The sequence below is a fragment of the Alloalcanivorax marinus genome, assembly GCF_016906305.1.
In the GTDB taxonomy this organism is placed as follows: Bacteria; Pseudomonadota; Gammaproteobacteria; order Pseudomonadales; family Alcanivoracaceae; genus Alloalcanivorax; species Alloalcanivorax marinus.
Genome location: NZ_JADDOL010000014.1, coordinates 1 through 110,507 on the forward strand (window position 1 = coordinate 1; position 110,507 = coordinate 110,507).

The window sequence follows — 110,507 nt, forward strand, 5'->3', positions numbered from 1 at the left end:
CGTTCGAAAGGGAGCCTACAGGGACGTACTCGCGGCGTTCCCGGAAGGGCGTCGCCCAGAGCCGCGCCCCCGCTGGAGAGAACCGAGCAAAAAAAGCCCCCCGGGCGGACACCGGGATCGCCGGTGGCCACGCGGAGGGCAGCTTTGAGGTAACGGGTAATTACCGGTAGGTACGACGCAGATCGTTGCGGAGACGTACGAACCAAGGCGCCAGCAACGGCAGAAGAATCGCCGCCGCGGACATCAACAACAGCGTGAGCGCGATCGGGCTGTTGATAAAAATCTCCCAGGAACCCCGTCCCAGGATCAGGCTGCGCCGCAGGTTTTCCTCCAGCAAGGGCCCGAGGATCAACCCGAACGCCAGCGGCGCCGCCGGCAAGCGCAGCAAATTGAGCAGATAACCGATCACACCGAACGCCAGCATGATGTAGACGTCGTCCATGGTATTGCGGATGGCGAAGGAACCCACCACGCACAGCACCGCGATCACCACCATCAGGATGTGGGACGGGATGCGCGTGACCCAGGCCACCCAGCGCATCAGCAGCAGACCCACGATCAGCGTCAGGATCAGCGCCAGGAAGAACGACGAGTACACCCCGGACACGAACTCCGGGTTGTTGGCGAACAGGCCCGGGCCCGGCCGCAGGCCGTGGATCAGCAGCGAGCCCATCAGCACGGCGGTGATGGCGTCGCCGGGGATACCCAGGGTCATCATCGGAATCAGGGTGCCGCCAATGCTGGAACTGTTGGCGGATTCCGGCGCCACCACGCCTTCACTGACGCCGGTGCCGAACTTGTCCGGGCGCTTGGAGAAACGCATTTCCTGGGCATAGGCGATGGCCACGGCGATGGCGGAACCGGCGGCGGGAATGGCCCCCACGCCGGCGCCGATCAGGGAGCCGCGCAGCATGGTTTTCCAGTGCGACAGTAGCTCCTTCATCGGCGGCCAGACCTTGCCGATGGCGGGCATCACGCTTTTGCCGGAAGAGCGGCCGGCGGCGCCCACGTTCTTGAGCACCTCGGCGAAACCGAACAGGCCCACGCACAGCGGCACCAGTTCGATGCCGCCCTGCAGGGCGGTGCTGTCGAAGGTAAAGCGTGGAATGTCGGTGAGCTTGTCGAAGCCGACCATGCCGCACAGCAGGCCGAGACCGCCCACCATCATGCCGCGGATGGTGGAGCCGGGAGAGGCGTAGGCCAGCAGCACCAGACCGAACACCGCCACCGCGGTGAATTCCGGACTGCGGAATTCCATGGCGGCGGCGGCCAGCAGCGGCGCCACCAGCACCAGCGCCACCAGGCCGATCAGCCCGCCCAGGGTGGACGACACCAGGGCGTAGGTCAGCGCCTGCCCGGCGCGCCCGGAACGGGCCATGGGATAGCCGTCCAGCTGGGTGACGATGGAGCCCGGCGTGCCGGGAATATTGATCAGAATGGCGGTGACGGAACCGCCATAGACACTGGCGACGAACACGGTGAGCAGAAACAGGATCGCCAGGTGCGGGTCCATGCCGAAGCTGATGGGCAGCAGAATCGCCAGCGCCATGGTGGAGCTGACGCCGGGCATGGCGCCGAGAAGAATGCCGAGCAAGGTCCCGATGACCGCGAGCACCAGCCCCCAGGGAGAGAGCAGGGTGGTGCCGAGCGCGGCAAGAAAATCGGTCAGCATGGATTACCTCGTCAGGCCAGCGGCACTTTCAGGATGGAGACGAAAGTGACGTAGAGGAAAAGACACAGCGCCACGCCCAGAACCAGACCGACGAGGGCGGCGCGCAACGGACGACCGGTGCGGCGCCAGCTCAGCCAGGCGGTCCAGGCGGTGCTGAAGATAAAGGTGGCGGGCAGAAAGCCGATCACGGCCACGCCGCCACCGAGAAGAATCATGCTGACCAACAGAGCGACGGCGGATCCGTGGTCGCCGCGCTCGATGGAGCGCCCACCGCGCCCCTGGGTGGCCAATCGGTAGAGACCCTTGATCAGGATCAATGCCGTGCCCAGGGAAAGCAGGCCTAATACCACGACCGGCAGGAAAGCGGCGCCGGGATCCAGGCCGCTGTCGAGACTGGCCATGAGCCGCTTGCCGCTGAGCACCGAGAACCAGCCGGCGGCGCAGATGACCCCGAACAGGATCGCGACGCCGAGGTCCACGACCGGGCTCAGAGGCTGGCTTTCCTCTTGACCTTGGGTGTCGGTGGGCTGAGTCATGATTTATTTTTCGATCAGGTTGGCGTCTTCCAGGATCGCTTTTACTTCCTGGTTGCGCTGTTCAAGGTAGGCACGGGTGCCGGCGGCGTCACGGGGCATGATCACCAGGCCCAGTTCGGCGGCTTTCTTCTGGAACTTCTCGTCGCTGAGCAGCTTGTAGAAACCTTCCTCAAGCTTGGCGCGGCGGTCTTCCGGAACGCCCTTGGGCAGGTACAGCATGTAGAAGTCCTCGGCGATGAAGTCGAAGCCCTGCTCCTTGAAGGTGGGAACGTCCGGCGCGAACGGGTGACGCTTCTCGGCGGCCACGCCGATGATTTTCACTTTACCGGCCTTGTGCTGTTCGGCCAGCAGCGGAATCGGCAGGGTGGTGGACATGACCTCGCCGGACACCAGCGCGGAGGCGGTGGGCGCGTAACCCTGGTAGGGCACCTTGGACAGTTTCACGTCGAAGTGGTTTTCGAGCATGGTGGCGGCGATGTAGGAGAAACCGCCGGGGGAATCGTTGCCGTTGATGATCGAACCGGGCTGCTTCTTGAGCTGCTCGAGATACTGTTTGACGTTTTCGATGCCGGTGTCGTTGGCCACCGCCAGGGAGGCCGGCTCGGGACCGATGAACACCAGCGGCTCGATGTCCTTCAGCGGCGTGGCGTTCCGGTTCATGTAGCTCTGCGCGATGGCGTGGGTGCCCATCATGCCGATGGTGTAGCCGTCCGGATCGGATTGCGCCACGTGACGCACACCGTTGGAACCGGCGGCACCGGTCACGTTGGTGACGATCATGGAAACCGGCAGATTTTCCGGCGGGTTTTCGGCCATCAACCGGGCGGACAGATCATAGGCGCCGCCGGCGGGCCAGGGCACCACGATGGTAATGGTATCGTCGGGAAATTCGGCCAGAGCCTGGCTGGTGAGGGCTCCGCTGAGCAGGACCGCTGCGGCGGCGGTGGCCATTTTTTTAATCATTTTCATTGGTTTTCTTCCCCTTAGTCTTGGGTGACTGGTTTCAGGTGAGCGAGGGCTTCGTCGAGGGAAATGACGTCGCCGTACTTGCTGTCGATATCGAACAGATTGGCTTCGTGGGGCGCGGGATGCCGATCGCCCACGGCTTCGCGCACGACCATCACGCGAAAACCGTGCTGCAGACCGTCCACCGCCGTGGCGCGAATGCAACCACTGGTGGAACAGCCCATCACGATCAGGGTATCCACGCCCAACGCCACCAGGGTGGAGGCAAGAGACGTGCCGAAAAACGCGCTGGCGTATTGTTTGGTAATCACCAGCTCGCCGGCCGCCGGCTCCACCGGTCGACAGAATTCCGCATCGGGGTTGCCGTCCACCATGGCGCTCATCACGGGGGCTTTTTTCACCCAGACGCCGCCGTCCAGCTGGCCTTCGCCATGGTAACGGATGTTGGTATGTATGATCGGAATACCGCTGTCCCGCGCCGCTTGCAGCAGACGCGGGGCATGGTCCATGGCCTCCACCACGCCGGGGGCATAGAGCGGCGCGCCGGGACGGGTATAGGCCTGCAGAAAATCCACCGCCAGCAACGCCGGACGCTGGCCGAAGCCAATGCGTGTGCCCCAGACACCCTGGTAATTGTTCGCCAGGTCGTCCTTCGAATCGTGGTGGTTATCGGCCATGGTGCGGTCTCCTTTAGAACGAACTTCAGTAAGCGCCGGACAGCAGGGCGCCGGCGCCGGGGACGACGGGTTCCAGGTCCAGGGCCTTGAGCATCTGGTAGGTGGTGGCGATGGCGGCGGTGACCACCGGCTTGCCGGTGAGCGCCTCGACTTTCGGCACCGCCGCCAGGGACGGCATCTGCACGCAGGCGGACAGTACGATGGCGTCGGCGTCGGAGAAGTCCATGCTGGCGACGATGTCGGGCAGCTTGGCGGTATCGTGACGGGCCACGTCCAGGTTGTTGGGGATTTCCAGGGCGCGGTATTCCAGCACCTCGGTGCCTTCGCGCTGGATGTAATCCACCACCATCTCGGTGAGCGGCTTCATGTACGGCGCCACCACCACGACCTTCTTGGCCCCCAGCACCTTGAGCGCGTCCACCAGGGCGCCGGCGCTGGTCACCACTTCGGTTTCCTGGCCGTTTTCCTTGGTGCGCTCGCGCAGGCGCTTCTGGGATTCCCGGTGGTAGCCGGGGCCCATGGACATGATCGCCACCAGACAGGCATAGCCCATCACGTCCACGGCGGCGTCACTGAGTTCCAGGGCGCAGCGGTCGGACTCGCCGTCCATGGCCGCCAGCTCTTCCTTGCTGACGGTCTTCATGCGCATGCGGCTGGAGTGGAAGGTAAAGCGCTCCGGGCGGATCAGTTGCCGGGCGGTGAGCATGGCCGGGATCTCGGTCTCCATGGTGATGTTGGAGCTCGGTACGATCTGGCCGATTCGATAGGGTCGCGTCATGCTTCTCTCCTTGAGGAGGCGGCTCAGGGCCGCGCTCCCAGAAAGTCACCAAAGCCCTGGAAGAAGCCTTCGAGGTCATCCCAGGGAATCATATGGCCGGCGTCCGGCACCGTTTCGATGCGGATCGACGGCAGCAGCTGCTTGATTTCGTCCTTGTCCTCGTCCTGGATCACGCCGCCTTTGCCGGCGCACATCAACAGGGTCGGGATCTGAACCTTCGGAAAGTCCTGATGAATGTCCACTTCGTGGAATTCCTCGAAACTTTTCACGATCGCCGGCAGGTAGCAGGTGTGCAGCCACTCGGCGCGCAGCAGCAGTTGCTCCTCGGTCCAGGTGGGGCAGTACTTGCGCATGGTTTCCAGACCGGCACCGTGGGTGCAGTCGTTGATGGAATCCACGTACCAGGGCAGCTTGCTCGGGTACTCGCGGCGGCCCGGGCCGGACACCGGCGGATCGATCAGCGCAAGTTTGGCGACGCCCTTGGCGCCCCGGGTCACGGCCCGCAGCGCGAACCGCGCGCCCATGGAATGGCCGGCCAGAATGTAGTCGTCCAGACCCAGGGCCTCGACGAAGCCGACCACGTCATCGGCGCAGGTATCGGTGCCGTAATCCAGATCCGGACCGGTGGACGACAGGCCACGGCCGCGCACGTCCAGCACATAGGTATCGAAATTCCGGCCCAGGCGCTCGGCCACGAATTCCCAGGTGATCGCCGGGCTGGTGATGCCCGGGATCAGAACCAGGGGCTGGCCTTTGCCACCGTAGCGCAGATAGTGCTGGCGAATGCCGTTGGCGTGGACGTTGGCGCCATAGAGTCGGGTGCTGCTCATGCTTTCTCCTCGACCTCCGTCTTGGGGTCCTTCAGCGGGACTTCGTACACGTCATGGGCGAATACCCAGGCCGGGTCTTCGTCATAACGCAGCCAGGTGTTGTCGTGGGATACCTTCTGGACGCGGGACGCGCGCTCGAAGCGGTTGGCGCGGTACAGCTCGAAGGCATCGGCGTAGTTCTCGGCGCCCACGGTGTCCAGGCAGCGCACCAGCATGGCGGCGTCCTCGATGGCCATGGCGGCGCCCTGGGCCATGTGCGGCTTCATCGGGTGCGCGGCGTCGCCGAGCAGCACCAGACGGTTGTCGTGCCACAGGGGCAGGGGATTACGTTCCAGCAGCGGCCACTTGGTGACGTTGTCGGTGCAATCGATCAGCGCCTGAACGGTCTCGCCGTAGCCTTCGAAGGCCTTGCGCATTTCCTCGCGGGAGCTGTCCACGAAGGAGGTGCCGTGGTTCCAGTCCGGCTCCGGAACACCGGTGACGTAGTAGTACTCTTTTTCGTCGCCGGTCACGAAGTAGACCATCATGTGACGGTCTTCGGACCACCACTTCACGCAGGCTTCGAAATCCAGGTCGTAGGCCTTCAGTTTCTCGGCGGAAATGATCGCGCGGTGGGCCACCCAGCCGCTGTAGATCGGCTGTTCCTCGCCGAGCAGGTGCTCACGGATCACGGAGTTGACGCCGTCTGCGCCGATCACGATGTCGGCGGTGTCCTGGGTGCCGTCGGTGAAGGTCATCACCACCTTGTCGCCCTGGTCGTCGACTTTCTCGAGACGCTTGCCGAAGTGTAGCCGGTCCTGGTCGAGCTGATCGACCATCAGCGCGTGCAGATCGCCGCGGTGAACCGTGATGTAGGACGCGCCGTATTCTTTCTTGGCGAAATCGCCCAGCGGAATGCGCGACAGGTATTCACCGGTGGCGCCGTCACGGCTGAACCAGTGGTCCGGATGCGAGCCCATGCGATCCAGCGCGTCCTCGATGCCGATACGATGCATGACCTTCATCACGTTGGGGCCCAGGTGGATACCGGCGCCCAGACGGGAAAACTCCGGTGCTTGTTCGTAAACCTGGGTCGGGTAACCCGCTTTCTGCAGCAGGGCGCCAGCGGCGGCGCCGCCCAGGCCGGCGCCGATGACCGCGATGGTCGGCTTGGTGGTACTCACAATCAGGTCCTCCTGATGATTCGTGGAAAAATTGACTAGAAACAACGTATACACCATTTATTGGCCGGTCAAGCCTCTTTTTACGATTGCCGCCGTGACCCAGGTCATGTCCGGCGTGGCGGGAGGGTGTAAGGGGATAAGCGACGTTTTTTCGCGCTAAAAAGTAAATTCGTGGGTGTTTTTCGCGCTTTGCCCGGCCATGGTGCAGACCGGGCCAGCACCGCGCAAAAGCGGTGCATGCACCATATTCAGAGAAAAAACAGGGAAGAGGTATTCAGCGTTGCCGGCGCCCTTCGGTGAGGGTCAGCACGGTGGCGGTGAGCGCCGGCAGGAAAGTGACGGTGACGATGGCGGTGCCCAGCAGGCCGAACAGCACGATGGCGCCCACGCCCCGATACAGTTCGGTGCCTTCGCCGGGCAGCAACACCAGCGGCGCCAGCCCGCACACCGTGGTGATGGTGGTCATGGCGATGGGCCGCAGGCGCGAGCGCACCGCCTCGCTGACCGACTCCGCCACCGGCCGCCCCTGGCGACGGTTGGTCAGCGCTTCATGGACGATCAGGATCGGGTTGTTGACCACCGTGCCCATCAGAATCAGAAAGCCCAGCATGGAGATCATGTCGAACGGCTGGCTGAAGCCGGGCAGACCCAGCCACGGCAGCAGCGCGCCCAGACCATTGAGCAGCGCCAGGCCAAGAATGCCGCTGGCGATGCCCACCGGAATGGTGGTCATGATCAGCAGCGGGTAGCCCCAATGGGTGAAGATCGCCACCAGCAGCAGATAGATCAGCAGCAGCGCCACCACGTAATTGCCGGTGAGGGCGTCGCGGGTGGCGTCCAGCTGGTCGCTGGCGCCGGAAATGTCCACGCTGACCCCGGCCGGGATCGCGCCTTCCTCGCGGAGCGCGCCGATCACCTGTTCGCGCACCGTGCGCACCCCGGTCTCCAGGGCCACCGAGCGCGGCGGGATAATGTTCAGGGTCACGGTGCGGCGGCCGTTGACCCGGCGCACGGTGCTGGTGTCCACGGTTTCCACCAGGCTCGCCACGGACGACAGCGGCACCGTGGCGCCTAGCGGCGTGTGCACCGGCAGCGCCGGCAGTTCCGACAGCGCCGGGTCCACGCCCCGGTGGCTGTAGGCGTAGATGTCCACCTTGTCGTCGCCAAGAAAGAACTCGTCCAGATAGGCGCCGTCGGTGAGCGCCGCCACGGTGAACCCCAGCTGCTCGGCGCTCAGCCCCAGTTCCTCGGCGCGCTCCCAGTCCGGGCGCACCTCCAGCAACGGCTGGGCCAGGGACAGGCTGGCCGGCTGGCTCTGGATGCGGGGGCCGTCGAACACCTGGTCGGCGCGCCGGTAGGCGGCCTGGGCCACCTGGAACAGGGTGGCCAGATCGTTGCCGGAGATGTCCAGATTGACGCTGCGGGTGCCGCCGTCGTTGCTGGAAATGATCGAGCCCCGGGCGGCGAAGGCGCGCATGCCCGGGTAGCGCTCGTAGAAGGCGGTGAGGGCGTCCATCAGCGCGTCCATGTGCGCCGGGTCCACCGGTTCGGCGATCACCCGCAGGCCCTGGGTGTCCACGTACAGGTTCAGGTAGCGCAGCGGCGGCGCCGGCAGCTCGCCGGCCTCCCAGGCCGCCGGGTCGGCGTCCACCAGGGGCAGAAAGTGCGCCTGCACCTGCTCGCCGATCTCCGCCATGGCCGCCAGGTTGTAGCCCGGGGGCGCGTTCATGGAAGCGAAGGTCTTGGCTTCCTCGCCCTCCGGCAGATACTCCGCCGGCGGCGTCAGCAGCACGATCACCAGGGTGCCGCCCAGCAGGGTGGCGCCGATCACCGTGGCCCGCCGGGCGGCGGAGGCGGACAACCAGGCGGACAGGCGGTGCACCCGGGCCAGCCAGCGGCTGTCCTGGCCCTGATGGTCGAACACGGCGTCGAAATCCAGGCGCGCCGCCAGGGTCGGAATCACCGTCATCGCCACCAGCATGGACACCAGAATCGAGGCGGACACGGCGATGGCGATGTCGGAATAAAGCTGCCCGGCCTCCTGCTGAATGAACACCACCGGCAGGAACACCAGCACCGTGGTCAGGGTGGAGGCGAACACCGCCGGCCACACCTTGCGGATGCCCTCCACGGAGGCGCGCAGACGATCCAGGCCCCGGCGCCGTTCGATCTCGATGCTCTCCAGCACCACGATGGAGTTGTCCAGGGTCATGCCGATGGCGAAGGCCACCCCGGCCAGGGAAATCACATTGATGGTGCGGCCGGCCAGCAACAGTCCGAGAAAGGCGGCGATGGTGCAGATCGGGATGCCCACCACCCCCAGGGCGGTGACCCGCACCGAGCGCAGGAACAGAAACATCACCAGGGTGGCGAACAGGGCGCCGATGGCCAGATTGGTCCAGACGTTGGCCACCGAGGCTTCCACATAGCGCACGTCGTCGGAGATCAGCGCCATGCGCAGTCCGGCGGGCTCCAGCACCTCCCGGTTGATCAGCGCCACCTGATCGAGCATGGCGTACTTGATGTCGATGACGTTGGAGCCGGTTTCCCGGCGCACCGCCAGGGTGATCACCGGCTCGCCGTCCACCCGCGACAGGCCGCGCACCGGAAAATGGTCCAGGGCCACCGTGGCCACGTCGCGCAGGCGAATCACGCCGTCACCGCGCCGTGCCAGCACCAGTTCCTCCAGCTCCGGCACCTGCTCGAAGCGGCCCACGGTGCGCAGCAGGTAGCGGCGCTTGCCGCTGTCCAGCTCGCCGCCGGACACGTCCCGGTTACGCTGGCGCAGGGCGTCGCGCACCGTCATCACGGTGAGGCCGCGCTCGGCCAGCCGTTGCGGGTCCAGCAGCACCCGCACCTGGCGTTCGGCGCCGCCGCGCAACTCCACCTGGGACACCCCGGCCACGCTCTCCATGCGGGTGCGCACCTGGTCGTCGACGAAGTCGCGCATCATGTCCAGGTCCAGATCCTTGGGATTGCCCGGTTGCGGCGAAACCCGGAAGTACATGAAGGCGTTGGCGGAAAAGGAGGTGGAAAGAATGCGCGGCTGATCCACGTTGTCCGGGTAGTCCGGCACCTGGCTGAGGGCGTTGTTGACGCGGATCAGGGTCTCGGTGATGTCCACGCCGAACGGGAACTCCAGCTCGATCTCCGCCTCGCCGCTGTAGGCGGTGGCGGTGAGCCGGCGCAGGTTGGGCACGTTGCGCAGGTACTCTTCCTGCTCGATCAGGATTTCCTTTTCCACGTCCTGGGGCGTGGCGCCGGGCCAGGTTGTTTGCACCGTGATGGTGCGCACTTCCAGGTCGGGAATCATCTGCACGGGAATGCGCAGGGCGGCGAGGATGCCGAGCAGGGTGATGATCAGCACCACCACCGTCATCAAGGTGCCATTGCGGACGATCTTCTCGAACACCGGCGCTTACTCTTGGTCGTCCACGGGGGCCAGCTCGCGGCCGTCGCGCAGGCTTTCATTGCCGCGCACCACCACCCGGTCCCCGGCGTTCAGGCCTTCCAGCACGGTGACCAGATCGTCCAGGCCGCCGCCCACCCGCACCCGCTGCTCGCGGGCCAGCAGGGCGCCGTCGCGGGGTTCCGCCAGCCACACCGTGACGCGGCCGTCCGGGTAGCGCACCAGCGCGTCCCGGGGCACCGCCAGGCTGGCCCGCTCGCCGGGCAGCGTCAGGGTGGCGCGGGCGGACATGCCCGGCGTCATCGGCGGCGGGTCCGGCAGGCGGGCGCGCAGCACGAAGGTGCGGGCGCCCGGGTCGCTCACCGGCACCACAGCGGTGATTTCCGCCGCCCGGGCGGGCCCGGCGTCGCCGCCCAGGCTGACCCGCAGGCCGGCGTCCTCGCCGAGGCGGGGGAAGTATTCCTGGGGCACCGCGAAATCCAGCCGCAGGCGGTCCAGGTTGACCAGCTCCAGCACCGCTCTGCCCGGCGTCACCCATTCGCCCACCTCGGTGAGCTTCTGGCTGATCACGCCGTCGAAGGGGGCGTTCAGGGTGTGGCGGCGGAGCAGGGCGGCCTGTCGTTGCTGCTCGGCGCGGGCGGCGGCCAGGGCGGCCTCGGCCATGCTCACCTCGGACTCCAGGCCGCGCACCTCGCTGGCGGCGATACTGCGGCGTGCCACCAGGGTGCTGGCTTCCTGCAGCCGCCGGCGGGCATCGTCGCGGCCGGCGCGGGCCTCCTCGGCGGCGGCCCGGGCGCTGTCCAGGGCCAGCCGGTTCAGTTCCGGGTCCAGTTCCAGCAGCAGATCGCCGGCGCTGACCCGGTCGCCCAGGTCCACGGTCAGGCGGGTGACCTGGCCGGCCACGGCGGTGGAGAGCAGGGCGGTCCGGTCGGCGGTGACGGTGCCGGTGAGCGGCAGCCGCTCTTCCAGGTGACGGGCCTCCACGGTGGCCAGCCGCACCGGCTCCGCCGCCCCGGCCGGCGACCCGGCGAGCAGCGCCAACAGCAGCACTGGCAGCAGGGCCCGGCGGCCCGCCGGCGTTGATTGCAATGGCATCCAGATCCCCTGACCCCTCCGATGGCGGTCCCGAGGCCGGCCGGTGGAGCGGCAAACAGCAATGATTGCGTTTATCGATGGCCGTCGGATTAGGCCAAGCGGGGGCGGTCGAATCCAGCAAGCCGGTTGCCGGGAACCGGCAGCCGGAACGAGAAATCAGATTAAAAAGGAGAGTTAAACGGTTGTTTTGTCGGGATTAAGATCGTCGGGTCTGTCCACGTCGCGGAGCACACCGGGGTCGGTGACCGGGATTTCCACCAGGGCCCGGCGGTGCCGGGCCACCAGGGCGCGGGCGCCGTCCGGCTGCTCGTTGGCCGCCAGTGCCGGCCACAGGTGGCGGCCGAACAGCACCGGAAAGCCGGGGCGGTGGTCCAGGGTCGGCCGCACGATCCGGTCCCCGGCGGCCTCGGCCAGCAACCGGTCCACGGTCTCGGTGGCCACCCAGGGCATGTCGCCGAGCCACACCGCCACCACCTCCGCCGGTTCGTCGTGGGCCAGCAGGGCGGCGAAGGCGTCCGCCAGGCTCAGGCCCAGCCCCTGGTCCGCCCGCGGGCTGACGATCACCGCCGTCTCCGGCACCGCCAGGTCCGCCGGCCGGTCATCGGCGCGCAGAATCACCCGCACATCGGCGAAGCGCTCGCCGGCCCGGGCCCGGGTGGCGGTCAGCAGGGCGCGGCCGTCCGCCAGGGGGGCGCGGCGCTTATCGCTGCCGAACCGGCGGGCCCGGCCGGCGGCGGCGATCAGTGCCAGGGTTTTCACCGGCGGGCTCCGCCGGCGGCTTCCAGGGTGGCGCGCACCCGTTCCGGGGTGAAGGGCGGGCGCCGGAAACGCACGCCGGTGGCGTCGAACAGGGCGTTGGCGATGGCCGGCGCCGCCGGCAGGGAGGTGGATTCGCCCACGCCCAGGGGCGGCTGGTCCGCCGCGTCCATCAGCACCAGATCGATCTCCGGCAATTCCGAAAAGCGCAGCAGCGGATAGCCGCCCCATTCCCGCGCCGCCGGGCGTCCGTCCTCGAACGGCACGCTTTCCTTCAGGGTACGGCCCAGCATCTGCACGATGTTACCGTGCACCTGATGGCGCACCCCGGCCGGATTGACCATCAGGCCGGCGTCCTGGGACACCACCAGCCGCTGCACGCGGATGCGGCCGCTGTCCGGATGCACCTGCAGAAACACCACCCAGGCGGCCAGGGAGGCGCCGAAACCGGGGAACTTGCTGTGCACATAACGGGCATAGGCCAGGCCCCGGCCGTTGCGCCAGCCGTCGGCCTGCTCCGCCCGGCTCAGCATCGGCCAGGGGCGCGGCACCCAGCCGGCCCGTTCGGCGGCGGCGCGCAGCACGGCGCGGGCCCGGTCGTCGTCCAGGTGGCGCAGGCGGTAGGCCAGCGGGTCCTCGCCGGCCCGCTCCGCCAGCTCGTCGATAAAGCTGTCGTGGGCGAAGGTGTTGGGCAGCGCGGATACGCCGCGCAGCCAGGCGGCGCGGATCAGGGTGGGCACGTCGTCGCAGGCGATGCGCCGGCGCGGATAGGCATAGGGCGGCACCGCGGTGCGGTCGCCCATTTGGAACGGGTGCTCGCCTTCGGCCACCTTGCCGGTCAATCGCAGGGCCAGGGTGGGGGCGTTGTCCGAGGGGTAGCGGGTGACGAAGCGGTAGCTGGCCGGGGCGCCGTCGGCGTCCTGCTCGCCTTCCACGTCCATGATCTGGGCCGCCCCCTTGGGCTCCCACAGATGTTCCTGCTCCCGGGACAGCTGCACCCGCACCGGCCGGCCCACGGCGCGGGCCAGCAGGGCGGCGTCGGCGCCCACGTCGTCGGCGCAGTTGCGGCCATAGCAGCCGGACGCCTCGTAGCGGCGAATGTCGATGTCGCCCTCGTCCAGGTCCATCAGGCGCGCCAGGTCGGCGCGCAGGCTGTGCGGGTTCTGGGTGCCGGACCAGAGCGTCAGCTGGCCGTCCTCCAGCGCCGCCACCGAGCAGGACGGGCCGATGGAGCCGTGCAATTGATAGGGCCAGACATAGGTGCGGCGCAGGGTGTCCGCGTCCGCCGGCGGCTCGGAATCCTCGTCGGTGACCAACTCGCGGCGCTGGGCGGGCAGGGCGCGCAGGGCCGCTTCCAGGTCCTCGTCCCGGTTCAGGGCGGGCAGGTTGTCCGGCGCCCGCCAGCGCACCTTGAGGCGGCGGGCCGCCTGCATGGCCTGCTCCTCGCGCTCCGCCACCACGCCGACGAAATCGCCGATCACCACCACGTCCACCAGGCCGGGCAGGTCCGCCACCGAATCCCGGTCCACCTCCAGCAGGCTGCGGCCCACGAAGTCGCCGCGATCCAGGCCGTGATAGGGCGGCCGCACCACGCGGCCATGCAGCATCCCCGGCACGCGGATGTCGTGGACGAAGGTCAGTTCGCCCCGGGCCTTATCGGGAATGTCCACCCGGGGCGTGCCCTGGCCGACGATTCGGTAGTCGGTCCGTGGCTTGAGCGGCACCTGGTCGGCCTCGGCCAGTTTCAGGTCCTCCCGGCGCCCCCGCAGCAGCTCGCCGTAGCCGACCCGCCGCTCAGGTTCGGCGCGGTGGTGCACCGCGCCGTCGGCGGCCACCAGTTGCTCCCGTGGCGCGGCGAGGCGCTCCGCCGCCAGGTCCAGCAGCCGCTCGCGGGCCTGGGCGGCGGCCCGGCGCAGCGGTTCGGCGGTGATCTGAATGCTGGCGCTGGCGATGGTGGGGCCCTGGTTGGGCACGTCGCGGGGGTGGCCGAGCACCATCCGCACGGTGTCGAAACTCACGTTCAGTTCCTCGGCCACGATCTGGCCCAGGGCGGTGCGGATGCCGGTGCCCAGGTCCACGTGGCCGTTGAAGCCCAGCACCCGGCCGTCGCCGAGCACCGCCACGAACAGTTCCGGTTCGGTGGACAGGAAGTCCGAGTCGGTGCCGGGCTGACCCGGTGCCGGCTTGGGCGTGGGAACGGGGTCCCGGTACACCACCAGGGTGTCCGGATCGTGCAGCAGGGCCTGACGGCCGGGCAGGGTTTCGGTTCGCATCATGGTCCGATCATCACGCCGCGCGGTGGGCGCGGCAAGCAGCGGCGCCGGGAGCACCCCGGCAGGAATGTCCGAAAAAACGTATACACCATTTATTGGCGGGTCAAGGAAAGGATGACCCGGAAAATCACGGATTAGGTAAAGGGCCTTGTTGACAGCCATGGGTGTTCTATTTAAAGCTATTTTCCTGGCTTCGAGCGGCGAAGTCCGGAATCCGGACGAATTTGGCACGCTCGCCCAATTAGGGTGCACACCTTCCATCTTGGTACTGAAAAAGAATGTGTGCCCCATAAAAGTGATAATTACTCCGCTACGCACCCGAACGGTGCGATAACAGAGAGCATACGCATGTCCGTCCGTCGAATTGTCCTGAATCCGTCATTCTGGTCGTTGTCCGTTCACGTCCGCTGAGCCCACGACCATGAGTGACGCGCTTCATCTCACCGTCAACGGTGAGCGGCTTGCCGTTTCCGCCGCCCCGTCCACGCCGCTGCTCTATGTGCTGCGCAACGATCTGTGCCTGAACGGCCCCAAATTCGGCTGTGGTCTGGGCGAATGCGGCGCCTGCATGGTGCTGGTGGACGGCCGCGCCGCCCGCTCCTGCGTGTTGCCGGTGGGCACCCTGACGGAGCATGAGATCACCACCCTGGAAGGCCTGGGTGACGGCGACCGGCTGGACCCGGTACAGGACGCCTTTATCGAAGAGCAGGGCGCCCAGTGCGGCTACTGCCTGAACGGCATGATCATGACGGTGCGCGGCCTGCTCAATGCCGACCCGGCGCCGACCCGGGAGGCGGTGATCGCCGCCCTGGACCACACCCTCTGCCGCTGCGGCACCCACCAGGAAATCCTCGCCGCCGCCTGCCGGGCGGCGGGGCTGGCGCCGTCAGCGAGCCAAGGAGAGAAGGAATGAACCCGATCTCCGACGCCCAGGCCCCGGACACCGACAACGACGCCCTGCGCTACGGCGTGGTGATCCGCCCGCCGGTGTATCGCCTCGACGCCCGCGCCTTCGTCTGCTCCCAGCTCCTGCACGTGGACCGCGAGGCCCTGGCCGGCGAGGGCGTCACCGTGGTCACCGACGGCAACTTCGTGGGCGTGGTGGCGGCCAGCCACGAGGCCGCGCGCCGCGCCGCCGCCCGTCTGCCCCTGCGCTGGTCCACCCCGGACCGGGACCACAAGGGCGCCCGGCCGGCGGTCACCGACGCCCGCCTGCGCCGGGACTATCAGTGGCCCGGCCGCCTGGCCTGGGGCGCCGAGCCGGACTGGGTGATCGCCGACTTTATCGACGGCGGCCTGCGCCTGGCCGGCCCGGTGGCCAACACCGAGCGCCTGCGTGGCGAGCTGGCCTGCCTGTTGGAAAGCGACCCCCAGCGCATTCATATCGACGGCGACGCGGAGGCCGGCCTGGGCCGCCAGGGCAGTGACGACGCCGCCGCCGACGCCGCCCTGCTGGCCCGGGCCCTGGGCCGGCCGGTGGCGGTGCGCCTGGACCCGGATCCCTATGCCCGCGACGCCGAGGCCCTGGCCCGGGCCCGCCGGCTGCGGGTCAGCGGCACCGCCGACGGCGACGACTTCCGGGTCGACGACGACCTGGGCTATGTGTCGGTGCCGCCGCTGGCCCTGTGGCTCACCGGCCGCCTCACCGACAACCTGCTGCGCGACCCGGACGCCGCCGCCCTGCAGTTCACCTTCGTGCAGGAATCGTTCCTCGACGAGGTGGCCGCCGCCCTGGGCGAGGACCCGGTGGCGCTGCGGCTGCGGCATATCAAGGACCCGCGCGGTCGCCAGCTGCTGAAATCGGTGGCCGACCAGGCCGCCTGGGACACCCCCGCCGAGGACGATGGCCGCGCCGATCTGGTCCGTGGCCGCGGCGTGGCCTACAGTCACCGTCCTTCGGAATCCGGTGACGCCGGTTCCGGCACCCGCAGCGCCTGGATCGCCGATGTGGAGGTGAACACCGTCACCGGCGGGGTGCGCCTGTCCCGGCTGGTGGCCGGCCAGGACGCCGGCGCCGACGGCCCGCTGCGCCCGCTGCTGGACGCCAGCCCGCTGCGCGACACCCTGGAACGCAAACTGCTCGGCCTGCCGTCCACGCCGCCGCCGGCGGACCAGTGGGCGGCGCCGGCGGACCGCAAGCTGCCCGCCTGGCGGCCGTCCACGCCGCCGGCGCACCGGGACGCCCCGGGCACCCCGGCGCTCAGCGAGGGCGTGGACCTGAGCCCGGCGGTGGCGGTGGTGGCCAACGCCCTGTACGACGCCACCGGCGTGCGCTTCCGCTCGCCGCCGTTTTCCCCGGCCCGGGTGCGCGCCGCCCTGGAGGAACGGGCGCGCCCGGGCAAGCGTCGCTGGTGGTGGGCCGGCGCCCTGGCGGTGACCGGGCTGCTCGCCACCCTGTGGCCGTTCCGGCCGTCCATCGCGCCGGTGGCGCGGCCGGCGGCCAACCTCTATTCCGCGGAAACCATCGAGCGGGGCCGTCTGGTGGCGGAAGCCGGCGACTGCGCCGTCTGCCATACCGCCGAAGGCGGCACCGTGAACCTGGGCGGCCGTCCGTTCGAGACGCCGTTCGGCACTCTTTACAGCACCAATCTGACCCCGGATCCGGACACCGGCATCGGCAACTGGTCCTTTGCCGCCTTCGAGCGCGCCATGCGCGAGGGCATCGGCCGGGACGGCCGCCATCTTTACCCGGCCTTCCCCTATACCGATTTCGCCAAGATCAGCGACGCCGACATGCAGGCCCTCTACGCCTACCTGATGGCCCAGCCGGCGGTGGCCGCGCCGGCGCCGCAAAACGATCTGCGTTTTCCGTTCAATATCCGCTCGATGATGGCCGGCTGGAATTTGCTGTTCCACGACCCGTCGCCGTTCAAGCCGGACCCCACCCGTTCGGCGCAATGGAATCGTGGCGCCTATCTGTTTGAAGGGGCGGGGCACTGCGGTGCCTGCCACACGCCGCGCAATCTGTTCGGCGCCGAGAAGGGCGGCGATGCCCGTCTGAGCGGCGCCCTGGTGGACGGCTGGGAAGCGCCGGCGCTGACCGCCGCCTCCCGCTCGCCGGCGGGCTGGACCGAGCAGTCCCTGTTCGAGTATCTGCGCACCGGCCGCTCCGAGGCCCATGGCGTGGCCGGCGGCCCGATGGCGCCGGTGGTGGCGGGGCTCGCCGAGCTGCCGGAAGACGATGTGCGCGCCATCGCCCATTACGTGGCCACGCAGATGGATGCCCCGCTCAGCGACCCGGCCCAGAGCGAGCGCGCCGCCGCCGTGGTGGCCGCCAGCCGCGCCGAGCCGGTGGGCCAGGAAGCGGGCCAGCGGGTGTTTGAAGGGGCCTGTGCCGCCTGCCACGAAAACGGCACCGCCACCTTCACCTCCGCCAAACAGGCGCTGGCGCTGAACACCAATCTGCACAGCCAGCGCCCGGACAATGTCATTCAATCGATCCTCGGTGGTGTTCATGCCGAGGGCGTGGCGGGGGCGGGCGAAATGCCGGCCTTCGCACACAGTCTCAGCGACCGCCAGATCGTCGATCTGGTGCAGTACTTGCGGGCGCGTTTCGCACCGGGAGAGACGCCCTGGAAGGAAGTCGGGAAGACCGTCGCCGACCTGCGCAGGGAGCACGACCAACAATGAGAAAAGGCGTATATCGCTAATCAACCAATGCCTACGAGGTGGGATATGCAACGAAGCAAGTGGATCTGGCTGGTGTGGGCCGTGGTGGTGCTTTGCTACCTGGTTCCCTACACCGTTCTGAGTGACGTGCACGCCTGGTACGGGAGCTTCCTGTTCTGGACCCTGGCCGGTGTCGCCGTGATCGCCATCAATCTCTACATCACCAAAGATTTCGAGGGGCGCTGAACATGACCGAATCGATGATCTGGTGGTCGGTGGCGATCTATCTGGTGATCGCCGTCGCCATCGCGATACTGGCCCGGCAGGGCAAAATGGCCAACATGTCCGGGTACTTCCTGGGCGACCGCAAGATGGGCGGCTTCGTGTCCGCCATGAGCTACAGCGCCACGACCTACAGTGCCTTCATGATGGTCGGCCTGGCCGGCCTGACCTACAAGGGCGGCGTCGGCGCCCTGGGTTTTGAAATCGTCTACTTCGCCGGGGTCTCCCTGGTGGCCATCTTCGGCCCGAAATTCTGGGCGGTGGGCAAGAAGTTCGGTTTCGTGACTCCCAGTGAAATGCTTGGCCACCGTTACGGCGACAAGAAAGTGTCCATGGCCGTGGCCATCTCCAGCTGTATTTTCCTGATCCCCTACGCCGCGGTGCAGCTGGCCGGCGTGGGCTACCTGCTGCAGGGCGCCACCGAAGGCGCCATTCCGTTCACCACCGGCGTGGTCCTGGCCACCGTGGTGGCGATCTTCTTCTCCTACATCGCCGGCATCCGCTCGGTGATGTGGACCGACTCCCTGCAGGCAATCATGATGATCATCGCCTCCACCCTGGTGGCCTGGCTGGTGATCGAGGGCCTGGGCGGCTTCGGCGCCCTGTTCGGCACCCTGGCGGAAACCAAACCGCAATCCCTGGTGGTGCCCGGTCCCGGTCTGTTCAGCTTCGTCACCTTCCTGGGGCTGACCATTCCCTGGTTCTTCTTCGCGTTGTCCAACCCGCAGGTCAGCCAGCGGCTGTTCATGCCGTCCTCGCTGAGCGCCATGCGCCGCATGCTGATGGGCTTCCTGGTGTTCGGCCTGATCTACACCCTGGTGTCCGTGCTGTGGGGCTTCTCCGCGCTGGCCGCCTACCCGGATCTGGCCAAGGCCGACCTGGCCACCGCCACGCTGCTGGGTTCCGAACACGTACCGCCGGTACTGGGCGCCATCGTGCTGATCGGCATCATGGCCGCGGCCATCTCCACCATCGATTCCATCATGCTGACCCTGTCCTCCATGCTGGCCCGGGACGTGTACGCCAACATGAAAGACGGTCGTGACGATGGCAAACAGCTGCTGCTGGGCAAGATCGTGATTCCGATCATCGCCATCCTGGCGTTCGGCTTCGCCGAACTGCAGCTGGACCTGATCGCGGTGTTGTCCGTGGCGGCGTCCTCCGGCCTGGTGGCCGTGGTGCCGGCCACCATCGGCGCCTTCTACTGGAAGCGCGGTACCGCCGCCGGCGCCCTCACCAGCGTGGTGGGCACCACCCTGGTGGTGTTGCTGATGTACGCCACCGGCAACAAGTTCCTGGGCCTGCCCGCCGGCATCTGGGGCATCATCGTCGCCACCGTGCTGTACGTGGGCGTGAGCCTGGCGACCCGCCCGCAGACCGAGCGCGCCGAGGCATTCCTGGACGCCAGCACCAAGTACTGATCACCCCCCGAGCAACCCCCTTATGGCGCGCCGTCTGGCGCGCCTTTTTTTTTGCCTGTCGGGAAGTCGCTCCAGCCGGGGCGGGACTCAGGGCGCGACGCCCATTAAGGGTGTCTACATTGAAAGCACCACACCAAAAGCCCTATAAAAAAAGCACTTATGGCACCGCTCTTGCTTATAAAAACAGCGTACACAAACCAACTATAAGGAGTGCGCAGCATGAACCAAAACGGAGCGATATCTGCTCTCGCGGTCGCCGGCATGCTACTGGCCGGCTGCGGGGGCAGCTCATCGTCGGATTCCACCGCCGATGCCGCCAGCCCCTTCGTGAAGCAATGTGAGGCGCTGGCCGGGCTGCCGGTGGATGGCGGCAGCGTCACCACCGCCACTTACACCGCTGCCAGCGACGGCGACCCGTCCAGCGCTTTGTGGCCTGACCACTGCCTGGTCCGCGGGGCGATGAATGAGCGGACCGGCATCGACGGCAAACCTTACGCCTTGCGATTCGAGGTGCGGCTGCCTGCGGAGTGGAACGACCGCCTGTATTACCAGGGCGGCAGTGGGGTGGACGGCACCCTGTTCACGGCGGTGGGGCGGTACGCCGGCGGTGGCAACACCCGCAACGCCCTGATCGACGGCTTCGCCGTGGTCACCACGGATTCCGGCCACCAGACCGAAGCCGGCGTAGCCAACGGCGCTTTCCTGTTCGGAGCCGACCCCCAGGCCCGTGATGAATACGGCGATATGCAGATTCCCCAGGTCACGGCCGCCGCGCGCACCGTGATCGAGCGCCTGTACGGCAGCCCGGACCAGTATGCCTACTTCGTCGGCTGCTCCAATGGAGGGCGCCAGGCTATGATCGCCGCCCAGCGGTACCCGGATCTGTTCAACGGCATCATTGCCTCGGCACCGGGGTTCCGGCTGGCCCAGGCGTCCATCCAGGCCCTCTACCAGGCCCAGCTCACCGCGGAAGTGGCGCCCATGGGGCAGGGCGGGGCGCCGGATTTGTCCCAAGGTCTCACCGACCAGGAAAAAACCGTGGTCCGGGACCGCATTCTGGACAGCTGCGACGCGATGGACGGTCTTGAGGACGGCATGGTCAATATGGTGTCCGCCTGCCAGCTGGATCCGACGGAATGGGCATGCGGCCAGGGCGAGAGTGACAACTGTCTATCCCCGCAAAAAGCCGACTACGTGGCCGCCATGTTCGCCGGCGCTTACACCTCCGATGACCAACTCATCTACGCTCCCTGGCCGTTCGATCCTGGTATGGTGGCCCAGTTCGGCAACCCCTTCCTGGGCATCTTCGCCGGCGAGGCTTCGCACATTTACACCACGCCGCCCACCATCACCGAGGACCTGACCGGTTACGCCCTGAACGCGGACATCGACCAGGAATACCAGAAACTGCGCGCCACCAACGGCACTTTTCAGCGATCCGGTATCGACTTTACCAACGGTGAATCGCCGAACCTGGACGCCTTCCGCGCCAACGGCGGCAAGCTGATCATGCTCAACGGCAGCGCTGACCTGGCGTTCTCACCGCTGGACATGGCCGCCTACTACGACGAGGTGGAGGACCGTTACGGCCCGGCCACCGAGGACTTCCTGCGCGCCTACGTGATACCCGGCATGGGCCACTGTTCCGGCGGCCAGGCCACCGACCAATTTGATTCCTTCCAGGCACTGCGGCAATGGGCGGAGCAGGGCAACCGGCCGGAGGCGATCACCGCCACCGCCGGTGACGGCACCCCCTGGCCCGGCCGCACCCGACCGCTTTGCCCCTATCCCAGCGCGGCCATCTACGACGGCGTGGGCAATCCGGAATCAGCGCAGAGCTTCCGCTGCGAAGACCCCCTCTAAAAACCAACCCACCCGGGCGCACCTCCCGGTGCGCCTTTCTGTGTCGCGCCGCTGGCGGCGTCACTCGCACAACGCCCGTCCGATCACCTCATGAACCAGAATTTTTATGCGTAATTTACGGGCCGCCGGCATTCCCGAATAGAGAATTTACGCCTACCTCCCCGATGCTTGGCCGATCCAATCATCGCATCCAAGAGGGGAAAACGGGTATGTCACCCAAGACGACTGGATCTCGCACTACCGGGTACATGGCCGGCGGAATACTGGTGCTGTGCGTATCGTCGGCGTCCGCCGCCGGGCCAGGCGGGACGGCCACGCTGACGTCCGATTATGTATGGCGGGGCTCATCACAAAGTCAGGAAGAGCCGGCCATGCAGGCCGGCTTCCATTACCAGCATACCTCCGGCGTTTATACCTCGGTGTGGGGTTCCACTGTGGATTTCGGAGCCGGCAGCGAGGCAACCAGTGAGTTTGATGTGGCCGCGGGCTGGGCGGGACCGATGGGCGATCGGTGGGCCATGGACGTGGCGGTTGTGCGGTATCTGTATCCGGGTACCGGAGAAGAGCTGAATTGGAATGAACTCAATCTGGGTTTGACCTTGAACGATCAGTACAGCCTGCTGATCGGCTATTCCGATGATGCTCTGGCCAGTGATGCGGATGGTATCTATACCGAGTTATCGGCCACCTTGCCAATCAGCGAGACCGTTTATATGGCCGGACAAGCCGGCTACTACCGGCTCGACGGCGATTATGCGGACAGCTACAAACACGGCGTGGTCACTCTGGGATGGGGGTTCAGCGATCCTTTCGAGGTTGCCGTGAAACTGCACGGTACCGATTCCGCCGCCAAGCGTCTGTTTCCCGGGATGGCCGGCACGCGGGGTGAAATCGCGTTGACGGCTTCGTTCTGAACGTGACGGCGAAGTCTGGAGGGTACGGATCATGATGGAATTTATTCTGGTGTTTACGCTGGCCATCCTGCTCGGGTGGCCGTTGAGCAAGTATCTCGCCGCGGTGATGCGTGGCGCGCCGATGGGTGGTGATCGATTGTTCGCCTGGATCGAAAACCCGATCTATCGACTGCTGGGCACCGATCCGGGCCGTGGCATGAGCTGGCGTGGTTACGCCGCCGCGTTCTTGGTCAGCAACCTGGTGCTGGGTGCCATCGTGTGGCTGATCCTGATGACCCAGGCCTGGCTCCCGTTGAACCCCAACGATGCGCCCAACATGAGCTGGGATCTGGCGCTGCACACGGCGGTATCGTTTCTCACCAATACCAACCAGCAGCATTATTCGGGGCAGGCGCAGCTTTCCTATCTGGCGCATCTGACCGGCATCGTGACGCTGCAGGTGATCACGCCGATGATGGGGCTGGCGCTTGTGGTGGCCACCCTGAGAGGGCTGTTCGGCGGTCGTGCCCCGCGCACCGCGGGGGCCGGCGACGACCGCGCCGTGGACGTGGGCAACTTCTGGGCCGATGTGATCCGCCCGACGTTGCGCTTTTTTCTGCCCCTGGCGCTGATCTGGACGGTACTGCTGACCAGCCAGGGGGTACCGGCCACCCTGGCCGGCGGGCCGGTGGTGCGCCCGCTGGATACCCTCGTGTCCATGCAGGAACAGAAAATCCCCCTGGGTCCGGTGGCGCCGATGGTGGCGGTGAAGCAGCTGGGCACCAATGGGGGAGGGTGGTTCGGCCCCAATTCCGCCGCGCCGCTGGAGAACCCCACTCCGTTTTCCAATCTGCTGGAAACGCTGGCGCTGCTGCTGATCCCGGTGACCCTGGTATTGATGGTCGGCCGCTTCACCGGACGGCGCCGCTTCGGCGCCCTGGTGTTCGGCTGCATGCTGGTGATGTCGCTGATGTCCTCGGGAGCGGCGGTGTGGTCGGAAGGCTTTTCCGCGACGTCCTCGGACATCGCCCTGATGGAAGGCAAGGAAGTGCGCTTCGGCGCCGGGCCATCGGCACTGTGGGCCTCGCTCACCACGCAGACCTCCAACGGCTCGGTGAACGCCATGCACGACTCGCTGGCCCCGTTGACCGGCCTGGTCACGATCAGCGACATGCTCATCAATGCCATCTGGGGCGGGATCGGGTCCGGCCTGCAGCAGTTCCTGGTGTATCTGATGTTGGCGGTGTTTCTCGCCGGTTTGATGACGGGGCGTACCCCGGAACTGTTTGGTCGCAAGATCGAAGCGCGGGAAGTGAAACTGCTGGCCGTGCTGGTTCTGCTGCAACCGCTGGCGCTGCTGGTGATGAGCGCCATCACCCTGGCGGTGCCGGCGCTCACCGGCAATTCCAATCCCGGCTTCCATGGCATCAGCCAGGTGTTCTACGAGTACACCTCGGCCTTCGCCAACAACGGCTCCGGGTTCGAAGGTCTGGGCGACAACACGCTGTGGTGGAACCTGACCTGCGTACTGCTGTTGATCCTGGGCCGCTATCCCTATCTGGTGCTGCCGCTGATGATCGCCGCTTCCCTGGCCGCCAAGCGACGCACGCCGGACAGCGCCGGCAGCCTGCAGGTGGAAACGCCCACCTTCGGCCTGACCCTGATCGCGGTGATCGCGATCCTGACTCTTCTTCAATTCATGCCCGTTCTGGTGCTCGGCCCGGTGGCCGATCACCTGGCATTGATCGCGCCTTGAGGAGCTGATCATGAATCGTTCGAACCCAAATGGCGCCGCCCGACGGGATGCCGTCCCGGCGGAGCACGAATATCGGGCCGCGCTGGTCAGTGCTCTGATCAAGCTCGCGCCCCATCGGATCATTCGCAACCCGGTGATGGCGGTGGTGTGGCTGGGCACGGTGCTGACCGCTCTGTTGGCGCTGGCCGGCCAGGCCTCCGCCGGTTTTGGCTGGAGCGTCACCCTGATTCTGTTGGTGACGGTGCTGTTCAGCAATTTCGCCGAAGCGGTGGCCGAGTCCCGGGGACGGGGCCAGGCCGCGTCGCTGCGCCGCGCACGCCGGGATCTGATCGCGCACCGGTTATCGGACGACGGCGCGCTCCTTGAAGTGTCCGCCTCGGAACTGCGCGCCGGGGACCGGGTGGCGGTGGAAGCGGGTCAGCTGATTCCCGCCGACGGCGAGATCGAGGAGGGCCTGGCGTCGGTGAACGAAGCGGCGGTGACCGGCGAATCCGCGCCTGTGCTGCGCGAGGCGGGCACCGATCGCTCCGGGGTGATCGGCGGCACCAAGGTGCTGTCCGACCGCATCGTGGTGCGCGTCACGGCGGAGCCGGGCAACAGTTTCCTGGATCGCATGATCGCGCTGGTGGAAGGCTCCAACCGCCAGAAAACCCCCAACGAAGTGGCGCTGGGCATTCTGCTCACGGTAATGACGCTGACCTTCGCCATCGTGGTGTTCACCTTGCCCTTTATCGCCGGTTTCGTGGGCGTGCAAATCAACCTGATTCTGCTGATCGCGCTGCTGGTCTGTTTGATCCCCACCACCATCGGCGGTCTGCTGCCGGCCATCGGCATCGCCGGCATGAACCGCGCCTTGAGGGCAAATGTGCTGGCCAAGTCGGGCAAAGCGGTGGAAGTGGCCGGCGACGTGGATGTGCTGCTTCTCGACAAGACCGGCACCATCACCCACGGCGACCGCCAGGCCACGGGTTTCCACGCGCTTGAAGGATGTGACAAGGAGCGGCTGGTGGAAGCGGCGCTGCTGGCGTCCCTGGCCGACCCGACGCCGGAGGGCAAGTCGATTGTGGTGCTGGCCAGACGCGAAGGCGGCGACATGGAGCAACCGGCAGGCGCGGAGTTCTTGCCGTTTTCCGCGCAAAGCCGCATGTCCGGTGTGAATCTCTCCGAGGGCCGGATGATCCGCAAAGGCGCCATGGACGCCATCGTGGAGCATGTGCGCGGCCTGGGCGGCCGGCAGCCGGACGGGCTGGACGCGCTGGTTTCCGAGGTGGCGCGCAAAGGCGCCACGCCGCTGGTGGTGAGCGAAGGCGCCAGCGTGCTCGGCGTGGTGGAGCTGTCCGATGTGATCAAGCATGGCATCAAGGAGCGTTTCGCCAGGCTGCGCGAGATGGGCGTCAGAACCGTCATGATCACCGGCGATAACACGCTCACCGCCGCCAGCATCGCCGCCCAGGCCGGGGTCGACGACTATCTCGCCGAGGCGCGCCCGGAGGACAAGCTGGCACGCATTCGTGAAGAGCAGGCCAAGGGCCATCTGGTGGCGATGGTGGGCGACGGCACCAATGATGCGCCGGCGCTGGCGCAGGCCGATATTGGCCTGGCCATGAACTCGGGCACCCAGGCCGCCAAGGAAGCCGGCAATATGGTCGACCTGGATTCCGACCCCACCAAGCTGCTGGCCGTGGTGGAAATCGGCAAGCAGCAGTTGATCACGCGCGGCGCGTTGACCACCTTTTCGCTGGCCAATGACGTGTCCAAGTACTTCGCCATCCTGCCCGCCCTGTTCGCCGCCGCCATTCCGCAAATGGCGGTATTGAATGTGATGGCCCTGGGCAGTCCCACCAGCGCGGTGCTCTCGGCGCTGATTTTCAACGCCGTCATCATCCCGCTGCTCATCCCTCTGGCCTTGCGCGGCGTGCGCTTCAAACCCGCCAGCGCCACCGAGCTGCTGCGTAACAACATGCTGATCTACGGCGTCGGCGGTGTGCTGCTGCCGTTCGTGGCGATCAAACTCATCGACGTCGCGCTGGGCGCGATCTTCTTCTGAGCGAGGACATCACCATGGTGAACGTTATTTCTTCTCCTTCCACCCCCGACACCGGACCGGTGTCGGACCAGGATGTGCTCCGGGCATCGCTGGGCCTGGCGGTGGTGGCGGTGGTGCTGTTCGGCCTGGTTTACCCGCTGATTGGCGTGGGGGTAGGGCAGGTGCTGTTCAACGACCAGGCCAACGGCAGTCTGATCGGCGACGGGGAGCGGATACTGGGCTCGACACTGGTGGCGCAGCCGTTCGCCGGCGAGGGCTACTTCCGGCCCCGTCCGTCCGCCGTGGACCACCAGCCCATGGCCGCCGGTGGCAGCAACGCGGCACGTACCAATCCGGCGTTGCGCGAGCGTATCGAAAGCGCCCGTCAGGCAGTGGCCGACCGGGAGGGCGTTCCCCTGGACCAGGTACCCGGTGATCTGGTGACGCAATCCGGTGGCGGCTTCGATCCGCACATCAGCCCGGACAGCGCGGCCATCCAGGTGGCGCGGGTGGCCCGTGGCCGGGGCCTGACGCCCGCTGTGGTGAGCGAGCTGGTACGGGCGCATACTCAGGGCCGGCAGTTCGGATGGCTCGGCGCGCCCGGCGTCAATGTACTGACCCTGAACCTGGCGCTGGACGCCCTGGCGCCGCCGCGAACGCCAGAATAAGGCTGCCGCCACCGGTACGAGGACAACACGATGACGGCGGAACACACCCGACAGGCGGACGCCTTGCTCGGCGAAATCCAGCGGCGGGCCGCCGGCCGGCTGACGGTCTTTCTCGGCGCCGCCCCCGGCGTCGGCAAGACCTACGCCATGCTGGCGCGGGCCCGGGAACTGCGCGCCCAGGGCGTGGACGTGGTGATCGGGCTGGTCGAAACCCACGGTCGCCCGGAAACCCGGGCGCTGATGGACGGCCTGCCGTCGGTGCCGCGCCGGAGCGTCGACTACCAGGGCCACCGGCTTGAGGAACTGGATCTGGACGCGCTGCTGGCCCGCAAGCCGGCGGTGGCGCTGGTGGACGAACTGGCCCACCGCAACGTGCCCGGCAGCCGCCACGAACGCCGCTGGCAGGACGTGGAAGAGCTGCTGGACGCCGGCATCGACGTTTACACCACCCTCAATATCCAGCACCTGGAAAGCCTCAACGATGTGGTGCATCAGATCACCGGCGTGCGGGTCACGGAAACGGTGCCGGACTCCCTGTTCGAACGCCTGCGCGATATCCGCCTGGTGGACCTGCCGGCCCGGGAACTGATCGAACGGCTCAACCAGGGCAAGGTGTATCTGCCGGAGCAGGCCGCGCAGGCGCTGCAGTCGTTTTTCTCGCCGGCCAACCTCACCGCCCTGCGGGAGCTGGCCATGCAGACCGTGTCCGAGCACGTGGACATGGATCTGCGCGAAGCCCGGGCGGCCCGGGGGCTGGCCGGCACGCCGGTGGCGCGCCATATACTGATCGCCATCGACGGTCAGGGCCAATCGGAATATCTGGTGCGCGCCGGCGCCCGCATCGCCGAACGGCGCGGCGCGCCCTGGTCGGTGGTCACCGTCGACACCGGCCGTTCCGCCCGCGCCGCCGACCCGCAGGCGGCGGAGCAGGGCGCCGGGACCCGCCGACTCACCCGGGCGGGTGCCGAGCAGCGGCGGCAGATCGAGCTGGACCGGGCGTTCGCGCTGGCGCGCACCCTGGGCGGCGCCACCGCCGTTCTGCACGACACCGACGTGGCGCGGGCCCTGCTGGACGCGGCGGCGGCACGGGGCGCCCGCGCCATCGTGGTGGGGCGCACCCGGGAACGGCCCATCGCCCGCGTCTTCAACCGCACCATCAGCCAGCGACTGCTGCGGCGGGGCGCCCGCTACGAGCTGACCATCGTCAATACGCCGCCGGCGCGGCGTCGGGAGCGGGCAGGGGGCCTGGCCAGCGGACCCCTGGGCGGCGGCGACGCGCTGCTGGCGCTGGCCGCCTCCGCCGGCGCCGTGGGCGCGGCGATGGTGGCGGAGCGCATCGTCGGCCTGCAGGACGTGTCCATGGTGTTTCTGGTGGCGGTGCTGATGACCGCTGCCCGCTCCCGCATGACCACGGCGGTGGCCACCGCCGTGCTGTGCTTTCTGGCCTATAATTTCTTCTTTATCCAGCCGCTCTATACCTTCTATATCAGCGCCTACCGGGGCGTGGCCACGGTGCTGCTGTTCCTGGTGGCGGCGCTGATCGCCGGACGGCTGGCGTCCACGCTGCGTCAGCAGGTGGTCGCCCTGCGCACCGCCAATGCCCACGCCACCGCCATGCAGAAGCTGGGCCGGCGGCTGGCCGCCGCCGCCGACCTGGGCCAGGTGATCGAGGCCGGCGCCTCGGTGCTCAAGGACACCCTGGGCGCCGACGCCTGGGTCCGTATCGACACCGGCGAGGGCCCCGCCGGGGCCGAGCTTAACGAAAAGGACCGGGCGGCGGCGGATTGGACCCGGCAGCACGGTCAGCCCAGCGGCCGCTACACCGACACCCTGAGCCAGTCCGATTGGTGGTTCCTGCCGATCCGCTCCGACCAGGACACCCTGGGCGTGCAGGGGCTGCGGTTCGCCCCGTCGATCCAGCGCCTGTCCTTCGAGCAGCGCCGGCTGGCGGAGCGCATGGCCGACGACATCGGCCAGGCGGTGCTGCGGGTGCGGCTGGTCTCCGAGCTGGAGCAGGCCAAGGTGGCGGGGGAGACCGAGCGCCTGCGCTCGGCGCTGCTGTCGTCGGTCTCCCATGACCTGCGCTCGCCGCTGTCGTCCATGATCGGCGCCGCCGACAGCCTGGACCGCTACGGCGACCGCATGGACGAGGACGATCGCCGCAGCCTGCTGCAGACCATCCGCCTGGAGGGCGAACGGCTGGATCGCTATATTCAGAACCTGCTGGACATGACCCGCCTGGGCCAGCAGGGCCTGTCCCTGACCCGGGACTGGATCGGCGTGGACGAACTGGTCGGCTCCGCCGCCCGCCGGCTGCAGCGCTACCAGCCCCGGGTACGCATCGAGACCCGGGTGAGCGCCGACCTGCCGCCGCTGTACGTGCATCCGGCGCTGATCGAGCAGGCGATCTTCAACGTGATGGAAAACGCCGCCAAATTCTCGCCGGCGGACCAGCCCATCCGGGTCAGCGCGCGGCGCCTCCATGGCCAGCTGCGCCTGGACGTCACCGACCGGGGCCCGGGCATCCCCGAGGACCAGCGCCGCCGCATCTTCGACATGTTCTACAGCGTGGAACGCGGCGACCGGGGCCAGCAGGGCACCGGCCTGGGGCTGACCATCGTGCAGGGCATCGTCGGCGCCCACATGGGCAAGGTGGAAGCGCTGCCCGGCCCCGACGGCCACGGCACCACCGTGCGCATCACCTTACCCTGGGACCAACCCGACGAAGAGGAGCAGGGCAGTGACCCCGAACACTGAACCGCGGCGCGCCGAACCGGCACCCCCCGAGTCCGGCCCGGCCCCCCGGGTGCTGGTGATCGACGATGAACCGCAAATTCGCAAGTTCGTCGACATCAGCCTGCGCGCCCAGGGCTACCGCACCGAGCTGGCGGACACCGGCGGCCAGGGGCTGGCCGTGCTGGCCAGCAAGGGCGCCGATCTGGTGATCCTGGATCTGGGCCTGCCGGACATGGACGGCCGCGAGGTGCTGATCGAGCTGCGCCAATGGTCGCCGGTGCCGGTGATCGTGCTCACGGTGCGCGCCGACGAGGCGGAAAAAGTGGCGCTGCTGGACGCCGGCGCCAACGATTACGTGACCAAGCCGTTCGGCATCGAGGAACTGATGGCGCGCATCCGGGCGTTTCTGCGCAACGCCCATCGCGGCCAGGATGCGGGCCCGGCGTACGACGATGGCGAACTGCGCATCGATCTGGCGCGCCGGGACGTGCGGCTGCACGGTGAACCGGTGACGCTGACGCGCAAGGAGTTCGCCTTGCTGGCCACGCTGTCCCGGCAACCGGGCCGGCTGATCACCCAGTCGCAGCTACTGCGCGAGATCTGGGGGCCGACCCATGTGCAGGACGCTCATTATCTGCGGATCCTGGTGGCGAAGCTGCGCCAGAAGCTCAAGGACGACGCCACCGCGCCGCGATACATCATTACCGACCCGGGCGTGGGCCTGCGATTCCTGGAGCGGACCCCGCCCGGGGATCCTCGTTGAGTACGTGTAATTCCTGCTTATGTTTATAGGGCCGGTGATCGGTATAATTTTTGGCCGGTCGCCGGCCCGGCATCCTGCGTCGGGATAATCTCTTTCCCGGCGCAGGATTGAACATAGGCAACATTATGCGGGCTTGACTGTAGTCAAGCCGGATAGCTATCTGGAGCTATTCATAGAGACGCTGTTAGTTGATGATTTCTAATCATCGGCTGACAGTGTCCAGCAAGGGGAGGGGGAATGGGGATGGATGCGCGCAGCGCGCGCACCACCCCCATCCCCCTTCCCCGCGCTAGCCACGTTCGGCTGCTTGGCTGTAATACTGTTCCTCTTCTTCCTCATGGATCATTAGGGCGATTTCTTGCTGGTCTTGTTCTTCTGTCCCCAGTCCATAGCTAATTCCAAGAGCCACTTCCTCGGGGATCCCACCTGTAGATCTCACCGTCTCTGTGATTGAAGTAGCTAAGTAGTACTTCTCGATCAGGTTAAGCAGTGCAGCTTTGTCCGCCGCGGGGAGCGTTTCAGCAAGTCTGAGGCTTCGCTCAAGCATCCTGGATAACCCCCCTTGTGTTGGCATTTCCAGCAAGTCGTTGGCCGAACAGTCCAGCGCCGCTATGAGCTTATAGATGGTGGATACCTTCGCATCCGCCTCGTTCCTTTCCAGCTTTGAGATGTGGCCGAGCTTAAGGCCCGCCAGGTCAGCAAGCTGGCCCTGGGTTAGCCCTGCGAGCTTCCTCAGGCGCTTTAAGTTATCCCCGAGAGGCATTTTCATGAGTTGGATTCCTCCTTTGGAGGTAAATATACCCCTCCTTTTCGTGCTTTAGGATTGACTTGGTTCTACAGGGGCAATTAAATTCCCTCTGTAGAGTGATTGACAGGGGTCAGGGGCATGACGATTGGGGAAGGCGGAAAGTCCAGTAATACCCGCCTTTTGTCTCATTTTGAGACTCGCGGGGGACGCTGGTGATCGATTGGGTGACCTGCGAGCTTCCCTTTGTGCATCAGCCTTTGGAGTCCGGATTGGTCTGCAAGCTGGCAGCAGATGGGGAAGTCGAGTGGGCCACCCGCTGCCGAGTGCAAGTCCAGGGGTCGCATGAGTCCAGCATTCAGGTGCGAAGCGTCGATGGTGATGGGGCAGGGCACGCCACCGGGCTTCTCTTCAGCGGCAACCCGTCCAAGTTTCTTCAGGGTCATAACGTCTTCGGCAGTGATGACCTGGTCACCCTGATGTACGACACCTTCCTTGTGCTTTGTCGGGCTCTCGGCCTGTCTCCGAGTCTCCAGGAGGTGAGGGCGGTCAAGCGCGGCGACTATCCACTATCCATGGTGGATATCAACCAGTCCTACGAGTTGCCGACCCGTCAGGACGTTCTCGCCTGGATTCGCGCTGCCGAGTTCAAGTCCCGCACTCGCCACGGCCGGCCGCAGATGAAGGGGGGAACGCTTTACTGGGGTAAGACCTCTCAGCGCTGGGCGCTCAAGGTCTACAGCAAAGGGGAGGAGATCGAGGCATCCAAGCATCAGCTCCCCGACGATCTTCTATCCACGCCGATACCCGCTTGGGCAGATAATAAGTTGCGACTCGAGCTTAGGATTAAGAAAAAACAGCTTACAAAACACGACATTACGATAGCCAGAGACATGACTGCAGACAGAGCCAGAGAGCTATTTTCCGAATATGTGAGGAAGCTGGAGATGAATGAACAGGTCGCTTTATCATCAGAGGAACAGTTGGCGCTTCCCCAGAAGCTGCGCTCCACCTATATCTTGTGGCGTTCCGGAGAAGACCTCCGCCACACATTGCCGAAGGCCACGTATTACCGGCATCGCAATGAGTTGCTTCCCTACGGCATCGACATCGCGATTTCCCGTGACGTCGTCGATCGCTCTAACGTGGTGCCGCTGATCCGAGTCCTTGAAGCCACTCCCGCCGGCATCCCTGAGTGGGCTTTCCAGCAGCGTTTAGTCCATCGGTCGGCTGCCCCTATAGCCTGATGGATATCCAGCCTTGGCAGGTTCTGATCACTAGTCTGATCCTGCTTTATCTATACGGGAACTGACATGCTTACGCTTACTGGAGAAGTTCGGAAGGTACTTTCCAGCGGCTATACCAGTCGCAAGACAGGTGAACAGGTTAACCAGGCCATCTTGGTTCTTGAGCCTGATAATCGACGTTACAACTACGAGATACACCTAAGTGCCAATCAGCTCAAGAAAGGTGCCCTAAGCACTTGGGAGGCGCTTAAAGGGCAGACGGCCACTATCGAGGCCACGCTCTACGTGAACCATCAATACGGCTTTCACAAGTTCGTTGCCGCCGGCGACGCTCAGCCCATTAAGGAGAAGCGCAATGGATAACCCTCTGGATCGTTTGCACATGGTCGCTGATGCTTTCGAGGAGTTCGCTCATATCTACCAGGAAGCTCAGCACAGCGGTGTCGATTCTAATCATCTTGAAGTTCCCAACCTGCTTTTTTTCTTCCAGCAGCATCTGATCGATCTTCCTGATGACATGGAGTCCTTTTTGAGTCAGAAAATGGAGGAAGCTCGTTCTGGTCAGCCTAAACAGATTAGCTTGGCTGATGCCGGAATTACCGGTAAGCCAGTCTCTAGCTGGGAGGAGTTGGAGGCTTCTTCTACTTCTGAAACTTCCAGATAATTACGCATAATGTATATTATGTTAAATAGGATAGACGGGGCCCGGATCTGCCCGGGCCGAGGATCACCACCCCGACTTCAGCGACCCTGTCTTCAGGGACTCCCTGGCGGACAGTGCTTTTCCAGAAAGCGGATCTGGTCCGCCACCACCTGTTCGAACGGCTTGCCCAGATAAATCTCGAAATGCCCCGCCTGGTAACGCCGGATTTCGTGCCGGGGCGTCCGGCTGGCATGACGCAGGGTTTGCCGGGCCGGTGCCACGGTGTCGTTGTCGCACACGCAGTACAGCACCGGCGCCTGGATGGCGGCGGCCTTGCGGCCCGGGTAATAGCGGATGATGTCCAGGGCGAAGCGTGCCGGGACCTCGTTACGGACCTGGGCGCCGGCCGGCGCCAGATTCAGGTAGCCGTCCCAGGCGTCCGGGGCGGTCATCAGGGCGGTTTCGCCGGGCCGCCCCGCCACCGCCACCATCACCGGCTCGGCGCCGATCAAAGCGCCGAGGCGGTCACGCAGGGCCCGGGCCGTGAGCTTAGCCGACACCAGGGGTTCGGTGGCCAGGGTCGAGGCCAGGCCGTCGGTGAACGGGCATTGAGCGATCACCGCCGCCAGCCCCGGGTCGGCGGCGGCGTTGGCCAGTACGTGGCCGCCGGAGAACGACGTGCCCCACAGGATCACCCGCTCCGGGTCGGCCTGCTCCAGGGTTCGGGCGTGGGCCACCGCCGCTTTCCAGTCCTGCAGCTGCTTTTTAATGTCCAGCAGTTGGCGGGGCTCGCCGTCGCTGTCGCCAAAATGGCGATAGTCGAACAGCAGGCAGGCGTAGCCCTCGGCCTGGAAGCGCTCGGCGAACGCGGGCAGCCGCATGTCGCGGGTACCGCCCAGGCCGTGGGCCATGACCAGGATCGGTACGGGGCCGGTGGCGTCCGGCAGGTAGAGATCGCCCCTGCAGAACACCCCCGCGGATTGAAATTGGATCGGTGTCACGGACGCCATCGCGCTGCTCCCGGGAAAGTGTCAACGGCGGCAGCTTGCATCGAATGCCGTGGCCGGCGATAGGCCAGCGCGCCCGGGGTGCCGGCGGCAGGTTCAATCCCGGGTCTGGATGCCCGCGGAGATGTAGGAAATAAAGCCTTTGGCGAAGGTGTCGAAGTCCAGCCGAAAGCGGCTTTCGTTTCCCTCCAGGTCCGGCAGGCGCCAGAGAAGATCCTGATCGACCATGCCGTTGAGGGTGCTGTTGATGGCCAGAAACAGGTGCATCCGCACCATCGCCGGTGCCTTGTCCGGCAACAGGGCTCTGATCTCCTTTTCCAGCTCCCAGATAAAAAAGCCGAAGTAGCGGATCAGCAGGTCCTGACCCAGATCGCCCTCTTCCCGGATCATTCTCGCCATCAGCCAGACGCTGCCCCGGTCCTGCAGCAGGAACAGGTACAGGGACTTCACCAGCACCGTGGCCACGTCATCCACGGTCACTGGTCGCTGAGCCTTGTGCTGGTGGTATTGCCCCCAGACGTCGCCGGTCACGGTCTCGAAGCGCTCGGCGATATCGCGTACGCAGGCTTCCAGAAAGGCATCGCGTTTGCCGAAGTAATAGCGGATGGCCGCCTCGTTCAGGACACCGGCCTTGCGCTGGACCTCACGCAAAGAGGTGCCGGTGCCCTTTTTGCCGAACAGGGCGATGCCGGTTTTGACCAGTTTGGCGGCGACTTCGTCACCGCCCTTTTTGGACGTTGAGGGGGCCATGGCGTGATCCGGGCTCGGGGCAAAGTCGGCCAGTATAGAGCAAGGCCCCGGGCCTCGACAGATCGCCGCCCTGCCCGGCCCGCTCATTGCAGCCGCTGGCAGGCGTCGCTCAAGCGGGCGTGGGCACCCCGGTAGTCCGCCGCGCGCAGGCGCTCATCGGCGTCGGCCACGGCGAACATCAGCGCCGAGTAGTCCTCGCTGGTCAGGGCCCCTTCCGCCAGGGCCCGGCCCAGCATCGCCCGGCCCTGGCCGGACAACGCCGCGTAGGCGGTGGATTCCGGCGCCTGGGACCAGGCATAGTCCACCTTGTCCCGGTTGACCTCCCAGGCCAGCACCTTGCGGGCGGCGTAGCAGACCGCGTCCCGGGCGGCCAGATCGTGGTGGCCCGCTGGGGCGTACTTGGACACGCCGCCGGTGAGCGGCGGAATCAGGCCGGCCAGCGCCTTGCCGAGCAGGCCATCGCCAAGGACCTCCGTGGCGCCCACCAGGCCGGCACGTCGCAGCGGCGAGTTGCCGATGGTGACGGCGCCGTCGTCGTCCACGCCGATCACGGCGATGGATTCTTCCCGGGCCGGCGTGGAATGGAGAATCTCTCCGTTCAGGCGGTCCACGGCGGTGAGCGACATCACCAGCGGCGCGAACACCTCGCTGCGCTCCGGGTCCATCTGCACGCCCAGGCCGGCCATCAGCACCAGCGCGTTTTCGGAGATCGCGGCGATTTCGATGTTGGAGGCCTGCAATTGCGCGGGCACCGACAGCCCCAGGCTGTTCAGCGCCCCGGTCACGGTCTCCAGCACCGGCAGCAGCAGCGGCCCGCCCTGAAAGATGTCGTCCAGCCGGGCGGACCAGCCCAGTTCCCCGGTGGTGCCTCGGTCGATGATCTGGAACACCCCGGAACCGGTGGCCGCGTACACCTGATGGTCGTAGGGGGACACCGCCAGGGAGCCGAGAATCTGGTCACCCACGTCCACCGACCAGATCAGCTCACAGCGTTGGTTGAAGGCCAGCGCATGACCTTCGTTGTCGGAGGTGTAGATGCGCTCCCCTCCGGGCAACAGGGCCGGGGTGGAGGCGGAGCCGCCTTCGAACGGAATCGAGCAGTCGTTGGCGAAGCGGTAATCGTCGCCGGCGCCGGTGAGCGTCAGGGCATGGAGGGCGCCGAACCGGGCCACGCCATCCTCTTCGCCATCGGCCCGGTCGGGCAGCGTGGCGGCGATCCAGATGCGGTCGGAGTCCGGGTCGGTGGCGTAATAGTTGCTGACCACCATGTCGCCGCCCAGGGCCACCGAGATGATGGTGTCGAAGACGCGCGCGTCCTCGGGCAGTTGCGCGCCCTCCGGAATGAACTGCTTGCGCATCGCTGTCTCCGCGCCGGCCAGGATCGGCTCGGGCAGGTTGAGGCCACTGTTGTCCACCGAGGGATCGCCATCGATACGGGTGCGGGCCCGGAGCGCGCCGGTCTCCCGGGCGAACGCCAGCACCGTGCCGTCGCCGTAAACGGCGATCACGCTGTCGGTGGGCCGGTGATAGTTGATGCCCCACAGCCTTTTCTTGATGTGCGTGTCGAAGTCCGAGGTCGCTTCCGTGTTGATGCCCAGTCCGGTGTTGGTGCACCAGGCCACCTGGCCGTCCTCGCCCAGCGCGAACACCGCGCGCAGCCCGCCGGAGAACACCTGCTTGCCGCCGGTGGCCGGGTCGTTGAGCACCAGCGGCGTGCCGCCCTGCCCGATCTGTCCGGGCCGGACCACCCAGCGCCGCGCGCCGGAGGTCTTATCCAGGGCGATCATCGAGAAATCGATATCGGTGCCGGTGACCGGAAACACGTGGGTCCCGTAATACCCCACGTCACCGGCGGTGACCCCTTCCGGTTGATAGAGGTTGGGTTCCACGGTCCATTGCAGCGCCAGGTGGCCGGGGATGGTCAGATCAACCTGGTCGCTGTTGATCAGATTGCCATGGATGGTGGTGAAGCCCTGGCCCCGGGGGATCACCGGGCTGCTCTGAATGCCCGGCGAGCGGGCCGCCAGGCCCACCTGGCTGAACAGGGAAAGTCTGGAGTCGCCGTCCTTGACCAGGAACTTGAGGCTGCCGGGCAGGTCGGTGGCGCGGGCGGACGGGGCGCCGGCGAAATCCACCGTCACGTCGGCGCAGAAGCCGGTGGCCGTGGGCTTACCGCTCCCTCCTCCGGCATCGTCCGCCGGCACGTTGGGGGTGGCGGGCCCGGCGGTCGGCGAGCCGGCACCGCCGGAGCCACCGCCACACCCGGACAAGGCCATAGATCCGGCCACCATCCCGGCCAGCGCCGTGGTCGCCATCCATCGATGCATCGTTTGCATAGCTGACACCCTTGTTATTGTCTTTTTTTCCCGGACTCGGGCCCTGGGTGAGAAAACCATAAAAGCTTTAACCCAAATGAGTCAACTCAACTGGGTTGAATCTTGTCGGAGTATGTAACCCTGATGTATCGGCAGGCTTAAAGTCCCAAATAACGGGACAAAAAGGAGAAACCTCTCGTTACCGGAAGCGCCCACCTCAAGGGGCGCCCGCGGCGGTCGAAAAACAATCACACCTTGCCCGTTTTTGGAGTTCCCATGTTGAACCGGTTCAGGATCGGCGCCCGCCTGGGTGGCGCTTTCGCGGTTGTCCTTCTGTTGCTCGCCGCCGTGGCCGCGACCGGCATGTTCGGCGTATTCACGGTGTCCGAGACCACCCATACGGCGCTGCGAACCGACGGCGCGCTGGCCACCAATGCCGGCCGTGTACGGCTGCTGGCGCTGGAGGGTCGGCGTTACGAAAAGGATGTGCTGATCAATATGGATCAGCCGGAACGCTCCGGTGAGTATTTCCAGAAATGGGCCTCGTCCATGGATGCCTTGGATACCACGCTGCGGGACGGTCTGTTGCTGGCCCGGGCCCCGGAGATGAAGCGCCTGTACCAGGATGCCCTGACCGGGCTGACCGCCTACCGGGAGGATTTCAGCGGCATTCATGCGCGTCTGGTGGCCGGTGAGTTCGACACCACCGGGGCCGCCAACCGGGCGTTCTCGGAATCCAAGCAGGGCATTTACCAACTGGAGGAATCCGCCGAGGCCATCGCCACCCGGGCCATGGCCGAGCTGGATAAGCTGGGCGACACCCTCACCTCGGTGGTGACCAGCACGGTCACCGGCGTGCTGCTGTTCACGGCGGTGGCGTTGATCATCGCCGTGATTCTGGCGGTGGTGATCACCCGGGGCATCACCCGCCCCCTGGGCCGCGCCCTGAGCGTGGCGCGCCGGGTCGCCGAGGGGGATCTGCGCCAGGCCATCGTCGCCGAGGGCCGTGACGAGCCGGCCCAGTTGCTGCGGGCCATGGCCGATATGCAGGACGCGCTCACCGGTCTGGTGTCGTCACTGCGTGGCGCCAGCGAGAATGTTTATATCGGCGCCAATGAGATCGCCGCCGGCGCCGAGGATCTGTCCTCGCGCACCGAGCAGCAGGCGACGGCACTCCAGGAAACCGCCGCCAGCATGGAGGAAATCACCGCCACGGCCAGCAACAACGAGCAGTCCACCCGGCGGGCGGACGAACTGGCCAGCGGCGCCTCCCGGAGCGCCCGGGCCAGTGGCGAGGAGGTGCGCGAGAGCATCCGCTTGATGCAGGAGATCGCCAGCCGTTCGGCGCGAATGAACAGCATCATCGAGACCATTGACGGCATATCCTTTCAGACCAACATCCTGGCGCTGAATGCCTCGGTGGAGGCCGCCCGGGCCGGCGAGAAAGGTCGGGGTTTCGCGGTGGTGGCCAGCGAGGTGCGCAACCTGGCGGCGCGGGCGGCGTCATCGTCCGGAGAAATCCGCGCCCTGCTGGAGGACACCCGGACCCAGATCGAGTCCTGCGCCGCCCAGGCCACCCGCAGCGGCGTCACCCTGGAAAGCGCGGTCAAGGGCATCGAGGAACTGGCCGGCCTGATGAAGGAGGTGGCCTCGGCCACCGGCGAGCAGATCGGCGGCATCCAGCAGATCAGCGTGGCGGTGACGGAGATCGACACCACCACCCAGCAGAACGCCGCCCTGGTGCAGGAATCCAGCAGCGCCGCCGCCTCCCTGGAGGATCAGGCGGCGCGGCTGAAGAGCCTGGTGGCCTCGTTCCGGATCGCCGAGGAGGCCTGAGAGGCCGGCCGCCGGCGCCCTGTCGGCGGCAAAGAACACACTCCAGGCACCCTTTTACGGAGATTTACCTTTGCCGTTTGCCGCTGTAGCCCCCTGCCCCGCCCGCTTTCGGGGCCGGCCGCCCTGCTCGCCGGGGTTTCGCGGAACGGGTCGGTTTTCCGGCGTGAAGAAACTGTGAGATAGTCCACGCACTTTTTCCGGCCCTGGATGGCCTATGGAACACCCCCTCCAACCCCCGCTGGATTATCAGGATCTGTTTGATAATGCGCCGTTGGGTTACCTGCTTCTCGATGCGTCGGGGAGCATTGAACGCATCAATCAAACCGGCGCCGCGCTCTTTGCGCAGGATGCCGAAGGCATGACCGGCCGGCCATTCGCCGATTGGGTGGTCGACGCCGACCAGCAGTATTTCGATCGCTACCTTCGACGGTTGCGCGAGAGCGACCGGATGGAAAAGCTGTACGTGCGCGTGCACAGCCGACACGGCGAGGACCTGACCGTATGGCTCAGGGGGGTCGCCAGTGGCGACCACCCTGCCCGGCTCAGCCTGATCGACGTTTCCGAGGAACACAGTTCCGCCCGTCAGCAGCGTTACCTGCAGTCTCAGCTCACCCACTTGGCGCGCCGCAACATGGCCGGTGAATTCGCCGCCAGCCTGGCCCACGAACTGAACCAGCCGCTGGGCACGGTGGTGCTGAGCTGCGACGCAGCGTTGCGCTTTCTCAGCGAAGGCCGTGCCGACCGGGATGAATGTTCCGAAGCCCTGTCCCAGGCCCGGGAAGCGGCGTTGTACGCCAGCGGCGTGATCGGGCAGCTGCGTGAGTTCCTCAAGGACGGCGAGCGGGACGCCCAGGCGGCCCGTCGCACCGTGCCGCTGGAGCAAGTGGTGGACACGGTACTGGCCCTGATCGACGCCAACGCCCGGGACAACGACGTGGCGCTGACCCTGGACATCGCCGACACGCTGCCGCCGGTACACGTGAACGTGATTCAGATCGGCCAGGTGCTGGTCAATCTGACCCACAACAGCATCGAGGCCATGGCCGGCCTGGACGAGGCGCGTCTGAGCATCCGGGCTCGCACCGATCGGCAAGGCCACATCCTGGTCAGTGTGGAAGATACCGGTCCGGGCGTCAGCACGGACATTCTTGATCGTCTGTTCAACCCGTTCCAGACCAATAAAGCCGGTGGCATGGGCATGGGCCTGGCGATCAGTCAAAACATCATCGAGGCCCACGGTGGTGAGCTGTGGGCAGAGCGACCGCCGTCCGGCGCGCGTTTCTGTTTCACACTCCCCGCCTCGGCGCGGGGGGACCATGAACACTGAAGCGGAACAGATCATACATGTGGTGGACGATGATCCGCCGTTTCTGGCCGCCATCGGCCGCGCCCTGGAAGTGCTGGGGTTGCCGGTGCGGCAGTACCCCCGCGCGCGGCAGTGCATGGAGGCGCTGGACCCGGACCAGGGCGGCTGCCTGATCACCGATCTGCGCATGCCGGACCTGGACGGGCTGGGCTTTCAGCAATGGCTCAACGAACGGCACTGCTCCTTGCCGGTAATTTTCATCACCGGCCACGGCGACACCGACACGGCGGTGAAGGCCCTGAAGCGCGGGGCGCTGGATTTCCTGCGCAAGCCGTTCCGGGAAGAGGATTTACTGGCCTGCGTGCGCAAGGCCCTGCGCCTGGAGCGGGAAAACCGCCAGCGTGCCCGGGACGAACGGGAGGCCCGGCGCCGCTTCGCCGAACTGACGCCGCGCGAACAGGAAGTGCTGCAGCTGGTGGTGGCCGGTTGCGCCAACAAGGTGATCGCCCGTCACCTGATGATCAGCCCGCGCACCGTGGAGCATCACCGCAAACACGTGATGCTGAAGATGCAGGCCCGGTCCACCAGCGACCTGCTCACCCTGGCGGTGCTTTGCGGCGTTTACCGCCTGTCCCTGGACGACGATAGGGGAGAATACCTAGGAGACTGACCGGCTGGTGCCGCCGGAGCCGCTTCCTTACGCTTGAACGTTCTCGCCGCGACGACAAGAACGGACTCAGCGCGAAAAAAAGGAGGCACGACCCATGTCGCACCCACAGCACTCCGACGCTTCAGAAACGTTCTTCCTTGACGATGCCCGGGCGGCGGTCTCCTCCGCCGCCCCCGATCAGAGCGCGGTCTGCCTCGCCCGCATCGGCTGCGCCCTGCCCGGCTATAGGCTGCCGGTGACCCGGCCCCTGTCCCTGGATCCGGACCTCAGCCACTGTTGCGATCTGTGCGGCAGTGAACTGGACGCCGCGCACGGACATCTGCTGGAGCGCCGCAGCCAGCGGCTTCTGTGCAGTTGCCAGGTGTGCGCGGCGCTGCTGGAACAGGGGGCCGGGCGCCGCTATCTGCGGGTACCCCGGCGGGTCGTCGCCCTGCCCGCCCTGCGCGCCGGGGCGCTGGACGACGACCACCGCGTGGAACCGGGGCCCAACTGGCCGGTGTCCTTTCTCTCCCCCCGCACGGGGGCGTCCTGTCTCTCGGTGTCCCGGGCCGGCCCGCGGGGCGTGCGGCAAGATACGCTGCCGCTCAATCCCTGGTACCGGCTCCGCGACGCCAACCCGGCCCTGCGCCCTCTGCGCCCGGACGTGGAAACCTTGCTGATCCGGCGGACCGAACGGGGCCTGGCCGGCTGGCGGGTGCCGGTGGATCGCCGTTGCCGGCTGCTCGGCCTGCTGCGGCTGCACGGCGACAGCCGTGAGCACGTGGAGGCGTTGCTGGACGATTTCGTCACGCGCCTGGACCTGGAAGCCCGGGCGCAGGCGCCGGATCCGGCGGACTGATATCCCCTTCTCTTTCGCCGCTCAGCCGGTGGCCACCGCCGCCATGGCGTCCACCAGCCGGCTGAGCTGCTCCGGCTCGATGCCGTAGGGCGGCATGATATAGACCAGCTTGCCGAAGGGGCGGATCCAGACGCCCCGCTCCACCAGCATTTTCTGGGTGGCGGCCACGTCGCGGGGCTGTTCCAGTTCCAGCACGCCGATGGCGCCCAGGGCGCGCACGTCGGCGACGCCGGGCAGGCAGCGGCAGGGTTCCAGTTCGCGGCGCAGTTGCGATTGGATGCCGGCCACCCGGCCGCGCCAGTCGCTCTCCAGCAGCAGATCAATGCTGGCGTTGGCCACCGCGCAGGCCAGCGGGTTGCCCATGAAGGTGGGCCCGTGCATCAGCACGCCGGCTTCGCCGTCGCAGATGCCGGCGGCCACCCGGTCGCTGCACAGGGTGGCCGCCAGGGTCATATAGCCGCCGGTGAGGGCCTTGCCCAGGCAAAGAATGTCCGGGCAGATGCCGGCGTGCTCCAGGGCGAACAGCTCGCCGGAGCGGCCGAAGCCGGTGGCGATTTCGTCGAAGATCAGCAGCACGCCGTGCTCGTCGCACAGGCGCCGGGCGCCGCGCAGGTACTCCGGGTGGTAAAGCCGCATGCCGCCGGCGCCCTGAACGATGGGCTCCAGGATCACCGCCGCCACCTCGTGGGCGTGCCCTTCCAGCAGGGTGCGCAGGGAATCGAGATCGCGCTCGTCCCATTCATCGTGGTAGCCCACGGTCGGCGCGTCGGCGAACAGGTGGTGGGGCAGCACCTTGCTGAACAGGTGGTGCATGCCGTTGACCGGGTCGCAGGTGGCCATGGCCCCGAAGGTGTCGCCGTGATAGCCGTTGCGCAGGGCGATCAGCCGGTGCTTCTCGCCTTGGCCCTGGCTCAGCCAGTACTGCAGCGCCATCTTGATCGCCACCTCCACGGACACCGAGCCGCTGTCCGCCAGGAACACCTTGTTCAACGGGTCCGGGGTCAGCGCCACCAGCTTCTTGCCCAGTTCCACCGCTGGTTCGTGCGTCAAGCCACCGAACATGACGTGGGCCATGCGGTCGATCTGGTCCTTGGCGGCCTGGTTCAGACGCGGATGATTGTAGCCGTGGATCGCCGCCCACCAGGAAGACATGCCGTCGATCAGCCGGCGGCCGTCTTCCAGTTCCAGATAGACCCCCTCGGCCCGGGCCACCGGGTACACCGGCAGCGGCTGGGAGGTGGAGGTATAGGGGTGCCAGAGATGGTCGCGGTCGAAGTCCAGATCAATGGCGTGATGTCGGGAGCTGGCCATGGCGGGGTCCGTGCGGGCAAGTGGGGCATGAACCATGCCTTTTCGGGGGCGCCGACTCAAGTCCCGGCGCCTGGATCAGAGCTGGGTGACCAGCAGCCGCGCCAGCACGCCGTAGGTATCGTCGGGATTGCGAATGCCGGAGATGTCGAAGTTCAGATGCTCGAACAGGGAGAAACCCAGCCCCACGGTGGCCGAGGTGTCCAGGTGATCGATCAGATCATGGCGGTAGCCGACCCGCAGGGAGGCCGGCCCGAAGGTGTCGAACGACAGGTTGGCGCCGGCGAAGCGGGCGTCGTCGTCCTCGTTGAAGGCGTCCCGGGCATCGATGTTGATGTTGAGGCGGGCGCCGGGCCACCACCAGGCCGGGTCCAGATAGGTGGCCAGGGTGGCCAGGGCCGAGGTGCGATAGGGGCTGGAGACCAGCCGGCCGTCGTCCCGGTGCGGGAACAGGCGCTCCACCCGCATGGCCATGTCCAGGTCCCCGAACGTCTTCTTCAGGCCGGCGTTGATGTTGAAGCCCTCGCTCTCGGTGAGCGTGCCCGGTGCCTCGAAAAAGGGATTGAACGCCGCTTCGGCGGGCTGGGTGTACTGGTAGAGCATTTCCCGGCGGGCCTTGAACACGGCGTCGAAGCGATAGTCACGCCGGGGCCCGAACAACCGGTCCAGGGTCAGCCCGGCCTCGGTGAGTGAACTGCCCTGCCCGCGCATCATGCGGTCCCGCTGTGCCACTGTATCGGCGGGAAACAGGGCCGACAGCCGGGTCTGGCTGCGGGCCATCAGCCGTGGGGAGAAATAGCGCACCGGCAACTGGAACTCGGTGCCGGCGTCGGCGTTGACGCTGAGCCGGTCCCGGTTCATCTCCTCGATCAGGCCACGGTTACCGCCCACCACCGGCTCGCCGATCACATCGAAGTCGCCGAAGAAACGCTCGCCGTGGGCGGCGCCGATCAGACAAACACTCAGCAATAAGGCAAACAGACGCATGGCCGTCCGCTCCGGGAAAAGGCGAAAATCGGGCTGACGAGGGGCCGCCCGGGCAATGGTCGATACTATGCAATACCGCGGCCAATTGTTAAAAGGCGCCGAGGTGAATTTTACGTTTGTCCTTTTCAGTCATGATTTTTATCGTTTTTCTATTTCCCCATTCCCGCCAGGAATCCAGGGCAGTCCCGCTTTTCATTGGATTTCCCCGCCCCACAGGCGGACCATGGGCCGCTTCGTCCTGACCTTTCTCTCTTGCGAGCCTTCCGATGACGCAGCGTGCCTTCTGGCAGTCGGGCCTGATGCTGGTGGCCCTGGCCACCTTCGCCATGGCCTTCAAGGGCATTTTTGCCCGTTTGGTATACCAATACGGCGTGTCCGTGGACGTGCTGCTGATCTGGCGCTTCGTGCTGGCGGTGCCACTGTTCTGGCTGGGCGCCCTGTGGCTTAACCGGCACCGGCCCAAGGCCCGGCTCAGCGGCCGGCAGTGGCTGTGGTGCGGGGTCAGCGGCCTGCTGTTCTTCTTCAGTACCTGGTGCGATTTCAACGCCATCCACGAACTCGGCGCCAGCCTGTCACGGATGCTGCTGTACCTGTTCCCGGCGCTGGTGATGCTGCTGGACGCGGCCCGGGCCCGGCGCCTGCCATCGCCCCTGCATGCCCTGGTGTTCGCCGGCGCCTGGACCGGCATCGCCCTGCTGTTGCTGCCCGGCTGGCAGGCCGGCCGGGTGACGGCCCACGGCGTGCTCTACGGGCTCGGCGCGGCGGCCTGCTACGCCAGCTTCCTGACCCTCGGTCAGGGGCTGATGAAACCGCTGGGCTCGGTGCGCTTCAATCAGGTGTCGAACAGCTTCACCCTGGTGTTCATGGCGGTGGGGCTGCTGCCGGGCATTCCCGCCGCCGACCTGGTGCTGAGCGCGCCGGCGCTGGGCTGGATGGTGGTGCTGGTGGTGCTGTCCACGGTGCTGCCCTTCTTCCTGCTGTTCGAGGGCTTTCACCGGGCCAATGCCTCCGAGGCGGCGGTGGTGGCCATGTTCGGCCCGGTGGTCACGGTCACCGCCGCGCTGGCGCTGTTCCCGGACGAACACCTGGGGCCGGTTCAGTGGCTGGGCATGGCGGTGGTGCTGCTGAGCATTGGCGCCCTCAAGCTGGTGAAAGCGCCGGCGGCGCCCGCTCAGAACTCCGCTTCCAGGGACCAGCGATAGACCACGTCGTCGGCGCCGTCGGAAAGACCGAAGATGGCGCCGGCTTCCCATTCCAGCTCATGGCCGCCCAGCTCGAACTCGCCGAGCAGCACCGGCCCGGCGCCGTGGTTGCCGCTTTCGCCGTAATATTCCAGGGCCGGCGCCAGCTCGTCGTCGGCCAGCCAGGCCAGCTGGGCGGCGCCGGAGTATTCGATCTCGTCTTCCTCGGCGTCGGCGCCGTCCTGCTTCTCGGCGAAGGCGTTCAGCCGCAGCCGCCAGTCCGCCGGCAGTCGCTGCTCGTAAAGCGGGCCGATCTTGTATTCCCAGACATCGTCCTCGCGCTCCTTTTCCACCTCGCCGAGCAGGGCCAGCGCGTGGTCCCGGTTCTGGAACAGGTTGAAGCGCCCTTCCAGTTCATAGGCTTCCAGTTCGAAGTCCTCGCCGGGCAGCTTCTCGGTGTTCAGATAGGCTTCCAGGGCGAAGCGGTCGCTGAAGGCGTAGCCCAGGGAGAATTTCTGCAGCCAGCGGCCGTCCTCCGGCTGGTCGTCGTCCAGGTAGGTGCCGCGGGTCTCCAGTTCCAGGTCGCCGGCCTGGATACGGGGCGAATAGACCTTGTCCACGTCGGCAAGGGTGAGCGCGGGCAGGCCGGCGCAGAGGGCGAGCGCCAGCAGGCGCGGCAGGCGTTGGTTCATTCCGGGTCCTTGTTCGAGTCCGAGAAACGGACAGATTAGCGCAGAGACCCGGCCAGTGGCTTAAGGAAAGCTTAAGGGGTTCGCGGCTGACGAGCGTACCGCTTCAGCCGCGATAGCCGCGATTCATTTGCTCAGGTACCGCATGGCCCGCTCGATGCCCTCCAGGGTGAGCGGAAACATGCGCTGGTCGGCGAGCTGCTTGATCCACTGGGTGGAGGTGGTCATCTGCCAGGCCCGTTCCGGTTCCGGGTTCAGCCAGATCACCTTTTCGTAGGTGTCCATGATGCGCTGGAACCAGACCGCGCCGGGCTCGTCGTTCCAGTGCTCCACGGAGCCGCCCACCGAGTTCACCTCGTAGGGGCTCATGGCGGCGTCGCCGATGAAGATCACCTTGTAGTCGCTGCCGTACTTGTGCAGCACGTCCCAGGTGGAGACCTTCTCGTCCCAGCGGCGGCGGTTGTCCTTCCACACGTATTCGTAGATGAAGTTGTGGAAGTAGAAATACTCCATGTGCTTGAACTCCAGCCGGGCGGCGGAGAACAGCTCCTCGCACATCTTGATGTAGGGGTCCATGGAGCCGCCGATGTCGAAGAACAGCAGCACCTTGACCCGATTTTCCTTCTCCGGGCGCATCTTGATGTCGAGCAGGCCGGCGTTGCGGGCGGTGGAGCGGATGGTGTCGTCCATGTCCAGCTCGTCGTCGCGGCCGGTGCGGGCGAACTTGCGCAGCCGGCGCAGGGCCAGCTTGATGTTGCGGATGCCCAGCTCCACGGAGTCGTCCAGGTTGCGGAACTCCCGCTTTTCCCAGACCTTCACCGCGCTCTTGTTGCGCGACGGGCCGACCATGCGGATGCCTTCCGGGTTTTCCCCGTAACCACCGAACGGGCTGGTGCCGCCGGTGCCGACCCACTTGTTGCCGCCCTGGTGGCGCTTTTCCTGCTCTTCCAGGCGCTTGCGCAGTTCGTCGAGGATCTTCTCCAGGCTGCCCAGACCCTGCAGTTTCTCCCGCTCCTCGGCGGACAGGGTCTTCTCCAGCTGGGCGCGCAGCCATTCCTCGGGGATGGTGCGGCTCAGCCAGTCCGGCTCGATGCTTTCCAGGCCCTCGAAGTAATGGGCGAAGGCGCGGTCGAAGCGGTCATAGTACTTCTCGTCCTTGACCATCACCGCCCGGGACAGCATGTAGAAGTCCTCGATGGAGCCGAACGCCACGTGGTGCTTGAGCGCGTCGAACAGGTCCAGCAGTTCGCGCAGGCTCACCGGCACGCGGTGGGCGCGCAGGTCCTCGAAAAAACCGATCAGCATAAACGCTTCTCCGGGATCAGCGTTCGCGGCGGCTCATGAAGGCCAGCCGTTCCAGCAGCTGCACGTCGGCCTCGTTCTTCACCAGGGCGCCGTACAGCGGCGGTACCGCGCTCTTGGTGTCGCGGTTGCGCAGGATGTCCTGGGGAATGTCGTCGGCCATCAGCAGCTTGAGCCAGTCGATCAGCTCACTGGTGGAGGGCTTCTTCTTCATGCCCGGCACCTTGCGCAGATCGAAGAAGATCTCCAGTGCTTCGCTGACCAGTTCCTTCTTGATCTCCGGGAAGTGCACATCGACGATCGCCTGCATGGTTTTGGCGTCGGGGAAATTGATGTAGTGGAAGAAGCAGCGGCGCAGGAAGGCGTCGGGCAGCTCCTTCTCGTTGTTGGAGGTGATGATCACGATCGGGCGTTTCTCGGCGCGCACGGTTTCCCCGGTCTCGTAGACGAAGAACTCCATGCGATCCAGTTCCTGCAGCAGATCGTTGGGGAACTCGATGTCGGCCTTGTCGATCTCGTCGATCAGCAGCACCACCTGGTCGTCGGCGGCGAACGCCTCCCACAGCTTGCCCTTCTTGATGTAGTTGGCCACGTCCTCGACGCCCTCGGCGCCGAGCTGGGAGTCGCGCAGGCGGGACACCGCGTCGTACTCATACAGGCCCTGCTGGGCCTTGGTGGTGGACTTGATGTGCCAGGACAGCAGCGGCATGCCGAGGGACTCGGCCACCTGCTCGGCGAGCAGGGTTTTGCCGGTGCCCGGCTCGCCCTTGATCAGCAGCGGGCGCTGCAGAGCGATGGCGGCGTTGACGGCCATCTTCAGATCTTCGGTGGCGACGTACTGGTCGGTGCCCTGAAACTGCATGCGTGTCTCTCCACGTCATCGAGAATAACGAGGCGCACTCTAGCAACCCCCGGCGCCGGCGCAAAGGGCCGGAATCGCCACGTTGCGGGAGGATTGCGTCAGTCCCTGTGCCATAATCCCGCCCCATGAATCTGCTGCTGCTGCACCCCGATCAACGGCTGGACGACCATCTCTGGCGCCTGGACCCGCGCCAGGCCGGCCACGTACGCACCGTGCTGGGGCTGACCGAAGGCGCGCCCTGCCGCGCCGGCCTGTTGAACGGCCCCTTGGGGGAAGGCCGGATAGAATCCATTAAAAACAATGAGATAGTAATTTCTTTTAAAGCTGTTTCTCAGCCTCCGGCGCCGCTGGGACTGAACCTGCTGCTGGCCCTGCCGAGGCCGAAAATGCTGAAACGGCTGCTGATCGACGCCGCCAGCCTGGGCATCAAACGCCTGGTGCTGGTGAACGCCTGGAAGGTGGACAAAAGCTACTGGCGGACGCCTAACCTGAAGGCCGACCTGCTCCGGGAAAAACTGCTGCTGGGCCTGGAACAGGCCGGTGACACGGTGCTGCCGGAACTGGTGCTGGCGCCCCGCTTCCGGCCGTTCGTGGAGGACGATCTGGACGCCTGGGCCGGCGCCGGCCCGCGCCTGCTGGCCCACCCCGGGGACCACCCCGCCCTGCCCCACGAGCTGGACGGGCCGGCCACCCTGGCGATCGGGCCGGAGGGCGGCTGGACGCCGTTCGAGGTGGAACTGCTCCAGGCCCACGGCTTCCTGCCGCGCCGTTTCGGGACCCGCATTCTGCGGGTGGAAACGGCGCTACCGGCGTTGGTGGGGGCGTTGATGCGGTTGCCTTAGAAAAATCGCGACTGAAGTCGCTCCTACGGGGAGCCCCCGATGCAGGAGCGACTTCGGTCGCGATCCGGTCAACGCCGGTAGGGATTGCGGCGGGGTTTGCGCGGCGGCTTGTCGCCACGCTGGTGACGCAGGCGCGCGCGGCCGTACAGGCCGGTGTACTTCTTGCCTTTCAGATCCACCCGGTCGGTGAGCGGCTTGATCTCGTCGGCGGTGAGTTCCTTCCAGCGGCCCATGCGCAGATCCGACGGCAACGTCAGATCGCCGAAACGGATGCGGATCAGCCGCGCCACTTCCAGGTCCTGGGACTGGAACAGGCGCCGCACTTCCCGGTACTTGCCGCCGGTCAGGCTGACCTTGTGCCAGTGGTTGGCGGCCTCTTCGCCGCCACCGGCGTCCTCGATGCTGTCGAAGCGGGATACCCCGTCCTCCAGCAGCACGCCGTCGAGCATCGCCCGCCGTTTCTCGTCGGTGAGCTCGCCGCGCACGCGCACGGCGTACTCGCGCACGAAACCGTTGGACGGGTGCATCAGGCGGTGCGCCAGTTCGCCGTCGGTGGTGAACAGCATCAGGCCGGTGGTGTTGATGTCCAGCCGGCCCACCTGCACCCAGCGCAGGCCCTGCAACCGGGGCAGATTGTCGAACACCGTGGGGCGCCCCTGCGGGTCGTTCCGCGAGCACACCTCACCGGCGGGCTTGTGATAAACGATCACGCGCCGAATTACGTCTTCTTCCGCCTTCACTGGAATGATCCTGCCGTCCACTCTGATCGTGTCTTCCGGCTCCACCCGGTCGCCCAGGGTCGCCACCTTGCCGTTCACGGAGATGCGCCCGTTGGCGATCCAGGTCTCCAGTTCACGGCGTGATCCCAGCCCGGTGCGGGCCAGGACTTTCTGCAACTTTTCACTCATGACGCGATGTTTCGTCCTCGTTGGCGGCCTCGCCGCCGTCGTCGTCGTTCCCTTGCCGGCCTTCCGCGTCTTCCGTCACCGGCGTTTCCGCGGCCTCCGGCTGTTCGGCGGCCGCCGGTACTTCCGTGGCAACAGGTTTCGTCGGCGCGGCATCGTTTTCCGCCTCCGGCGAGGCCTTGCGGCGGAATTCGGTCTCGAAGCCGGCGTTCACCGCGTCCACCTTGTCCATGCTCATCAGGGTGGAATCGTCGATTTCCGGCTCCTCGTCGTAGCCGCCGAACAGCCGCTCGGCGGGCTCGCCACCGGCGGTGCCGGTGCCCGCTTCCCGGTCGTCGTCCTCGTCCGGCGCATCGCTCAGCGCCAGTTCCTCGTTGAGCTTGTCCAGATCCTTGATCTCGGACAGCGGCGGCAGGTCCTCCAGGCTCTTCAGGTCGAAGTAGTCCAGGAACTGCCGGGTGGTGGCGAACATGGCCGGGCGCCCGGGCACGTCCCTGTGCCCCACCACTCTGACCCAATTGCGTTCCAGCAGGCTCTTGATGATGTGCGAGCTCACGGACACGCCACGGATCTCCTCGATTTCGCCCCGGGTGATCGGTTGCCGGTAGGCCACCAGGGCCAGCGTTTCCAGAATCGCCCGGCTGTAGCGCGGCGGTTTCTCCTGCCACAGGCGGCTGACCCAGGGGCCCAGGTCCTTGCGCACCTGAAAACGGAACCCGGACGCCACTTCGCGCAGCTCAACGCCGCGCCCGGCGTAGTCCTCGGCCACTTCCTCCAGCAGCTTCGACAGGGTCGCCTTGTCCGGCCGCTCGCCCTCGTCGAACAGCATCAGCAGCGCGTCCCGGTCCAGCGGGCCGTCGGCGGCGAAGATCGCCGCTTCCAGAATGTTCTTGATGTGCTGCGGCTCCACGTCAATCGTCCTCGGGCGTGTCGTCGGCGGATTCGTCGTCATCGATTTCCAGCGCCGCCAGGGCCTCGGACTCTTCCAGCACCAGCGTGCGGGCCTTCACGTGGATGGGGCTGAACGGCTCGGTCTGAATCAGCTCGATCAGCGACCCCTTGACCAGTTCCAGCACCGCCAGAAAACTCACCACCACGCCGAGCCGGCCTTCCTCGGCCTCGAACAGCTCCACGAAGGGCACGAACTCGCGGCCCTTGAGCCGGTCCAGCACGTTGGCCATGCGCTCGCGGGTGGACAGTTTCTCCCGCGACACCTGATGGCTCTCGAACATGTCGGCGCGGTGCAGCACCTCCTTGAAGGCCAGCAGCAGCTCGCGCAGGTCCACGTCCGGCTGCGCCCGCTCGCGCACGAAGTCCGGGCGGCGCGCGGCGGCCAGCTGGAAATCCCGTTCCTGGCGCGGCAGACCGTCGATGTCCTCGGCGGCCTGTTTGAAGCGCTCGTATTCCTGCAGGCGGCGGATCAGCTCCGCGCGCGGGTCCTCCGCGTCCTCGTCCTCATCGTGGCTGGGCCGGGGCAGCAGGCTGCGCGACTTGATCTCGCCCAGCATGGCGGCCATCACCAGATACTCGGCGGCCAACTCCAGGTTGAGCGCCTTCATCAGTTCCACGTATTCCATGTACTGACTGGTGATCTGCGCCACCGGGATGTCCAGAATGTCCAGATTCTGGCGCTTGATCAGATACAGCAGCAGGTCCAGCGGCCCCTCGAACGCCTCCAGGAACACTTCCAGGGCGTCCGGCGGGATGTACAGATCGTCCGGCAGCTTGGTGATCGCCTGCCCGTACATCAGACCAAACGGCATTTCCGCCTGTTGCGGACCGGCCGGCGCCAGGGGATTGCGGGCGCCGGGCGCGGCCGGCTGGTCGATGACGTCGTTCATACTTGCCGCTCCCACTGGCCACTCACCGCCCGCTTGCTGCTCACCGGTAGTGCAGCCCCATGGCGGCGCGCACTTCCTCGAGGGTGGCGCGGGCCGCCTCGCGGGCCTCCTCGCAGCCTTCCGCCACGATGGTGCGCACCAGATCCGGATTACGCAAATGCTCCTCGGCGCGCTTGCGAATCGGCGCCAGCTCTTCCTGCACCGCCTCGATCACCGGCTTCTTGCATTCCAGGCAGCCGATGCCGGCGGAGGTGCAGCCCTCGCGCACCCAGGCGCGGGTGGCGTCGTCGGTGTACACCTGGTGGAATTCCCACACCGGGCACTTGTCCGGGTTGCCCGGGTCGCTGCGCCGCACCCGCGCCGGGTCGGTGGGCATGCGCCGGATCTTGGCGTCCACCTGGTCCGGCTCCTCGCGCAGACTGATGAAGTTGCCGTAGGACTTGGACATTTTCTGACCGTCCAGCCCGGGCATCTTGGACGCCGGCGTCAGCAGGGCCTGGGGCTCCGGCAGAATCACCTTGCCGCCGCCTTCCAGGTCGCCGCTCAGGCGTTCCTTGTCGCCCAGGGTGATGTTCTGCTGGCCCTGCACCAGGGCCCGAGCGGTCTCCAGGGCCGACTCGTCGCCCTGCTCCTGATACTTGCGGCGGTTCTCGGTGTAGATGCGCGACTGCTTCTTGCCCATCTTCTTGATGGCCGCCGCCACCGCTTCCTCGAAGCCCGGCTCGCGGCCGTACAGATGGTTGAACCGGCGCGCCACCTCCCGGGTCAGCTCCACATGGGCCACCTGGTCGGCGCCCACTGGCACCTGGCCGGCCCGGTAGATCAGGATGTCGGCGGCCTGCAGCAGCGGGTAGCCCAGGAAGCCGTAGGTGCTCAGGTCCTTCTCGCGCAGTTTTTCCTGCTGGTCCTTGTAGGTCGGCACCCGTTCCAGCCAGGACAGCGGCGTCATCATCGACAGCAGCAGATGCAGTTCCGCGTGCTCCGGCACCTGGCTCTGGATGAACAGGGTGGCGGAGCCGGGATTGACACCGGCGGCCAGCCAATCGATGACCAGATCCCAGACATGGTCCTGAATGGCGTGCGGGTTCTCATACTCGGTGGTGAGCCCGTGCCAGTCAGCGACAAAAAAGAAACACTCGTACTCGTGCTGCAAACGTGCCCAATTCTTGAGCACGCCATGGTAATGCCCCAGATGCAGGCGCCCGGTGGCGCGCATACCCGATACCACTCTTTGGGAGGGAACCACGGAACTCAAAAGCCGACTCCTGTCGCAACGGCAAGAAAGCGGCGATTATAAAGGGAACCGCCGGGGTAAAGACAGGGCTGGCACGCCGCCAGCCCGGGGAACATCCGGATTAATGCCTTGCAGGGACGGTGCCAGTCCGTCCCGGGGCTTACGGGTGTTCAGAAAATGGCGTCGAGGGGCCCGGCGCCCTCGCGCACCACCTCCGGCCCGGTGCCGTCCGCCAGGGAGATCACCGTGGTCTCGGTGACGCCGCAAAAGCCGCCGTCGATGACCAGATCCACCTGCCCCTGGAGGAAATCCCGCACGTCCTGGGGATCGGTGAGCGGAAATTCGTCGTCCGGCAGATGGGCGGTGGAGGTCATGATCGGCCCGCCTTGCTCCGCCAGCAGCGCCTGGCAGATCGGGTGATCCGGCACGCGGATGCCGATGGTGCGCTTTTTCGGATGCATCAGCCGCCGGGGCACCTCGTGGGTGGCCTTGAGAATAAAGGTGTAGGGGCCCGGGGTGTGCGCCTTGAGCAGGCGATAGTCCGGGTTGTCCACCTTGGCGAACACCGCCAGCACCGACAGGTCCGGGCACAGCAGCGTGAACTGGTGCTTGTCGTCCAGCCGGCGCAGGCGGATCAGCCGTTCCAGGGCGTCTTTTTCCCCGATGCCGCAGCCCAGGGCGTAGGTGGTGTCGGTGGGATAGGCGATCAGCCCGCCCTGGCGGATCACGTCCACGGCCTGCCGGATCAGGCGCGGCTGGGGCGTTTCCGGGTGAATATGGAGTACTTCGGTCATGATACGGACACCTCCAGATCAGGGTCGGCCGAACCGGCGTCGGCGGTGGCGTAACCGGCCTCGGGCAACTGCCACACGGCGCGGCCGTCCGGCGGAAACGGCGGCAGGCCGCCCAGGGACAGCCACTTCTGCTGCGGCGAGTGGAAATCGCTGCCGCCGGACACCGCCAGGCCGAAATGCCGCCAGCACTCCTCCAGCAGGCCGGCCTGCTGGGAGCTGAGCCCGGGCATCACCGCCTCCATGCCCAGACCGCCGGCGTTGCGGAAATCCCGCACCAGCTCGCGCAGGCGTTTGCGGGTCAGACTGTAGGCCTGGGGATGGGCCAGCACCGGCACGCCGCCGGCGGCCAGCAGATCCCGGACACCCTGCTCCAGGGTCACCCAGGGGGTGGACACGAACGCCGACTGGCCTTTCTTGAGAAAGCGGTTGAAAGCATGACGCTGGTCGCGCACCACGCCCTCCTCCACCAGTACCCGGGCGAACCAGGGCCGGCCGGGGGTATCCGAGGCGGCCTTCTCGCAGGCCTTGGCGTAGCTGTCCTCGATGCGGGCGGCCTTGTCCAGGCGGGCGCCGATGCGCCGGGCCCGTTCCCGCCGGGCGTCCAGTTGGGCGGTCACCCGGGCGCCCAGCACCGGGCACGCCGGGTCCACCCACAGGCCCAGCACGTGGATCTCACGGCTCCCCCACAGCACCGACAGTTCGATGCCGTCGATCAGGGTAATACCGTGCTCCGCCGCCGCGGCGCGCGCCTCCGGCAGACCGGCCAGGGTGTCGTGGTCGGTGAGCGCCAGGGCGTCGACGCCGTACTCGGCGGCGCGGGCGACCAGCTCCGCCGGCGCCAGAACGCCGTCGGAGGCGAGGCTGTGGCAGTGCAGGTCGGGGCGTTGGAACGGGGCGATGTGGGTCATGGCGCGCACGTTACCACACTCGCGCCCCCGGCCTATACAGGCGGGGCGCCGGGCGGGATGATTTAGGCGGCGGTTCCCGCTACCATCGGCGGTCCGACCGAGGAAACGACTTCATGAAGCAATTGTTCGACTACCTCCCGGTGGTGGTGTTTTTCGGCCTGTACTTCCTCAGCGGCCGCGACATCATGCTGGCCACCTGGGGCATCATCGCCGCCACCTCCTTCCAGGTGATCGCCGGACGGCTGATCTGGAAGCGCTGGCATCGCCTGCATCTGATGGTGCTGGCCGTCACCCTGGTGTTCGGCGGTCTGACCCTGCTGCTGCGCGACGATGTCTTTATCAAATGGCGCCCCTCGATCATCAGCTTCGTGCTGGCGGCGGTGCTGCTGGCGGGCCACTTCCTGCGCCAGCGCAACCTGCTGCAGCGTCTGTGCGAGAAGTTGATGGTCAGCGGCTTCGGCTATGTGGTGGCCCTGCCCCGCCGTGACTGGAGCCGCCTCAACCTGGCCTTTATTCTCTATTTCGTCGGCCTGGGCGCGCTCAACCTGTACATCGCCTACAACTTCAGCACCGATTTCTGGGTCAACTTCAAGCTGTTCGGGTTCACCGCCCTGCAGATGGTGTTCTATGTGGGGGCGTTCCTTTATTTCTATAAGCGCATGCCGGACGCCGACCGCCAACGTCTTTTTCACCAGGACAAGCAGCCGCCGGAAGCCCCGGCCAAGAAAGACGAGGACGACGATGCTGTACGCGATCATCAGTGAAGACGTGGCCGACTCCCTGGACAAGCGCGCCGGCGCCCGGGGCGACCACCTGGCCCGCCTGGAGCGGCTCCGCGACGAAGGCCGGCTGACCCTGGCCGGCCCGCACCCGGCGGTGGACAGCCCGGACCCGGGCCAGGCCGGTTTCACCGGCTCCCTGGTGGTGGCCGAGTTCGATTCCCTGGAAGCGGCCCGGGCCTGGGCCGACGCCGACCCCTACATCGCCGCCGGCGTCTACGCCCGGGTCACGGTGAAGCCGTTCAAGGCGGTACTTCCCTGAGTTTCTTCCCTGAAATGTGACTATTTCGGCGCCCTCGGCGGCGCCGGTTCCCTAAACTTCGCGCCTTCACCGTCAAGGAGTACCCATCGATGCTGGTCCGCTGGTTGTGTTTGTTGTTGCTCGCCGTGCTGTCGGTGCCCGCCACCGCCGCCACCGCCTGGGTGGACGATGAGATTTACGTGCCGGTGCGCTCCGGCGCCGGTTCCGGTTACCGCATCGTGCACCGGGGCCTGAAGAGCGGCACCCAGGTGGAACTGCTCGGCGAGGAAGGCGACTGGGCGCACATCCGCTATGGCGACGTGGACGGCTACATCGGCAAGCAGTACATCAGCCGCAGCCCGGTGGCGGCGATCCGCCTGCGCGACGCCACCCAGAAAGCCGAGAAGCTGGAACAGCAGGTGGCCGCCCTCCAGGAGCAGCTCAACCAGGCGCAAAGCGAGCGCGACCGTCTCAGCGGCGAGAACCAGGAACTGCAGGGCTCCCTGACCAGCCGGGGCCAGGAACTGGACAAGCTGCGCGACGTGGCCGCCGATCCGCTGCGGCTGGATCAGGCCAACCGTCGCCTCAACGAGGAATTGAGCATGCTGCGCTCCGATCTGGACCAGTTGAAGGCCGAGAACACCATGCTGCGCAACGACAATACCTCGCGGAAATGGATCACCGGCGTGGGCATTCTGATTCTCGGCGCCGTGGCCGGCCTGCTGCTGAAATCCAAATCCGGCCGCCGCCGGGGCGGCTGGGCCAACTGAGGCCGGCGCTTATACGTCCACCTTGCCGAACAGGGTTTCCAGGCGCAGCACCACCCCGTGCACGCCCTGGTAATCCTGTTCCCGGGGCCACAGCACGAACGGCTCCATCTCCACGAACAACCAGGGCCGCCACAGATTACGGCGATAGCGGGCGTACAGCCGGTAGTTGTCCACCACCCCCGGCTTGCTGCGCCCGCCCACGCCCAGCCCCAGATTGAGCGCCGACTGGTGCCCCAGCTGCTTGAACAGGTTGACGCCCTGGAACAGGCCCAGGCCGGTGCCTTCCTGATTGAATTCCTCGGTATAGCGGACTTCGGTGGAGAAGCGCAGGATGGTGTCCGGCGCCAGGGGCCGGTCCAGCTCCACCAGTGAGCGGCTGCCCCAGCCGTCCGGATCTTCCCAGTAAAGGCGCTGGGTGTAGCGCAGCCAGGCGCTTTGATTGGCGAGCGGATAGAGACGCCGGTAGCGGGCGCGTACGAAGGTGGTCAGGTCGGACCGGGCGCCCACGTCCACGTCCAGGTCCATGGCGTCGGTGCGGTCCACCACCCAGCGCAGGGCGCCGCGAAAGCCCCCTTCGTCCTCGGTGCCGGGCAGATCCCGGGCCACGGGCTGATCGTCCCGGTCCTCATCGCGGCTGCGGAACAGCAGGGACAGGCGCCGCTCGGCGCTGGGCAGCCACACCCGGGCGTCCACGTCCACGTCGTTGGCGTCCTCGTTGTCGTCCCGCCAGACCTGTTCGCCGGTCACCCGCACCAGGCTGGCGGCGGGCTCGTTGTTCTCGCGCAGGGGGTCCTGGAAAAAGCCGTCCACCCAGCGGCTCGGCCAGCACAGGGAGCGCGACAACCAGCCGTGGGTGCGGTCCACCAGGGTGTCCGCGCCCTGCCAGAGGCAATCGTCCGGGGCCGCTCTCAGCAGCCCGCTCCACAACAACAATCCCACCAGTAACGTTCGCCTCATGGCGCCAGCATAGCGTCCGCCGGCGGCGCCGGGAATCGCGATCGTCAGGCATCGCCTCCCAGGGCGCCGGCATCGCGCAGGCGCTGGATGGCGTCGTCGTCCAGGCCCCGTTCGCGCAGCACCTCCCGATTGTGCTGGCCGATGCGCGCGCCGCTGAACCGATAGCCCACCGGCGTGGCGGAAAATTTGAACGGCGACGCCACCTGCCGTTGGTGGCCGCCGTCGTGGCGGGGCACGTCCACCACCATGTTGCGGGCCCGCAGCTGCGGGTGGGCGGCGGCCTCGCTGAAGCTCAGCACCGGCTCCACGCAGCAGTCCAGGTCGGCGAACAGGGCGCACCAGTGATCGTAGTCCTGGCCGGCCAGGGCCTCGGCGATGCCCGCCTTGACCTCGGCCACCGTTTCCGCGTCCCGGCTCAGGCCCTTGGTGGTCAGGTCCGGACGGCCGATGGCCTGGCAGAACTGGCTGAAGAACTGCGGCTCCAGGCCGGCCACGGACAGATAGCGGCCGTCCCGGGTGCGGTAGCAATCGTAGAAGCCGCCGCCGTTGAGGGTGGTGCCCTCCAGCGCCGGGTCCTCACCCGCCACCAGCGCCGGCGGCGCGGCCAGCCCGTGCAGGGCGAAGGCGGCGTCGGTCATGGCGATGTCCAGATGCTGGCCCTCGCCGGTTTGCTGGCGATGCACCACCGCCGCCAGAATCCCCATCACCGCGTGGCAGGAACCGCCGGCGATGTCGGCCACCTGAAAGGCCATCGGCGCCGGGCCGCTGTCGCGCCGGCCGTTGTAGCTGGTCATGCCGGCCAGGGCCAGATAATTGAGGTCGTGGCCGGCCCGGTCCCGGTACGGGCCGTCCTGACCGTAGCCGGTGATCGAGCAGTAAATCAGCCCCGGGTTGATCGCCTTCAGGGTTTCGTAGCCCACCCCCAGCTTGTCCATCACGCCGGGCCGGAACTGCTCCACCACGATGTCGTAGTCCTTGACCAGCTCATGGACCACCTGACGGGCTTCCGCCTTCTTCAGGTCCAGGGCCAGGCAGCGCTTGGAGCGGTTCAGGTAACCGTGCACCGCCGACACACCGTCCTCGGAGGGCGGCAGCAGCCGCACCATGTCCGGCCGCGTGGGCGACTCCACCCGCAGCACCTCGGCGCCCATGTCCGCCAGCATCAGGGTGGCGAAGGGGCCGGGCAGCAAGGTGGAAAAATCGAGGACTTTCAGGGAGGCCAGGGGACCGCTCATGGACTTCACTCCTTACCCGGGGACATCAGCCAAAGAACGTCGACCCTACCCGCTGACGGGAACGCCGCCAATGGCCGGGTGCGTCACGGACTGACCGAATCGGACATGGGGCGGCGCCGCCAAACACGGTAGCATGCGCCGCTGTTTCGAGGACTTTACCGGTAGATCATGACTCCGATAATAAAACTGCGCGGCATCCTGGCCCTGGTGGGCATTACCCTCAACACCCTGCTGATGATCGGGCCCTTGTATCTGTTCGCCCTGTTGCGGCTGGTCCTGCCCTTCCACCCGGTACAGGTGGCCCTGGCCCGGGTTCTGGTGGTGATCGCGGAAAGCTGGATGGCGGTGAACAACGCCATCATCGGCCTCACCAGCGGCGTGCGCTGGCGGGTGGAGGGCATGGAAGGCCTGGCCCGCCGGGAATGGTACCTGGTCACTTCCAACCATCAGTCCTGGGCGGACATCCTGGTGCTGCAGAAGGTCACCAACCGGCGGGTGCCGTCGCTCAAGTTCTTTCTCAAGCAGGAGCTGATCTGGGTGCCGCTGCTGGGGCTGGCCTGGTGGGCGCTGGATTTCCCGTTCATGAAGCGCTACACCCGGGCCCAGCTGGAGAAGCACCCGGAACTCAAGGGCAAGGACATGGAGACCACCCGCCGCGCCTGCGCCAAGTACGCGCACTTCCCGGTGTCGGTGATGAACTTCTTCGAGGGCACCCGTTTCACCCGCGCCAAGCACGACGAGCAGGGCTCGCCCTATCTGCACCTGCTCAAGCCCAAGGCCGGCGGCGCCGCCTTTACCCTCAAGGCCATGGGCGGCCAGCTGCACAAACTGCTGGATTTCACCATCGTCTACCCGCCGAACACCACCCGCTCCCTGCTCGGCTTCCTGGGCGGCGCCATGGACGAGGTCCAGGTGATCGTGCATCAGCGCCCGATCCCGGACTGGGCCGCCGAGGGCGACTACGAGAACGACCCGGAATTCCGCGCCCGCATCCAGGCCTGGATCAGCGAAATCTGGGTGGAAAAGGACGCCCTGATCCAGTCACGCCTTTCCGCCTGAGGGCGAAATTGCCTATAGTAGGAGCGGTCGTCCGACCGCGAATCTTTTCGTCCTTCGACGCGAATAACGCGGGATCGCGGTCGAGCGAACGTTCCTACGCAAAGCGCATCACGACGAGACCCATCAAAAAGCCATAACAGGGGTGACATGGCACTACGCAACCTTTTCAAGCCGCGGTGGCGCCACCGCGACGCCGCCGTGCGCGCGGACGCCGCCGCCGCTCTCGATCCGAGCCGTGACGGCGACACCCTGACCGCCCTGGCCGAGCACGATGAAAGCCCCCGGGTGCGGACGGTGGCCGCCGGCGCGCTGCTCGACCTGACGGTGCTTGACCGGCTGATCCGCGACGACGGCGACGCCGAGGTGCGCGAAGCCGCCTCGCTGAGGATCATGGCGCTGCTCGCCGGCCAGGTGGACGGAGGCCCGGACGCGGCCACCCGTGAGCGCCTGATCGCCCACACCGACAACCCCCGGGTGCTCCAGCACGTGGCGCGCCACAGTCCGGACCCGGACAGCCGCCGGGCGGCCCTGGCCGCAATCCGTGATGCCCAAAGCCTTTATGAGCTGGCCGTGCACGGCCAGGACGCGGCCCTGCGGCTGGCCGCCGCCGAACGCCTGGACGACGACGCCCTGCTGCGTCAGCTGGGCCGCGACGGCCGCGACAAGAAGGTGGTGCGGCTGGCCCGCGAGCGTCTCAAGGACCATCAGAAAGCCGCCGCCGACCGCGAGCAGCGCGAGCAGGAGCGGGACCAGGCATTGAGCGCCCTGGAACAACTGGCCGGACGCAGCGCGGACCCGCTGTTCGATGCCCGTCTGGGGCAGCTGGAACAGCGCTGGCGGGCCCTGGCCGACGAGGCCTCCGCCGACCAGCGGGGCCGCGCCGAACGGGCCCTGGCCCAATGTCACGAGCGCATCGAGGCACGCCACCGGGAAGAGCGGGCGGCGGCACTCCACGAGGCCGCCGTGGCCGAGCGCCAGGCCGCCCTGGACACCCTGCGCACGTTGCTGCGCGACCTGACCGGCGACACCTGGGACCATCAGCTCGGCGAGCTGCGCTCCGCGGTGGCCACCCAGGAGCGCCGCTGGCAGGCGGCGGCGGAAGAGGCCCCCGGCGACGACGACCAGGAGCTGGCGTTCCGCTCCCAACTGGACGAATGGCGCCGCCTGATCGCCCTGGCCGAGGCGGCCCGCGAGCAGGAAGCGCCGGAAACCCGCCGGGAACTGGCCGACCAGTGGCCGGCACGGGTGCCGCCGCCCTCCTCCCTGGTCGGCCTGGCCGCCGGGGACAAGGCCGAGCCGGCCGCCCCGCAACCGGCGCCGCGTCGCGCGGAAAAAAACCCCACCAGCCGCCACCGGGGGCTGGTGGTGGCGCTGCGCCGGGAACTGGAGCGCGGCAATCTGAAACACGCCAACCGCCTGTGGCTGAAAGCCGAGGCGGTGCTCGCCGACGAAGACGACCCCTGGCTGGCCCGCCAGCTGGAGCGGCACACCGAACGGCGCGAGGAACTGCGCGACTGGCACGCCTTCGCCGCCCAGCCCAAGAAGGAAAGCCTTTGCCAGCGCATGGAAGCGCTGGTGGACGTGGACATGGATGCGGAGGAACGGGCCAGCGCGATCCAGGCGCTGCACGACGAATGGCGCGCACTGATGAGCTCCGACCAGGGCCAGGACCAGGCGCTCTGGGACCGCTTCAAGGCGGCCTCGGACCGGGCCTATGAACCCTGCCGTGCCCACTTCCGGGAGCTCGACGCCCAGCGCGCCGAAAACCTGGAGAAGCGCCGTGCCCTGTGCGCCCAGCTGGCGGACTTCGTGGCCGGTGAGAACTGGGACAAGGCGGACTGGCAGGCGGTCTGGGAGATCCGCCGGCGCGCGCCCCGGGAATGGAAAAGCCTGGCCCCGGTGCGCTTCACCGACGCCCGCGATGTGCAGAAGCGTTTTTCCGCCCTGCTCGCCGAGATCGACGAACGGCTGGATCAGGCCTGGCAGCACGCCGAGCAGCAACGCCAGGGCATGATCGATGAAGCCCGCGCGCTCACCGAGCAGGACGACGTGCACGGCGCCGCCCGCCAGGCCCGGGATCTGCAGACCCGCTGGCGCGCCGCCGCCTGGCTGCCGCCGGCCCGGCATCGCCATTTTCAGAAGACCTTCCGTGGCCTGATGGACGCCCTGTTCGGCGCCCGCCAGGCCGCCAGCCAGGCCCGCGACGAGGAACGCCGCGCCGAGCAGGAACGGGCCAGCGCGATACTGGCCGAGTGCGAGCAACGGCTGGAACGGCCGCTGGCGGAACAGGACGACGGCGACCTGGCGGAACGCGCCGGCGCCCTGGAGACCCTGGTGCCGGCCGCGCTGGAGCGCGGCCAGCAGCGCCGCCATCAACAGTTGCGCGACCGGCTGCGGCAATTGCGTGCCGATCTGCCCCGCTGGCAGCGCTGGCGGGACGCCCGCCGGCGCCTGGTGGACGCCCCGCAGGCGGACGCCGCCGAGGACGCCGGTGAAGACAGTGGCCGGGCGGTGGCCCTGGAAGCGCTGGCCGGGGTGGAGACACCGGAACACGCCCGCCAGGAACGGCTGGCCTGGCAGCTCGAGCAGCTGCCCCGGGCGATGAAATCCGCCGGCTACGCGCCCCTGGAGGAAGCCCTCAAGCTGGTGGAGGAACGGCCCGCCGAGGCGCCGCTGGAAGCGGCCCTGCGCCAGCGCCTGCTGGCCGCCCTGGATGCGCTGGAGCCGGGCGAAGGGCGCGCCTGACGGATCGCCGCTGGAGCGGAGCGCCGACTATTGTCCGTAGCGCTTCGCGGTTTCCAGAAACGCCCGTTCCTCGGCGGTGCTTTCCCGCCCCAGGGCCTGATTGCGGTGGGGGAAGCGGCCGAAGCGCCGGATCACGTCCCGGTGCTCCTCGGCGAAACGCACATTCTCCTCGATGCGCGGGCGCAGCGCCGCCGGCACCCGCTGGCTCAGGTCCTGATAGCAGCGCACCGCCCGGTTCTGCAGGTCCTCGTCCTCGGCGTGCATCAGCGGCATGCAGAAGAACACCTGGCCGGGCCAGTCCAGGCGCCGGTCCTGGCCGGTGGACAGCCCTTCAAGACACAGGGTGGCGGCGCGATGGTCGCCGGCGAAGGCGCGCGCCTCGCCGCGAAAGATGTTGCGGGTGAACTGATCGAGCAGCAGGATCAGGGCCAGCCGGGGACCCGCCTCCCGCTCCCAGTCCACCAGTTCCCGGGCCAGCGCCGCCTCCACCCGGTCGCCGAAGCGTGCCTCCATGTCGGCGTCCCGGGCCGGGCTGCTCTTGAACCAGCCCCGGGTAATGCCCGCCGGCGGCCAGCCGTGCTCGTCCCTCTCCTCACCGAACCAGAACGTCAGAATGTCCTCATGGGGCGCGTGCAGGTCGATCATGGTGAGTCTCCGTGGGGTCAGTGGCAGCGCGCCGGCAGCGCCGATTCGATCACCGGCCAGGCATTGTCGAGCAGGGTCGGCTGGGCGGCCGCCGTGGGATGGATGCCGTCGTTCTGCAACTGGCCGGCTTCCACCACGCCGTCCAGCAAAAACGGCAACAGCGGCACGTCGCCCCGGTCGGCGGCGTCGCGGAACGCCTGCTCGAAGCGCTCGGTGTAGGCGCGGCCGTAATTGGGCGGAATGCGCATGCCCAGCAACACCGGATCGGCGCCGGCTTCACGGCTGAGCCGTATCATGGTGCCGAGGTTGTCCGCCAGCCGCTGCGGCGGCAGACCGCGCAGGCCGTCGTTGCCGCCCAGCTCGATCACCACGGTGTCCGGTTGGTGGCGCTCCAGCAGCGCGGGCAGCCGCACCCGGCCGCCGTCGCTGGTGTCGCCGCTCACCGAGGCGTTGACCACCGGCAGGCCGGAACATTGCGTCTCCAGCCGCTGTCGGAGAAGCTGTACCCACCCCTCCGACTCGTCGATGCCATAGGCCGCGCTGATGCTGTCACCCAGCACCAGCACGCCCTCGGCGCGCACGGCGGCGGGCACCATCAAACAGATCACGATCAACAGGCGTCCCCACATATGGCTTCCACTCCGGTTCTCGACGCGCGTCAACTTAGCAAAACGGTTCCCGCCCCGGAAGGGACGCTGACCCTCCTCGATGATATCCACCTGACGCTGAACCCCGGTGACAGTTTGGCCATCACCGGGCCGTCCGGTTCCGGAAAATCCACATTATTGGGTCTGCTCGCCGGCCTGGACGTACCCAGCGCCGGCGAGGTGCGCCTGCGCGGCGAACCGTTCAGCGCCCTGGACGAGGATGGCCGCGCCGCCCTGCGCGGGCGCTACTGCAGCTTCGTGTTCCAGGCGTTCCATCTGGTTGCCGACCTGAACGCCCTGGAAAACGTGCAGCTGCCGCTGGAGATCGCCGGCGCCGCGCGCGCCCGGGAGCGGGCCCGCCACTGGCTGGAGCGGGTCGGCCTGGGCCACCGGGAACGGCACTTCCCGGCGCAGCTGTCCGGCGGCGAACAGCAACGGGTGGCCCTGGCCCGGGCCTTCGCGGTGGAGCCGGACCTGCTGTTCGCCGATGAGCCCACCGGCAGCCTGGACCGGGCCAACGGCGACCAGGTGGCCCAACTGCTGTTCGACCTCAACCGGGACCACGGCACCGCCCTGGTGCTGGTGACGCACGACCCGGCCCTGGCCGCCCACTGCGCCCATCACCACGAGCTGGTGGAGGGCCGCCTGAATGCCTGATCCCCGCCTTCTGCTGCGACCCTGGCGCTCCGGCGCCTTCCGCATTCAGGCCCTGGCGCTGCTGGTGGCGTCCCTGGCCATCGCCGCGGTGGTGCTGCTGCGCGGCGAGCTGGAGCACCGCTTCGCCAACCGTACCGCCGAAGCCATCGGCGGCGACCTGATCCTGGAGGGCAGCCAGCCCGCCAGCGAGCCGCAGATCGCGCTGCTCGGCGACCGGCCCCGTTCGGCGATCAGCCGCTTCACCACGGTGCTGGTTCGCGACGACACCTTCGTGCTGGTCAGCGTCAAGGCGGTGGACGACGGCTACCCCCTGTTCGGCCAGTTGCGGGTCAGCGAGCGGCGTTTCGGCGACCCGGTGGCGGTGGACCGGGGCCCGCCCGCCGGTGAAGTGTGGCTGGCCGGCACCGCCCTGGACCGGCTGGACCAGAACCTGGGCGAATTCATCACGGTGGGCGACCGGGCCCTGCTGGTGAGCAAGGTGCTGGTGCGCGAGCCGGACCAGGGCGCCGGCTTCTACAGCATGAACCCGCGCCTGATGATGAACCTGGCCGATGTGCCCTCCACCGGCATTCTCGGCCCCGGCACCCGGGTGCGCCATGAGCTGCGCATCGCCGCCCCCGGCGACCAGCTCACCGAGGTGGCGGAGGCGCTGCGCCCGACCCTGGCGGTGAATCAGGAAATCGACACCCGCGAGGACGCCGGGCTGAGGTCCATGGGGCCACTGCGACAGCTTACGCTGTGGGGCCAGCTGGCGGTGATGATGGTGGTGCTGCTTTGCGGCGGCGCGGTCTATCTGGCCGCCGGCGTACGCGGCGCCGAACAGGCCGGCCGCTGCGCGGTGATGAAAACCTTCGGCGCCAGCCGCCGCCGTATTCTCGGCCAGGTGCTGGGCCGTGAGCTGCTGGCCCTGCTGCCGTCGCTGCTGCTGGGCCTGGGCCTGGCGGCGCTGGCGTTCACCCTGCTGCGCCGGTGGCTCGGCGAGGCGCTGGCCTGGCAACCGCCCTGGCACACCTGGCTGTTGCTGGGGCTGGCGCCGGTGGTGATCTGGGCGGGCTTCGCCCTGCCCCGCCTGTGGCGGCTGGCCCACCTGCCGGCCCGGGACATTCTCGGCGACCGGCCCCAGGCGCCCTCCGCCCGGGCCGGCCTTAATCTGATCGGTGCTCTGGCGGCGCCGGTGCTGGTGGCGATGATGCTGTCCGGCTCGCTCAGCGATCTGGGCCAGCTGCTGGCGCTGATGGTGGCGGTGGCCGTGGGCCTGCCGCTACTGCTGTGGGGACCGCTGCGGCTGGCCGACCGGGCCGGCCAGCGCTGGCCCCTGCCGGCCCGGCTGGCACTGCGACGGCTGTCGCGGCGTCCGCTGACCACCCTGCCGATGCTGGCCGCGATGGTGCTGGCACTGTCGATCATGTCCCTAGCCACACAGGTGGGCCAGCAACTGCTGGCCGACTGGCGCGACCGGTTGCCGGAGAACGCCCCCAATTACTTCGTGCTTAATCTGTTCGACCAGGATCTGGACGCTTTCCGAGACTGGCTGGACCGGCACGACGCCCGGGTGCCCGGCTACTACCCGGTGGTGCGCGGCCGGCTCACGCGGATCAACGACGAGCCGGTGCGCGAGGCGGTCACCAAGGAAGAAGACGACGACGATCAGGGGCAGCGGGCCCTGAACCGGGACCTGTCGCTCACCGAGGCGGACACGCTGCCGGACAGCAACCGCACCCTGGAGGGTCGCTGGGTGGGCGACGCCGCCGGTGAAGTGTCGGTGGAATCGGAGTTGGCGGAATCCCTGGGCCTGACGGTGGGCGACTCCCTCACCTTCACCGGTCAGGCCGGTGACCTGCAGGCCACCGTGGTGGGATTGCGCGAGGTGGACTGGGAGAGCTTCGAGCCCAATTTCTACTTTATGTTCAGCCCCGGCACCCTGGACGGGCAAAGCCGCTATTGGCTGACCAGCTTCTACTTGCCCGAAAACCGCACCGGGGAGCTGCCCGATCTGATCCGGCAGTTCCCGCAAATCACCCTGCTGGACGTCAACGCCCTGCTCGACCAGGCCCAGGGGTTGATCGATCAGGCCAGCCGCGCGGCCCTGGCGCTGGCGGTGTTGCTACTCGCCGCCAGTGTCCTGGTGATGGCCGCCGCCTGGCTGGCCGGCGGCCAGCAACGGCGGCGGGACGAGGCGCTGCTGCGGGTGCTGGGGGCGCGTAACCGCCTGCTGCGCCGGGTGGCGGTGCTGGAGCAATTGCTGCTGCTGGGCGGCGCCGCCCTGTTCGCCCACCTGCTGCATCTGGCGGCGCTGGTGCCGCTGGGCGTCAAGCTGTTCGACGGCGACCTGCCGCTGTCGGCGTGGATTCTGCTGCCCTGGGTGGTGGTGCTGCCGCTGCTGGCGCTGGAGGCCCTGCGACCCCGGAGCCAGGACCGGCCGTTGGCGCGGCTGGCCCACTGATCCGATCACAACCGGTTGCCGATGCGCTCGCCGGCGATCAGGCGGAACGACAGCAGCGCCGCCAGGGCGCTGGCCGCCATCAGGGCGGTCATCGGCAGCGGCGTGCCGTCGTGGATCATGCCCAGACCGGTGCCGATCAGGCCGGCGAGCAGAAACTGCAGGCAGCCGTTGAGGCCGGTGGCGGCACCGCTGTCGCGGTCGAAATAGGCGAGAAAACTGGCCAGAGCGTTGGGAATCGCCAGGGCCGCCATGCCGGCCACCAGCATGATCAGCGGCACCGTATTCCACAGCGCCAGCTTGCCGGCCAGCGTCAGCGTCAGCAGCGCCGCCGCGGACAGGCACTGGATCAGCACCGCCACGCCCAGAATGGTGACGCTTTCGAAGCGGCGCAGCAGCAGCACGTTGACCCGGTTAAGAGTCAGCATCAGCACCACATTGGCGCCGAAATAGAGCGGAAAGGCGCTCTCCCCCACGTCGAAATACTCGATATAGAGAAAGGCGGCGTCGGTGATAAAGGTGAACATGGCCGAGAACACCAGGCCGTTGGCGAGGATGAAGCCCATCGCCTTGCGCTGGCGCAGCACCCGTCCGTAGGCGGCGAACATGCGATGACGCAGGGGCTCCTCCGCCACCTGGGGTGCCACCGAGGGCAGCCCGAAGCGCAGAATCAGCCCCACCACCACCGCGTAGGCGGCCAGCATCACGAAGATGCTCGGCCAGCCGGCCAGCTTCAGCAGCGCCGCGCCGATGGCCGGCGCCAGCAGCGGCGCGATCAGCAGCACCAGCCCCACCGAGGTCAGCACCCGGGCCGCCTCGCGGCCGTTGAAATGGTCCCGCACCGAGGCCGCCGCGATCACCACCGTGGCGCCGCCGCCCAGGGCCTGCACCACCCGCAGCAGATAAAGCTGGCCGACGCTGGTGCACACGCTGATCGCCAGACTGGCGAGCAGAAACACCGCCAGCCCCACATAGGCCACCGGCTTGCGGCCGAAATGGTCGGACAGGGGCCCGCCCAGCCACTGGCCGGCGGCCACCCCGATCACATAGAAGCTCACCGACAGCTCCACCCGGTGCACGGCCACGCCGAAATCCTCGGCCATGGTCGGCAATGCCGGCAAATAGGTGTCGATGGCCAGCGGCCCCAGGGCCACCAGCCCGCCCAGCAGAATCGCCAGGCGCAGCGGAGAAATCGTGGGCATGAAAAGGATTCCGGGAAACACGAACGGGAAGCGCGCAAGGGTAACATTTGGCGGCGCGCGGCGCGCTATAAGAATGGCGGGACGACCGGCGTATAATCCTTGCGGCCTATCGGATTCGCTGGGACCATAGCCGCACCCTCGAGACAAGGAAGCCCATGGAACTTTCCGTCCCTTTTCAGCTTGCCGTGATCACCGTGGTGGCCTTTCTTTGCCAGTGGGCCTCATGGCGGATCAAGCTGCCGGCGATTCTGCCGCTGTTGATTTCCGGTCTGCTGCTCGGCTCGGTGACCGGCCTGATCCAACCCCGCGACCTGTTCGGGGACCTTTTGCTGCCGGGCGTGTCCCTGGCGGTGTCGATCATTCTGTTCGAGGGCGCGCTGACCCTGCGCTTCGATGAAATCCGCGGTCTGGAAAAGACCGTGCGCCGTCTGGTCACCTGGGGTGCCCTGGTCACCTGGGGCGTGGTGACCCTGTCCGCCTGGGGGCTGCTGGATCTGCCGCTGGGCCTGGCGCTGCTGTTCGGTGCCCTGGTGGTGGTCACCGGCCCCACCGTGATCGTGCCCCTGTTGCGCAGCGTGCGCCCCAAGGCCAGCGTGGCCCGGCTGCTGCGCTGGGAAGGGATCGTCATCGACCCGCTGGGCGCGATCCTGGCGGTACTGGCCTATGAGCTGGTGGTCGCCACCGGCCAGCAGGGTGCCCTGCTGCACGGCCTGTGGCTGTTCTTCCAGGCGATCGCCGTGGGCACCGTGATCGGTGTGGTGGTGGCCTTTATTCTCAGCTTCCTGCTGGCCCGGCAGCTGGTGCCGGAATACCTGCGCAGCTTCCTGGTGCTGTCCATGGTGATCGGCTCCTTCGTGCTCGCCAACGGGCTCAGCGAGGAGTCCGGCCTGGTGGCGGTGACGGTGGCCGGCATCGTGCTGGCCAACCGCAAGGGCGTGCGCACCGACGACATCCTGCATTTCAAGGAAAACCTGTCGGTGATGCTGATCTCGGTGCTGTTCATCGTGCTGGCCGCGCGCCTGGAGATGGACCAGCTGCTGAGCCTGGGCGCCACCGCCCTGCTGGTGCTGGCCATTATCCAGCTGGTGGCGCGGCCCCTGTCGGTGTGGGTGTCGACCCTGGGCAGCAGCCTCAACTGGCGGGAAAAAGCGCTGCTGGCCTGGATCGCGCCGCGCGGCATCGTGGCGGCGGCGGTGTCCGCCCTGTTCGCCCAGCGCCTGCAGGAGAACGGCGTGGAAGGCGCCGAGCTGCTGGTACCACTGACCTTCATGGTGATCATCGGCACGGTGGCCCTGCAGAGCGTCACCGCCCGGCCCCTGGCGCGGCTGCTCAAGGTGGCGGAGCCCGGCCCGCGCGGTTTCCTGATCATCGGCGCCAACCCGGTGGCACGGGCGGTGGGCGAAGCCCTGCACGAGAACAATTTCCCGGTGATCCTGATCGACTCCAGCTGGGAGAGCATCCGCGCCGCGCGCATGAAAGGCCTGGGCACCTTCTACGGTAACCCGGTGTCCAGCCACGCGGACCAGCACCTGGATCTGGTCGGCTACGGCAAACTGCTGGGCCTGAGCCCGCGCCGCGAGCTGAACACCATGGCCACCATGCGCTACCGGCTGGAATTCGGCGAAGCCAACGTCTACAGCCTGCCGTGGGTGAGCGAGAAGGAAGACAAGCACGAGGTGGCCGCCCAGCACCGGGGCGCCACCCTGTTCAGCAGCGAGGCCAGCTACGCGCGGCTGGCCAGCCTGATCAGCCAGGGCGCCGAGATCCGCCGCACGCGGATCACCGACGAATTCAGCTTCGACGCCTATCTGAAGGTGGAGGACCGGCAGGTGATGCCGTTGTTCGCCATCGATCCCCGCGACCGGGCCCACGTGTTCACCGCCGAGTCCCAGCCGGAGCCCAAGCCCGGCTGGGCGGTGATCGGTCTGATCAAGGAAGAGCAGACGGAGAAAGCGGAGAAATAAGACGCGGCGGGGCCGGCTTCAGCCGCGATCGGCGTTGAACGAGTCGATCAGGCCGCACACCCGGCCGTCTTCCAGGCGGCAGTCCGGGGCGTTTTCCCAGGCGGCCACGGCGGCGTGCATGCGGTCGCTGAGGCCGCGCAGTTCCTGGATGCGCGCCTCCACTTCCTGAAGGCGCGTTTCGATCAGCGCCCGTACCTTCGGACACGGCGTGGCGCCGCTTTCCGATTCCTCGATCAGCGCCCGCACATCCCCCAGGGTGAAACCCAGCCCCCGCGCCTTGAGCGCGAAGCGCAGCCGGCGCAGGTCGTCGCCGCCGTAGCGGCGATAGCCGTTGGCCGGATCCCGGTCCGGGCGCAGCAGCCCCAGCTCGGTGTAATGACGGACGGTTTCGGCGGTGGTGTCGGCCCGCCGGGCCAGATCGGTGACGCGCATGGCGGCCTCCCGGTAATCGCGAAGGCCCAGTGTACCACCGTGCGACACCGGTGCGGCCCGCTCAGGCGCGACCTGGTCAGCCGCGGCCGGCTCAGGCGCGACCCGGGTAGCCGGTGATCTGGCGGATCGCGCGGTACAACGGCGCCAGCCGCGGATAGAGACGCCGGTACACCCTGCGGTACAGACGATCATAAAGCGCCGCCGGTGCCGGGCGCGGCTGGAAGGCGGTCCCCGGTCGGGTCATGGCCGCCACCGCCGCGCCGTGATCCGGGTACAGGCCGGCGCCCACGGCGGCGTTGATGGCCGCGCCCAGGCCGGAGGTCTCGAAGGTGTGCGGGCGCACCGCCGGCACGCCGAACAGATCGGCGGTGATCTGCATCACCGCGTCGCTCTGGGAGCCGCCGCCGGACACCAGCAGCCGCCGGATCGGCGTGCGGTTGCGCTTCTCCAGCCGTTCCCGGCCCTCGCGCAGGGCGTAGGCGATACCCTCGATAATGGCCCGGTAGAGATGGGCCCGGGTGTGCACGTCGCCGAAGCCGATAATCGCCCCTTTCGCTTCCGGCCCCGGGATGCGGACCCCCGGATTCCAGAACGGCTGCAGGGTCAGCCCCAGGGCCCCGGGCGGCGACGCCTCCAGCAGTTTCTCGAACAGCTGCTCCGCCGGCACGCCCAGCCGCTCCGCTTCGCGCACTTCCTCGGCGGCGAACTCGCGCTTAAACCAGTTCACCATCCAGTAGCCCCGCTGCACGATGATCTCGGAGTTATAGCGGCCCGGCGCGGCGGCGCCGTAGGCGGGCACGAACGGAATCGGTTCCACGTACCGGGCGTTGCAGGTGTTGAAGGTGGCGGTGGTGCCGTAGCTGATATGGCCGGTGTCCGGCGCGAAGGCGCCGGCGCCCAATACCTCGCAGGCCTTGTCGGCGCCGCAGGCGATCAGGGGCAGGCCGGCGGGAATGCCGGTGGCGGTCGCTGCCGCCTCGGTGATGTGGCCCAGCGGTTGCCCCGGCGGCATCAGTTCCGGCAGTTGCTCGCGGCGCACCCGCAGGGCCAGCCATTTCATGTCCCCCGGGGCGGCCCAGGCCTGCTTTTTGTAGTCGAACGGCAGATAGCCCACCTGGCTGGCGGTGCAGTCCCGGCGCTCCCCGCAAAGGCGCCAGGTCAGATAGCCGGACAGCAGCAGGAACCAGCGGGTGCGGGCCCACCGATCCGGCTCTTCCACCGCCAGCCAGTTGCATTCCGCCTTGGACTGGAACTGGCGCAGGGTCTCACCCTGCCCCAGCGCCGCCACCGGCCAGCGCCAGTACACCGGCAGCCTCGGGTAGTCGGCGGTGCGGCGCTGGTCCAACCAGATCACCGCCGGCCGCAGGGGGCGCATGTTTTCATCCAGGCACACCACCGAGGCCCGCTGGGTGGTCAGCGCCACCGCCGCCACCCGTTCGCGCAGGGCGCCGTGGTCGCGCCACAGGCCCTGGCAGGCCTGGGCCAGCTGTTCCCAGAAATAGTCCGCGTCCTGTTCCGCGTGGCCGGGGCCGCCGTCGCGGTAGGGCTGGATCGGCTGTTGAAAGCGGGCCACCAGCTCGCCGCGGGTGTCGAAGAGCATGGCCCGGGCGCTCTGCGTGCCCTGGTCCAGGGCCAGCAGCAGCGGGCCGGCCGGCGCGGCGGCGCTCATGCCGCCGCCCGCTCCGCCGGGGGCACGCCGTAGAAGCGCTCACGGAGGGCCTGGTAGCGCCGCCATTCCTGATCCCAGCGGGCCTCGTCCCAGCCCAGGATCTCGCCGGTGAGCGCGCGCAGGCGCGGCGCCAGGGCGGCGCCGCCATCGCGGCGCAGCAGGCCCAGGCGAGTGCGGCGCAGCAACAGGTCGTCCAGGTGCACCACCGCCTCGTTCTCCAGCACCCAGCGGATCAGGGCGTCGTCGTCCTGCACACCGTGCAGGAACTGGTCCACCTGCGGCGGCGCCTCCGGCAACGGCCGGAACAGGGGCGCGTTGCTGCGCCGGGCGCGGCGGGCGGCGCGGGCGTCCAGCAGGCCGGCGGCGGCCAGGGCGTCCAGGGCGATCAGCCGGAAGGTGGTGAGCTTGCCGCCACTCACGGTGACCAGGCCGTCGGCCTGCCAGACGGCGTGGTCGCGGCGCTCCTTGGAGGGCGCCTTGCCGGCGGCGGCGGGTTTGCCGGAGGCGATCACCGGGCGCACCCCGGCCATGGTGGAGAGCACATCGTCGCGGCTCAGGCCGGCGGCCGGGAACTGGCTGTTGATCAATTCCAGCAGGTAGTCCACCTCGGCGGCGCTGGCGCTGGCCTCCAGGTCCAGATCGTCGCCGTGGTCCAGATCGGTGGTGCCCACGCAGGTGACGCCCTCCCAGGGGAACACGAACACCGGGCGGCCATCCCGGGGGTGCATCACCGTCAGACAGTCGTCCACCGGCAGCCGGGCCGGGTCCACGAACAGGTGGCTGCCGCGCAGCGGCCGGATGCGCGGCGCCGCGTCCGGGCCGGCGCCGCCCAGGCGATCCGCCCAGGCGCCGGTAGCGTTGATCACCACCGGGGCGCTCAGTTCCGCCTGCTCGCCGCTGACCCGGTCCTCCACGGTGAGCCGGGTGCGGTCGCCGTCCCGGCGGCTGCCGGTGGCGCGGGCATAGTTGAGGCTCTCGCCACCCAGCCGGGCGGCCTCCAGCAGGCAGCGGATCACCAGCCGGCAGTCGTCGGTGAGCGCGTCGGTGTAGCTCATGGCGCCGCTCAGGCCGGTGGCGTCCAGGCCCGGCACCCGGGCCAGCAACTCCCGACGGGACACGAAGCGGTGATCGCGGATGCCGGCCAGGAAATCGTACAGGGACAGCACCGCGGTCATCGGCCAGCGGCCCGGGAATTTGCCCTTGCGCAGCGGGAACAGATAGGTGGCGCGCTCCACCAAACCGGGCAGGTCGCGCAGCAGGCGCTCGCGCTCGCGCAGGGCGTCGCGGGTCAGGCGCACGTCGCCCTGGGCGATGTAGCGCAGGCCGCCGTGGACCATCTTGGAGGAGCGGCTGGAGGTGCCCCAGGCGAAGTCCTGCTGCTCCAGCAGCAATACCTTGTGACCCTGCCGGGCCGCCTCCAGCAGCACGCCGGCGCCGGTGATGCCGCCGCCCACCACGATCAGATCCCATTCCCGTTCGGCCAGCGAGGCCAGTGTCGGGCGCTGTCCCAGCATGTGTCAGTCCTCCAGCAGGCAACCCGGATTGAGCCGCCCTTGCGGGTCGAAATGTGTGAACAGGCCGCGCAACGCCGCCAGGCCCTGCGCGCCTTTCTCGTGCTCCAGCCAGGGGGCATGGTCGCGCCCCACCCCGTGCTGGTGGCTGATGGTGCCGCCGTGTTCCACGATGGCGTCGCTGGCCGCGCTTTTCATGGCCCACCAGCGCTGCCGGGTGGTTTCGTAATCGTCCGAGCAGCGGAACACGTACGTGGTATAGATACTGGAACCCTGCGCATACAAATGCGACAGATGCGTGAAAACGTGGGCCCGCTCACCCTCTCCGGCCTGGTCGCGCAGGGCCTGTTCGATGGCGGCCACGGTTTGCGGTACCCGCGCCCAGTCCACGCAGGTCTCCAGGGTGTCCACCGCGTAGCCCTGCTCCCACAGGCCGTGCCGCAGGTAGGGTGAGCGGAAGCGCGCCTCCTGCCATTTGCGGCCCAGGGCGCGCCCGGTGGTGACGCCGCCGGCGGCGCGCAGATAGCGGCGCGCCTCGGTGAGGGCGTGGCGACAATGGCGCCGGTCGCCGGTGACCCCGAAGGTGACCATGCATTTGCCGTCCAGGGGCTGGCCGCGCCAGGCCAGGTAGCGGTGCAGCGCCGCCACCAGCCGCTCGTGGCCGGCCAGGGTCAGCTGGGTGCGGGTTTCCTCCGGGTTGGAGACACGCACCATGGACAGCGGCACGCGCTCCTGCACCAGCCGCCGGGCCAGCGCCACGGCGCTGGGCCAGTCCGGCATGAAGGCCACATGGAACTGTTCGTCCCGGGGCGCGGCGCTGACCCGCACCTTGACCTCGGTGATCACTCCCAGGCGCCCCTCCGAGCCCATCACCAGCTCGCGCAGGTCCGGCCCGGCGGACGACGCCGGAATGGTGGGCAGCTCCAGGGTGCCCCGGGGCGTTTCCACCCGGCCACCGGCGAACAACTGCTCGATGCGGCCGTAGGCCAGGGATTGCTGGCCGCTGGACCGGCTCGCCACCCAGCCGCCCAGGGTGGAGAGCTCCCAGGACTGCGGATAGTGGCCGAGCCGGTAGCCGCGCTCCGCCAGCTGACGCTCCACCTCCGGGCCCGGCGTGCCGGCGCCGAAGGTGGCCAGCCGGCTGTCCTCGTCCAGGGCCATCAGGCGGTTCATTTTCGCCAGGCTCAGGGTCAGCACCGGCTGCTCGCCGGCGGGCGGGTTGATGTGCCCGGCCACCGAGGTGCCGCCGCCGTAGGGGATCAACCGCACCCCCTCGGCCTGGCACCAGTCCAGCAGCACGCGCACCTGCTCACTGTTCTCCGGAAACGCCACCCCGTCCGGGAACACCCGGAAATCCCCGGAGCGCATCGCCAGCCAGTCGCCCAGGCTCTGACCACGGGCGTGGCGCAGGCGGGTCTCCGCGTCGGTGTCGATCAGTGGATGGGGCGCCAGGCGGCTGGCCGGCACCCGCGCCAGCACCGACTCCAGACTGGCGTCCGGCAGCGGCCGCCCCGGCCCCAGGGCCTGCTGCAAAAAGGCCACCCCGGCCGGTTTCAGCGGATAATCGTTGGCGCTGTCTCCCCAGCCGTTCCAGCGTCGCATGGTCCGTTCTCCCCGTGAGGGTTAATACATGAATCAGAGCATGGTAGCCGGCGGCGCCTTCCCTTTCACTGGCCCTGACGGACAGGAGTGGACCATTTCGGACAATCCGCGGCCCGGGCGCGCCGTCACGACATCGTGACGGCGGTCGCTATTCACTGGTACGCGACTTTACCGATTTTTACCGGCTGACTATGGTTTCCCCCGTTCGCTGGGCTAAGGTGAGGCGAACGCATCCGAATGGATATAAGGAGCAACAATGAAACGTCTTGCGGGAAGTCTGATGCTGGCGGGGGCAGTGACACTGGCCGGCTGCAGCACCATCAATCCGTACACCGGTGAGAAGCAGACCTCGAAGGCCGGCACCGGCGCCGCCATCGGCGCGGTCAGCGGTGCGTTGATCGGCATCGCCACCTCCGACAGCGCCAAGGAGCGCAAGGAACGGGCCCTGGCCGGGGCCGGTATCGGCGCCATCGCCGGCGGTGGCGTGGGCTATTACATGGACGTGCAGGAAGCCAAGCTGCGCCAGAAGCTGGAAGGCACCGGCGTGTCCGTGACCCGGAACGGCGACCGCATCATCCTGAACATGCCCGGCAACATCACCTTCGCCACCGACTCCACCGAGGTGCAGGGCAACTTCCGCCCGGTGCTGGATTCCGTGTCCGAGGTGCTGAAAGAGTACAAGTCCACCATGATCCAGGTGGCCGGCCACACCGACAGCACCGGTGGCGACCGCTACAACCTGCTGCTCTCCCAGCAGCGTGCCCAGGCCGTGGCCCAGGTACTGCAGGGGTATGGCGTGCAGCCCGTGCGCATCGACACGGTGGGCTTCGGCGAGACCCAGCCGATCGCCGACAACGGCACCGCCAACGGCCGCCAGCAGAACCGTCGCGTGGAACTGACGCTGATTCCGTACGAGGGTTAAACGGCGCGGGAGCCGCCCCACCCCGGGGCGGTTCCGATCATCCCTCCACCTCCCTCTTCTTCCCCCGCAACCGCCAAACCAACATCGCCAGCGGAATCATCAACGCCACCACCAGCATGTAAGGAAACCGGTGGTCCACGGCGTACAGACTGGTCCCCACCAGCGGCCCCAGCACGAACCCCAGAGACGGACAGGCACTGGCCAGGCCGGCCACCCGCCCCTGCTCCTCGCTGGAGACCCGCAGGCTGGCCAGGGCCATGATCGCCGGCATGCCGAAGCCGATGCCCAGACCCACCAGCATCACCGCCGCGGTCATGCCGATGCGATTATCGAACACCCACAGCAGGCCGGCGCCCACGCCGATGGCGGGCACCGCCACCGCCAGCAGCACCAGGGCCGGCGCCCGCAGCCACTGTACCACCAGCAATTGCCCCAGCAGCGAGGTCACCGCCGCCGCCATCATGGTGGTGCCCAGGGCGCCGGCGGCTTCCGCCGGGCTCATGTGCAGGGCGTCCTGGAACAGAAAGCCCAGGGTCTGCTGGATCAGCGCCAGGCACATGAACAGCACCACGCCGGTGACCAGCAGATCGCGGAAGCGGCGGTCGCCGTAGGCGCGCAGGCCGGTGGCCAGCACCGCCCTCACCCGCTGGTCCGCGGGCTGGCCCCGGTACGGCGAGGGCGGCAGAAACAGCAGCACGGTGATCGCCATCAGCCCCACCAGAGCCGCCACCAGATAGAGCGGCAGCACCAGGGACACGGCGGCCAGCATGCCGCCCACGCCCGGGCCCAGCACCGTGCCCAGGTTGTTGGCGGCGCCGATGCGGGCCATGCCCCGGGTGCGCGCCTCCGGGGTGGTGATGTCGGCGGTGTAGGCGGCCGCCGACGGCGGCGTGGCGGCCATGATCAGGGCCTGCGCCATGCGCGCCACCACCAGCAGGGTCAGCAGGCCGCCGCCCAGCAGGATCTGATTCAGGCCCAGATGGAAAATGATGCCGAACACCAGGGTGCCCAAGGCATAGCCGCTGAGACCGATGATCAGCACCGGGCGACGGCCGCGCAGCTCGCTCAGGTAGCCCCAGATCGGGCTGGCCAGGGCGAAGGCCAGGGACGAGCAACTGATGATCAGCCCCACCTGCACCTCCGCCAGCCCGGCGGCGCGGCCCAGGGAGGGCAGCAGAATAAACACCAGGGTCTGGCCGAGGGCGGTAACGCCCACCGCGCCCAGCAGCAGGGCCTGGGTGAGGCCCGGGGCGAGCGTGGGGACGATGGGCAGACGGGGCACGGGGAACTCCTGGTGTGGCTGGGTACGATTCAGGATACAGGATGCAGGATACAGAGAGCGGGCAAGGCGCCTTGCCTTCACCCTGTATCCTGCATCCTGGATCGCGGCCGCCAGGCCGCTGGTCAGTTGTTCTCTTCGGAGAGCAGAAAGTGGGCCCGGGCGATGGTGATGGGCTCTTCCCGGCGCTTCTGCCAGGCACTGATGTGCACGTTGGCGATGCGCCGGCCCAGGCGGGTAATGCGGCATTCGGCGAAGGTGTCCCGGAACAGGCCGGCGCGCAGGTAGTCGATGGTGAAATCGATGGTCTTGGGCACCTTGGGCTCGCCCATCTCCAGCAGGATGAAGATGATCGCCGCCTGTTCCATGAAGCCGGCCACGGCGCCGCCGTGCAGGGCCGGCAGCGTCGGGTTGCCGATGTTTTCCGGGTTCTTGGGCAGGACAAAAGTGAGCTCTTCCCCCTGCACCCGCAGCTCGATGCCCAGGAAGCGGGCATAGGGCACCCGGTCCATCAGGTCCTGGTAGTCCGCCTTGCCCTGGCGGCAGGCTTCGATCAGCGCTTTCAGGCTTTCCGTCATCAGGACACCACCCGGCCGTTCTTGTCGATTTTCATGCGTGTGTAGGTGGCCAGGGCGGTGGCCACCGGCTCACCCTCTTCCTTGCCCTCTTCCCAGGTCGTGAGCCGCACGAAGGTGACGTGCTCGGTGAGCCGGTAGCAGGTGGCGTGGCACACCACCGCCTTGCCCGGGGTGGGCGCGTGCAGATGGTCCACGCGGAAGTCGATGGTCGGCGTGATCTCGAAATTGGGGTACAGGCGGCAGCTGTTGGCCATGCCGCCGGCCTGGTCCATCATCGCGAAGATGGCGCCGCCGTGCAGCACCCCGGTGTCCGGGTTGCCGACCAGGTCCTCGCGCCAGGGCAGGCGCACGCGCACGCCCTCTTCCTCGGCACTGAGCACTTCCATGCCCAGGTTGCGGGAATGCTTTACCGTCTCCAGGGAGCGGTTGCAAACGTCCATTCGGGTGTAGGGGATCTTGGAATCCGTCACGGCGGCCAATGCTCCGTTATTGCGGGCACGGCAAGATTACCGCCTTGTCTGTACACCTTCAATTCCGTACCCGTTCAATTGGCGAGGATGCATGGCTTCACGCCCGTCCCTGAGACCGTCCCTGAGACAATCCGCCCGCGCGCTCGGCCACATGGTGGAGCGGCGCCGGCACCCGCAGCGTTTTATCCAGACCGACAAGACGCCCTGGGAAGAAATCCACCGCGACGGCATCATGGCCGTGCGTCACTACAGCCTGCCGCCCATGGCCAGCATCCCGGTGGGCGAGGAACAGGTGCCGGTGCGCCGCGACAAGCATCGGGTGCCGCTGATCCTGGTGCCGGCCCTGGGCATCCGCTGCTGGACCTTCGACCTGATGCCGAACCGCTCCATGGTCCGTTACCTGATGGCGCGCGGCCACGATGTCTATTTGATCGACTGGGGCCAGCCGTCCCAGGCCAACCGGGAGCTGAACCTGGACACCTACGTGAACCGCTGGCTGCCCGACGCGGTGGACGCGGTGCGCCGGGCCAGCGGCAGCGAGCGGGTCAACCTGCTCGGCTACTGCATGGGCGGTCTGCTCTGCCTGCTGTATCTGGGCGGCCATCCCCAGGCACCGGTGAACAGCCTGGCGACCATCGCCAGCCCGGTGAATTTCCACAAGAGCGGGCCGTTCGGCAAGGTGTTCAGCCTGGCGGCGATCCCCGCCATGAAAATTCACGACTGGTTCCAGTTCCGCCTGGAACCGCTGGACAGCAAGCTGTTCCACATTCCCGCCGACCTGCTGTCCTGGGGCTTCAAGCTCACCAATCCGCCGGGGCTGGTGCAGTCCTACATGGACCTGGTGCGCAACATCGGCGACCGGGACTATGTCACCGAATACATGACCATGGGACAGTGGTTCAACGACATGGTGGACTACCCCGGCGCGGTGGTGCGCGAGGTGATCGAGAAGATGATCCTGGGCAACAGCCTGGCCAGCGGTCGCGTCACCATCGGCGAGCGGCGGGTGGACTTCGGCCATGTGACCCAGGACCTGCTGGCGTTCGGTGGCGCCAGCGACCGTATCGTCAGCGTGCGCGCCGCCCGCGAGATCCTGAAGGTGGTGGGCAGCCGGGAGAAGCGCTTCGAAGTGGCGCCGGGCGGCCATGCCGGGGTGTTCGCCGGCAGCAAGGCGCCGGCGCAATGCTGGCGGGTGATCGCCGACTGGCTGGCGGACCGCTCTGATTAGTTGGTCGAGGCGATCGTCTCTTCCAGCTCGGCGCCGATCCGGTTGCTGTAGCGGTAGACCAGGAACGGCACCGCGTCGGCGCCAAACTTGACCAGCGAGCCGCGCACGAACTGCCACTTCACCCGGGTTTCCTTGAGCGCCGTGGCAAGGGCCGCCTCGCCTTTGTGGCGTGCCTGCACCTGATCGAGCCGCTGGTCGAAGGCGGCCAGCTCGGCGCGGAAGGCGTCCTCGGACTCCGCCTCGCCGGGCAGCCCGGCGTTGACCGCCACGATGGCGGTGTAGGCGGCGGTGACCGCCTGCAGCTGGGCCAGCAGCGCGTGCACGTCGTCGAAGTCGCTTTCCGTGGCGTCGTCCACCTCCGCCAGCCGCTCGGCCATGGCGATGGGCACCCGGTCGAAGCGCGCCGGCTCACGCTCCGGATCGGCATCAAAACCTTCCCACAGGCCGCGCAGGTCGGCCAGCCAGGGTGGTGCCTCGCCCTCCCCGTCGCTCTCCCCGTCCCAGGCGGCCAGGATGTCGTTCACCGCCGCCACCTTGTCGTCCAGAGCGGCCCGATAGGCCCGGTCGCCGTCCATCAGGCCGTACATGTGGAAGTTGGTGCGGATTTGCCAGAGCTCGCGCTCCAGGTCCCTCAGGCCGGCCCGTTCCACGGCCTGGCCGAGCAGGGGCAGCAACAACACGGCGAGCGCCGCGCTCCGTAGCAGTGTTCGCATAGGGTCCCTCTTGGCCACTCCGGCCCACATGAAAAAGCCCGCGCAAGATAGTACAAGCGGCGGGCTTTTACCAATCCGGCGAGCGCCTTCAGCGGGCGGCCAGTTCCCGGTACAGAGCCAGGTATTCCTCGGTGAGCTTGTGGCGCGGATTCCAGTTCACCAGCGGCGTGGCCTGCTCGTGGGACTCGCGCATGGCGACGCTGGCGGAGAGCCGGCTGGAGAGCATCGGCAACCCTTCTTCTTCCAGCGAGGCCACCAGCTCCTGGGGCAGCCGCGCCCGGGGCTGGAACTGGTTGACCACGATGCCTTCCAGTGTCAGATCCTCGTTGTGGTCCTCGCGCACTTCCTGGATGTTTTCCAGCAGGGTGTACAGAGCCTTGCGCGAGAAGGCGTCGCAGTCGAACGGGATCAGCACCCGGTCGGCGGCGATCAGCGCCGACAGGGTATAGAAGTTGAACGCCGGCGGCGTGTCCACGTAGATGGCGTCGAACTCCCGGCCCAGGCTCTTGAGCAGGCCACGCAGCTTGTAGATCTTGTGCTTGGATTCCAGCAGATGCTCCATTTCGCCCAGGCCGGCGTCGGAGGGCAGCAAATAGAGGTTCTCGAAACGGGTGGTGTGCACGTAGTCCCGGGGCGCCTTCTCCTTGAGCTTGAAGGACAGGGTCTGGGAGAAGAAAGTGCCGATGTTCGGGGTCGGGGCGCTGTCGTGGCCGTAGGCCTGCATGCCGAGCAGGTACTGGCTGGCGTTGCACTGCGGGTCCAGGTCCACCACCAGGGTCTTGCGACCGCCGGCGGCGCTGATCGCCGCCAGGTTCACGGTGATGCTGGATTTGCCCACGCCACCCTTACGATTGAACACCACTCTGCGCATGCACTCTCCTCCGTGTCTCAAGTTGGCCCGCGCGGATCGGACCGGCCGTCTGCGCAAAATCATACACACCGCCCCGCGCCGCTCCCAGGCCGGGGCGCCGCCGATCACGGCGATGGCGCAAGGCACCCGGTCCAGGGTTAGTCCACAGAAACTGTGGATAAGTGCGTGAACAATACGTTGAAGATCGTCTCCTCGCGGCGCGCCACGGGCCCTCGGCGCGGATTGTTCGTTCCGTGGCCACCGCGCGGTGCCTGGCCGTGAAATCGCCGGGTAAATGCACAATCGAAAGTCATCTACCCCCTCTTGCCGCCTCCAGCGACCCGGTTCACCATGCCGCTATACACGATGTTTACCTTTTTCAAGGAGCGACCCCATGAGCGCCGTCCCCCTCGCCCGGGTGCCTTCGGGCAGCCCGCTGAAACCGGTCCCCGGCGATCCCGGCTGGCCGCTGATCGGCAATACACTGAGCAGCATGCGCGACCCCATCGGTATGATGCGTGGACGCTACGATCGCTACGGGCCGGTGTCCTGGACCTCCCTGTTCGGGCTGCGCATGGTGCAGATGCTGGGACCGGACGCCAACCAGTTCGTGCTGCTCAACCGCGACAATCTGTTCTCCAACCACGGCGGCTGGGACTTCTTTATCGGCCCCTTCTTCCATCGCGGCATCATGCTGCTGGATTTCGAGGAGCACCGCTGGCACCGGCGCATCATGCAGCAGGCGTTCACCAAGCCGGCCCTGCAAGGCTATCTGGAGCGCATGGGGCCACGCATCGAGGACGGCCTGGCCACCTGGCCGGACGGGCCGGTCAGGGTCCTGCCCCGGGTCAAGCAACTGACCCTGGATCTGGCCACGGACGTGTTCATGGGCAGCGAGCTGGGGCCCCGCGCCGAGCGCATCAACCGGGCCTTCGTGGACACCGTGCGCGCCGGCACCGCCCTGCTGCGTTTCCCGGTGCCCGGCCTGCGCTGGTCGCGCGGGCTGCGCGGCCGGCGCGTGCTGGAGACCCTGTTCCGGGAGGCGATCCCGGCCAGGCGGGCCCGCCCGGGCAATGATCTGTTCAGCGCACTCTGCCTGGCCACCACCGAGGACGGCGAGCGTTTCTCCGACGAGGACGTGGTCAACCACATGATCTTCCTGATGATGGCCGCCCACGACACCACCACCATCACCCTCTCCAACCTGTTCTATCAGCTGGCGCGCCACCCGGAGTGGCAGGAGCGTTTGCGAGAGGAGAGCCGGGCTCTGGATAAGGAACGGCTGGATTTCGAGGATCTGGAAGCGCTGGGCGGCATCACCCTGGCGATGAAGGAAGCGCTGCGCCTGTGCGCGCCGGTGCCCTCGCTGCCCCGCCGCACGGTGCGCGACGTGGAGTACCAGGGCTACTACATTCCCAGCGGCACCTTCCTTACCGTGGTGCCCTACTTCACCCATTCCATGGAAGAGTACTGGCCGGACCCGGAGCGTTTCGACCCGGAGCGCTTCAGCGACCAGCGCCGGGAAGACAAGGTGCACCCGTTCGCCTGGGTGCCGTTCGGAGGCGGCGCGCACAAGTGCATCGGCCTGCATTTCGCGGACATGCAGGTGAAGGCGATCCTGCATCAAATTCTGCGGCGCTGGCGCTGGTCGGTGCCCGCCGGCTACGAAATGCCGGTGGACACCACCAGTCTGCCGGTGCCGAAGGATGGCCTGCCGGTAACGTTGACGCCGCTGTAGCCGTTATTCGCCGGACTGGGTGTCCGCCGGCACGATTTCCGCCTGGCGCAGGGTCACCACCTCCTCGGCGGAGGTGGGGTGGATGCCGATGGTGGCGTCGAAGTCCGCCTTGGTGGCGCCCATGCGGATCGCCACCGCGAACCCCTGGGTGATCTCCGCCGCTTCCTCGCCGGCCAGGTGCAGGCCCACCACCCGGTCGCTGGCATCGTCGACGATCAGCTTGATCAGCGTTCTCTCCTGGATGTCACCCAGGGAGTAGCGCATGGGCCGGAAGCTGGATCGGTAAACGCGCAGGGTGCCGAAGCGCTCCAGCGCCTCCTCCTCGGTGAGCCCCACGGTGCCGATATTGGGCGTGCCAAACACGGCGGTGGGAATATTCCGGTAGTCCAGCGGGCCCGCCGGTTTCTGCTCGGCGAACAGGTGCGCCGCCAGCCACATGCCCTCGGCCAGGGCCACCGGGGTCAACGGCACCCGGTCGATCACGTCGCCCAACGCGTGGACGCTTTTCATGGTCGTCTGGAAGTAGTCATCCACCCGCAACGCCCCGTTGTCGTTCAGCGCCGGGGTCTGGCCGTCGGCGAACAGGCCTTCCAGGTTGGCGTCGCGGCCGGTGGCGTAGAAGACCTCGTCGACGATCAGCTCGCCACCGCCCTTCAGGCTCAGGCTGCGTGAGCCGTCCGGGCGCGCCTCCACGGCGTCCACGTCGGTGTTGAAGTGCAGGTGCACGCCCTTGGCCGCCATGTGCTCGGCGACGAAGGCGCGAATGTCATGGTCAAAGCCGCGCAGGAACAGCTCGCGGCGATAAAGCTGGTGCACGGTGACGCCGAAACCATTGAGGATGGAGGCGAACTCGCTGGCGATGTAGCCGCCGCCCACCACCGCCACGGTCTTCGGCAGCGCCTCCAGATAGAACAGATCGTCGGAAATGCGCACATGCTCCTTGCCGGGAATGTCCGGCACGAAGGGCTTGCCGCCGGTGGCGATCAGGATGTGCTCGGCGGTCAGCGTCCGTTCGCCGTCCACGCTGACCCGGCCCGGCCCTTCCACGCGGCCGTGGCCCTCGAAGATGGTGACGCCGGCCTGATCCAGAATGCGGCGGTAGATGCCGTTGAGCCGTTCGATCTCGCGGCTCTTGTTGTCGCGCAGGGTGGCCCAGTCAAAGCGCCAATCGCCCAGCCGATAGCCGTAGTCCGCGGCCAGTTCCAGGTCTCCGGCGAAGCCGGCGCCGTAGGCGAACAGCTTCTTCGGCACGCAGCCCACATTGACGCAGGTGCCGCCGAAAAAGCGCTCTTCGATGATCGCCACCCGGGCGCCGTGGCCGGCGGCGGTGCGCGCCGCCCGCACACCGCCGGAACCGGCACCGATTACCACCAGATCGAACTGTTCCTCGGACACGGCTTGTCTTCTCCTTTATTTCGGTCGGGTTCAGGGGTCGCGGGCCGGGGTGATCGGGTCGCTGGCCGGGAAGGTTTCCTCCACCGCCTCGTCGACCCGGTTGCCGGCGCCGTCCACGTCGTTGGCGGCGGTGGCGCCGGCCCTCGCCTGCAAGTCCCCGGCGGACACGATGCCCACCAGGTGCCGTTGGTGGTCGAGCACCGGCATGCGCAGCACGCCCAGGCGGGCCATGCTGCGGGCCACATGGCCGCATTCCTCATCGTCAAAGCAATACCGCACCGTACGGGTCATGGCGTCCCGCACCCGCACGTCCGCCGCGGAATGGCCGGGCACCAGCACCCGCAACACGATATCGCGGTCGGTGAGCATGCCCATCAGACGGTCGTCACCGCTGAGCACCGGCAAGGCACCCACGTCACGGGACGCCATGCGGGTGGCCGCTTCGCTGACCGTGCAGCCGCCTTGAACGGTTTCGACCACGGGGGTCATCACTTCCTTTACTTGCATCATGTCTCTCCTGCTCCATGGAAAAGGTCGGCCCCTTCCTGGGGCCGGTGTCGCCAGGATACGTTTCCATCCCGGCCCGCGACAACGGCCGCGTCGATCAGGCGCCCACCCGGAAACGGGCCAGCGGCGCGTGCAGGCTGGGCCGGCCCTGGCGCAGGTACAGCCCCGGCTCAATGGGCGGCCACAGCTCTTCCAGCGGCAGGGAATCGCCGTTGGCGTTGACCATGCGGGCATGATGGCGGCGCAACTGGCGCGGCTCCCCCACCCCGCAGGCGTGGGCGATGGTTTCCACTTCCTTGACCAGGTTGGCGTGAAAATGCGCCACCCGCCGGCCCTTTTCGGCGGGCACCAGCCCGCGCTGCAGACGCGGGTTGTGGGTGGTGACGCCGGTGGGACAGGTGTTGCGGTTGCACTGCATGGCCTGGATGCAGCCCAGCGCGAACATGTAGCCCCGGGCGGACACGCAGAAATCGGCGCCCATGGCGATGGCCCAGGCCACCATGGACGGGGTGATCAGCTTGCCGGAGGCGATCACCCGGATGCGTTCCTGCAGGCCGAAGCCGTCGCGCAGGTCCACCACCAGCGGCAGCGACTCGGCCAGATTCAGGCCCACGTCGTCCATCAGCGACATGGGCGCGGCGCCGGTGCCGCCTTCGCCGCTGTCCACGGTGATAAAGTCCGGCGCGCTGTCCAGGCCGCGCTCGTGGATCGCCACGAACAGGTCCTCCAGCCACTGCCAGGAACCGATCACGGTCTTGATGCCGGTGGGCTTGCCGGTGACCTCGCGAACCCGGGCAATCAGGTCCAGCAGGTCGTCGGCGCCGCGCACGCCGGGCTGGCCGTTGGGGCTCACCGACGGCTGGCCCACCGGAATGCCGCGAATGCGGGCGATCTCCGGCGTCACCTTCTCGGCGGGCAGAATGCCGCCCTTGCCGGGCTTGGCGCCCTGGCTGAGCTTGATCTCGAACATCTTCACCTGGGGCAAGGCCGCCAGTTCCGCCAGCCGGTCGTCGCTGAGGTTGCCGTCGGCGTCGCGCACGCCGTAATAGGCGGTGCCGATCTGGAACACCACGTCGCCGCCGCCCTCCAGATGCATTTCGGTGAGACCGCCTTCGCCGGTGTTCAGCCAGCAGCCGGCGTGGCCGGCGCCCCGGGACAGAGCGCGCACCGCCGGCCGCGACAGCGCGCCGAAGCTCATCCCGGAAATATTGTGGAAGCTGCGCGCCACGTAGGGTTGCCGGGCGTGGGGCCCGATCATCAGCGGCAGGGTCTGGGCGGCGTCCTTTTCCAGGGTCGGATACGGCGTATTGAGAAAGATCACCCGGCCCGGCGCGTTCTGCTTGGTGGTACCGAACGCCACCGTATTGCTCAGGTCCTTGGCGGCGCGGTACACCCAGCTGCGCTGGGCCCGGTTGAACGGCAGCTCTTCCCGATCCATGGCGAAAAAGTACTGGCGGAAGAACTCGCCCAGGTGCTCGAAGAAGTAGCGGAACCGGCCGATCAGGGGGTAGTTGCGGCGGATGGCGTGGGACTTCTGCAGATAGCGGTCCTGGATCCACAGCACCACGGCGGTCACCGTCAGCGCGAACAACATCAACAGCAACCCGAACGCCAACCAGGTAGACAGATTCACCACCCAGGCGTGCAACCGATCCGACAGCATGCGTCCTCCTTAATCCTGCGGGCATGCTACCACTTTAACGGCGTCCCGGCGGCAGCGGAGGGTGAAGGGCGGCGGCCCGGGACGTAAAACCTGCTCACCCGAAACACTGAGACCCGGTCGCGATAACTGATACGAGACACCTAGCCCCACCCCGGTGACTGTGGTATCAAGACGGTTCGGAATCGGGCTGGACAATGATAATGACGATCACGGGGGTGATCGGCCCGGCGCGGGGACTGCTGCTGGCCGGGCTGGCACTGGGGCTGTCCGCGCACGTGGGGGCCGACAATATCTACAAATACCGGGGGGCGAACGGGGAAATCCTGTACACCGACCAGCCCCAGGACCGGGTTTCGGCCGGTTACACCCTGCTGTCGGTGCGCAAGGGCTGGAGCTATCGGCCCCAGCCGCTGTCCGAATTCCAGCGCAACCGCTACGACACCCTGATCCTGGCCAACGCCGGCCAGTTCGAGGTGGAACCGGCCCTGGTCAAGGCGGTGATTCACGCCGAGTCCCTGTTCGACCGTTACGCCGTGTCCCGGGTGGGTGCCCAGGGTCTGATGCAGCTGATGCCGGGCACCGCCGATTACCTGGACGTGACCAATCCCTTCGACGCCGCCGACAACATCCGGGGCGGCACCCGCTTCCTGGCCTATCTGCAGGACCGTTTCCCCTCCCTGGAGCAGGTGCTGGCCGCCTACAACGCCGGCGAGGGCAACGTGCGACGTTACGGCGGCATTCCGCCGTTCCCGGAGACCCGGGCCTATGTTCAGAAGGTCAAGGAACTGCGCTTGCGCTACCAGTTGGAGATGGCCGCGCCGGAGGCGGTGGCCAGCCGCTGACCCGGGCCCGCCCGGTGGCGGTCAGTGGCCGCCGGCGGGATCCAGCGACACGCCCAGCCAGGGGCCGTCGAATTCCAGGGGATAATGCCGCAGGCAGAACGCCGGGTTGTCCGGACAGCGGCCGTTGCGCAGCGAGAATGTCAGGCCGTGGCCGGGGCAGCGCAGCACCCCGTCGTGAAGCGTGCCGCGCTCCAGGGGGAAGTCCCCGTGGGGGCAGCGTCGCTGTACCAGCCAGGTTTCCCCTTCCTCATGGACGAGCAGCAGTTCGTGGCGGCCAATGGTGACCGGCAGGCGCAGGCCGTCGTAGAGGTCGAGGGTGCGGATCAGACGATGGAACATGGCGCTGACAAAAAAGCCCGGCGAACGCCGGGCTTTTTTTCCTCAGTGACCGTGCTTCTCGGCCAGATAGAACCAGGTGCCGAGCACCGAATCCGGGTTCAGGGACACGGAGTCGATGCCCTGCTCCATCAGCCACTTGGCCAGATCCGGATGGTCGGACGGCCCCTGGCCGCAGATGCCCACGTACTTCTTGCGGGCGTTGCAGGCGTCGATGGCCATCTTCAGCAGCGCCTTCACCGCCGGGTCCCGCTCATCGAACAGGTGGCTGATGATGCCGGAGTCCCGGTCCAGGCCCAGGGTCAGCTGGGTCAGGTCGTTGGAGCCGATGGAGAAGCCGTCGAAGTGCTTGAGGAACTCGTCGGCCAGCAGCGCGTTGGTGGGCAGCTCGCACATCATGATCACGCGCAGGCCGTTTTCGCCACGCTTCAGGCCGTTCTTGGCCAGCAGATCGATGACCTGCTCCGCTTCACCGGTGGTGCGCACGAAGGGCACCATGATTTCCACGTTGGTGAAGGCCATTTCATCGCGTACTTTCTTGAGCGCCCGGCATTCCAGCTCGAAGCAGTCGCGGAAGTTTTCGCTGATGTAACGGCTGGCGCCACGGAAGCCCAGCATCGGGTTTTCTTCGTCCGGCTCGTAGAGGCTGCCGCCGATCAGGTTGGCGTACTCGTTGGACTTGAAGTCGGACAGCCGCACGATCACTTTCTCCGGGAAGAAGGCGGCGGCCAGGGTGGAAATCCCCTCCACCAGTTTCTCCACGTAGAAGTCCACCGGATCGTCGTAGCCGGCGATGCGCTTGTCCGCCGCCTGCTGCACGTCGCGGGGCAGCTTGTCGTAGTTGAGCAGCGCCTTGGGGTGCACGCCGATCATGCGGTTGATGATGAACTCCAGGCGCGCCAGGCCCACGCCCTGGTTGGGCAGGGTGGCGAAATCGAAGGCCCGGTCCGGGTTGCCCACGTTCATCATGATCTTGAACGGCAGCTTGGGCATGGACTCGATGGAGTTGCGCTGGATGTCGAATTCCAGCTTGCCCTCGTAGATGTTGCCGGTGTCGCCCTCGGCGCAGGACACGGTCACTTCCTGGCCGTCGCTGAGCAGCTCGGTGGCGTCGCCACAGCCGACGATGGCCGGCACGCCCAGTTCACGGGCGATGATCGCCGCGTGGCAGGTGCGGCCGCCGCGGTTGGTGACGATGGCGGAGGCGCGCTTCATCACCGGTTCCCAGTCCGGGTCGGTCATGTCGGTGACCAGCACGTCGCCGGGCTGCACCCGGTCCATTTCCTTGATGCTGGAAACGATGCGCACCGGGCCGGCGCCGATGCGCTGACCGATGGCGCGGCCTTCCACCAGCACCTTGCCGGTCTGCTTGAGCAGGTAGCGCTCCATCACGGAGGCGTCGGAGCGGCTCTTCACCGTCTCCGGGCGGGCCTGCACGATGAACAGCTTGTTGGAGTCGCCGTCCAGCGCCCACTCGATGTCCATCGGCATGCCGTAGTGTTTTTCGATCTCGATGGCCTGGCGGGACAGGCTCTCCACCTGCTCGTCGGTGAGACAGAAACGCAGGCGGTCGGCCTGGGCCACGTCCACGGTCTGCACCGACTTACCGGCGCTGGCTTCGCTGCCGTAGACCATTTTCTGCAGCTTGCTGCCCAGGTTGCGGCGCAGAATGGAGGGCTTCTTGTTGAGCAGGGTCTTCTTGTGAACGTAGAACTCGTCCGGGTTCACGGCGCCCTGCACCACCATTTCACCGAGGCCGTAGGAGGCGGTGATGAACACCACGTCGCGGAAGCCGGATTCGGTGTCCAGGGTGAACATCACGCCGGCGGCGCCGGTCTCGGAGCGCACCATCTGCTGCACGCCGGCGGACAGTGCCACCAGCTTGTGGTCGAAGCCCTGGTGCACGCGGTAGCTGATGGCGCGGTCGTTGAACAGGGAGGCGAACACTTCCTTCACGGCCACCATCACATGGTCCAGGCCGCGAATGTTGAGGAAGGTTTCCTGCTGGCCGGCGAAGGACGCGTCCGGCAGGTCCTCGGCGGTGGCGGAGGAACGCACCGCCACCGGCAGTTCCGCGTTGCCCTCGCCCATCTGCTCGTAGGCGTCACGAATGGCGGCTTCCAGTTCCGGCTGGAACGGCGCGTCCACCACCCATTTGCGAATTTTCTCGCCGGTTTCCGCCAGGGCCACCACGTCTTCCACATCCAGCGCGCTCAGGGCGTCGTTGATCCGGGTGGTCAGATCGTTGTGCTCGAGGAAATCGCGGAACGCCTGCGCGGTGGTCGCGAACCCGCCCGGCACCGACACGCCGGCCGCCGCCAGGTTGCTGATCATCTCGCCAAGGGAGGCATTTTTGCCGCCGACGCGTTCCACGTCGTCCTTGCCCAGATCCTGAAACCAGACTACGTACTCCGCCAAGGGTCGTCTCCTTAAGTGTTGCTGGCCGTGGAACCCGGGAACGGTGTTGTGCACCGTGTTTCGGCGGTTCCCGGCTTTACCGGAATGAATCGAGGCGCCATTCTACCCAAAACCACGGCGCTTTGCCCGCCCGTATTGGCGAAACTGTAACGACGTTTGTTGAACCGCGGCGCGGCCTCGCCCTCGTGCCGCCGAGGAGCCTCAAGTCCATGAAAAGAACCGCTTTTTTCGTTTCCGACGGGACCGGTATTACCGCCGAGACGATCGGCCACAGTCTGCTCAGTCAATTCGGCAGTATAGAATTTGACCAGGTCACGATTCCCTATGTGCAGTCCGACGCGCTGGCCCACGAGGCGGTCAATCGCATCAACCGCGCCGCCGAGGACGACGGCGCCAAGCCGGTGGTGTTCTCCACCCTGGTGGACGGCCCGCAGCGTCAGATCCTGCATACCTGCAACGGCAAGGTGCTGGATCTGTTCACCGCCTTCCAGAAACCCCTGGAGGACGAGCTGGGCGTGTCCGCCAACCACAAGATCGGCCAGACCCACGCGATCCGCGACCAGCAGGCCTACCGGATCCGCATCAACGCGGTGCACTTCGCCCTCGACAACGACGACGGCGCCCGCACCCGGGCCTACGATCAGGCGGACCTGATCCTGGTGGGGGTTTCCCGCTCGGGCAAGACGCCCACCTGCCTCTATCTGGCGCTGCAGTTCGGCCTGTTCACCGCCAACTACCCGCTCACCGAGGACGACTTCGACGACCTGCGCCTGCCCGACGCCCTGGCGCCGCACCGTCACAAGCTGTTCGGTCTGACCATCAACGCGGACCGGCTCAGCGCCATCCGCAGCGAGCGCAAGGCCGGCAGCCGTTACGCCTCGCCGCGCCAGTGCGACATGGAAGTGCGCGCCCTGCAGGCGCTGTACAACAAGTTCAACATTCCCCACCTGGACGCCACCGAACTGTCCATCGAGGAAATCAGCACCCGCATTCTCGCCATGACCGGTCTGCAGCGGCGGCTGCAGTAGGCGGGGCTTAAATCACGAATCCTTCCATGAACTCGTTGACCGGCGTGGTCTCCAGCCGGTCCGCGTCGGCGCACAGCTCGAACAACGCCCGGGCCCGGCCCGCCGGGAAGCGGGTGGCCAGGTTGCGGCGGAATTTTTCCTCCAGCAGCGGAACGCCCTCCTCCCGCCGGCGCCGGTGGCCGATGGGGTATTCCACCGCCACCTTGTCGGTGTGCCCGCCGTCGCGGAAAAACACCTGCACGGCGTTGGCGATGGAGCGCTTGTCCGGGTCGTGGTAATCCCGGGAATAGTCCGGATCCTCCACCACCTCCATCTTTCCGCGCAGCTGGTCGATCAGCGGGTGCGCTTCGTGGAAGGCGTCCTCGTAATGCTCCGCGGTCAGGTCCCCGTACAGCAACGGCACCGCCGTCATGTACTGCAGGCAGTGGTCGCGGTCCGCCGGGTTCGACAGCGGGCCTTCCTTGGAGATGATGCGGATGGCGGAATCGTGGGTGGTGAGCACGATCCGGTCGATCTCCTCAATGCGATCACGGACCTGGGGATGCAGCCGCACCGCCGCCTCGCAGGCGGTCTGGGCGTGGAATTCCGCCGGGAAGCTGATCTTGAACAGAATGTTTTCCATCACGTAGCTGCCGAATTCCCGTTGAAAACGGAAGCGGCGCTCGCTCTCCGGCTTGAGCTTCTGGTCCTTGTTGGTCTTGGCGAACAGCACATCGTAGAAGCCCCACTGCGGCGCGCTGAGCGCCCCGGGGATGCCCATCTCGCCGCGCAGAGCAATGTCCGCCAGGCGCACCGCCCGGCTGGTGGCATCGCCGGCGGCCCAGGATTTGCGTGAGCCCGCGTTGGGCGCGTGCCGGTAGGTGCGCAGCGCCTGACCGTCCACCCAGGCATGGGAGACGGCGGACAGCAGCTGCTCCCGGTCGGCGCCCATCATTCTGGCCGCCACGGCGGTGGACGCCACCTTGACCAGCAGCACATGGTCGAGCCCCACCCGGTTGAAGGAATTCTCCAGGGCCAGCACGCCCTGGATTTCGTGGGCCATGACCATGGCCTCGAGCACGTCCTTCATTACCAGCGGCGCGCGGCCGTTGGCGAGCTGTTTCTGGGACAGATGGTCGGCCACCGCCAGGATCGCGCCGAGGTTGTCCGACGGGTGGCCCCACTCCGCCGCCAGCCAGGTGTCGTTGTAATCCAGCCAGCGCACGATGCAGCCGATGTCCCAGGCCGCCTTCACCGGGTCCAGCCGGTGTGGCGTGCCCGGTACCCGGGCGCCGTGGGGCACCACCGTGCCCTCCACCAGTGGCCCCAGGTGCTTGGTGCACTCGGGGAACCGCAACGCCAGCAGCCCGCAGCCCAGGGTATCCATCAGACAATGGCGGGCGGTGCGCCAGGCCTCCGGGGACGTCACCCGATAGTCGAGCACGTAGTCGACGATGGCCTGGATTTCCGGATCGTAATCCGGGCGTTGGTTCTGCTCCACGTTGCCGGTCATGGTGCCTCCTTGACGATGTGTTCGGTTGGCGGCGGAGCTATCGCGGCTAAAGTCGCTCCTACGTGAATTGCAGGCGCGACTTCAGTCGCGATCCGGCGGTGCTTACGACAGCACGTCGCCGGGCACGCGCACCCAGCCTTCCATCAACACCCGGGCACTGCGGCTCATGGTCGCCTTGGTCACCACCCAGCCGTCACCTTCCCGGCGGGCCTCGCCGCCCACCTTGAGGGTGCCGGAGGGGTGGCCGAAGCGCACCGCGTTGCGTTCACCGCCGCCGGCCGCCTCGCTCACCAGGGTGCCCGGAATCGCGGCGGCGGTGCCGATGGCCACCGCCGCCGTGCCCATCATGGCATGGTGCAGCTTGCCCATCGACAGGGCCCGCACCAGCAGATCGATGTCCCCGGCGGCCACGGTTTTGCCGCTGGACGCGGTGTAGGCCGCCGGCGGCGCCACGAACGCCACCTTCGGGGTGTGCTGGCGCTGTTCCGCTTCCTCCAGGGACTGAATCAGGCCCATGCGCAGGGCGCCGTGGGCGCGGATCGTTTCAAAGCGGGCCAGGGCCCGGGCGTCCTCGTTGATGTCGCCCTGCAGCTCGGTGCCGGTGTAGCCGATGTCCGCCGCGTTGACGAACACGGTGGGGATGCCGGCATTGATCATGGTCGCCTTGAGGGTGCCGATGCCCGGTACCTCCAGGTCGTCCACCGGATTGCCGGTGGGGAACAGAGCGCCCTCCCCGTCCGCCGGATCCAGGAACTCGATCCGGACCTCGGCGGCGGGAAAGGTGACGCCGTCCAGCTCGAAGTCGCCGGTTTCCTGGACCTGACCGTCGGTGATCGGGATGCGGGCGATGATGGTCTTCTCGATATTGGCCTGCCAGATGCGGATTTCCGCCTCGCCGTTATCCGGCACCCGGGCCGGGTCCACCAGCCCGTTGCTGATGGCGAAAGCCCCCACCGCGGCGGTCAGGTTGCCGCAGTTGCCGCTCCAGTCGATGAACGGCTTGTCGATGGACACCTGGCCGAACAGATAATCCACGTCGTGGCCTTCGCGGGCGCTGGCGGACAGAATCACCGTCTTGCTGGTGCTGGAGGTGGCGCCGCCCATGCCGTCGGTGTGCTTGCCGTAGGGGTCCGGGCTGCCGATCACCCGCAGCAACAGCCGGTCCCGGGCGGCGCCGGGCACCCGGGCGGCTTCCGGCAGATCGTCGAGCCGGAAGAACACGCCCTTGCTGGTGCCGCCACGCATATAGGTGGCGGGGATGCGGATTTGTGGTGCGTGGCTCATGGTTGTCTCGCTCGCTTCAGGCCGCGGAATCCGCCATGAATTCCTTGGCGAATTTCTGCAGGATGCCGCCGGCGGAATACACCGACACTTCCTCGGCGGTGTCCAGGCGGCAGATCACCGGCACCCGTTCCACCTCGCCGTTGGCGCGATGCACCACCAGGGTCAGGGTGGCGCGCGGGGCCGGCTCGCCTTCCACGTCGTAGACCTCGGTGCCGTCCAGGCCCAGGGTCTTGCGGGTGGTGCCGTCCTGGAACTGCAGGGGCATCACGCCCATGCCGATCAGGTTGGTGCGGTGGATGCGCTCGAAGCCTTCGGCGACGATCGCTTCCACCCCGGCCAGCGCCACGCCCTTGGCCGCCCAGTCCCGGGACGAGCCCTGGCCGTAGTCGGCGCCGGCGATGATGATCAGCGGCTGCTTGCGCTGCATGTAGGTTTCGATGGCTTCCCACATGCGCATCACCTCGCCGTCCGGTTCCACCCGCGCCAGGGAGCCCTGGATCACCTCGCCGTTCTCGTCCCGCACCATTTCGTTGAACAGCTTGGGATTGGCCAGGGTGGCCCGCTGGGCGGTCAGGTGGTCGCCGCGATGGGTGGCGTAGGAGTTAAAGTCCTCCTCCGGCAGCCCCATCTTGTGCAGGTAGGCGCCGGCGGCGCTGTCCAGCAGGATGGCGTTGGACGGCGACAGGTGGTCGGTGGTGATGTTGTCCGGCAGCACCGCCAGGGGCCGCATGCCCTTGAGCGCGCGCGCCTCGGCCATGGTGCCTTCCCAGTACGGCGGACGGCGGATGTAGGTGCTTTGCGGGCGCCAGTCATAGAGCGGACTGGCGGCGCGCTCGTCGCCGCCTTTCTTTTCGAACATGGGAATGTAGGTGGCGCGGAACTGATCCGGCTTGACGCTGGCCTTGACGATGGCATCGATCTCGCCGTCGTCGGGCCAGATGTCCTTGAGGTAAACCGGCCGGCCGTCCGGGTCGTGGCCGAGCGCGTCCTTCTCGATGTCGAAGCGGATGGTCCCGGCGATGGCATAGGCCACCACCAGCGGCGGCGAGGCCAGGAACGCCTGCTTGGCGTAGGGATGAATGCGGCCGTCGAAGTTACGGTTACCGGACAGCACCGCGGTGGCATACAGATCGCGGTCGATCACTTCCTGCTGGATCTTCGGATCCAGGGCACCGCTCATGCCGTTGCAGGTGGTGCAGGCGAACGCCACCACGTCGAAGCCCAGGGTTTGCAGCTCGGGCAGCAAATTGGCCGCTTCCAGATACATCTTCACGGTCTTGGAGCCCGGCGCCAGGGAAGACTTCACCCAGGGCTTGCGGAACAGACCGAGCCGGTTGGCGTTCCGCGCGATCAGACCGGCGGCGATCATATTGCGCGGGTTGCTGGTGTTGGTGCAGGAGGTGATGGCGGCGATGATCACCGCCCCGTCGGGCATTTCGCCTTCTTTCTCCTGCCATTCGCCGGCCACGCCCCGGTTGCGCAGCTCCGACACCGGCAGCAGCGCATGGGGGTTGGACGGGCCGGCCAGGTTGCGGCCGACGCTGGACAGGTCGAAGGTCAGCACCCGCTCGTACTCGGCGTCCTTCAGGTCGTCCGCCCACAGGCCGGTTTCCCGGGCGAACGCTTCCACCAGCGCCACCTGCTCGTCGTCACGGCCGGTGAGTTTCAGGTAATCGATGGTCTGGCCGTCGATAAAAAACATGCCGGCGGTGGCGCCGTATTCCGGCGTCATGTTGGCGATGGTGGCGCGGTCGCCCACGGACAGGCTGTCGGCGCCCTCGCCGTAGAATTCCAGGTAGGCACCCACCACCCGCTCGCGGCGCAGGAACTCGGTGATCGCCAGCACCATGTCGGTGCCGGTGATGCCCGGTTGCAGCTTGCCGGTGAGTTCCACGCCGACGATGTCGGGCAGACGCATCATGGACGGGTTGCCGAGCATCACGTTCTCGGCTTCCAGGCCGCCCACGCCCACGGAAATCACGCCCAGGGCGTCGACCATGGGGGTGTGGCTGTCGGTGCCCACGCAGGTGTCCGGAAACGCGACGCCGTCCTTGACCTGCACCACCGGCGACATCTTCTCCAGGTTGATCTGGTGCATGATGCCGTTGCCCGGCGGAATCACGTCCACGTTGTCGAAGGCGGTCTTGGTCCAGTTGATGAAGTGGAAGCGGTCCTCGTTGCGCCGCTCCTCCACCGCCCGGTTCTTCTCGAAGGCGCCCTCCTCGAAGCCCGGGTGTTCCACTGCCAGCGAGTGGTCGACGATCAGCTGGGTGGGCACCACCGGGTTGACCTGGGACGGGTCCCCGCCCTTCTCGGCGATGGCATCGCGCAGACCGGCCAGGTCCACCAGGGCGGTCTGGCCGAGGATGTCGTGGCACACCACCCGCGCCGGGTACCAGGGAAAGTCCAGGTCGCGCTTGCGCTCGATCAGCTGCTTGAGCGAATCGGTGAGCGCCGCCGGCTCGCAGCGGCGCACCAGTTGCTCGGCGAGAATGCGCGAGGTGTACGGCAGCTTGGCGTAGGCACCGGGCTGGATCGCCTCCACCGCCGCGCGGGTGTCGAAGTAATCCAGATCGGTGCCGGGAAGGCGTTTGCGGTATTCGCTGTTCATCTCAACCCCGCTCGGCAATCGGCGTCACCTTGCGCAGCTCCGGCCCGGTGTACTCGGCGCTGGGACGGATAATGCGGTTGTCCGAGCGCTGTTCGAATACATGGGCGGCCCAGCCGGTCAGGCGGCTCATCACGAAGATCGGCGTGAACAGCTTGGTGGGAATGTCCATGAAGTGGTAGGCGGAGGCGTGGAAGAAATCCGCGTTGCAGAACAGCTTCTTCTCGCGCCACATCACTTCCTCGCAGCGCACGGAAATGTTGTACAGGTTCTCGCCGTTCACGTCCCGGGACAGCTTCTCGGACCAGTGCTTGATGATGGCGTTGCGCGGGTCGGACTCGCGGTAGATCGCGTGGCCGAAGCCCATGATCTTTTCCTTGCGCTCGAGCATGCCGAGCATGCCTTTTTCCGCGTCGTCCGGATCCTTGAAGTTCTCGATCATTTCCATGGCCGCCTCGTTGGCTCCGCCGTGCAGCGGGCCGCGCAGGGTGCCGATGGCGCCGGTGATGCAGCTGTGCAGATCGCTGAGCGTGGACGCGCACACCCGGGCGGTGAAGGTGGAGGCGTTGAACTCGTGCTCCGCGTACAGGATCAGCGACACGTGCATGACGTTTTCGTGCAGCGCGTTGGGCTTCTCACCGCGCAGCAGGTGCAGGAAGTGGCCGCCGATGGAGTCGTCATCGGTTTCGGTTTCCACGCGCACGCCGTCATGGCTGTAGCGGTACCAGTAGCAGATGATGCTCGGGAACGCCGCCAGCAGACGGTCGGTGGCGTCTTCCTGCTGGTCGAAACTTTCCTCGGTTTCCAGGTTGCCGAGCATGGAGCAGCCGGTGCGCATCACGTCCATGGGATGGGCGTCCTTGGGGATCCGCTCCAGCACTTCCTTGAGCGGCTGGGGCAGACCGCGCAGACCCTTGAGCTTTTTCTTGTAGGCGTCCAGCTGAGCCTGGTCGGGCAGTTCGCCCTTCAGGATCAGATGGGCCACTTCCTCGAACTGGCAGTTCTCCGCCAGATCCTTGACGTCATAGCCACGGTAGGTCAGCCCGGAACCGCTTTTGCCCACGGTGGAAAGGGCCGTTTTGCCCGCTACCTGGCCGCGCAGGCCGGCGCCGCTGAGTTGCTTCTCTGCCATTGTCATCGTCCTCGTATTGCCGGTTCCGTTATTCTCCGCGCTGTTTGGCGAAGAGCTCGTCGAGTTTCTGTTCGTAGTCGTGGTAACCCAGGAAATCGTACAGGTCCATGCGCGTCTGCATCAGATCGACCACGTTTTTCTGGGTGCCTTCCTCGCGGATGGTCTGGTAGACCCGCAGCGCCGCCTGGTTCATGGCGCGGAACGCGGACAGCGGGTACAGGATCATGCCGGCGCCGGCGTCGCGCAGTTCCTCGCGGGTGAACAGCGGCGTGGCCCCGAATTCGGTGATGTTGGCCAGCAGCGGCGCGCCGCCCAGGCCCTCGGAAAACGCCCGGTAATCCTCCAGGGTGTGCACCGCCTCGGCGAAGATGCCGTCGGCGCCGGCTTCCAGGCAGGCGCGGGCCCGGTCCACCGCCGCGTCCAGCCCCTCCTTCTGGAACGCATCGGTGCGCGCGATGATGAAGAAGTCGTCGTCGGTGCGGGCGTCGGCGGCGGCCTTGATGCGGTCCACCATTTCTTCCTTGGAGACGATTTCCTTATTGGGCCGGTGGCCGCAGCGCTTCTGGGCCACCTGGTCCTCCAGGTGCACGGCGCCGGCGCCAGCGCGGATCATTTCCTTGATGCTGCGGCCGATGTTGAAGGCGCCGCCCCAGCCGGTGTCGATGTCCACCAGCAGCGGCACCTCCGAGGCGGCGCTGATGCGGCGCACGTCCTCAAGCACATCGTTCATGGTGGTCATGCCCAGGTCCGGCAAGCCGTAGGAGGCGTTGGCCACGCCGCCGCCGGACAGATAGATGGCGCGGTAGCCGACCTTCTCGGCCATGATCGCGGTGTAGGCATTGATGGTGCCCATGATCTGAAGCGGTTGTTCCTCCGCCAGGGCTTGCCGGAAACGGGCACCGGCGCTGGGGGTGCGGCTCATTGCGGATTCCTCTGTTGGGCCTGCTGTTCGATGTTTTCCCGTGCCCGGCCGATGTGCCGGCGCATCAGGAGTTCAGCCATTTCCGCGTCGCGGGACTCGATGGCCTCGACGATGCGGCGATGTTCGTGCAGGGCTTTCTGCGGCCGGTTGGCCGTGGTGCTGAACTGATAGCGGTACATCCGCACCAGGTGATACAGCTCGCCGATCAGCATGCGGATCAGCGTCTGATTGTGACTGCCCTGGATGATGCGATAGTGAAAGTCCAGGTCGAACTCGCGCTGAAAGTAGGCGGTGTCCTCGCGCAGGTCCTGTTGCTGCTCGTGCTGGGCCAGCAGTTGATAGAGGCCGGCCACCTCCTGATCGCCCATGCGCTCGGCGGCGAGCCGGGCGGCCTGCCCTTCCAGGGCCTCGCGCACGTAGTAGATTTCGATCAGATCGGTGAAGCTCAGGGACGCCACGCGGGTGCCCACGTGCACTTCCCGCTCCACCAGCTTGCGCGACTCCAGGCGGCGGATGGCCTCCCGCAGGGGGCCGCGGCTGACGCCGTAACGGCCGGCCAGGTCGGTCTCGCTGACCTTGCTGCCGGGGGCGATCACGCCGCGCACGATGTCGTCCTGAAGCCGGGCGAAGACCCGGTCGGCCAGGGTGCGTGCGCTGTCGTCGGCCAGCTGTTGCGTGGACTGTTGCATGGACCGCTGCATGGACCGTTCCGCCCGTCATTGTCGACAATGGAAAAGAATGCTCGGCACTTTACCTTCGAAAGCGGAATCTTTCAATGCGGATTGTCGACAATGGCGGAAGCGCCTCCGATGGCTTTGCCGCCCCCCGGAGCCGACGCTACACTACGCCCTCCCCGGCGCGCCGCGCCGGTGTCCACGCTCAGCGGAACCCGATGACCGACACGCAGCCCCTCGACGACGACCTTGACGGCCGCCGCCCCCATGCGGTGTTCATGGTGGACGGCCGGCCCATGGCCCTGGGCACGCCGGCCCGCACCCTGCGCGCCGGTGACCCGGACGCCCTGCGCGCCCTGCCCGGCCGGATCCAGCGGGCCCTGCAAGAAGACTGTGTGTTCGCCTGCGGGCTGCTGCCCTACGACGCCGGGCCGGCCCTGCACGGTCTGCCCGGCGGCGGCGCCGACACCGTGGTGCATCTGTTCCGCGCCCCGCCGCGCCCGTTCCGGCCCGCCGTCGCCGACGAGTTCCAGCTTACCGCGCCGTTCCGCGCCGAGCAGGACGCCGCCGACTATCACCGGGCGCTGACCCGCATCCGCGACTATCTAAAAGCCGGCGATTGCTATCAGGTGAACTACGCCCAGCGCTTCCAGGCCCGCTGGCGGGGCGACCCGCTGGCCGCCTTCGCGCGCCTGCTGGCCGCCCACCCGGCGCCCCACGCCAGTTTCTTCCGAGACGGCGACGAGGCGGTGTTCGGGGTGTCGCCGGAGCGGTTTCTGAGCATCGATGGCGGGCGGGTGCGCACGGAACCGATCAAGGGCTCCCGCCCCCGGGGCCGGGACGAGGCCGAGGACCGGGCCCTCGGCGAGGCGCTGCGCCGCCACCCCAAGGACCGGGCCGAGAATCTGATGATCGTGGATCTGCTGCGCAATGATCTGGGCGCCTTCTGCACCGCCGGCTCGATCCGCGTGGACCCGCTGTTCGAGCTGCGCCGCTTCAGCAATGTGCAGCATCTGGTGTCCACGGTGACCGGCACCCTGCGTCCGGACGTGACGCCGCTGGGCGCCCTGCTCAGCGCTTTCCCCGGTGGCAGCATCACCGGCGCGCCCAAGAAGCGGGCCATGGAAATCATCGCCGAGCTGGAGCCGCACCCGCGCGGTGCCTACTGCGGCAGCCTGTTCTGGCAGGACCGGGACGGCCGCTTCGACAGCACCATTCTGATCCGCACCTTGCAGACCGACGGCGACCGCCTCTATTGCCATGGCGGTGGCGGCATCGTCTACGACTCCGATCCGGAAGAGGAATACGAGGAGAGCTGGTTCAAAGTGCGCAAGCTGATGGAGGCGCTGTCCTTATCACCACCGTAGGAGCGGCTTCGGCCGCTCCTACGAATAACAGAGGGGTTACAGAGGCAGGTCGCGCTGGCTGGCCTTGACGATCTCTTTCTTCAGGTCGTCATAGCTGTGCACCGCCGGGAACTGGGGGAATTCCGCGATCACATTGTCCGGGGCGTGGAACAGGATGCCCTGGTCCGCTTCGCTGAGCATGGTGGTGTCGTTGTAGGAGTCACCGGCGGCGATAATGCGGTAGTTCAGGGTGTGCAGGGCTTTCACGGAGGCCCGTTTGGGGTCCTTCTGGCGCAGCAGATAGTCGGTGATGCGGCCGTTGTCGTCCACCGCCAGCTTGTGGCAGAACAGGGTCGGCGAGCCCAGCTTGCGCATCAGCGGGCGGGCGAACTCGTAGAAGGTGTCCGACAGAATGATCAGCTGGAAATGCTCGCGGGCCCACTCCACGAAGTCCACCGCGCCGTCCAGGGGTTCCAGGGTGTCGATCACCTTCTGGATGTCCGGCAGGCCGTAGCCGTGCTGGTCGAGGATGCCGAGCCGCATTTTCATCAGCTCGTCGTAGTCCGGGATGTCCCGGGTGGTGGCGCGCAGTTCGTCGATGCCGGTGCGCTCGGCGAAGTTGATCCAGATTTCCGGAATCAGCACCCCTTCCAGGTCCAGACAAAGCAATTCCACGGTGATCCCCTTAAACGGTCAATGCTCGGTAATCGGTAAGTGCCCGGTAAAGGCGCGCACAATGTAGCCGCGCCCCGGTGGCTTTGCAACGGCGCCCGGCGCGGCCGTCAGCGGCTGGGCAGCTCCAGGTCCGCGAACAGCGCCTCGCGCTCCTCGCGGCTGCCGGCCTGCACGGCGGCGTCGATGCGCTCGCGGGTCAGATGCGGCGCGAAGGTCTGCAGGAATTCGTACATGAAGCCACGCAGGAAGGTGCCCTTGCGGAAGCCGATGCGGGTGGTGCTGGGCTCGAACAGATGGCCGGCGTCCAGGTTCACCAGCCCTTTGTCCTGCACCGGGTCCACCGCCATATGGGCGACGATACCCACGCCCATGCCCAGCTTCACATAGGTCTTGATCACGTCGGCGTCGGCGGCGGTGAACACCACCCGGGGCTCGAGCCCCTCCTTGGCGAAGGCGTCGTCCAGTTTGCTGCGGCCGGTGAAGCCGAACACATAGGTGACCAGCGGGTATTCCGCCAGGGCCGCCAGGGTCAGCGGTTTCACCTCCGTCAGGGGGTGCCCTTCCGGCACCACCACGGTACGGTTCCAGCGGTAGCAGGGCATCATGATCAGGTCGGTGAAATGCTCCAGCGCCTCGGTGGCGATGGCGAAGTCGACGCTGCCGTCGGCGGCCATTTCCGCGATCTGCATGGGCGTGCCCTGGTTCATGTGCAGGGACACGTCCGGAAAACGGCGGGTGAACTGCTGGATCACCGGCGGCAGCGCGTAACGGGCCTGGGTGTGGGTGGTGGCGATGCTCAGATCGCCCTTGGTCTCGTCACGGAATTCCTGGGCCACCCGCTTGATCGATTCGGTCTGCTGCAGGATCTCGCCGGCAATCCGCAGAATGGCCTCGCCGGCCGGGGTGATGTGGGTCAGGTGCTTGCCGCTGCGGGCGAAGATTTCCACGCCCAGCTCGTCCTCGAGCATGCGGATCTGCTTGCTGATGCCGGGCTGGGAGGTATACAGGGCCTGAGCCGTGGCCGAGACATTGAGGTCGTGGCGCGCCACTTCCCAAATATAGCGGAGTTGCTGCAGCTTCATTAACGCTCCTTGCCGGAGACGCCCCACCCGCGGGGTCGCCAAGGGTTCCGGACCCGGGCTCGGTTATAAAAATGCGGGCGATTATGCGTTCCAAGCATAGTAGCACGTGAAGAGGCTGGCAATGCCGGGCCCCGGCGACCGCGCGGTTATTGGCCGGATTCGCGACGCGGGTTGGAAATGCCGTGGGGCACATGGCCGGCGGCCACATGACGGCTGGCGGATTCGCAGTGGCCCTGCTGGTCATCGAAGAACACGTCGGCGCCGAAGGCGCGCAGGAACTCACCCTTGGGCAGCCCGCCCAGAAACAGGCTTTCGTCGATGCGGATGCCCCAGCTGCGCAGGGTGCGCACCACCCGCTCGTGGGCCGGCGCCGAGCGGGCGGTGACCAGGGCGGTGCGGATCGGGCAGCGATCCGGGGTGAACTCCCGCTGAATCTGATGCAGCGCTTCCAGAAACCCCCGGAACGGGCCGTCGCTGAGCGGCTGGCGGGCGGCGCTCTTCTCGTTGGCGGCGAACGCCTCCAGGCCGTCGCTTTGAAAGACCTGCTCGGACTCGTCGGAGAACAGCACGGCGTCGCCGTCGAAGGCGATGCGCAACACCGAGTCGGTGGGGTCCAGGCTGCCGCGGGACAGAATGGTGGCGGCGGCGAAACCGGCGTCCAGGGCCCGCCGCACATCCTCCGCGTGGGTGGACAGAAACACATGGGCGCCGAACGCCGGCACGTAGCGGTGCGGGCTCTCGCCGCCGGCGAAGGCGGCGCGGGTGATGGGCAGGCCGTAGTGCTCGATGGAATTGAACACGCGCAGGCCGGTGTCGGAGCTGTTGCGCGACAGCAGGATCACTTCCACCCGGCCGCGCCCCTCCTCCATCTCATTGATGGCCAGCAGCTTCTTGACCAGGGCGAAGGCGTCGCCGGGGGCCAGCACGTCGTCCTCGTGGGCGACCTGGTAATCCTGAAAGGCATCCAGCCCTTGCTGCTCGAACACCTGGTGGCTGTCGCTGAGATCAAACAGCGCCCGGGAGCTGATCGCCACCACCAATTTGCCATCGAAGGAAACCGGCATAATCGATCCGTCCGTTGCTAAGGCGCCCAGTATCCCCGTTCACCGGGCAAACCACAATTCACCGGCACCGCCGTGACCCGCCGTGGCGCGGTTACACGATTGCATCATAAAGCCGCCATTCCCGGGCGCGGCGGCGGTTGTCCAGGGCAAAAATGTGACATACAGTTTCAAGCGGATCGGTAGTCCGGCGATCCGCACCGCCAATCACTCAAGGGGAAAGGGAGTCATCCATGGCCGCTAATAAGGTAAGAGACCGCCTCGACGAATTGCAGGGTCAGATCCGCAAGCTCGCCGAGCGCTTCGATCAGGAACGGGACAAGCAGATCGCGCAGATGGAAACCCAGCTGGAAAAGGCCCGCAAACGGGTCAATGAAGAAATGCAGCGCCGCCGCGAACGCCTCAACCGGCTGGAAAAACTGCAGGCGGAGTACCGGGAGAAAGCCACCTCCTCGGTACAGCGGCAGGTGGACCGGGCCCGCAAGGCGGTGGACGACGCCCGCCAGCGCGTGGATGACTCCGAGGCCCGCAAGCGTTTTCTGGAAACCGAGGTGCGGGTGCTCAAGGCCACCGCCAAGCAGGCCAACAGCCTGGCCAAGGTGATCAACCAGTATCAGAAGGATCTGGAAAAACGCGCCCGCGATATCGAGAAGAAGGTGACCCCGAAGAAAGCCACGGCGAAGAAAGCGGCCGCCAAGAAGAGCACGGCGAAGAAGAGCGCGGCCAAAAAAGCCACCGCCAAAAAGACGGCCGCCAAGAAGTCCGCCGCTGGCAAAAGCCCCGCCAAGAAGGCCACCGCCAAAAAAGCCGCCAGCAAAAAAGCCACCGCTCGCAAGGCGGCGCCCAAGAAAGCGGCAAGCTCCGGCGCTTCCTCCACGGCCAGCGGCACGCCCTCCCCGTCCTCGGACACCGGTACGAACTGAGCCGGGCTTCGCGGAACGCCCCAACGAAAACGGGCCGCCCAGGGGCGGCCCGTTTTTTCATGGGCGACGGCGGCGGAGTTCAGGTCGCCGGCCGCAGATCCAGCAGCAGCGATTCGAAATAGGCCACCACCGGCTGGCGGTGTTCCCGGTCCATGGCCGGAATGCCTTTTTCCACGGACGACGCGGACGCTTTCTTGATGGTCGCGCGGGCGCCGGCCACCAGGCCCCGGTTGATGCGGCCCAGCTCCAGATTGCCCACGGTCTTGTCCAGATAGTTCTCGATGGCGCCGGCGCTGATGCCGTCCATCACTTCCACCAGATGCTTCATTTCGCCCTGGCCGTCGGCGAACTCCTGGAATACCAGGCTGGCGCGCTCCGCCAGGGCCGGGGTCAGCGGGTAACCGATGAACACCTGACCGTCCTTCTCCAGACGCAAGGCCGAGAAGTGCGCGGCCAGGGCCTGCTGCTCCTCGACACTGGTCTTGCGCATCAGCCGCCCGGCCAGGCCGTGGGCCGCCTTGCTGATGACCTTCATGGCGCCGAGGATCACATTGACCGCCGGGCCCTTGGCGTTCACCGCGTCGATGGGGCCGGTGAAATAGGTGTGCAGGACCTCGTCGAGAAATGGATCCATGATCGCGTCGAGGCTGTCCACGTGATTGCGACCGGGTTCCCGGGCGGTGGCGTCGATAAAGGCGTCGATGCGGTCACGCAGGGTATCGGAGGCCGGAAAGGCCACGTACAGGGAGGTTTGGCTCATAATTCTGAGTCGGCTTCACTGCGAAAACGGAGGCGCGATGATACTGCATGGTCGCTCGCGCCTCGCCGCTTTCGAGACTGGCGGGCGCGTCTGTAGAGCCAGTGCTCGCCAGCACCGCCAGGTCGCCGCTGCAGCCGCTTCCGCGGGAGCGCGTCGGGGCGGCTTGCGCCGCGATCAGGCCGACAACCGGGTGCGCCACTGGCCGATCACGCCCTGCAGCCGGCCGGCGGCGGCCAGCACCGCCGGGTTCTGATCGTCCTCCAATTGCAGCCGCGCCAGATCCTGGCGGTTGCGCTCCGCCGGCGTCAGCCGGCGCCGTTCCTCGCCACGGTCAAAGCCGCCGCAGTCCTCCGCCAACTGATGAATGGCGGCCAGATCCACCTTCGGCGCCACGTCCGGCGGCAGGCAATCGAGCAGCACCGCCATACGGATGCTGGCCTCGCTGCTGTCCACCTGCCCCTGCAACAGGGCACGGCTCAGCACGTCCAGGCTGTCCACCAGCTCACGGTAACGGGCCGTCTGGCGGGCCCGTTCCTGGCGGCGCGCCATCCAGCGCCACGCCAGACCGCCCAGGGCGGCGCCGATGGCCAGCCCGACCAGTACCGCGAGAATCAGTTTCCAAACCATGGGGTCTCTCCTGCCGCAGAGCGATTGAATTGCCGGTTCAGTGCCGCCATTGTACGCCACAGGGCGGCGGCGACCCATCAAGGCGACCACCGACACGGTAGCAGCGACCACAAAACGCGGCCTTGGTCGCGATCTGGAGACGACGTTTGAATTTCCAATGGCCCGCCGGGCTGGCGCCGCTGATCGGCGCCGTGGAACCCTGGCTGCCGGCACTCACCGTGATCGGCGTGATCATGGCGCTGGCGTCGATGCTGGCGATCCCCTGGCTGGTGGTGCGCATGCCGGTGGACTATTTCCACCAGCCGTCGCGACCGGTGCGCTATCGCGGGCCACTGGCCTGGGGACTGTGGGTGATCCGCAACGCCCTGGCGTTGGTGCTGCTGGCCGCCGGGGTCCTGATGCTGGTGCTGCCCGGCCAGGGCATTCTGACCATTCTGATCGCGCTGATGGTCAGCACCTTCCCGGGGAAATACCGGTTGGAACGCGCTATCATGCGCCGCCCCGGCGTACTGCGCTCGGTGAACTGGATCCGGCGCCGCTACCGTCGCCCGCCCCTCAATCCGCCGAGTGATGCCCCGCCGGGCGATCACCAAGTAAGGGACCCTGATGCCGATTGAAAGCCCCGCCATTCACTGGCTCGACGATCATCTGCTGCTGCTCGACCAGCGCCGCCTGCCCGCCCACACCGAGTGGCTGGACGTGCGTGACGCCGCCGGCGCCGCCGACGCCATTCGCCAGATGGCGGTGCGCGGCGCGCCGGCCATCGGCATCACCGCCGCCTATGGCCTGGCCCTGGAAGCGTTGCGACTGGGCCCCGGCGCCAGCGCCGCGCGGCTGGCGCCGGCGTTGGAAGTCCTGGCCGCCAGCCGGCCCACGGCGGTGAACCTGTTCTGGGCCCTGGACCGGCTGCGCGCCCGCTTCGACGGCGAGCCCGGCGCCGCCCTGGGCAAACGGCTGGTGCGCGAGGCGGAACGCATCCACCAGGACGACCAGGCCGCCAACCAGCGCCTCGGCGAACTGGGCGCCGCCCTGCTGCCGCCCAACGCCTCCCTTTATACCCACTGCAACACCGGCGCCCTGGCCACCGGTGGCCACGGCACCGCCCTGGGCATCGTGCGCTCCGCCTGGCGCAACGGCCACCTGAAGGCGGTGTTCGCCGGCGAAACCCGGCCCTGGCTGCAGGGCGCCCGCCTGACCGCCTGGGAACTGATGCAGGAAAACATTCCGGTGACCCTGGTGGCGGACAGCGCCGCCGGCCTGCTGATGGCCCGCGGCCAGGTGGACGCGGTGGTGGTGGGTGCCGACCGCATCGCCGCCAACGGCGACACCGCCAACAAGATCGGCACCTACAATCTCGCGGTGCTGGCCCGGCATCATCGCCTGCCGTTCATCGTGGCGGCGCCGGATTCCACCCTGGACCCGGCCATGGAAAACGGCGCCGGCATCGTGATCGAGGAACGGGACCCGGACGAGGTGCGCCGCTTTGGCGGCACCGCCATGGCGCCGGACGGCTGCCCGGTCTACAACCCGGCCTTCGACGTGACCCCGGCGGAACTGATCACCGCCATCGTCACCGAGAGCGGCGTGATCCGGTCCCCGGACCGGCAGGCCCTGGCCGACCATTTCGCGCGGAGACCGTCATGACCGAACGCCCCTACTCCACCAGCGCCTACCGGGAGGCGGCCCGCACCCTGGCCGCCACCGGCCGCCGGCTCTATCAGCACGGCTGGTCGCCGGCCACCAGCAGCAATTACTCCCTGCGCCTGAACGCCGGCCACGCGGCGATCACCCGCTCCGGCCGCGACAAGGGCCTGCTGCAGGAAACCGACATCATGGTGGTGGACCTGGACGGCCGCCCGGTGGGCGACGGCAAGCCGTCGGCGGAGACCCTGCTGCACACCGGCCTGTACCGCCGCGACCCGGCCATCGGCGCGGTGCTGCACACCCACAGCCACGCCGCCACCGTGCTGACCATGCACTGGCCCGCCGACCACCTGACCCTGGAAGGCTATGAGCTGCTCAAGGCCCTGGACGGTGTGCAAACCCACGACACCCGGCTTACCATTCCGGTGTTCGACAACAGCCAGGACATCGCCGCCCTGGCCGCGGACGTGGACCGCCAGCTGGACGCCGGGCACATCACCCACGCCTATCTGATCCGTGGCCACGGCCTTTACACCTGGGCGGCGGACATGACCGCCTGTTACCGGCAGCTGGAAGCCCTGGAAACCCTGCTGGCGGTGGAGCTGGACCGCCGCCGGCTGGGCTGACCCGGACCGCGACCTGAACGAGGACCGCTATGAGCAACCTGAAGATCTACCGCGACGGCCACCCGGAAAGCCCGGAGATGATCGTCAACGACAAGCTGGCCATGGCCGAGGAACTGAACAAGGTCGGCGTGCGCTACGAGCAATGGGACGCCAACGCCGAACTGGCCGACCAGCCCACCCAGGAACAGGTGATCGAAGCCTACAAGGACGACATCGAGCGGCTGATGCGCGAGGAAGGCTACCAGACCGTGGACGTGGTCAGCATGACCCCGGACCACCCCCAGAAGGACGCGGCGCGGGTCAAGTTCCTGGACGAGCACCGCCACGGCGAGGACGAGGTACGCTTCTTCGTGGACGGCCAGGGCCTGTTCACCCTGCACATCGGCGAGCGCGTCTACGAGGTGCTGTGCAGCAAGGGCGACCTGATCTCGGTGCCGGCCAATACCCCGCACTGGTTCGACATGGGGCCCAACCCGCGCTTCACCGCCATCCGTCTGTTCAACAACCCGGACGGCTGGGTCGCCCACTTCACCGGCGATGACATCGCCCTGCGCTTCAACCGCCTGGAAAACTGAACCGGCCGATGACCATCAACGCGATTCTCACCGACATTGAAGGCACCACCAGCAGCATCGCCTTCGTCAAGGACGTGCTGTTCCCCTACGCCGACCGGCAGATGGAAGCGTTTCTGGAACGCCACTGGGACGACCCGACGGTGGCCGCCGCCGTGGGCGAGGCCGCCGACCAGGCCGGCGAAGCGCTGGACACGCCGGCGCGGGCCGCCCGGGTGCTGCGCCGCTGGATCGCCGAGGACCGCAAGATCACGCCGCTGAAAACGCTGCAGGGGCTGATCTGGCGGGCCGGCTACGAGCAGGGCGATTACCGTGCCCACCTGTACCCGGACAGCGCCCCCCGGCTGCGCCAATGGCACCACGCCGGGCTGCCGCTGTACGTCTATTCCTCCGGCTCCATCGCCGCCCAGAAGCTGTTCTTCGGCTACTCCGAGGCGGGGGACCTGACGCCGCTGTTCAGTGGTTTCTTCGACACCACCAGCGGCGGCAAGAAAGAAGCGGACAGCTACCGCGTGATCCAGAAGGCCATCGGCCAGCCGGCGGAAACCATTCTGTTTTTGTCGGACGTGGAAGCGGAGCTGGACGCGGCCCGCGCCGCCGGCCTGCGCACGGTGCTGCTGGACCGGGACGGGGTCATCGACGCCAGCGCCCACCCGAAAGTCTCGTCGTTCGATCAGATCGACCCCACCGCCCTTTAGCTCAGCCGCCGGCCACGCAACGGTAAATCACGAACTTCTCGTTCCGGGCCAGGATGTCGGCCCGGCCGAACAGTTTCGCCAGCGGTCGCCGGTACGGCAGATGCCGGTTGGCCACCACCCGCAGCTCGCCGCCGGGCGCCAGATGGCGGTGGGCATGGCGAAACAGGGTGCGCGCCACCCGGTCGTCCACCGCATGGCCCCGGTGGAACGGCGGATTGAGCAGAATCCGGTCGAACGCCTCCTCCACCCCGTCCAGCCCGTGCCCGAGATGGAAACGGTGCCCGTGCTCCGCGCCGAACAGTGCCTCGGCGTTGTGCCGGGCGCTGTCCACCGCCAACGACGACACATCGCAGAAGGTGACCCGCGCGTCCGGATTGTCCGCCGCCAGGCTCAGTCCCAGCACGCCGTTGCCACAGCCCAGGTCCGCCGCCGGGCCGGTCACGTCCCGGGGCAGATGCTGCAGCAGAAAGCGCGCGCCGATGTCCAGATGGCGGCGCCCGAACACGCCGGGCCCGGCGCTCAGCGTCCAGCCCCGCGCCGGCAGCGACACCGTGGCCGGCTCCGGCATCGGCGCCAGCGCCTCGCCCGGGGCGCCGGCCCGGAATACCCGCGCTTTTTTCCAGCCCAGGCCGGCCTTGGTCTCGCCCAGGTAGCGTTCCATCAGCGGCACCAGCTGCGGCGGCAGGTGCTTGTCCATGCCCGCCGCCAGGATCGGCGTGCCGGCGGGCAGCCAGCCGGCCAGCCAGGCCAGTTGCCCTTCCAATAAGGACAGGCTTTTGGGCAGACGCAGCAGCACCTGGTGCGGCGCTTCCGGCGGCGTTTGCCAGGGCCACAGCCAATGCGCCGGATCCAGCGGTCGCCGGTTGTCCTCGCCGTTGGCCAGCGCCGCCCGCCGCGCCACCCAATCGTCGCCGGCGCTCCAGGTCGGGCCCCGTTCGCCGGCGCCCAGCCACAGCGCACCGCACTGGTCGTTGATCACCAAAGTGCGCGCGCCCGCCGCTTCCTCATCGAGCAGCCGCAGCAAATAGCGGTCGGCGCCGTCGAAGGCCTGCAGGGTATCGCCGCGCTGGCGGGGCCAGCGGCGCAGGACCAGGTCACCAAGGCGGGTTTCAGGCATGGCGGGCGTCTCCGGGGCTGTCGAGGGGGCCGGCATTGTGCCCGTTGGGGGGCGGGCTGGCCAGAATATCGGCAGTTGATTCAAGGTGAGGTTTAAAACGGTGGTATTCTGAAATTTCGCTGCTAGAATACGCCGCACATTCGGAGTATAGCTCAGCCTGGTAGAGCACTACGTTCGGGACGTAGGGGTCGCAGGTTCGAATCCTGCTACTCCGACCAAATTAAAAAGCCGGCCCTCGCAAGAAGGCCGGCTTTTTTTTGTTCGTCGCTTTTTTGCGGGAAATTTCCCTCCAGCCGGGGGCGCGCCTCAGGGCGCGACGCCCTTCCGGGAACGCCGCGAGTACCCGCAAGCGGGCCCGGC

The 110,507-nt window shown here is 67.3% G+C and carries 97 protein-coding genes and 1 tRNA gene; 41 read left to right on the forward strand and 57 right to left on the reverse strand.

Annotation, left to right across the window (positions count from 1 at the left end; genetic code table 11):
• Nucleotides 1–160 precede the first annotated feature (160 nt).
• The 11 genes from IM760_RS12380 to IM760_RS12430 all read right to left on the reverse strand — a co-directional run bounded on the left by IM760_RS12380 (nucleotide 161) and on the right by IM760_RS12430 (nucleotide 14,158).
• Nucleotides 161–1,672 (reverse strand): tripartite tricarboxylate transporter permease, encoded by a 1,512-nt coding sequence (locus IM760_RS12380; RefSeq protein ID WP_204429711.1) that lies wholly within the window; start codon nucleotides 1,670–1,672, stop codon nucleotides 161–163.
• 11 nt (nucleotides 1,673–1,683) lie between these two features.
• A complete protein-coding gene (locus IM760_RS12385; protein ID WP_204429713.1) occupies nucleotides 1,684–2,208 on the reverse strand; it encodes a tripartite tricarboxylate transporter TctB family protein in 525 nt (174 codons plus the stop codon).
• A 3-nt stretch (nucleotides 2,209–2,211) separates the two neighbouring features.
• Nucleotides 2,212–3,177 (reverse strand): Bug family tripartite tricarboxylate transporter substrate binding protein, encoded by a 966-nt coding sequence (locus IM760_RS12390; protein WP_204429715.1) that lies wholly within the window; start codon nucleotides 3,175–3,177, stop codon nucleotides 2,212–2,214.
• A 14-nt stretch (nucleotides 3,178–3,191) separates the two neighbouring features.
• Entirely contained in the window at nucleotides 3,192–3,851 is a 660-nt protein-coding gene (locus IM760_RS12395) for an N-carbamoylsarcosine amidohydrolase (RefSeq protein WP_204429717.1), read from the reverse strand.
• A 25-nt stretch (nucleotides 3,852–3,876) separates the two neighbouring features.
• Nucleotides 3,877–4,629, reverse strand: a complete 753-nt coding sequence (locus tag IM760_RS12400; protein WP_275579289.1) for a maleate cis-trans isomerase family protein — start codon at nucleotides 4,627–4,629, stop codon at nucleotides 3,877–3,879.
• A 23-nt stretch (nucleotides 4,630–4,652) separates the two neighbouring features.
• The gene (locus tag IM760_RS12405) at nucleotides 4,653–5,459 is read right to left on the reverse strand and encodes an alpha/beta fold hydrolase (RefSeq protein ID WP_204429719.1); all 807 of its coding nucleotides are present in this window, start codon (nucleotides 5,457–5,459) and stop codon (nucleotides 4,653–4,655) included.
• Nucleotides 5,456–6,622 (reverse strand): FAD-dependent monooxygenase, encoded by a 1,167-nt coding sequence (locus IM760_RS12410; protein ID WP_338021398.1) that lies wholly within the window; start codon nucleotides 6,620–6,622, stop codon nucleotides 5,456–5,458. The genes IM760_RS12405 and IM760_RS12410 overlap by 4 nt, the downstream gene beginning before the upstream one ends.
• 274 nt (nucleotides 6,623–6,896) lie before the next feature.
• Entirely contained in the window at nucleotides 6,897–10,034 is a 3,138-nt protein-coding gene (locus IM760_RS12415; RefSeq protein ID WP_204429723.1) for an efflux RND transporter permease subunit, read from the reverse strand.
• 6 nt (nucleotides 10,035–10,040) lie between these two features.
• Complete coding sequence (locus tag IM760_RS12420) at nucleotides 10,041–11,126, reverse strand: efflux RND transporter periplasmic adaptor subunit (RefSeq protein ID WP_204429725.1); 1,086 nt, start codon at nucleotides 11,124–11,126, stop codon at nucleotides 10,041–10,043.
• A gap of 174 nt (nucleotides 11,127–11,300) precedes the next feature.
• A complete protein-coding gene (locus IM760_RS12425; RefSeq protein WP_204429726.1) occupies nucleotides 11,301–11,885 on the reverse strand; it encodes an NTP transferase domain-containing protein in 585 nt (194 codons plus the stop codon).
• Nucleotides 11,882–14,158 carry a xanthine dehydrogenase family protein molybdopterin-binding subunit gene (locus IM760_RS12430; protein WP_239549795.1) on the reverse strand — a complete coding sequence of 759 codons (2,277 nt, stop codon included), beginning with the start codon at nucleotides 14,156–14,158 and terminating at the stop codon, nucleotides 11,882–11,884. The genes IM760_RS12425 and IM760_RS12430 overlap by 4 nt, the downstream gene beginning before the upstream one ends.
• Nucleotides 14,159–14,576: 418 nt before the next feature.
• On the opposite strand from IM760_RS12430, the gene IM760_RS12435 reads away from it, so the two are divergent.
• The 11 genes from IM760_RS12435 (at nucleotide 14,577) to IM760_RS12485 (ending at nucleotide 30,172) form a co-directional block, all read left to right on the forward strand.
• Entirely contained in the window at nucleotides 14,577–15,068 is a 492-nt protein-coding gene (locus IM760_RS12435; protein ID WP_204429727.1) for a (2Fe-2S)-binding protein, read from the forward strand.
• The gene (locus tag IM760_RS12440; RefSeq protein ID WP_204429728.1) at nucleotides 15,065–17,785 is read left to right on the forward strand and encodes a c-type cytochrome; all 2,721 of its coding nucleotides are present in this window, start codon (nucleotides 15,065–15,067) and stop codon (nucleotides 17,783–17,785) included. Before IM760_RS12435 ends, IM760_RS12440 begins: the two co-directional genes overlap by 4 nt.
• A 45-nt stretch (nucleotides 17,786–17,830) precedes the next feature.
• Complete coding sequence (locus IM760_RS12445) at nucleotides 17,831–18,010, forward strand: hypothetical protein (protein ID WP_204429729.1); 180 nt, start codon at nucleotides 17,831–17,833, stop codon at nucleotides 18,008–18,010.
• Nucleotides 18,011–18,012: 2 nt separating this feature from the next.
• Nucleotides 18,013–19,467, forward strand: a complete 1,455-nt coding sequence (locus IM760_RS12450) for a sodium:solute symporter family protein (RefSeq protein WP_204429730.1) — start codon at nucleotides 18,013–18,015, stop codon at nucleotides 19,465–19,467.
• Nucleotides 19,468–19,686: 219 nt separating this feature from the next.
• Nucleotides 19,687–21,330, forward strand: a complete 1,644-nt coding sequence (locus tag IM760_RS12455; RefSeq protein ID WP_204429736.1) for a tannase/feruloyl esterase family alpha/beta hydrolase — start codon at nucleotides 19,687–19,689, stop codon at nucleotides 21,328–21,330.
• Nucleotides 21,331–21,539: 209 nt separating this feature from the next.
• The gene (locus tag IM760_RS12460; RefSeq protein ID WP_204429738.1) at nucleotides 21,540–22,244 is read left to right on the forward strand and encodes a TorF family putative porin; all 705 of its coding nucleotides are present in this window, start codon (nucleotides 21,540–21,542) and stop codon (nucleotides 22,242–22,244) included.
• Between the two features lie 31 nt (nucleotides 22,245–22,275).
• Nucleotides 22,276–23,979, forward strand: a complete 1,704-nt coding sequence (gene kdpA / locus IM760_RS12465; protein ID WP_204429743.1) for a potassium-transporting ATPase subunit KdpA — start codon at nucleotides 22,276–22,278, stop codon at nucleotides 23,977–23,979.
• Between the two features lie 10 nt (nucleotides 23,980–23,989).
• Nucleotides 23,990–26,026, forward strand: a complete 2,037-nt coding sequence (gene kdpB / locus IM760_RS12470) for a potassium-transporting ATPase subunit KdpB (protein WP_204429746.1) — start codon at nucleotides 23,990–23,992, stop codon at nucleotides 26,024–26,026.
• Between the two features lie 14 nt (nucleotides 26,027–26,040).
• Entirely contained in the window at nucleotides 26,041–26,673 is a 633-nt protein-coding gene (gene kdpC, locus IM760_RS12475) for a potassium-transporting ATPase subunit KdpC (RefSeq protein ID WP_204429748.1), read from the forward strand.
• A 30-nt stretch (nucleotides 26,674–26,703) separates the two neighbouring features.
• A complete protein-coding gene (locus tag IM760_RS12480) occupies nucleotides 26,704–29,430 on the forward strand; it encodes a sensor histidine kinase (RefSeq protein ID WP_204429750.1) in 2,727 nt (908 codons plus the stop codon).
• Complete coding sequence (locus IM760_RS12485; RefSeq protein WP_204429752.1) at nucleotides 29,414–30,172, forward strand: response regulator; 759 nt, start codon at nucleotides 29,414–29,416, stop codon at nucleotides 30,170–30,172. Before IM760_RS12480 ends, IM760_RS12485 begins: the two co-directional genes overlap by 17 nt.
• A gap of 289 nt (nucleotides 30,173–30,461) precedes the next feature.
• On the opposite strand, the gene IM760_RS12490 is transcribed toward IM760_RS12485, so the two are convergent.
• Entirely contained in the window at nucleotides 30,462–30,941 is a 480-nt protein-coding gene (locus IM760_RS12490; protein ID WP_204429753.1) for a helix-turn-helix domain-containing protein, read from the reverse strand.
• A 191-nt stretch (nucleotides 30,942–31,132) separates the two neighbouring features.
• On the opposite strand from IM760_RS12490, the gene IM760_RS12495 reads away from it, so the two are divergent.
• From IM760_RS12495 to IM760_RS12505, 3 genes are all read left to right on the forward strand, one after another.
• Nucleotides 31,133–32,164 carry a phage/plasmid replication protein, II/X family gene (locus tag IM760_RS12495; RefSeq protein ID WP_204429754.1) on the forward strand — a complete coding sequence of 344 codons (1,032 nt, stop codon included), beginning with the start codon at nucleotides 31,133–31,135 and terminating at the stop codon, nucleotides 32,162–32,164.
• A gap of 66 nt (nucleotides 32,165–32,230) precedes the next feature.
• A complete protein-coding gene (locus IM760_RS12500; protein WP_204429755.1) occupies nucleotides 32,231–32,527 on the forward strand; it encodes a hypothetical protein in 297 nt (98 codons plus the stop codon).
• Nucleotides 32,520–32,828, forward strand: coding sequence for a hypothetical protein (locus IM760_RS12505; RefSeq protein WP_204429756.1), 309 nt, complete (start codon nucleotides 32,520–32,522; stop codon nucleotides 32,826–32,828). Before IM760_RS12500 ends, IM760_RS12505 begins: the two co-directional genes overlap by 8 nt.
• 92 nt (nucleotides 32,829–32,920) lie before the next feature.
• Here the strand turns inward: IM760_RS12505 and IM760_RS12510 are convergent, their stop codons facing one another.
• From IM760_RS12510 to IM760_RS12520, 3 genes are all read right to left on the reverse strand, one after another.
• Complete coding sequence (locus IM760_RS12510; protein WP_204429757.1) at nucleotides 32,921–33,817, reverse strand: alpha/beta hydrolase; 897 nt, start codon at nucleotides 33,815–33,817, stop codon at nucleotides 32,921–32,923.
• A 93-nt stretch (nucleotides 33,818–33,910) separates the two neighbouring features.
• Complete coding sequence (locus IM760_RS12515) at nucleotides 33,911–34,564, reverse strand: TetR/AcrR family transcriptional regulator (protein ID WP_204429758.1); 654 nt, start codon at nucleotides 34,562–34,564, stop codon at nucleotides 33,911–33,913.
• Between the two features lie 83 nt (nucleotides 34,565–34,647).
• Complete coding sequence (locus IM760_RS12520; protein WP_204429760.1) at nucleotides 34,648–36,900, reverse strand: hypothetical protein; 2,253 nt, start codon at nucleotides 36,898–36,900, stop codon at nucleotides 34,648–34,650.
• Nucleotides 36,901–37,155: 255 nt separating this feature from the next.
• Here IM760_RS12520 and IM760_RS12525 point away from each other — a divergent pair, with 255 nt between their 5' ends.
• From IM760_RS12525 to IM760_RS12540, 4 genes are all read left to right on the forward strand, one after another.
• A complete protein-coding gene (locus IM760_RS12525; RefSeq protein ID WP_204429761.1) occupies nucleotides 37,156–38,715 on the forward strand; it encodes a methyl-accepting chemotaxis protein in 1,560 nt (519 codons plus the stop codon).
• A 214-nt stretch (nucleotides 38,716–38,929) separates the two neighbouring features.
• Complete coding sequence (locus IM760_RS12530; protein WP_204429767.1) at nucleotides 38,930–40,042, forward strand: ATP-binding protein; 1,113 nt, start codon at nucleotides 38,930–38,932, stop codon at nucleotides 40,040–40,042.
• Nucleotides 40,032–40,691, forward strand: a complete 660-nt coding sequence (locus tag IM760_RS12535; protein WP_204429769.1) for a response regulator transcription factor — start codon at nucleotides 40,032–40,034, stop codon at nucleotides 40,689–40,691. Before IM760_RS12530 ends, IM760_RS12535 begins: the two co-directional genes overlap by 11 nt.
• Nucleotides 40,692–40,785: 94 nt before the next feature.
• Nucleotides 40,786–41,529, forward strand: coding sequence for a DUF5947 family protein (locus tag IM760_RS12540; protein ID WP_204429771.1), 744 nt, complete (start codon nucleotides 40,786–40,788; stop codon nucleotides 41,527–41,529).
• Nucleotides 41,530–41,550: 21 nt separating this feature from the next.
• Here IM760_RS12540 and bioA read toward each other — a convergent pair whose 3' ends face one another.
• Both bioA and IM760_RS12550 read right to left on the reverse strand, forming a co-directional pair.
• Nucleotides 41,551–42,840, reverse strand: coding sequence for an adenosylmethionine--8-amino-7-oxononanoate transaminase (gene bioA, locus IM760_RS12545; RefSeq protein ID WP_204429773.1), 1,290 nt, complete (start codon nucleotides 42,838–42,840; stop codon nucleotides 41,551–41,553).
• 75 nt (nucleotides 42,841–42,915) lie between these two features.
• Nucleotides 42,916–43,824 carry a hypothetical protein gene (locus IM760_RS12550; protein ID WP_204429775.1) on the reverse strand — a complete coding sequence of 303 codons (909 nt, stop codon included), beginning with the start codon at nucleotides 43,822–43,824 and terminating at the stop codon, nucleotides 42,916–42,918.
• Between the two features lie 266 nt (nucleotides 43,825–44,090).
• On the opposite strand from IM760_RS12550, the gene IM760_RS12555 reads away from it, so the two are divergent.
• Nucleotides 44,091–45,026 (forward strand): DMT family transporter, encoded by a 936-nt coding sequence (locus tag IM760_RS12555; protein WP_204429777.1) that lies wholly within the window; start codon nucleotides 44,091–44,093, stop codon nucleotides 45,024–45,026.
• Here the strand turns inward: IM760_RS12555 and IM760_RS12560 are convergent.
• The 3 genes from IM760_RS12560 to IM760_RS12570 form a co-directional block, all read right to left on the reverse strand.
• Nucleotides 44,996–45,697 (reverse strand): hypothetical protein, encoded by a 702-nt coding sequence (locus IM760_RS12560; RefSeq protein WP_204429778.1) that lies wholly within the window; start codon nucleotides 45,695–45,697, stop codon nucleotides 44,996–44,998. The two genes, IM760_RS12555 and IM760_RS12560, sit on opposite strands and share 31 nt — an antisense overlap.
• Before the next feature lie 123 nt (nucleotides 45,698–45,820).
• Nucleotides 45,821–46,999: a vWA domain-containing protein gene (locus IM760_RS12565; RefSeq protein ID WP_204429779.1), complete on the reverse strand. Its 1,179-nt coding sequence runs from the start codon at nucleotides 46,997–46,999 to the stop codon at nucleotides 45,821–45,823.
• Between the two features lie 16 nt (nucleotides 47,000–47,015).
• Nucleotides 47,016–47,858: an AAA family ATPase gene (locus IM760_RS12570; protein ID WP_204429780.1), complete on the reverse strand. Its 843-nt coding sequence runs from the start codon at nucleotides 47,856–47,858 to the stop codon at nucleotides 47,016–47,018.
• A 125-nt stretch (nucleotides 47,859–47,983) separates the two neighbouring features.
• Here IM760_RS12570 and IM760_RS12575 point away from each other — a divergent pair, with 125 nt between their 5' ends.
• Nucleotides 47,984–48,700 (forward strand): 16S rRNA (uracil(1498)-N(3))-methyltransferase, encoded by a 717-nt coding sequence (locus IM760_RS12575; RefSeq protein WP_204429781.1) that lies wholly within the window; start codon nucleotides 47,984–47,986, stop codon nucleotides 48,698–48,700.
• A gap of 68 nt (nucleotides 48,701–48,768) precedes the next feature.
• Here IM760_RS12575 and rluB read toward each other — a convergent pair whose 3' ends face one another.
• From rluB to IM760_RS12605, 6 genes are all read right to left on the reverse strand, one after another.
• Nucleotides 48,769–49,608, reverse strand: coding sequence for a 23S rRNA pseudouridine(2605) synthase RluB (gene rluB, locus IM760_RS12580; RefSeq protein WP_204429783.1), 840 nt, complete (start codon nucleotides 49,606–49,608; stop codon nucleotides 48,769–48,771).
• Nucleotides 49,601–50,515: an SMC-Scp complex subunit ScpB gene (gene scpB / locus IM760_RS12585; RefSeq protein ID WP_204429790.1), complete on the reverse strand. Its 915-nt coding sequence runs from the start codon at nucleotides 50,513–50,515 to the stop codon at nucleotides 49,601–49,603. The genes rluB and scpB overlap by 8 nt, the downstream gene beginning before the upstream one ends.
• A 1-nt stretch (nucleotide 50,516) precedes the next feature.
• Nucleotides 50,517–51,446 (reverse strand): segregation and condensation protein A, encoded by a 930-nt coding sequence (locus IM760_RS12590; RefSeq protein WP_204429794.1) that lies wholly within the window; start codon nucleotides 51,444–51,446, stop codon nucleotides 50,517–50,519.
• 40 nt (nucleotides 51,447–51,486) lie between these two features.
• The gene (locus IM760_RS12595) at nucleotides 51,487–52,701 is read right to left on the reverse strand and encodes a tryptophan--tRNA ligase (protein ID WP_204429795.1); all 1,215 of its coding nucleotides are present in this window, start codon (nucleotides 52,699–52,701) and stop codon (nucleotides 51,487–51,489) included.
• Between the two features lie 149 nt (nucleotides 52,702–52,850).
• Nucleotides 52,851–53,474, reverse strand: a complete 624-nt coding sequence (locus IM760_RS12600) for an L-threonylcarbamoyladenylate synthase (protein ID WP_204429798.1) — start codon at nucleotides 53,472–53,474, stop codon at nucleotides 52,851–52,853.
• On the reverse strand, nucleotides 53,471–54,382 hold the full coding sequence (locus IM760_RS12605; protein ID WP_204429799.1) for a PHP domain-containing protein: 912 nt from the start codon (nucleotides 54,380–54,382) through the stop codon (nucleotides 53,471–53,473). Before IM760_RS12605 ends, IM760_RS12600 begins: the two co-directional genes overlap by 4 nt.
• 113 nt (nucleotides 54,383–54,495) lie before the next feature.
• On the opposite strand from IM760_RS12605, the gene IM760_RS12610 reads away from it, so the two are divergent.
• The 3 genes from IM760_RS12610 (at nucleotide 54,496) to IM760_RS12620 (ending at nucleotide 56,172) form a co-directional block, all read left to right on the forward strand.
• Nucleotides 54,496–55,146 carry an inner membrane-spanning protein YciB gene (locus IM760_RS12610; protein ID WP_204429801.1) on the forward strand — a complete coding sequence of 217 codons (651 nt, stop codon included), beginning with the start codon at nucleotides 54,496–54,498 and terminating at the stop codon, nucleotides 55,144–55,146.
• Nucleotides 55,124–55,423: a YciI family protein gene (locus tag IM760_RS12615; RefSeq protein ID WP_204429806.1), complete on the forward strand. Its 300-nt coding sequence runs from the start codon at nucleotides 55,124–55,126 to the stop codon at nucleotides 55,421–55,423. The genes IM760_RS12610 and IM760_RS12615 overlap by 23 nt, the downstream gene beginning before the upstream one ends.
• Nucleotides 55,424–55,512: 89 nt before the next feature.
• Nucleotides 55,513–56,172, forward strand: a complete 660-nt coding sequence (locus IM760_RS12620) for a TIGR04211 family SH3 domain-containing protein (protein WP_204429807.1) — start codon at nucleotides 55,513–55,515, stop codon at nucleotides 56,170–56,172.
• 9 nt (nucleotides 56,173–56,181) lie between these two features.
• On the opposite strand, the gene IM760_RS12625 is transcribed toward IM760_RS12620, so the two are convergent.
• Complete coding sequence (locus IM760_RS12625) at nucleotides 56,182–57,111, reverse strand: hypothetical protein (RefSeq protein ID WP_204429808.1); 930 nt, start codon at nucleotides 57,109–57,111, stop codon at nucleotides 56,182–56,184.
• A gap of 62 nt (nucleotides 57,112–57,173) precedes the next feature.
• On the reverse strand, nucleotides 57,174–58,364 hold the full coding sequence (locus IM760_RS12630; RefSeq protein ID WP_204429810.1) for a CaiB/BaiF CoA transferase family protein: 1,191 nt from the start codon (nucleotides 58,362–58,364) through the stop codon (nucleotides 57,174–57,176).
• Between the two features lie 168 nt (nucleotides 58,365–58,532).
• Here IM760_RS12630 and IM760_RS12635 point away from each other — a divergent pair, with 168 nt between their 5' ends.
• Nucleotides 58,533–59,423, forward strand: coding sequence for an acyltransferase (locus IM760_RS12635; protein ID WP_204429812.1), 891 nt, complete (start codon nucleotides 58,533–58,535; stop codon nucleotides 59,421–59,423).
• A 147-nt stretch (nucleotides 59,424–59,570) separates the two neighbouring features.
• On the forward strand, nucleotides 59,571–62,168 hold the full coding sequence (locus IM760_RS12640) for a DUF349 domain-containing protein (protein WP_204429814.1): 2,598 nt from the start codon (nucleotides 59,571–59,573) through the stop codon (nucleotides 62,166–62,168).
• Between the two features lie 27 nt (nucleotides 62,169–62,195).
• On the opposite strand, the gene IM760_RS12645 is transcribed toward IM760_RS12640, so the two are convergent.
• Nucleotides 62,196–62,813: a DUF924 family protein gene (locus tag IM760_RS12645; RefSeq protein ID WP_204429816.1), complete on the reverse strand. Its 618-nt coding sequence runs from the start codon at nucleotides 62,811–62,813 to the stop codon at nucleotides 62,196–62,198.
• Nucleotides 62,814–62,830: 17 nt separating this feature from the next.
• Complete coding sequence (locus tag IM760_RS12650) at nucleotides 62,831–63,442, reverse strand: arylesterase (RefSeq protein ID WP_204429817.1); 612 nt, start codon at nucleotides 63,440–63,442, stop codon at nucleotides 62,831–62,833.
• A 114-nt stretch (nucleotides 63,443–63,556) separates the two neighbouring features.
• Here IM760_RS12650 and IM760_RS12655 point away from each other — a divergent pair, with 114 nt between their 5' ends.
• Both IM760_RS12655 and IM760_RS12660 read left to right on the forward strand, forming a co-directional pair.
• Complete coding sequence (locus tag IM760_RS12655) at nucleotides 63,557–64,117, forward strand: ABC transporter ATP-binding protein (protein ID WP_476726669.1); 561 nt, start codon at nucleotides 63,557–63,559, stop codon at nucleotides 64,115–64,117.
• Complete coding sequence (locus IM760_RS12660) at nucleotides 64,110–66,560, forward strand: ABC transporter permease (RefSeq protein WP_204429827.1); 2,451 nt, start codon at nucleotides 64,110–64,112, stop codon at nucleotides 66,558–66,560. The genes IM760_RS12655 and IM760_RS12660 overlap by 8 nt, the downstream gene beginning before the upstream one ends.
• Nucleotides 66,561–66,565: 5 nt before the next feature.
• Here the strand turns inward: IM760_RS12660 and IM760_RS12665 are convergent, their stop codons facing one another.
• Nucleotides 66,566–67,759 (reverse strand): multidrug effflux MFS transporter, encoded by a 1,194-nt coding sequence (locus tag IM760_RS12665; protein ID WP_204429828.1) that lies wholly within the window; start codon nucleotides 67,757–67,759, stop codon nucleotides 66,566–66,568.
• A 155-nt stretch (nucleotides 67,760–67,914) separates the two neighbouring features.
• Here IM760_RS12665 and IM760_RS12670 point away from each other — a divergent pair, with 155 nt between their 5' ends.
• Nucleotides 67,915–69,723 (forward strand): cation:proton antiporter, encoded by a 1,809-nt coding sequence (locus tag IM760_RS12670; RefSeq protein WP_204429829.1) that lies wholly within the window; start codon nucleotides 67,915–67,917, stop codon nucleotides 69,721–69,723.
• 18 nt (nucleotides 69,724–69,741) lie between these two features.
• Here the strand turns inward: IM760_RS12670 and IM760_RS12675 are convergent, their stop codons facing one another.
• From IM760_RS12675 to IM760_RS12690, 4 genes are all read right to left on the reverse strand, one after another.
• Nucleotides 69,742–70,155, reverse strand: a complete 414-nt coding sequence (locus IM760_RS12675; protein ID WP_204429830.1) for a MerR family DNA-binding protein — start codon at nucleotides 70,153–70,155, stop codon at nucleotides 69,742–69,744.
• A 91-nt stretch (nucleotides 70,156–70,246) separates the two neighbouring features.
• A complete protein-coding gene (locus tag IM760_RS12680) occupies nucleotides 70,247–71,824 on the reverse strand; it encodes an FGGY-family carbohydrate kinase (protein ID WP_204429831.1) in 1,578 nt (525 codons plus the stop codon).
• Nucleotides 71,821–73,338, reverse strand: coding sequence for a glycerol-3-phosphate dehydrogenase/oxidase (locus IM760_RS12685; protein ID WP_204429832.1), 1,518 nt, complete (start codon nucleotides 73,336–73,338; stop codon nucleotides 71,821–71,823). Before IM760_RS12685 ends, IM760_RS12680 begins: the two co-directional genes overlap by 4 nt.
• Nucleotides 73,339–73,341: 3 nt before the next feature.
• Nucleotides 73,342–74,937, reverse strand: a complete 1,596-nt coding sequence (locus IM760_RS12690) for an FAD-binding oxidoreductase (RefSeq protein WP_204429834.1) — start codon at nucleotides 74,935–74,937, stop codon at nucleotides 73,342–73,344.
• A gap of 256 nt (nucleotides 74,938–75,193) precedes the next feature.
• On the opposite strand from IM760_RS12690, the gene IM760_RS12695 reads away from it, so the two are divergent.
• Nucleotides 75,194–75,859, forward strand: coding sequence for a YiaD family glycine zipper/OmpA-like lipoprotein (locus IM760_RS12695; protein WP_204429836.1), 666 nt, complete (start codon nucleotides 75,194–75,196; stop codon nucleotides 75,857–75,859).
• A 37-nt stretch (nucleotides 75,860–75,896) separates the two neighbouring features.
• On the opposite strand, the gene IM760_RS12700 is transcribed toward IM760_RS12695, so the two are convergent.
• The 3 genes from IM760_RS12700 to IM760_RS12710 all read right to left on the reverse strand — a co-directional run bounded on the left by IM760_RS12700 (nucleotide 75,897) and on the right by IM760_RS12710 (nucleotide 78,186).
• Nucleotides 75,897–77,141, reverse strand: coding sequence for an MFS transporter (locus tag IM760_RS12700; protein ID WP_204429915.1), 1,245 nt, complete (start codon nucleotides 77,139–77,141; stop codon nucleotides 75,897–75,899).
• Between the two features lie 122 nt (nucleotides 77,142–77,263).
• Complete coding sequence (locus IM760_RS12705) at nucleotides 77,264–77,716, reverse strand: PaaI family thioesterase (protein ID WP_204429838.1); 453 nt, start codon at nucleotides 77,714–77,716, stop codon at nucleotides 77,264–77,266.
• The gene (locus IM760_RS12710) at nucleotides 77,716–78,186 is read right to left on the reverse strand and encodes a PaaI family thioesterase (protein WP_228234384.1); all 471 of its coding nucleotides are present in this window, start codon (nucleotides 78,184–78,186) and stop codon (nucleotides 77,716–77,718) included. The genes IM760_RS12705 and IM760_RS12710 overlap by 1 nt, the downstream gene beginning before the upstream one ends.
• Nucleotides 78,187–78,277: 91 nt before the next feature.
• Here IM760_RS12710 and IM760_RS12715 point away from each other — a divergent pair, with 91 nt between their 5' ends.
• The gene (locus tag IM760_RS12715; protein ID WP_204429840.1) at nucleotides 78,278–79,414 is read left to right on the forward strand and encodes an alpha/beta fold hydrolase; all 1,137 of its coding nucleotides are present in this window, start codon (nucleotides 78,278–78,280) and stop codon (nucleotides 79,412–79,414) included.
• Here the strand turns inward: IM760_RS12715 and IM760_RS12720 are convergent.
• Nucleotides 79,411–80,127: a hypothetical protein gene (locus IM760_RS12720; protein WP_204429842.1), complete on the reverse strand. Its 717-nt coding sequence runs from the start codon at nucleotides 80,125–80,127 to the stop codon at nucleotides 79,411–79,413. The genes IM760_RS12715 and IM760_RS12720 overlap by 4 nt on opposite strands.
• 88 nt (nucleotides 80,128–80,215) lie before the next feature.
• Nucleotides 80,216–80,998 carry a ParA family protein gene (locus IM760_RS12725; protein WP_204429844.1) on the reverse strand — a complete coding sequence of 261 codons (783 nt, stop codon included), beginning with the start codon at nucleotides 80,996–80,998 and terminating at the stop codon, nucleotides 80,216–80,218.
• A gap of 373 nt (nucleotides 80,999–81,371) precedes the next feature.
• Here IM760_RS12725 and IM760_RS12730 point away from each other — a divergent pair, with 373 nt between their 5' ends.
• Nucleotides 81,372–82,715 carry a cytochrome P450 gene (locus IM760_RS12730; protein ID WP_204429851.1) on the forward strand — a complete coding sequence of 448 codons (1,344 nt, stop codon included), beginning with the start codon at nucleotides 81,372–81,374 and terminating at the stop codon, nucleotides 82,713–82,715.
• A gap of 3 nt (nucleotides 82,716–82,718) precedes the next feature.
• On the opposite strand, the gene gorA is transcribed toward IM760_RS12730, so the two are convergent.
• The 3 genes from gorA to IM760_RS12745 form a co-directional block, all read right to left on the reverse strand.
• A complete protein-coding gene (gorA, locus tag IM760_RS12735) occupies nucleotides 82,719–84,110 on the reverse strand; it encodes a glutathione-disulfide reductase (protein ID WP_204429853.1) in 1,392 nt (463 codons plus the stop codon).
• Nucleotides 84,111–84,140: 30 nt separating this feature from the next.
• Entirely contained in the window at nucleotides 84,141–84,620 is a 480-nt protein-coding gene (locus IM760_RS12740) for a CBS domain-containing protein (RefSeq protein WP_204429862.1), read from the reverse strand.
• Between the two features lie 94 nt (nucleotides 84,621–84,714).
• Complete coding sequence (locus IM760_RS12745) at nucleotides 84,715–86,280, reverse strand: FMN-binding glutamate synthase family protein (RefSeq protein WP_204429863.1); 1,566 nt, start codon at nucleotides 86,278–86,280, stop codon at nucleotides 84,715–84,717.
• Nucleotides 86,281–86,480: 200 nt separating this feature from the next.
• Here IM760_RS12745 and IM760_RS12750 point away from each other — a divergent pair, with 200 nt between their 5' ends.
• Nucleotides 86,481–87,122, forward strand: coding sequence for a lytic transglycosylase domain-containing protein (locus IM760_RS12750; protein ID WP_204429865.1), 642 nt, complete (start codon nucleotides 86,481–86,483; stop codon nucleotides 87,120–87,122).
• A gap of 21 nt (nucleotides 87,123–87,143) precedes the next feature.
• On the opposite strand, the gene IM760_RS12755 is transcribed toward IM760_RS12750, so the two are convergent.
• A complete protein-coding gene (locus tag IM760_RS12755) occupies nucleotides 87,144–87,461 on the reverse strand; it encodes a Rieske (2Fe-2S) protein (protein WP_204429868.1) in 318 nt (105 codons plus the stop codon).
• Between the two features lie 42 nt (nucleotides 87,462–87,503).
• A complete protein-coding gene (gene ppsA, locus IM760_RS12760; protein WP_204429870.1) occupies nucleotides 87,504–89,876 on the reverse strand; it encodes a phosphoenolpyruvate synthase in 2,373 nt (790 codons plus the stop codon).
• 209 nt (nucleotides 89,877–90,085) lie between these two features.
• On the opposite strand from ppsA, the gene ppsR reads away from it, so the two are divergent.
• Nucleotides 90,086–90,904 carry a posphoenolpyruvate synthetase regulatory kinase/phosphorylase PpsR gene (ppsR, locus tag IM760_RS12765; RefSeq protein WP_204429872.1) on the forward strand — a complete coding sequence of 273 codons (819 nt, stop codon included), beginning with the start codon at nucleotides 90,086–90,088 and terminating at the stop codon, nucleotides 90,902–90,904.
• 7 nt (nucleotides 90,905–90,911) lie between these two features.
• On the opposite strand, the gene prpD is transcribed toward ppsR, so the two are convergent.
• The 6 genes from prpD to IM760_RS12795 all read right to left on the reverse strand — a co-directional run bounded on the left by prpD (nucleotide 90,912) and on the right by IM760_RS12795 (nucleotide 99,043).
• Nucleotides 90,912–92,396, reverse strand: coding sequence for a 2-methylcitrate dehydratase (gene prpD, locus IM760_RS12770; RefSeq protein ID WP_204429874.1), 1,485 nt, complete (start codon nucleotides 92,394–92,396; stop codon nucleotides 90,912–90,914).
• 102 nt (nucleotides 92,397–92,498) lie between these two features.
• Nucleotides 92,499–93,680, reverse strand: coding sequence for a 2-methylaconitate cis-trans isomerase PrpF (gene prpF, locus IM760_RS12775; protein ID WP_204429876.1), 1,182 nt, complete (start codon nucleotides 93,678–93,680; stop codon nucleotides 92,499–92,501).
• A gap of 16 nt (nucleotides 93,681–93,696) precedes the next feature.
• Nucleotides 93,697–96,291, reverse strand: a complete 2,595-nt coding sequence (gene acnD / locus IM760_RS12780) for a Fe/S-dependent 2-methylisocitrate dehydratase AcnD (protein WP_204429878.1) — start codon at nucleotides 96,289–96,291, stop codon at nucleotides 93,697–93,699.
• Between the two features lies 1 nt (nucleotide 96,292).
• A complete protein-coding gene (gene prpC / locus IM760_RS12785) occupies nucleotides 96,293–97,420 on the reverse strand; it encodes a bifunctional 2-methylcitrate synthase/citrate synthase (RefSeq protein WP_204429880.1) in 1,128 nt (375 codons plus the stop codon).
• Between the two features lie 28 nt (nucleotides 97,421–97,448).
• On the reverse strand, nucleotides 97,449–98,342 hold the full coding sequence (prpB, locus tag IM760_RS12790) for a methylisocitrate lyase (RefSeq protein ID WP_204429882.1): 894 nt from the start codon (nucleotides 98,340–98,342) through the stop codon (nucleotides 97,449–97,451).
• Complete coding sequence (locus IM760_RS12795) at nucleotides 98,339–99,043, reverse strand: GntR family transcriptional regulator (protein WP_228234392.1); 705 nt, start codon at nucleotides 99,041–99,043, stop codon at nucleotides 98,339–98,341. Before IM760_RS12795 ends, prpB begins: the two co-directional genes overlap by 4 nt.
• A 191-nt stretch (nucleotides 99,044–99,234) precedes the next feature.
• Here IM760_RS12795 and IM760_RS12800 point away from each other — a divergent pair, with 191 nt between their 5' ends.
• Nucleotides 99,235–100,383 (forward strand): anthranilate synthase component I family protein, encoded by a 1,149-nt coding sequence (locus IM760_RS12800; RefSeq protein ID WP_239549799.1) that lies wholly within the window; start codon nucleotides 99,235–99,237, stop codon nucleotides 100,381–100,383.
• Nucleotides 100,384–100,419: 36 nt separating this feature from the next.
• Here IM760_RS12800 and thrH read toward each other — a convergent pair whose 3' ends face one another.
• The 3 genes from thrH to IM760_RS12815 form a co-directional block, all read right to left on the reverse strand.
• Nucleotides 100,420–101,037, reverse strand: coding sequence for a bifunctional phosphoserine phosphatase/homoserine phosphotransferase ThrH (gene thrH, locus IM760_RS12805; protein WP_204429883.1), 618 nt, complete (start codon nucleotides 101,035–101,037; stop codon nucleotides 100,420–100,422).
• Between the two features lie 107 nt (nucleotides 101,038–101,144).
• Nucleotides 101,145–102,119, reverse strand: coding sequence for an HTH-type transcriptional regulator CysB (gene cysB / locus IM760_RS12810; protein WP_204429888.1), 975 nt, complete (start codon nucleotides 102,117–102,119; stop codon nucleotides 101,145–101,147).
• A gap of 146 nt (nucleotides 102,120–102,265) precedes the next feature.
• Nucleotides 102,266–103,183: a 5'-nucleotidase gene (locus IM760_RS12815; RefSeq protein WP_204429889.1), complete on the reverse strand. Its 918-nt coding sequence runs from the start codon at nucleotides 103,181–103,183 to the stop codon at nucleotides 102,266–102,268.
• Nucleotides 103,184–103,413: 230 nt separating this feature from the next.
• Here IM760_RS12815 and IM760_RS12820 point away from each other — a divergent pair, with 230 nt between their 5' ends.
• Nucleotides 103,414–104,103, forward strand: coding sequence for a hypothetical protein (locus IM760_RS12820; RefSeq protein ID WP_204429890.1), 690 nt, complete (start codon nucleotides 103,414–103,416; stop codon nucleotides 104,101–104,103).
• A gap of 79 nt (nucleotides 104,104–104,182) precedes the next feature.
• Here the strand turns inward: IM760_RS12820 and IM760_RS12825 are convergent, their stop codons facing one another.
• Nucleotides 104,183–104,863 (reverse strand): hypothetical protein, encoded by a 681-nt coding sequence (locus IM760_RS12825; RefSeq protein ID WP_204429891.1) that lies wholly within the window; start codon nucleotides 104,861–104,863, stop codon nucleotides 104,183–104,185.
• Between the two features lie 174 nt (nucleotides 104,864–105,037).
• Nucleotides 105,038–105,490, reverse strand: a complete 453-nt coding sequence (locus IM760_RS12830; RefSeq protein ID WP_204429892.1) for a DUF2489 domain-containing protein — start codon at nucleotides 105,488–105,490, stop codon at nucleotides 105,038–105,040.
• Nucleotides 105,491–105,636: 146 nt separating this feature from the next.
• On the opposite strand from IM760_RS12830, the gene IM760_RS12835 reads away from it, so the two are divergent.
• Genes IM760_RS12835 through mtnC form a run of 5 tightly spaced genes read left to right on the forward strand, consistent with a single transcriptional unit; the run spans nucleotide 105,637 to nucleotide 109,030 of the window.
• Entirely contained in the window at nucleotides 105,637–106,107 is a 471-nt protein-coding gene (locus IM760_RS12835) for a hypothetical protein (protein ID WP_204429894.1), read from the forward strand.
• The gene (mtnA, locus tag IM760_RS12840; RefSeq protein ID WP_204429896.1) at nucleotides 106,097–107,134 is read left to right on the forward strand and encodes an S-methyl-5-thioribose-1-phosphate isomerase; all 1,038 of its coding nucleotides are present in this window, start codon (nucleotides 106,097–106,099) and stop codon (nucleotides 107,132–107,134) included. Before IM760_RS12835 ends, mtnA begins: the two co-directional genes overlap by 11 nt.
• Nucleotides 107,131–107,760, forward strand: coding sequence for a methylthioribulose 1-phosphate dehydratase (locus IM760_RS12845; protein ID WP_204429897.1), 630 nt, complete (start codon nucleotides 107,131–107,133; stop codon nucleotides 107,758–107,760). The genes mtnA and IM760_RS12845 overlap by 4 nt, the downstream gene beginning before the upstream one ends.
• A gap of 29 nt (nucleotides 107,761–107,789) precedes the next feature.
• Nucleotides 107,790–108,335: a 1,2-dihydroxy-3-keto-5-methylthiopentene dioxygenase gene (locus IM760_RS12850; protein ID WP_204429899.1), complete on the forward strand. Its 546-nt coding sequence runs from the start codon at nucleotides 107,790–107,792 to the stop codon at nucleotides 108,333–108,335.
• Between the two features lie 8 nt (nucleotides 108,336–108,343).
• Nucleotides 108,344–109,030: an acireductone synthase gene (gene mtnC, locus IM760_RS12855; protein WP_204429901.1), complete on the forward strand. Its 687-nt coding sequence runs from the start codon at nucleotides 108,344–108,346 to the stop codon at nucleotides 109,028–109,030.
• A gap of 1 nt (nucleotide 109,031) precedes the next feature.
• On the opposite strand, the gene IM760_RS12860 is transcribed toward mtnC, so the two are convergent.
• Entirely contained in the window at nucleotides 109,032–110,147 is a 1,116-nt protein-coding gene (locus IM760_RS12860; protein WP_239549801.1) for a methyltransferase, read from the reverse strand.
• A 141-nt stretch (nucleotides 110,148–110,288) separates the two neighbouring features.
• Here IM760_RS12860 and IM760_RS12865 point away from each other — a divergent pair.
• Nucleotides 110,289–110,365 (forward strand) — tRNA-Pro (locus IM760_RS12865).
• Nucleotides 110,366–110,507: the final 142 nt, after the last annotated feature.

Coding starts and splice junctions, on each gene's coding strand:
- IM760_RS12380 (WP_204429711.1), bottom strand. CDS start 1,672: ATGCTGACCGATTTTCTTGCCGCGCTCGGCACCACCCTGCTCTCTCCC.
- IM760_RS12385 (WP_204429713.1), bottom strand. CDS start 2,208: ATGACTCAGCCCACCGACACCCAAGGTCAAGAGGAAAGCCAGCCTCTG.
- IM760_RS12390 (WP_204429715.1), bottom strand. CDS start 3,177: ATGAAAATGATTAAAAAAATGGCCACCGCCGCCGCAGCGGTCCTGCTC.
- IM760_RS12395 (WP_204429717.1), bottom strand. CDS start 3,851: ATGGCCGATAACCACCACGATTCGAAGGACGACCTGGCGAACAATTAC.
- IM760_RS12400 (WP_275579289.1), bottom strand. CDS start 4,629: ATGACGCGACCCTATCGAATCGGCCAGATCGTACCGAGCTCCAACATC.
- IM760_RS12405 (WP_204429719.1), bottom strand. CDS start 5,459: ATGAGCAGCACCCGACTCTATGGCGCCAACGTCCACGCCAACGGCATT.
- IM760_RS12420 (WP_204429725.1), bottom strand. CDS start 11,126: ATGCCATTGCAATCAACGCCGGCGGGCCGCCGGGCCCTGCTGCCAGTG.
- IM760_RS12430 (WP_239549795.1), bottom strand. CDS start 14,158: ATGATGCGAACCGAAACCCTGCCCGGCCGTCAGGCCCTGCTGCACGAT.
- IM760_RS12435 (WP_204429727.1), top strand. CDS start 14,577: ATGAGTGACGCGCTTCATCTCACCGTCAACGGTGAGCGGCTTGCCGTT.
- IM760_RS12440 (WP_204429728.1), top strand. CDS start 15,065: ATGAACCCGATCTCCGACGCCCAGGCCCCGGACACCGACAACGACGCC.
- IM760_RS12445 (WP_204429729.1), top strand. CDS start 17,831: ATGCAACGAAGCAAGTGGATCTGGCTGGTGTGGGCCGTGGTGGTGCTT.
- IM760_RS12450 (WP_204429730.1), top strand. CDS start 18,013: ATGACCGAATCGATGATCTGGTGGTCGGTGGCGATCTATCTGGTGATC.
- IM760_RS12455 (WP_204429736.1), top strand. CDS start 19,687: ATGAACCAAAACGGAGCGATATCTGCTCTCGCGGTCGCCGGCATGCTA.
- IM760_RS12460 (WP_204429738.1), top strand. CDS start 21,540: ATGTCACCCAAGACGACTGGATCTCGCACTACCGGGTACATGGCCGGC.
- kdpA (WP_204429743.1), top strand. CDS start 22,276: ATGATGGAATTTATTCTGGTGTTTACGCTGGCCATCCTGCTCGGGTGG.
- kdpB (WP_204429746.1), top strand. CDS start 23,990: ATGAATCGTTCGAACCCAAATGGCGCCGCCCGACGGGATGCCGTCCCG.
- kdpC (WP_204429748.1), top strand. CDS start 26,041: ATGGTGAACGTTATTTCTTCTCCTTCCACCCCCGACACCGGACCGGTG.
- IM760_RS12480 (WP_204429750.1), top strand. CDS start 26,704: ATGACGGCGGAACACACCCGACAGGCGGACGCCTTGCTCGGCGAAATC.
- IM760_RS12490 (WP_204429753.1), bottom strand. CDS start 30,941: ATGAAAATGCCTCTCGGGGATAACTTAAAGCGCCTGAGGAAGCTCGCA.
- IM760_RS12500 (WP_204429755.1), top strand. CDS start 32,231: ATGCTTACGCTTACTGGAGAAGTTCGGAAGGTACTTTCCAGCGGCTAT.
- IM760_RS12505 (WP_204429756.1), top strand. CDS start 32,520: ATGGATAACCCTCTGGATCGTTTGCACATGGTCGCTGATGCTTTCGAG.
- IM760_RS12510 (WP_204429757.1), bottom strand. CDS start 33,817: ATGGCGTCCGTGACACCGATCCAATTTCAATCCGCGGGGGTGTTCTGC.
- IM760_RS12515 (WP_204429758.1), bottom strand. CDS start 34,564: ATGGCCCCCTCAACGTCCAAAAAGGGCGGTGACGAAGTCGCCGCCAAA.
- IM760_RS12520 (WP_204429760.1), bottom strand. CDS start 36,900: ATGCAAACGATGCATCGATGGATGGCGACCACGGCGCTGGCCGGGATG.
- IM760_RS12525 (WP_204429761.1), top strand. CDS start 37,156: ATGTTGAACCGGTTCAGGATCGGCGCCCGCCTGGGTGGCGCTTTCGCG.
- IM760_RS12530 (WP_204429767.1), top strand. CDS start 38,930: ATGGAACACCCCCTCCAACCCCCGCTGGATTATCAGGATCTGTTTGAT.
- IM760_RS12535 (WP_204429769.1), top strand. CDS start 40,032: ATGAACACTGAAGCGGAACAGATCATACATGTGGTGGACGATGATCCG.
- IM760_RS12540 (WP_204429771.1), top strand. CDS start 40,786: ATGTCGCACCCACAGCACTCCGACGCTTCAGAAACGTTCTTCCTTGAC.
- bioA (WP_204429773.1), bottom strand. CDS start 42,840: ATGGCCAGCTCCCGACATCACGCCATTGATCTGGACTTCGACCGCGAC.
- IM760_RS12550 (WP_204429775.1), bottom strand. CDS start 43,824: ATGCGTCTGTTTGCCTTATTGCTGAGTGTTTGTCTGATCGGCGCCGCC.
- IM760_RS12555 (WP_204429777.1), top strand. CDS start 44,091: ATGACGCAGCGTGCCTTCTGGCAGTCGGGCCTGATGCTGGTGGCCCTG.
- IM760_RS12560 (WP_204429778.1), bottom strand. CDS start 45,697: ATGAACCAACGCCTGCCGCGCCTGCTGGCGCTCGCCCTCTGCGCCGGC.
- IM760_RS12565 (WP_204429779.1), bottom strand. CDS start 46,999: ATGCTGATCGGTTTTTTCGAGGACCTGCGCGCCCACCGCGTGCCGGTG.
- IM760_RS12570 (WP_204429780.1), bottom strand. CDS start 47,858: ATGCAGTTTCAGGGCACCGACCAGTACGTCGCCACCGAAGATCTGAAG.
- IM760_RS12575 (WP_204429781.1), top strand. CDS start 47,984: ATGAATCTGCTGCTGCTGCACCCCGATCAACGGCTGGACGACCATCTC.
- rluB (WP_204429783.1), bottom strand. CDS start 49,608: ATGAGTGAAAAGTTGCAGAAAGTCCTGGCCCGCACCGGGCTGGGATCA.
- IM760_RS12590 (WP_204429794.1), bottom strand. CDS start 51,446: ATGAACGACGTCATCGACCAGCCGGCCGCGCCCGGCGCCCGCAATCCC.
- IM760_RS12600 (WP_204429798.1), bottom strand. CDS start 53,474: ATGACCGAAGTACTCCATATTCACCCGGAAACGCCCCAGCCGCGCCTG.
- IM760_RS12605 (WP_204429799.1), bottom strand. CDS start 54,382: ATGACCCACATCGCCCCGTTCCAACGCCCCGACCTGCACTGCCACAGC.
- IM760_RS12610 (WP_204429801.1), top strand. CDS start 54,496: ATGAAGCAATTGTTCGACTACCTCCCGGTGGTGGTGTTTTTCGGCCTG.
- IM760_RS12615 (WP_204429806.1), top strand. CDS start 55,124: ATGCTGTACGCGATCATCAGTGAAGACGTGGCCGACTCCCTGGACAAG.
- IM760_RS12620 (WP_204429807.1), top strand. CDS start 55,513: ATGCTGGTCCGCTGGTTGTGTTTGTTGTTGCTCGCCGTGCTGTCGGTG.
- IM760_RS12630 (WP_204429810.1), bottom strand. CDS start 58,364: ATGAGCGGTCCCCTGGCCTCCCTGAAAGTCCTCGATTTTTCCACCTTG.
- IM760_RS12635 (WP_204429812.1), top strand. CDS start 58,533: ATGACTCCGATAATAAAACTGCGCGGCATCCTGGCCCTGGTGGGCATT.
- IM760_RS12640 (WP_204429814.1), top strand. CDS start 59,571: ATGGCACTACGCAACCTTTTCAAGCCGCGGTGGCGCCACCGCGACGCC.
- IM760_RS12645 (WP_204429816.1), bottom strand. CDS start 62,813: ATGATCGACCTGCACGCGCCCCATGAGGACATTCTGACGTTCTGGTTC.
- IM760_RS12650 (WP_204429817.1), bottom strand. CDS start 63,442: ATGTGGGGACGCCTGTTGATCGTGATCTGTTTGATGGTGCCCGCCGCC.
- IM760_RS12660 (WP_204429827.1), top strand. CDS start 64,110: ATGCCTGATCCCCGCCTTCTGCTGCGACCCTGGCGCTCCGGCGCCTTC.
- IM760_RS12665 (WP_204429828.1), bottom strand. CDS start 67,759: ATGCCCACGATTTCTCCGCTGCGCCTGGCGATTCTGCTGGGCGGGCTG.
- IM760_RS12670 (WP_204429829.1), top strand. CDS start 67,915: ATGGAACTTTCCGTCCCTTTTCAGCTTGCCGTGATCACCGTGGTGGCC.
- IM760_RS12675 (WP_204429830.1), bottom strand. CDS start 70,155: ATGCGCGTCACCGATCTGGCCCGGCGGGCCGACACCACCGCCGAAACC.
- IM760_RS12680 (WP_204429831.1), bottom strand. CDS start 71,824: ATGAGCGCCGCCGCGCCGGCCGGCCCGCTGCTGCTGGCCCTGGACCAG.
- IM760_RS12685 (WP_204429832.1), bottom strand. CDS start 73,338: ATGCTGGGACAGCGCCCGACACTGGCCTCGCTGGCCGAACGGGAATGG.
- IM760_RS12690 (WP_204429834.1), bottom strand. CDS start 74,937: ATGCGACGCTGGAACGGCTGGGGAGACAGCGCCAACGATTATCCGCTG.
- IM760_RS12695 (WP_204429836.1), top strand. CDS start 75,194: ATGAAACGTCTTGCGGGAAGTCTGATGCTGGCGGGGGCAGTGACACTG.
- IM760_RS12705 (WP_204429838.1), bottom strand. CDS start 77,716: ATGACGGAAAGCCTGAAAGCGCTGATCGAAGCCTGCCGCCAGGGCAAG.
- IM760_RS12715 (WP_204429840.1), top strand. CDS start 78,278: ATGGCTTCACGCCCGTCCCTGAGACCGTCCCTGAGACAATCCGCCCGC.
- IM760_RS12720 (WP_204429842.1), bottom strand. CDS start 80,127: ATGCGAACACTGCTACGGAGCGCGGCGCTCGCCGTGTTGTTGCTGCCC.
- IM760_RS12725 (WP_204429844.1), bottom strand. CDS start 80,998: ATGCGCAGAGTGGTGTTCAATCGTAAGGGTGGCGTGGGCAAATCCAGC.
- IM760_RS12730 (WP_204429851.1), top strand. CDS start 81,372: ATGAGCGCCGTCCCCCTCGCCCGGGTGCCTTCGGGCAGCCCGCTGAAA.
- IM760_RS12740 (WP_204429862.1), bottom strand. CDS start 84,620: ATGATGCAAGTAAAGGAAGTGATGACCCCCGTGGTCGAAACCGTTCAA.
- IM760_RS12745 (WP_204429863.1), bottom strand. CDS start 86,280: ATGCTGTCGGATCGGTTGCACGCCTGGGTGGTGAATCTGTCTACCTGG.
- IM760_RS12750 (WP_204429865.1), top strand. CDS start 86,481: ATGACGATCACGGGGGTGATCGGCCCGGCGCGGGGACTGCTGCTGGCC.
- IM760_RS12755 (WP_204429868.1), bottom strand. CDS start 87,461: ATGTTCCATCGTCTGATCCGCACCCTCGACCTCTACGACGGCCTGCGC.
- ppsR (WP_204429872.1), top strand. CDS start 90,086: ATGAAAAGAACCGCTTTTTTCGTTTCCGACGGGACCGGTATTACCGCC.
- prpD (WP_204429874.1), bottom strand. CDS start 92,396: ATGACCGGCAACGTGGAGCAGAACCAACGCCCGGATTACGATCCGGAA.
- prpF (WP_204429876.1), bottom strand. CDS start 93,680: ATGAGCCACGCACCACAAATCCGCATCCCCGCCACCTATATGCGTGGC.
- acnD (WP_204429878.1), bottom strand. CDS start 96,291: ATGAACAGCGAATACCGCAAACGCCTTCCCGGCACCGATCTGGATTAC.
- prpC (WP_204429880.1), bottom strand. CDS start 97,420: ATGGCAGAGAAGCAACTCAGCGGCGCCGGCCTGCGCGGCCAGGTAGCG.
- prpB (WP_204429882.1), bottom strand. CDS start 98,342: ATGAGCCGCACCCCCAGCGCCGGTGCCCGTTTCCGGCAAGCCCTGGCG.
- IM760_RS12795 (WP_228234392.1), bottom strand. CDS start 99,043: ATGCAGCGGTCCATGCAACAGTCCACGCAACAGCTGGCCGACGACAGC.
- IM760_RS12800 (WP_239549799.1), top strand. CDS start 99,235: ATGACCGACACGCAGCCCCTCGACGACGACCTTGACGGCCGCCGCCCC.
- cysB (WP_204429888.1), bottom strand. CDS start 102,119: ATGAAGCTGCAGCAACTCCGCTATATTTGGGAAGTGGCGCGCCACGAC.
- IM760_RS12815 (WP_204429889.1), bottom strand. CDS start 103,183: ATGCCGGTTTCCTTCGATGGCAAATTGGTGGTGGCGATCAGCTCCCGG.
- IM760_RS12820 (WP_204429890.1), top strand. CDS start 103,414: ATGGCCGCTAATAAGGTAAGAGACCGCCTCGACGAATTGCAGGGTCAG.
- IM760_RS12825 (WP_204429891.1), bottom strand. CDS start 104,863: ATGAGCCAAACCTCCCTGTACGTGGCCTTTCCGGCCTCCGATACCCTG.
- IM760_RS12830 (WP_204429892.1), bottom strand. CDS start 105,490: ATGGTTTGGAAACTGATTCTCGCGGTACTGGTCGGGCTGGCCATCGGC.
- mtnA (WP_204429896.1), top strand. CDS start 106,097: ATGCCGATTGAAAGCCCCGCCATTCACTGGCTCGACGATCATCTGCTG.
- IM760_RS12845 (WP_204429897.1), top strand. CDS start 107,131: ATGACCGAACGCCCCTACTCCACCAGCGCCTACCGGGAGGCGGCCCGC.
- IM760_RS12850 (WP_204429899.1), top strand. CDS start 107,790: ATGAGCAACCTGAAGATCTACCGCGACGGCCACCCGGAAAGCCCGGAG.
- mtnC (WP_204429901.1), top strand. CDS start 108,344: ATGACCATCAACGCGATTCTCACCGACATTGAAGGCACCACCAGCAGC.
- IM760_RS12860 (WP_239549801.1), bottom strand. CDS start 110,147: ATGCCTGAAACCCGCCTTGGTGACCTGGTCCTGCGCCGCTGGCCCCGC.